Raw genomic sequence first — 107,721 nt, forward strand, 5'->3', positions numbered from 1 at the left:
CGCTCGCCGGTCTCCTCGATCCTGATCGACGCCCAGGGCGAGCGCATGGTCGTCTCCTATACCGACCCGAAGACGCCGCTGACGACCGATTGGCTGCCCGAGGCGTTGCCGGCCGGCTGCGATGGCGTGCTGGTCGACACGCGCTGGGGCGAGGGCTCGCTCGCGGCGCTGCAGCTTGCCCGCAAGGCCGGCACGCCCGGCGTGATCGACGGCGACCGCCAGCCGACGCATCCGGAGATGGTCACCACAGCCAGCCATGTCGCCTTCAGTGAGAAGGCGCTGAGCGAGATCTCCGGCGGGCAGGAGCCGAAAGCGGCGCTGGAAGCGCTGGCGCGCGATGCGCAGAACTGGCTGGCAGTGACGCTCGGACCGCGCGGCGTACTCTTCATGGAGAATGGCGGCATCGCCCATCTGCCGGCCTTCCCGATCGAGGCGGTCGACACGCTCGGCGCCGGCGATGTCTGGCACGGCGCCTTCGCGCTGGCGTTGGCCGAAGGGCAGGGCGAGCGCGCCGCGGTACGCTTCGCCTCGGCCGTGGCCGCGATCAAATGCACTCGCTTCGGCGGCCGCGCCGGCACGCCGACACGTGACGAGGTCGAGCGCTTCCTCGCCGCGCATCCCTGAGGGGCTACCCTCCTCAGGATGAGGGTCTCCTGTTGAATGGCGTTCGCGCAGAGCGCCGATGCCCGATATTTGGGCAGCACCGGCGTCGTCGCCACTTGCCCGGCAAAAGGCATCGCGGAACACTGCGCTCATCTTCCGCCGACCGACGCCTTTCATGTTCGCGCCCGCGCTGCCGCAATCACCCGAACCGCTGTTGCCGGACTATGTCCGCGCCGATGGTGGCGTGCGCCTGCGCTTCGGCAAGGTTGGTACGCGCACCATGCGGCTGGACGTTGCCGAGAGCGGCGGCTATCGCGCCCGTTTCCCGACAGCCTATGACGAGCGTTGCGAGGCGGTACTGATCAACACCGCCGGCGGCATGGCTGGCGGGGACCGCGCTGTCACGCGGATCGCCCTCGATGCTGGTGCACAGGCCACCGTCACGACGCAGGCAGCCGAGAAGATCTATCGCAGCCAGGGCAGCGACACCCGCGTCGAGACGCACATCGAGGTTGCCGCCGGCGCCGAACTTGCCTGGCTTCCACAGGAGACGATCCTGTTCTCCGGTTCGCGCCTGTCGCGCAGCCTCGATGTCGACCTTGCCGCCGATGCGAGCTTCATCGCCGCCGAGACGCTCTATTTCGGCCGCGCCGCCATGGGCGAGAGCCTGTCGCGCGGCCACTTGCGCGATCGCTGGCGCATCCGTCGTGACGGGAAACTGATCTTCGCCGAGGATTTGCTGCTCGACGGCGCCATCGACGCGACCTTGGGTCGCAAGGCGGTCGGGCAGGGCGCGCGCGCTGCCGCAACCGTCTTCGCCACAGGTCCGGGCCAACTGGAAAAGCTCGCCGAAATCCGCGCCTTGCTCGCTGACGACACCGTCTTCGCCGAGGTCGAGGCTGGCGCCGGCGTCCTCGACGGTTTCCTTCTGATCCGCCTCCTCTCCGCCGACGCGCAGGCGCTGCGTCGCGCCCTCGTCATGCTGCTCGGGCATCTGATCGGCCGTGCGCTGCCGCGCACCTGGTCAATCTGAGGAGAGCGTCATGCTGGCGATCCAGGGACTGAAATGCGTCTATGATACCGGCTCCCGCGGCTGGGCGATCGAGCTCGCGCTGAAGGGCGAGGGCGAGGAAGCCGTGCGCCGCTTCGATGTCGATGGCCCCGAGGATGCCGAGATGCTGATCGAGGCTTTCGACGAGTCGACCGCGAGCAGCTTCGACCCGGCGACGGGCGAGATCGTCTTCGCCTACGAATACGCCACCCTCGACGACGAAGACGAGGATGAGGACGAGACCGACGGCGAGGCGGACGAGGAAGAAGACGAGGACGCCGAAGTCGCGGAAGACGATGTCGCTGAGGACGAGAAGGTCAAGGCATGAATCTGACGCCGCGCGAGAAGGACAAGCTCATCATCGCCATGGCGGCCATGGTGGCGAGGCGAAGGCTCGAGCGCGGCGTCAAGCTCAACCATCCCGAAGCCGTCGCGTTGATCACCGACTTCGTGGTCGAGGGTGCGCGCGACGGCAGGTCGGTCGCCGAGTTGATGGAGGCCGGCGCCCACGTCCTCTCGGCCGACCAGGTCATGGACGGCATCGCCGAGATGCTGCACGACGTCCAGGTCGAGGCGACCTTCCCGGACGGCACCAAGCTCGTCACGGTCCACGAGCCGATCCGCGGCTCGGCCGGACGGCTGAGGCCGGGCCAGGTGACGACGCTGCCGGGCGATCTCATCCTCAACGAAGGGCGCGAGAGCCTGACGCTCACCGTCGCCAACACCGGCGACCGCCCGATCCAGGTCGGCTCGCATTACCATTTCTTCGAGGCCAACCCGGCGCTTGCCTTCGAGCGCGAGAGGGCACGTGGCTTCAGGCTCGACATTCCCGCCGGCACCGCCGTGCGCTTCGAGCCCGGCCAGACCCGCGAGGTCAGGCTGGTCGCGCTCGCCGGCAAGCGCGAGGTCTACGGCTTCCGCCAGGAGGTCATGGGCAAGCTGTGAGGCGACGCCCAAGACCGCATTTGCGACGAGATTTGGCTTCAGCGTTGTGAACGTGGTGTCGCCCTGCTTCCGTCAGCCGGACGCCGATGCCATGCTCGAACACTCCTCAGGCTAAGCCCTCATGCAAGAAGACGCTGAACTCCCCATGCTCGAAGGCGGCAAGGCCAAGCGAGGCGTCTGCGCCATCAGCGGCGCCGAGCTCAGTCGCAAGAGCCTGATTGCGCTCGGAACGCTACGGCCCTCGCTGGTCGAGCATATCCGGCGCGACTTCCCTGATCTCGACGATCACAGCCTGATCAGCCTCAAGGAGCTGGCGCGCTATCGCACCCGCTATGTCGAGGAGATCCTGCGCGAGGAGCACGGCGAGTACACTGACCTCGATCGCGAGGTCGCCGAGAGCATCGCTCGGCAGGACACCATCGCCGAGAATGTCGAGGACGATTTCGAGGAGCATCGCACCCTCGGCCAGCGCCTCTCGGACGGGCTCGCCAGCTTCGGCGGCTCATGGGCTTTCCTGATCAGCTTCGGCGTCGTGCTGGCAGTCTGGATGATCATCAACGTCGTCGCTGGGACGGGTGCTTTCGACCCTTATCCGTTCATCCTGCTCAATCTCGTCCTGTCCTGCATCGCCGCGATCCAGGCGCCGATCATCATGATGAGCCAGAAGCGGCAGGAGGCGAAGGACCGCCTGCGCTCGTTCAACGACTACCAGGTCAATCTGAAAGCCGAACTCGAGGTCCGGCACCTGCACGAGAAGATCGACCATCTGATCACCCGGCAATGGCAGCGCCTCGCCGAGATCCAGCAGGTTCAGCTCGAAATGCTGCAGGAGGCGCAATTGCCCCGCCGCAAGCCGAAGCGGCGCAAGAAGCCGGTGGCGAAGAGGAAGGTGGTTGTGGTTCCGGCGGAGGCGCCCGAGCCCGACTCCCTGGCCTGAAGCTTGCTTTGAAGACGACCTAAAACGGGAACGCCTCGATGCCCTTCGCCTTTCCGCGCAATGCCTATGCCGCGATGTTCGGCCCGACCACCGGCGACACGGTCCGCCTCGGCGACACTGAGCTCGTCATCAGGGTCGAGAAGGATTTCACCACCTATGGCGAGGAGGTGAAGTTCGGCGGCGGGAAGGTCATCCGCGACGGCATGGGCCAGAGCCAGGTCCGCAATGCCGACGGCGCCGTCGACACCGTCATCACCAATGCGCTGATCCTTGACCATTGGGGCATCGTCAAAGCAGATATCGGCATCAGGGCCGGGCGCATCTGCGCCATCGGCAAGGCCGGCAACCCCGACATCCAGGCCGGCTTCGGCAATTTCGCGCCCGATGAGACGATCATTGTCGGCCCAGGCACCGAGGTCATCGCCGGCGAGGGCAAGATCGTCACCGCCGGCGGCTTTGACAGCCATATCCATTTCATCTGTCCGCAGCAGATCGAGGATGCGCTGATGAGCGGGCTGACCACCATGCTCGGTGGCGGCACCGGCCCGGCCCATGGCACGCTGGCGACGACCTGCACGCCCGGCCCCTGGCATCTCGGCCAGATGATCAAGGCCGCCGAAGCCTTCCCGATGAACCTCGCCTTCGCCGGCAAGGGCAATGCCGCGCTGCCCGGCGCGCTGATCGAGATGATCGAGGCCGGCGCCTGTGCGCTCAAGCTGCACGAGGATTGGGGCACGACCCCGGCCGCGATCGACAACTGCCTCTCGGTCGCCGACGAATACGACATCCAGGTGATGATCCACACGGACACGCTGAACGAGTCCGGTTTCGTCGAGGACACGGTCGCGGCCTTCAAGGGCCGCACCATCCACGCCTTCCACACGGAAGGGGCGGGCGGCGGCCATGCGCCGGATATCATGAAGATCGCCGGGCTGCCGAACGTGCTGCCGTCCTCGACCAATCCGACACGGCCGTTCACGGTCAACACGCTCGACGAGCATCTGGACATGCTGATGGTCTGCCATCATTTGTCGCCGTCGATCCCGGAAGATCTCGCCTTCGCCGAAAGCCGCATCCGCAAGGAGACGATCGCCGCCGAGGACATCCTGCACGATCTCGGCGCGCTCTCGATGATGTCCTCCGACAGCCAGGCCATGGGCCGGATCGGCGAGGTCATCACCCGCACCTGGCAGACAGCCCACAAAATGAAGGTCCAGCGCGGGCCCCTGCCGCAGGATGCCGGCACTGGCGCCGACAATTTCCGCGCCAAGCGCTACGTCGCGAAATACACGATCAACCCGGCGATCGCGCACGGCATCTCCCGGCATATCGGCTCGGTCGAGGTCGGAAAGCTCGCCGACCTCGTCGTCTGGTCGCCGGCCTTTTTCGGCGCCAAGCCCGATCTCGTCGTCAAGGGGGGCTCGATCGCTGCCGCCCCGATGGGCGATCCAAACGCCTCGATCCCGACGCCACAGCCGGTGCATTACCGGCCGATGTTCGGCGCCTTCGGCAAGGCGGTGACGTCGACCTCGCTGGTCTTCGTCTCGCAGGCGGCAATGGCGAACGGGCTCAAGGGCCGGCTCGGCACCGACAAGGAGATGGTCGCCGTCGAGAACACCCGTGGCGGCATCTCGAAGAAGAGCATGATCCACAACGACGCGACGCCGGACATCCAGATCGATCCGGAGACCTATGCGGTGGTGGCCGATGGCGAATTGCTGGTCTGCGAGCCCGCGAAGGAATTGCCGCTGGCGCAGCGCTATTTCCTGTTCTGAGTGCTCCGAGCTATCGCTATTGCAGTTCTTTGCAGTCGGCGAATTCGAGATCATGCCGTTGCCGGCGCACTTCTCGGTGGATCACCATGATACCGATCAAGGGCCTGTATGAGAGCCATCTCACGGTGTCGGACCTTTCGCGGTCGATCGCGTTTTACCGGGATGTCGTCGGCCTCGAACTGGCCCATACGATTCCGGCGCGAAACGTTGCTTTCTTCTGGGTTGGCGGACGTGACAGATCGATGCTTGGACTCTGGTCGCTTCAGAGTTCTCCACTACGCCTGAGACTTCACATCGCCTTCCACACGGGTCTGGATGAGGTGAAGCAGTCGATCCTGGCGCTTCGCGCCAAAGGCATCGTACCTCGCAATAGTGGCGGCGGCCCCGAAATCGACGAGCCGGTGGTTTTCCCCTGGATGCCTGCGGCGAGCGTCTACTTCGACGATCCCGACGGCCATTCGTTGGAATACATCGCGATCCTGCCAGGGAAGGCTCGGCCCGATATGTCCGGGACGGTAAGGCTCTCCGAGTGGCAGGCGCCGAATGCGGGTGCCGAGTAGGGCCCGCAGCGCTACTTCCTGTTCTAAGCGGCGTGGAGACCGGGAACATCGCCGGCCACCTCGACGTTCCCTCCCATCGCAGATCAGGGAGGGAACCATGGCCAAGCCCAAGACCGCAGGCCCCAAGGGCCAGCAGCCCGAGGCGCTCGCGACCTTTGCCGCCAGCGCCCGCAATGACGGCAAGAAGCCGAAGGAGATCGGTCTCGAAGCCACCAGGGCGACGAAGCCGCTGAGAACATCTCCCGAAAAGAAGCAGGATGCGGCGACGAAGGTCCTGCGCGAAGGCGTGCTCGGCAAGGATCAGGGCGCCGACGAGGCGATCGACAAGCTGCCTGACCGGACCCGCCGGCACTGAGCGGCGGCGATAGCCTCCACGGTTGACACCTGCGGGACCTCTCTTTCTTGTAGGCGGCTAATCAAATCAGCCGCTAAGGGAGGTTGCCTTGTTCCGTCTTTCCCATGCTGCCGTGCTCGCAGGCACAGCTTTCGCCGCCTTCGCGTCGCCTGCGGCCGCGCAGGGGCAGGTCACCGTCTATTGCTCGATCCTCGAAGAGCAGTGCCGCGAAGGCGCCTCGATCTTCGAGAAGGCGACCGGCATCAAGGTCCAGATGGTCCGCAAAAGCACCGGCGAGGTCTATGCCCAGGTCAAGGCCGAGGCGACCAATCCGCGCGGCGACGTCTGGTGGGGCGGGCCGGGCGAGCCGCATCTGCAGGCGGCCGACGAGGGCTTGCTCGACGAGTACAAATCGCCGAAGCTGGCTGAGCTGCACGAGTGGGCGAGGCGCCATGCCGAGCAGTCGAAGTTCCGCACCTCCGGCATTTATCTCGGTGTGCTCGGCATCGGCTACAACCTCGAGACCCTGAAGGGCAAGAAGCTGGCCGAGCCGAAATGCTGGGCCGATCTGCTCGATCCGAAGTTCAAGGACGAGGTCCAGATCGCCGATCCCAGCTCGTCCGGGACGGCCTATGTCTTCCTGGCGACGACCGTCCAGCGTCTCGGCGAGGAGAAGGGCTTCGACTTCCTCAAGAGCCTGCACAAGAACATCAGCCAGTACACCAAGTCCGGCATCGCCCCGGTCAAGGCGACGGCGCTCGGCGAGACGGCGGTCGGCATCGCCTTCATGCACGACATGCTGACGCAGAAGCTGCAGGGCGCGCCGATCGGCATCGTCGCCCCCTGCGAGGGCACCGGCTACGAGATCGGCTCGGTCTCGGTGATCAAGGGTGGCAAGAATCCTGAAGCGGCGCGCAAATTCGTCGATTTCACGCTCTCTCCGGAGGCGCAGGACATCAACGCCAAGCTCAAGATCAACTCGATCCCCTCGAACAGGAACTCCAAGCTCTCACCCGACGCGCCGAAATTCGAGGAGATCAAGCTGATCGACTACGACACCCCGCGCTGGGGCAGCCCGGCCGAGCGCTCGCGCCTCCTGAAGAAGTTCGATGACGAGGTGAAGGCGCTGCCGCGCTGAGTGGGCTTAGGAGCAGCTTTTCTATCGTCATCCCGGGCGACCGTAGGGAGACCCGGGATCCATGCCTGAACAGTTCCGGCATGGATCCCGGATCTGCGCTTCGCTCCGTCCGGGATGACGGCGCTTTTGCACAGTCTGAGAGAGCGCTTACCGCACCGGCGGGGCGTATTGCAGGCCGCCCTGCGTCCACAGCCGGTTCATGCCGCGCGGCAGGTTGAGCGGCGACTTGGCGCCGAGATGCCGGTCGAAGCTCTCGCCGTAATTGCCGACCGCCTTGACGATGCGCACCACCCAGTCGTTGCTCAGGCCGAGGCTCTCGCCGAACTTGCCCTCGCTGCCGAGCAGGCGCTTGATCTCGGGATTGGGCGACTTCACCATCTCCTCGACATTGGCCTGGGTGATACCGAACTCCTCGGCGTTCAGCATGGCGTAGACCGTCCAGCGCACGATATCGAACCAGGCGTCGTCGCCCTGGCGGACCCAGGGGCCGAGCGGCTCCTTCGAGATCATCTCGGGCAGCAGGTCGTGCTCGGCGGGGGCCTTGAGCTTCATCCGGTTCGCCGCCAGTTGCGACAGGTCGGTGGTGTAGGCGTCGCAGCGGCCGGCCTCATAGGCCTGGATCGTCTCGTCGAGGCCGGCATAGGCGATGACCTCGTATTTCATGCCGTGATTGCGGAAATAGTCGGCGAGGTTGAGCTCGGTCGTCGTGCCCTGCGCCACGCAGATCGAGGCCCCGTTCAGCGCCTTGATGTCCTTCACGCCCGTGCTCTTGCGGACGAGGAAGCCCTGGCCGTCGAAGTAGTTGATCGCGGTGAAGTTGAGGCCGAAGCCGGCGTCGCGACCGAGCGTCCAGGTCGTGGTGCGCGAGAGCACGTCGATCTCGCTGCTCTGCAGCACCGTCAGCCGGTCCTTCGAGGCCAGCGAAATGTATTTTGCCTTCTCCTGGTCGTTGAAGATCGCCGCCGCCAGCGCCCGGCAAAGGTCGGTGTCGAAGCCGCGCCATTGCCCCTGCGCATCGGGCAGCGAGAAGCCGGCGACGCCCTGGCTGGTGCCGCAGATCAACTGGCCGCGCTGCTTGATCCGCTCCAGCGTCGTCTGGGCCTGGGCGGCCAGCGGAAGCGTCGCCGCGAGGCAGAGGCCCGCCAGGGCGCTGCCGAAATTACGAGCGCGGCGTGCTGAAATTCTGAGCATGAGATTCCCCTGATTATTGGCCGGCGATCTAACCGCGGCTGCGCCGGGCGAGCCAGAGTTATTTACGCGGCTAATCGATGGGGCGCTGCATCCAGGCGTATCTCTGCCGCGTAGTGGACTGGTCCGTAACAGTGGAGCTCTGTTCATAATGTCCGATCCCGTTCTCGTCATCGCCCGCGCCAGGGTCCTTCCCGCGGAGCGCGAGCGCTTCATCGCGGCGGCGCGCGACTGCATTGCGGCAACGCGTCGCGAGCACGGCTGCCTCGGCTACGACATCTGTGAAAACCTCACCGACCCCGGCCATTTCATCAGCGTCGAGAGCTGGGAGAAGCGCGCCGACGTCGACCGGCACATGCAGCAGGCTTACCTCAAGGCCTTCCTTGCCATTGCCAGGACTTGCGTCAGCGTCGCTCCGGTGATCGAAGTGGTGGAACCGCGATCGGTCGATCGCCTCTGATCCATCACGCCACGGGTTTTTCCATGCAGCGCGCCACCTCCGTCGTCCGCAAGGCCGCGGTCAAGCAGGACCGCATCGTCGAGACGCTGACCCTCGACCATGAGGACCGCAACCGCCGCCGCGTCGCGCTGAAGGGCGATGGCGGGCGCGACATCCTGCTCGATCTCGACAAGGCGACCGCGTTGAACGACGGCGACGCGGTCAAGCTCGAGGACGGCTCGCTCGTGCTGATCAAGGCGGCGGCACAGAAGCTGATCGAGATCACTGCCGAGAACCCGCTGAGGCTGTCGCGTGTCGCCTGGCATATCGGCAACCGCCACACCCCGGCCGAGATCACCGCGAACGCGATCTATATCGAGCACGACCATGTGCTGGCGGAGATGATCCGCGGCCAGGGTTGCGCGATGAGCGAGGTCGAGCGGCCATTCCAGCCTGAGCGCGGCGCCTACGACCATGACCACGCCGATTGCGGACACGACCATGGTCACGATCATCACGGTCATGAGCACGGCCACGACCATGGGCATTCCCATGCGCACTCTCATTCTCATGCCGACGCGCATGCCGGCCACAGCCATGATCATGGCCAAGAGCATCATCACACGCCGGAGCACGCCCATGGCGCGTCCTGCGGCTGCGGCCATGACCATCATCATGACGACCACGGCCACAAGCATGACCATGGCCATCATGGCCATGAGCATGGCCACAAGGGCCACAAGCACGACCACTGAGCCATGCAGGGAGCGCTTCTGCCCCTGATGATCTGGCTCTCGCCGGCCTTCCCGGTCGGCGGCTTCGCCTATTCGCATGGGCTGGAATGGGCCTTCGAGGTCGGCGACCTCACTGACGCCGAAGGGCTCGCGGACTGGCTCGACGCCCTCATCGAGCACGGCGCGCTGCGCAACGACCTCATCCTCTTCGCCGCTTGCTGGCGTGCCAGCGACGAGGGTGACGCCAAGGGGCTGCGAGAAGCTGCCGAACTGGCGCTCGCTCTGGCGAATTCGGCCGAGCGCCGGCTCGAGACGGTGACGCAGGGCAACGCCTTCGTCGCTGCGATCGGCACCTCCTGGCCGTGCGCCTCGATCGATGCACTGCGCGCCGCCTGGCCGGGCGATGTTTCCTATCCCGTCGCAGTCGGCGTCGCAGCCAGCGGCCATGGCCTGCCGCTGCTGTTGTCGCTTGAAGCCTTCGCGCTCGCCTTCGTCGCGAACCTCGTCTCAGCCGCCATCCGCCTCGGCATGATCGGCCAGACCGACGGCCAGAGGATCATCGCCCGGCTGGCGCCGGCCTTGCGCGAAGCAGCTGTGCGGGCCGAGGCGATGGCACTCGACGATCTCGGCGGCTGCGTCTTCCGCTCCGATCTCGCCTCGCTGCGGCACGAGACTCAATATTCGCGGCTGTTCCGGTCGTGACCGCCGCCGTCGCCGTCGCCGTCGCGTTGGCGCTGCTCCTCTCTGCCATTGCCGGCCTGCACGCCTATTGGGGTCGGGGCGGGCTATGGCCGGCAGCGAGCGAGCCGGAGCTGATTGCCACCGTGATCGGCAATGCGGGGGCGAAGCGCATGCCGTCGCCCGGCCTGTGCCTGCTGGTGGCGCTGGCGATTGCCGTCACGGCGATCTGGCCGCTGCTTCTGACGCAGGTGCCCGGCACGGCCTCTCTACGACCGTTACTCCGGCTCGGCGGCTTTGCGATCATGGCGGTGTTCTTGCTTCGCGGCATCGCCGGCTTCCTGCCGGCCTGGCGGCGGCTGCACCCGCGCGAGCCTTTCGCCAGCTATGATCGCCGCTATTACTCGCCGCTCTGCCTGCTGATCGCCGCGGGCTATGCGGCGCTGCTCCTGCAAGGACCCTGATCGATGACCCGCTCTCCCCACGGCCCCTTGCGCGTCGGCATTGGCGGCCCCGTCGGCTCCGGCAAGACCGCGCTGATGGAGGCGCTCTGCAAGCGCATGCGCGACCGTTACGAGATCGCGGCCATCACCAACGACATCTATACCAAGGAGGATGCCCGCATCCTCACCGTCTCCGGTGCGCTGCCGGAGGAGCGGATCATGGGCGTCGAGACCGGCGGCTGCCCGCATACCGCGATCCGCGAGGACTGCTCGATCAACCTCGCCGCCGTCGCGGAGATGCGCGGAAAATTCCCTACGCTCGACCTGATCCTGATCGAATCCGGCGGCGACAACCTCGCCGCGACCTTCTCGCCCGAGCTCGCCGACCTGACGATCTACGTGATCGACGTCGCCGCCGGCGAGAAGATCCCGCGCAAGGGCGGGCCGGGCATCACCCGCTCGGACCTCCTCGTGATCAACAAGACCGATCTCGCTCCGCATGTCGGCGCGGATCTTGCTGTGATGGACCGGGACTCGAAGACCATGCGCGGCAAGCGCCCCTATGCCTTCACCAATACGCGGGCGGGGGAGGGCGTCGACCTGGTCGTCGACTTCATCGAGACCGCCGGCGGCCTGAAGGCGCCGGTCCTGAGCTAAGGGTGGCTTCATGATGACGACGCGCGTAACCGGACCTCTTGCCATGCTGCTGACCCTCGTATCGGCCCCGGCCTTCGCCCATACCGGCGCCGGGCCGGTCGATGGCTTCCTCCACGGCCTGATGCATCCACTGAGCGGCCTCGATCATGTACTGGCCATGGTGGCGGTCGGCCTCTGGGCCGGGCTGGTCGGCGGCAAGGCGCGGATCGCCTATCCCGCTGCCTTCGTCGGCATGATGGCGCTGGCGGGTGCCTGGGGCATGTCCGGCGGCGAACTGCCTGGCGTCGAGATCGGGATCGCCTTCTCGGTGATCATCCTGGGCGCCGCGGTCGCGCTGAAGGCCTCGCCGCCGCTCGCCGCGGGCACGCTCGCCTGCGGCATCCTCGCTATCTTCCACGGCTTCGCCCATGGCGCCGAACTGCCCGAGAACGCCAGCGGGCTTGCCTATGCTGCGGGCTTCATCCTCGCGACGGCGACGCTCCACCTCGTCGGCATCGTGCTGGCAGGGACGATTGCCGCCCGCGCTCCGCTCATTGCCCGCATCGCTGGCGGCGGGCTCGTGCTTGCAGGCGTCGCGCTCCTCGCCGGCTGAGGCCGGCGTCTTTGCCATGTCATAGTGGGGTTTCAGCCTGCGGATAGACGGAGAGATCGATGGCGCGCTGGTCGGACGCGATGAAGCTCTCGGACTATAAGGAATACGAGACCTATCTGCTGGTCCCGGGCGTCTACGAGATCGGCTACATCCAGCGCGAGACCTTCTATCCGAAATATATCGGCAAGGCGCCGGTGACGCTCTACCAGCGCATCCGCACCTATGGCCGGGATCTCGGGCGCAGCTCCCACAACCGCTTCATCCGCGAGCTGGTCGAGGTCAACTATCACCGCCTCTGGTTTCACGTCATCCGCGTCAGCCGCCCCGGCCGGGCGGCGCTGCGCGAGGCTCTGCTGATGAACCGGTTGAGCATCGGCGAGGGCGGCCTCTACGAATGGAACTGCCGCTATGAATACGCGCCGCTGACCGAGGCGGGGTATGTGTTGGGGCGATAGCCCTGTCCTGCTCCCCTCAGCTCGCATACCCCTTGACGCTCGCGAGCGCCGTCATGACCCCGCGCAGCTCCGCCAGCCCGCGCAGGCGGCCGACCGCCGGATAGCCCGGGAAGGAGCCCTTCTTGGCGTCGTCGAGCAATTCATGGCCGTGGTCGGGCCGCATCGGGATGCGCCAGTGCTTCAAGCCGGCGGCCTTGCGGCGGGTCTGCTCGGCCATCAGCGCGTCGACGAGGGCGACCATGTCGGTATCGCCGCCTAGGTGCTCGGCTTCCATGAACGAGCCGTCGGGGTCCTTGGCGACATTGCGCAGATGCGCGAACCAGATCTTGTCGGCGAAGCGCCGCGCGATGGCCGGCACGTCGTTCTTCGGATTGGCGCCGAGCGAGCCGGAGCAGAGGGTGAGCCCGTTCGCGGGGCTGTCGACCGCGCCGAGGATGAAGGCGATGTCATCCTCGTTCGAGCAGATGCGCGGCAGGCCGAAGAGCGATCGCGGCGGATCGTCCGGATGGATGCACATGCGGATGCCGACCTCTTCGGCGGTCGGGATCACCGCCTCGAGGAAGCGCTTGAGATTGGCGCGCAGGCCGTCATGGCTCATGTCGGCATAGCGCGCGAGGATGCGCTTCAGTCCCGCCACGTCATAGCGATCATAGGCGCCGGGCAGGCCGGCCATGATGTTGGCCATCAGCCTGGCGCGATCCGCCTCCGACGAGCGCTCGAACCAGGCCTTGGCCTTCTCCATCACCTCGGCCGGGTGGCCCTCATCGGCGCCGGGCCGCTCCAGCATGAAATGGTCGACGACGACATACTCATGCAGGTTGAAGCGAAGCGCAGTGCCGCCGCCGGGGAGGGGCTGGGCGAGGTCGGTGCGGGTCCAATCCAGCACCGGCATGAAGTTGTAGCAGACCACCTCGATGCCGCAGGCCGCGAGGTTGCGCAGTGACTGGCGGTAGTTGGCGAAGATGGTGTCGAGGTCGCCTTCGCCTATCTTGACGTCCTCGTGGATCGGCAGGCTCTCGACCACCGACCAGCGCAGGCCGAGGCTCTTGTCGGCCTCGATGATCGCCTTGCGCGTCTCGATCTCCTCGACGCTCCAGACCACGCCATAGGGAATCTGATGGAGCGCGTTGACGATGCCGCGCGCGCCCGCCTGCCGGGCCTGGGCGAGCGTCACCACATCGTCCGGGCCGAACCAGCGCCAGGTCTGTTCCATCGTCGCGTTTCCTCGTAGGCGGGCCGTCAGTTGCGGCCTTGTCAGGCAGGTTTGTTGAGGCCGCCAGTCGCGGCAAAGGCGTCGACATGGTCGCGCGCGATCGTCTCGATGGCGTCAAAGACGGTGCGCAGATGCGCCCGCATGGTGCGCTCGGCCTTGGCCGCGTCGCCGGCGCTGACCGCTTCCGCGATCCCACGGTGCTCGCTCAGGATCATCTCCGACCAGCCGCCAGTATCGAGCGACAGGCAGCGTACCCGGTCGAGCTGGGCCTTGACGCTCTCGATCAGGTTCCAGACCGACGGATGGCCCGAAAGCCGCGCCAGCTCGGCATGGAATTCCTCGTCGCCGCGGAAGAAACCGGCGCGATCACCCGCGGCGAGCGCCTGTTCCTGCTGCTGGATGAGGGCGGCGAGGGCAGTTTTACCGGCGTCGTCGATGTTCTGCGCCGCCAGAACGACCGTGCGGCATTCCAGCGTCTCGCGCACGAACTGGCTGTCATAGACCGCGGCGAGGTCGATCGGCGCGATGAAGGTGCCGACCTGCGGCACCACGACGAGGAAGCCGTCCTCGACCAGCCGCTTGAACGATTCCCGGACCGGCGTGCGGCTGACCCCGAACTGCAGCGCCATGCGCGCTTCCGAGATCGCCTCGCCCGGACGCAGTACCGCGTTCAGCACGTCGCCGCGCAGCGCCCGGTAGATCTGGTCGGTGCTTTGTCTCGCCGCGGCGATGCCCATTGCCAAGCTCTTGTTCACTAGTATACTAGGATACCGGCCCTAGCGGAGGCGTCAACTCCGAAAGCCGTAGTTTCAATAAGCGCCGGTGCTAAAAGTGCCGCAAGAGCAGCTTTTTCACAGGCTGGGGAAACAGCAGGCGGCAAAGCCGCCGGGAGGGGAGATCATGGCTCAGGACACTATCCATCGTCGGACATTCCTCGGCGGCGTCGCTGGCATGGCCGGTATTGCGGCCGCGCCCGGCGCCTTCGCGCAAGGGCTCAAGCTGCCGACCTCGCCGGTCACGCTCAGCATCATCGACGTCGGCGGCGCGCTCGCTCTGGTGCAGGCGCCGCTGGAGAACTACGCCAAGGCGAACCCCAAGGTCGTCTCGCGGATGGCCTTCACCAAGGCTCCCGCCCCTGAGTTGCCGGCCAAGCTGAAGGCGCAGCAGGACGCCGGCCGCGTCGATATCGATTTTGTCATCGGCGGCCTCGATGTGCTCTCGGCCGGCATCGACCAGAAGCTCTGGGTCGAATTGCTGCCGCGCTTCGCAGCCGATCTGCCCAAGCCCGACGAGGTCTTCCTCAAGCCTGCGCTCGCCATGCACAATCTCGGGCGCGGCCAGGGAATGGCGATGGTCTATTACCCGTCCGGGCCGCTGCTCGAATACATGCCCGACAAGGTCAAGACCCCGCCGACCACGGCGCAGGAGCTGCTCGACTGGACGAAGCAGAACAAGAACCGCTTCCTCTATGCCCGCCCGGCCAATTCCGGCCCCGGCCGCACCTTCATCATGGGGCTGCCCTATATCCTCGGCGATAGCGATCCCAAGGATCCGGCCAAGGGCTGGGACAAGACCTGGGCCTATCTCAAGGCCCTGGGCGAGAATATCGAATACTACCCCGGCGGCACCGGCGCGACGATGAAGGAGCTCGGCGACGGCTCGCGCGACATCATCGTCAGCACCACGGGCTGGGACATCAACCCGCGTGTCCTCGGCGTCGTGCCGAAGGAGGCGAAGATCCAGGCGCTGAAGGGCTTCCACTGGGTCACGGACGCCCAGTACATGATGATCCCCAAGGGCGTCTCCGACGAGAAGCTCGCCGTGCTGCTCGACCTGATCCGCCACATGCTGACCCCCGAGCAGCAGGCCTACACCTATGACGAGGGCTACTTCTATCCGGGCCCGGCGGTGAAGGATGTGCCGCTCTCGATGGCGCCGGCCGCCAGCCGCAAGGCGATCGAGGAATACGGCCGGCCGGAATACGACAAGCTGATCGCCGACAACCCCATGGAAACCCCGCTCGACCCCGAGAAGATGGTCGTCGCCTTCCGCATGTGGGACGAGCAGGTCGGCGGCGCCAAGCGCAAGTAAGCCTGCCGTATAATCTCGAAGCAGGCCGGTCCTTGACCGGCCTGCCGCCTTGCTGTCGCCTGTCGGCGGCCGACCGCCCATCCGTTCGAACTCGATGGTCCTTCATGTCGATACATGCCGCGAATTTCCGTGAACTCAGGCTCGACCGGCTCTGCCGCGATTTCGGCACGCACAACGCCGTCAAGGACGTCTCGCTGACGATCAAGCAGGGCGAGTTCATCGCCTTGCTCGGCCCGTCCGGCTGCGGCAAGTCGACGACGCTGAACCTGATCGCCGGCCTCCTGCCGGCGACCGGCGGCGGCATCTGGCTCGACGAGAAGCGCATCGATCCGCTCCGCCCGGAGGAGCGCGGCTTCGGCATGGTCTTCCAGAGCTATGCGCTCTTCCCGCATATGACCGTGCGCAAGAATATCGGCTTCGGCCTCAAGATGCGCGGCATGGCCAAGGCGGAAAGCGAGCGACGCGTTGCGGAAGCCGTCGCGCTGGTCCGCCTGCAGGGCCAGGAGGCGAAGCTGCCCGGCCAGCTCTCGGGCGGCCAGCAGCAGCGCGTCGCCATCGCCCGCGCCATCGCGGTGCAGCCGCCTCTGGTGCTGATGGATGAGCCGCTCTCCAATCTCGACGCCAAATTGCGCCTCGAGATGCGCGCCGAGATCAGGCGCATCCACAACACGCTCGGCGCCACCACCATCTACGTCACCCACGACCAGGAGGAGGCGCTCTCGCTCGCCGACCGCATCGTCGTGATGCGCGACGGCGAGATCCGCCAGGTCGGCGGCCCCGAGGATCTGTTCTCGCGGCCCGACCATCTCGACGTCGCCGAATTCATGGGCTTCCGCAACAAAGTCGCCGGCCGCGTCGCCTCGGTTGCCGACGGGCAGGCGACGGTCACCTGCGGCGAGGTCGGCGTCACCGGGCGCACGAGGTCGCAGGTCGCGGCCGGGCAGGGCGCCCATATCTCGATCCGCCCCGAGGACCTGCATCCTGTGGCGGACGGCGCTCCGGGGCTTAAGGCCAAGGTCGTCTCGACCGAGTTCCACGGCCGCGAATTCGTCGGCTTTGCCCGCATGGCGGACGACACGCCGCTGACCTTCCTGGCCGATAGCCGCATCGCGCCCGGCACCGAGATCCGCCTCGCCGCCGCTCCTGATCGCGTCCTCGTCTTCGGAGAGGGCGCATGAGCACCCTGTCTGGCGCGGCGCCCGGCACCGTCGAGATTCCGCTCAAGCAGCGCCTCGCCGCGCGCGGGCTCGACGGGCTGACCCTGCTCGTCTTGCCCGCGGTGATCTTCCTGCTGGCGCTGTTCATCTACCCGTTCTTTTACGGGCTCTTCCTGTCCTTCAATCCGAAGGCCGGCGGGGCGCTGGCGAACTACCAGCGCTTCTTCTCGGATTCCTTCCTCTACGGCACGATCGCGACCACGCTCTGGCTCGCCATGCCGGTGACCATCCTGACTCTGCTGCTGGCGATCCCTATCGCCTTCCGCGTCCGGCTGATGAAGAACCAGCGCCTGCTCACCACCATCCTGGTGATTCCGATCACGCTCGGCACCGTGCTCGTCGCCGAAGGGCTCTTGAACTATCTCGGCCCGCAGGGCTGGTTCAACCGCACGCTGATGGCGATCGGCCTGATCTCGAGCCCGGTGAAGCTCCTGCATAATTACTGGGGCGTGATGCTCTCGCTGGTCATCACCGGCTTCCCCTTCACCTTCCTCTTGACGCTGTCCTATCTCACCGGCGTCGATCCGGCGCTGGAGCAGGCCGGCGCAACGCTCGGCGCCGGACCCTGGGAGCGCTTCAAGCACATCCTCCTGCCGCTGCTGCTGCCCGGCCTCGCCATCACCTTCTGCCTCAGCTTCGTCCAGGCCTTCTCGGTCTTTCCCTCGGCGGTGCTGTTAGGGGCGCCAGCGGGCCCGACGCGCGTGATCTCGATCGCCGCCTACCAGGCCGCCTTCGAGGAATACGACTACTCGATGGCCTCGGCCGTCGCGATGATCATGGGCATGGTCCAGCTCGCCATCGTCGTCGCGGTGCTCGGCCTGCGCGGCATGCTCTATCGCGGCCCGGCCGGCGGCGGGAAGGGCTGATCCGATGGTCAAGGACACCCGCCTTTCCACCAAGCTCTGGGCCGCGGCCAACTGGACGCTGATCGGCTTTTTCATCGTCAACCTGTTCGGCATGATCGCGGCGGTGGTGACGAGCTCGTTCTCGACGCGCTGGCTGCGCTCCTGGCTGCCGGATGGCTGGACGACGCGCTGGTACGGCGCCGCCTGGAGCGAGTTCCAGCTCGGCGACGTGCTGACGGTCACCTTCCAGATCGTCTTCCTCGTGGTCTTCCTGTCGGGGCTGATCGGCGTGCCCGCCGCCTATGCGCTGGCGCGGCGCGACTTCCCCGGCAAGAAGCTGGTGATGCTGCTCTTCCTGCTGCCGCTGCTGGTGCCGCCGATCACCTTCGGCATCCCGCTCGCGACGGTGCTCTATCGCACCGGGCTCGCCGGCTCGATGTCGGGCGTGGTGCTCGCCAATCTCGTGCCGACGGTGCCCTTCGTCATCCTGGTGATGATCCCGTTCATCGAGCAGATCGACACCAAGATCGAGGCGGCGGCGCGCGTCTTCGGCGCCAACACCTTCAAGCTCTTCGTCTACGTGCTGCTGCCGCTGCTGATGCCCGGCATCCTCGCTGCGCTGCTGCTGGTGCTGGTCCGCACGATCGCGATGTTCGAGCTGACCTTCCTCACCGCCGGTCCGACCAGCCAGACCCTGGTCGTCGCGCTCTACTATGCCGTCTTCGCCGCCGGCGTCCGCGCCGTGCAGTCGATCGACGCCATGGCGGTGATCTACATGGTGACGACGCTGATCTGGCTCATCATCGCGCTGCGCTTCGTCAACCCGACGCAGATCGTGGCGCGGGCGAAGCGGTAGGCCGGAACAACCCGCGGCCTCCCGCATTCCTCCGCAGCCGGTCGAGCTGCGGAGGCGCTGAATGGTCACCAAGAGCAAGGGAAGCGCCGCGGCGAGCACAGGCCGCCTGCGCCGCGTCAGCGTCGACGACCTCACCATCCGCCGCGTCCGTGTCGGCCGCAATTTCGGCTATCGCGACGCCGAAGGCGGCAAGATCACCGACGAGGAGACGCTGGCGCGCATCCGCTCGCTGGCGATCCCTCCGGCCTATGAGGATGTGCTGATCGCCAGCGATCCGCGCGCCCATCTCCAGGCGATCGGCCGCGACGACGCCGGCCGCATCCAGCATCGCTATCATCCCGATTGGGAGAAGGTGCGCGAGCGCCGCAAGCTGAAGCGTCTTGCCCAGCTGATCGACGCCCTGCCGAAGCTGCGCCAGCGTATCGCCACGGACCTGAAGGATCGCACGCTCTCGCGCGACAAGGCACTCGCCTGCGCCGCCGCGGTCATCGATCGCTGCCATATCCGCGTCGGCAACGAGGTCTATGCCCGCACCAATGGCAGCCATGGCGCCTCGACCCTGCTGAAGCGCCATGTCACCGTCACCGGCCGGCAGGTCGCGCTCGCCTTCCGCGGCAAGAGCGGCAAGGACATCGCCTGCGGGCGCGATGATGCTCCGCTCGCGCGAGCGCTGACGCGATTGAAGACATTGCCCGGCAAGCGCCTGTTCCAGTACCGGGCCGAGGACGGCCTGGTCGTGGCGATCGATGCGGCTGACATCAACGCTTACATGAAGGAGGCGACCGGCCTGCCGATATCGAGCAAGGACCTGCGTATGCTCGCCGCCAATGCCGCTGCCGCCGAGCTCCTGCTTTCGACCGAGATCGCCGCCAGCGAGCGCGGCCGCAAGCGCCAGCTCGCCGACATCATGCGCGCCATCGCCGAGCGGCTGGTCAACACGCCGGCCGTGGTGCGCAAGAGCTATGTCCACGCCATCGTCGTCGACGCCTATGCCAGCGGCCGCCTCAGCCGCGCCTATCGCAAGGCGCGCGGTCGCGGCGGCTGCTCACGCATCGAGCGGGCGCTGGGCTTGCTGGCGGCGTGAGCAGGATGCATGGCCGCCTGCCAGTGCCGGGCGGCGACGGGGGTTGAACCCGACGGGCGCGCTGGCCAAGCTCGGACCAAATCATCCGAGGAAGCGCCAGGCATGTTTCTCACCAATTCCGACATGGTCGAGCTGATCGAGCTGCGTCATGCCCTCCACCGCGCGCCGGAGATCTCAGGCGAGGAGCGCGAGACGGCCAAGGCAATCGTCGGCTTCCTCGCGCCGAGCGCGCCCGACCGCATCGTCACCGATCTCGGCGGTCATGGCGTCGCTGCGATCTATGAAGGCACCGAAGCCGGCCCGACCGTGCTGATCCGGTGCGAGCTCGATGCACTGCCGATCGAGGATCTCTCCGGTGTGCCGCATAGCTCGCAGGTGCCGGGCAAGGGCCACCTTTGCGGCCATGACGGCCATATGGCCACCGTCGCGGCGCTGTCGCGCGGGCTCGGCCGGCAGCGGCCGGAGCGCGGGCGCGCCATCCTGCTGTTCCAGCCGGCCGAAGAAACCGGTGCCGGTGCCGCAGCCGTGATCGCTGATCCCAGGTTCAAGGAGATCGCGCCCGACTTCTCCTTCTCGCTGCACAACAAGCCCGGCCTGCCGCTGGGCGGTGTCCGGATTTCGGAAGGTCCCGCCAACTGCGCCTCGCGTGGGTTGAAGGTGGTGCTGACCGGCCACACCTCGCATGCCGCCACGCCAGAGCACGCGATATCGCCGATGAAGGCGCTCGCCCGCCTGATGCCGGAGCTGACTGCGCTCGGCCAGGGTGGCGCGCTCGAGGGCAATTACCGTCTCGTCACGGTGACCCATGCCAGCATGGGCGAGCCGGCCTTCGGCATTACCCCTGGTCGCGCTGAACTCTGGGCGACGCTGCGCACGCTGAACGATGCGTTGATGGGCTCGCTCTGCGCCGAAGCCGAGGCGCTTGTGCGCGAAGCCGCCTCGGCCGGCGGGCTCTCCGTGACGATGGATTACCATGACGTCTTCCATCACTGCGAGAATGATCCCGAGGCGGTGGCGCATCTGCGCCGCGCCTGCGACGAGGAGGGCATTGCGCGTGGCGAGACGCCGCCGCAGCGCGGCTCCGAGGATTTCGGCCTGTTCGGCCGCTCCTCGAAATCGGCGATGTTCCTGCTCGGCTCCGGCGAAGATACGCCGCCACTGCACAATCCCGACTACGACTTCCCCGATGCATTGATCGCGCCCGGCGCCCGCGTCTTCATGCGCACGATCAGGAACCTGCTGGGTTAGCGGTCGCATACTCCTGCGTGCTATGCGGCGCCTCTAATGGAACAGGGGTGCCCATGCGCAGGATCAGGATCATCGGCATCGGCGCCGGCAACCCCGAGCACATGACGATCCAGGCGATCAAGGCGCTCAACACCGCCGATATCGTCTTCGTGCCAGACAAGGGCGCCGAGAAATCTGCCTTGCGCGAACTGCGCGAGGAAATCTGCCGGCGCTATATCGAGCGCGACGGCTGGCGCACCGTGCCGCTCACCGTGCCCAAGCGTGCCGCTGCGGGCGACGATTATCGCGGGAGTGTCGACGACTGGCATGCGGTGCTCGCCGAAAGCTATGAGCGGCTGTTCCGCGACGAGCTCAGCGAAGACCAGACCGGCGCGCTCCTCGTCTGGGGTGATCCGTCGCTCTACGACAGCACGCTGCGCATCATCGAGGCCGTGCGCGCCCGTGGGCTGGCCTTCGACTACGACGTCATCCCCGGCATCACCAGCGTCCAGGTACTGGCAGCGGCACATCGCCTCGTGCTCAACCGGATCGGCGAGCCCGTCACCATCACGACCGGCCGCAAGCTCGCCGAAGGCGGCTTTCGCGACGATGCCGGCAGTACCGTGGTGATGCTCGATGGCGAGCAGGCCTTCGCGAAGATCGATCCCGCCAACCTCGAGATCTGGTGGGGCGCCTATCTCGGCGCGCCGCAGGAGATCCTGGCTTCCGGCCCGCTAGCCGGGGTCTCGGATGAGATCGCCCGCAGGCGCGAAGCGGCCCGCGCCGAAAACGGCTGGATCATGGATACTTATCTGCTCAGGCGGGGCGAGGGCTGACCAGCGGAGTTTGCCGTTAGGCCACCATACCGGTATCATCTCTGCCGGCTGGCCGAGGAGTTTAACTCATGGACATCTCGCTCCGGCTGCGTGATCCGATTGCACCGCAGCTCGTCGCGGCCCTCCGCCAGGCGATCATCGCCAGCGAACTTCGCCCCGGAGAAGCGCTTTCGGAGAAGGAGATTGCCGGCCGCTTCGGCGTCAGCCGCCAGCCGGTGCGCGAGGCCTTCATCAAGCTCTCGGAAGCCGGGCTGGTACAGATCCTGCCGAGCCGCGGCACCTATGTGATGAAGATCTCGATGCGCGAGGTCGCCAATGCCCGCTTCGTGCGCGAGGCGGTCGAATGCGCCCTGGCACGGGCGGCGAGCCGATTGATCGATCCTGGCGGCGTTGCCCGCTTGCGCCGCCTGATCGCCGAGCAAGCCGCTGCTGCCGAGCGCAGCGACTATTCCGATTTCACCGTGCTGGACGAGGCCTTCCATCAGGCTATCGCCGAGATCGTCGATTGCGACTATGCCGGCAAGGTGGTCGAGAGCGCCCGCGCCCAGACCGACAGGGTGCGTTTTCTGTCGCTGCCAGGTACCTCGCCGATCCCGCTGCTGATCACCCAGCACAACGCCATCGTCGATGCGCTCGAGACCGGCGATTCCGACATGGCCGCGACCGCGATGCGCATCCATCTCCGCGAAATCCTGAATGCACTGCCGCGTATCGCCGCCGAGCATCCGGACCTGTTCGAGGACGAGGAGCTGCCGGCCCATACGAGGGTGCCGCGTCAGCGCTGATCGCCTCGCTGCGCCGCCTTGATCAGTGCGTCGGCGACGCGGTCATAGTCCTGCGCCAGGATCGCGGTCGCGACCCGGACATGCTCGGTCGGCCGCGCCGCGCATTTGCTGCCGGGCAGCACCGCGATGCCATGTGCGGCCAGCGTCACCAGCGCGAACTGCTCGGACTCCACAGGCACCCAGATGCACAGCCCGTCGCTCTCCGGCATTGCGAGCCCTCGTTCAGCCAGGCAGTTGACCAGCGCCCACCGGCGTTCGGCGTAGATCGCACGGGCCTGCGCCACCTGCCGGCCGGTCTCGGCATCGGTCAGAAGCCAGGCAGTCGCGGCCTGCAGCAGCCGGCTGGTCCAGCCCGAGGAGAAGCTGCGATAGGACTGGATCTGCCGGATCACCATGGCTGGTGCCGACAGCACGGCGATCCGAAGGTCCGGACCGAGCGATTTCGAGAACGAGCGGATATGCACAACCCGCTCCGGCATCGTCGCGCCCAGGCTGATCGGCGGGTGGATCGAGACGTCGCCGATGCCGTCATCCTCGATCACCAGTGTGTCGCTTCCAGCGAGCGCCTGGCCGAGTTCGGCAAGCCGCGAGGCGCTGACGTTTTGGCCGGTGACCGAATGGGTGCGAGGCTGGAAGATGAAGGCGGACGGCCGCCGCTGCAGCGCAGCCGCGAGTTCGCCGGGCAGGGGGCCTTCGGCGTCGCGGGCGACCGGCAGGATCTCGGCGCCGAGGTCCTCGATGATATCGAGCAGCCGCATCGCCGTCGGGTCCTCGATTGCGACGCAGGAGCCGGGAAGTACGGTCGCGTGCAGTACCGAATAGACCGCGTTGTAGCCGCCATTGATGGCGAGGAAGGCGTCCGGCCGGTAGGGCCAGTCCGGCGCTACTGCCTCGCGCAGCGCCGGCAGGATCGGCGTGCGCTCATAGCTGTTGAGGTTCTCGGCCGTTGCCGCCTGGGCCAGCGCCTCGCGCAATGGCGGCAGCAGCGCCGCATCCGGGACCGCGAGCGAGAGGTCGAGCGCGTCCGGCCCGAAATCGGCGACGCTCGCCATCCGTGTCGGCCTCGGCGTCGCATTGTCGCCGCTGACCCAGGCGCCGCCGCGTCCGCGGCCCGAGACGATCTTCTGCCGCTTCAGTTCACTCCAGGCTTCCGAGACCGTGCCGGGGCTGACGCCGAGCCGATAGGCGAGGTCGCGCACGGTCGGCAGCCGCGTGCCGACCGGCAGCAGCCCGGAGCGGATCATCTGGCTCAGGTCGAGCGCGATGCCGCGTGCGGTGTGCTGCGTCAGGCGGCTCGCCAGCCAGGAGGCGTCGGGGTGGTCGGTCATCGAATCAAAAATGAATGTTCAGGAACGTAATAGCGATTGATCAGGTTAAATGAACATTTAATCTCGGCGCTGTCCAAGGTTTATCTGCAGCGAGGCGATGGCTTGAAACCTGTGATCCGGCTGGCCCTGCGCGACTGGGACTTCATCACGCCGCTGCTGCTCGGCGATCTCGCTTCCGACCGCTTCGAGCTGAAGATCGAGCGCCTTGCGTCGCTGCCCGATGATTTCGCCAGCGATCCGCGCTTCGATGCCAGCGAGATCTCGTTCAGCCGCTACACCACCGGTCGCGCCCGCGGCGAGGCCGGCGTCGTCGGCATTCCGCACTTCATCATGCGCGGCTTCCGCCATCGCTGCGTCGTAACGGCCGCCGACAGCAAACTAACATCCTTCGAGGAGCTGCGCGGCACGCGCATCGGCATCGCCGGCTGGCAGGATTCGGGCAACACCTGGACTCGTGCCGCTATGGCGGATGCCGGTCTTGGCATCGACGACGCCTTCTGGGCCGTCAGCCGCCTCGCCGCCGATCACCCGATCGTCGATCGGGTCGGGCGCTATGCGCAGCTCGGCCGGATCGAGGCCTTGCCGGGCCAGCCGCCCTTGCTCGATTTGCTCGCCGCCGGCGAGATCGCCGCCGTGCTGATGCCGTTCATGCCGAAGGGGTTCTTTGCGAAGGGCTCGCGCTTCCGGGCGTTGCTGCCGGACGTCCGCAGTGCCGAGCGCGGCTATTTCACCAAGGTCGGCTTCGTGCCCGGCATGCACATCATTGGTATCAAGCCCGAGCTCGCCGCCCGCGAACCCTGGCTGCCGCAGGCGCTCAGCGACCTTCTGGACGAAAGTGGGCGCGTCTGGCTGGAGAGGCGCCGCCGCTATGCCGACACCACGCCCTGGCTGATCGACGAGCTGGTGCGCAGCGGGCATGATCTGCCCGAAAACTGGAATGAGAGCGGGCTCGCCGCGAACCGGACGATGATCGCCGCGTTCATCGAGCAGCTGCGCATTCAGAACCTCGCCGACACCGATCTGACGCCGGAGACCCTGTTCCCGGCCACCCCTGCGCTGGAAGGAGCCCATCGATGAAAGCCGCGCTCGGACAATTCGCCGTCAGCCGCGAATGGCAGGAGAACCTCGCCACCTCCACCCGCCTGATGGGGGAGGCCAAGGCCGCCGGCGCCGATTTGCTGTTGCTGCCGGAAGGCATCCTGGCGCGCGACATCACCGACCCCGACATCGTGCTGAAGACGGCGCAGCCGCTCGACGGCCCGTTCATGCAGGGCGTGCTCGATGCCAGCAAGGGTTCAGCGCTGACCACCCTGTTCTGCATCCATGTGCCGAACGGCAAGGGCCGCGTCTTCAACATCCACGTCGCGGTCCGCGACGGCGCGATCGTTGCGGCCTATCGCAAGCTCCATCTGTACGACGCCTTCTCGGCGCTGGAATCGACCAATGTCGAGCCGGGCACCGAAGTGCCGCCGCTGCTCGAGATCGCGGGCCTGAAATGCGGGCTGATGACCTGCTACGATGTCCGCTTCCCCGAGCTGGCCCGGCGCCTCGCGCTCGATGGCGCCGACGTGCTGCTGCTGCCGGCCGCCTGGGTGCGTGGCCTCGGCAAGGAGGCGCATTGGGATGTGCTCGTCACCGCCCGCGCGCTGGAGAACACCTGCTACGTCATCGCCACCGGCGAATGCGGCCCGCGCAATATCGGCGCGAGCATGGTGGTCGACCCGCTCGGGGTCGCCGTCGCCCGCGCAGGCGAGGCTCCGGCGCTGATCTATGCCGAGATCGACCCGGCCCGCATCGCCGCGGCACGTGCGGCGCTGCCGGTCCTGGTCAACCGCCGCTTCGCTGGTCCCGAGCTCGCCGCCTAAGAGCGGGCCGCCATTCACCGACAACGATAAAAGGGGACGTCGCCATGAACATGATCGTGAAATTCGCCGGAGCCGCCGCACTGGCCGCTGTAATTCTGCAGGGGCCAGCCTTCGCCCAGGACGCCAGCATCAAGATTCCCGAGCAGAAGGTCGACGAGGCCCTGCGCGCCAAGCTGCCGGAGACGATCCGCACGGCCGGCAAGATGATCTCGGTCAATAACGGCTCCTTCCCACCCTACGAGATCGTCACCGACGCCAACAAGCTGACCGGGGCCAGCGCCGACCTCTCAGAGGCCGTCGGCCAGCTGCTCGGCGTCAAGATCGATCATGCCACGGTGAGCGGGCTTGCGGCGGCGCTGAGCGGCATCGCTGCTGGCCGCTTCCAGTTCGCCATGGGTCCGATCGGCGACTTCAAGTCGCGCCAGGAAGCCAACGATTTTGTCGACTATGTCCGCGAATTCGTGATTTTCGCCGTGCAGAAGGGCAACCCGAAGGCGATCGGCAGCCTCGACGACACTTGCGGCAGGAAGATCGCGGTGATGTCGGCGGGCTCCGCCGAGAAGGTGATCAAGGCCCAGGCCGAGAAATGCGCGGCCGAGGGCAAGCCGGCGCTGGAGGTCATGTCCTTCACCGACCAGCCGACCTCGATCCTCTCCGTCCGCTCGAAGCGCTCCGACGCCTTTTTCTCCTCGCAGGCGCCGCTCACTTATTTCGTCCAGCAGGCCAAGGGCGATCTCGAACTCGCCGCGATCGGCAAGGCCAATGGCTTCCAGGACCTGTTCCAGGGCGCGGTGGTGCCGAAGGGCTCGCCGCTCGGCGAAGTCCTGCTCGCCAGCATCAAGGCGCTGAAGGCGAACGGCACCTATGAGGCGATCTTCAAGAAATGGGGGCTCGACAACAACATGATCGGCGAGCCCGGCATCAACCTCTCGAAGAACTGAGCGGGCACGACATGAGCAGCTCGGCTGAGCCGATGCATGACCGGCAGGCGACGTTGCGCGACGTCGCCAATGCCCACCGCCCGGTCGAATGGGGGCGCTGGCTGACCTGGGCCTTCGTGCTCGCGGTCGCCGCCAATTTTGCCTGGATCGTCGCCTGGAACCCGAATTTCGGCTGGCCGGTCGTGGCGCAATGGTTCACGGCGGAATCGATCCTGCGCGGACTCTATGTCACGCTTGGGCTCACCGTGGTGGCGATGGTGATCGGCGTCATCATCGGCCTGCTGCTGGCGATCGCCCGGCTCTCGGACGACCGGCTGTTCAGCGGCCTTGCCGGCCTCTTCATCTGGTTCTTCCGTGGCACGCCGCTGCTGGTCCAGCTGATCTTCTGGTACAATCTCTCGACGCTCTTCCCGGAGATCTCGATATCGATCCCGTTCGGGCCGACGCTGATCAGCTGGCACACCAACGACCTGATCACGCCGATGACGGCGGCGATCGCCGGCCTCTCGCTCAACGAAGCTGCCTACATGGCCGAGATCATCCGTGGCGGCCTGCTCTCGGTCGACAAGGGCCAGTCCGAGGCGAGCGATGCCTTCGGCATGACGCGGGCGAGGGCGCTGTGGCGGGTGATCATTCCCCAGGCGATGCGCTCGATCGTGCCACCGACCGGGAACCAGCTGATCTCCATGATCAAGGCGACGTCGCTGGTCAGCGTCATCGCCATGGCCGATCTGCTCTATTCGGTGCAGGCGGTTTACAACCGCACCTTCGAAGTCGTCCCGATGCTGATGGTCGCGGTGATCTGGTATCTCGTCATCACCACCGTCCTGAACATCGGCCAGGGCTTCATCGAGCGTTACTATGCCCGTGGCGAGCGCGGCGCGAGCGAACCCATGCCCATCATCGCGGAGGCGACGCCATGAGCCGGATCGCGACTGACGCCGCGCCGCTGGTCAGCGCCCGCAACGTCCACAAATCCTTCGGCAGCAACGAGGTGCTGAAGGGAATCGATCTCGATGTCATGCCGGGCGAGGTCGTCGTCGTGCTCGGGCCCTCCGGCTCCGGCAAATCGACCTTCCTGCGCTGCATCAATCATCTCGAAGCCATCCACCGCGGCTCGATCATGGTCGCCGGCGAGCAGATCGGCTACCGGCTGAACGGCGAGCGGCTGATCAAGCTCTCGCCGCGGGCGATCGCGGCGCAGCGCCGCCAGATCGGCATGGTCTTCCAGCAGTTCAACCTCTTCCCGCACATGACGGCGCTGGAGAACATCATCGAGGCGCCGGTCGGCGTCCATGGTCGTTCTCGCAAGGAAGCGACCGATTATGCCATGGAGCTGCTCGGCCGCATCGGCCTGACCGAGAAGGCCAACGCCTATCCGCGTCAGCTCTCCGGCGGCCAGCAGCAGCGCGTCGCCATCGCACGCGCGCTGGCGATCCGGCCGAAGCTGATGCTGTTCGACGAGCCGACCTCGGCGCTCGATCCCGAGCTCGTCGGCGAGGTGCTGGCAACGATGCGCGATCTCGCCGGCCAGGGCCTGACCATGATCGTCGTCACCCATGAGATCGGCTTTGCCCGCGAGGCGGCCGACCGCGTCGTCTTCATGGATGGCGGCCTCGTGGTCGAGCAGGGGAGGCCGGAAGAAGTGCTGGCCAATCCGAGCCACCCGCGCACGCGCCTCTTCCTCAGCCGCTTCATCCGCGAAGCGGCCTGACGCGATCGACGGTCACCGCTGTGACCGTCACGCCTTTCCGCGCTTCTTGCCGGCCTGTTCGAGATTGTAGCGTGCATGAAGGGCCGCCATTGTCTCGATCAGCCTGATCGGCAGCAGCTCCTTCTTCGGCAGCTTCAGGGCCGACTTCGTCTTGGCGTAGCGCGCGAGCTCGTCCTTGAACGCCTCGAACGACGGGATCGGCGGCGGGCAGGAGAGCGAGTAGTGGTCCTTGTGGGCCGAGACATAGAAGATCCAGCCGCCATTGTGGCGAAAGGCGGGGATCTGGTAGCTGATCACGCCCTCGGCCTCCGGAACGGCTCGCTTGATGGCGTCGCATATGGCTCGCACGCCGGCCTTGTTCTCCTCGCTCAGGCTGGCGAGGTAGTCGTCGATCGTCTTGAACTCGGTCAGGGCCATCGAATCGTCCTCGATTGCTGCGCTTCCGCCGCGATTCCTGGCTTGCCGCTCACTTCGTCCAGCAATCCATGGCGATAGTGGCGATCCGATCGAGCTTCGCACGACCGGCCCTGTCACGTGTCAGTAAGAAGTCCATGTTCGGCGAGGGCAGACTGCAGGATCGTTCCTGTCATGCAACGGCGAGCGGTGAGGTTTGCTGGCACCGGGAACGAGGGAGACGCACATGAATACCAACGCCGCGCTTTGGACGGGCCGCGTCCTGACGGGGCTCTTAGCCCTCTTCATGTTGGGCGCATCGATCTCGCCCAAACTGCTGCGCATGCCGGTTGCCGAGGAGACGATGGCGCAACTCGGCTGGCCGGCCGGCTATGCCTTCATGATCGGCCTGATCGAACTGGCCTGCCTCGCGCTCTACCTCATTCCCCGCACCGCCCTGCTGGGTGCGGTTCTGATGATGGGGCTGCTGGGCGGTGCAATGGCGACGCAGGTTCGGGCCGGGAGCCCGCTCTTCAGCCATGTGCTCTTCAGCCTCTATCTCGGCCTCTTCATGTGGGGCGGCCTGTGGCTCCGCGACCAGCGGTTGCGAGCCCTTTTCCCGATCATGCGGTAGCTGCTGGACGCAGCGTCCCTCAAGGACCGATGAAGCGAGAGGCGCAAGCGGCCTCTCCTTCGAAGCGGTCTCGGCAGATTGACAATGTTTTGCATATAAGACAGATATTCATATACAAATGAAAATGCGGCGCCCGGCCCTGATCCGAAGGCGCCCGTCGCATCGGGGAGGAGCGATGGACCCGCTCAACGACAGCAAGGGCAGGGCCGCCGTGGCGCCGTCCGAGCCGGCGCCGGCCTCGGGCGCCAACGACATCCTGCTCGGCCTGCTCTTCGCCGCGATCGGGGCGTTCGCCCTCTATGTCGGCCGCAACTATGTGTTCGGCACGACGCAGCGCATGGGGCCGGGCTTCCTGCCGCGCATTGTGGCAGGGGCCCTCTTCCTGCTCGGGATCACCTTGATGATCCGCGGCATGTTTGCCCGCGGCTGGGCGCCGCCGGCCATCGTCTGGCGCCCGATCGTCCTGATCTGCCTCGCGGTGATCGTGTTCTCCTCGACCATCGATCGGCTCGGCCTCTTCGTCGCCAGCCTCCTGACCGTGGGCATCGGAGCCTGCGCGGCGCAGGAGATCCGCTGGAAGGAGCTGCCGTTCGTCGCGCTCGGCCTCGCGGTCTTCTGCACGATCCTGTTCGGCTATGCGCTGAAGATCTCGATGCCGGTGTGGCCGCAATGAGCGACATCGTCCAATCGCTGGCGCTCGGCTTCAGCGTCGCCGCCTCGCTGAGCAATCTCTGGTACTGCTTTCTCGGCGCGCTGATCGGCACGCTGATCGGCGTCCTGCCCGGCATCGGCCCGATCGCAACCATGGCGATGCTGCTGCCGCTGACCTATTACCTGCAGCCGACCGAAGCTTTGATCATGCTCGCCGGCATCTATTATGGCGCGCAGTATGGCGGCTCGACCACCGCTGTGCTGATGCGCCTGCCGGGCGAATCCTCCTCCGTCGTCACCTGCCTCGACGGCTATGCCATGGCGCGCAAGGGCCGTGCCGGCACCGCGCTCGCGACCGCGGCGCTCGCCTCCTTCTTCGCCGGCACGGTGGTGACGCTGCTGATCGCGATCGCCAGCCCGGCGTTGACCGAGCTTGCGCAGAAATTCGGCCCGGCCGAGTATTTCTCGCTGATGGCGCTCGGCCTCGTCGCCGCCGTGGTCTTCGCGCAAGGCTCGCCGTTGCGCGCGGTCGGCGCGATCTTCCTTGGCCTGTTGCTCGGCCTGATCGGCGCCGACGTCAACACCGGCTTCGACCGCTTCACGTTCGACCGGCCGGAGCTGCGCGACGGCATCGGCGTCGTCGTCGTCTCGATGGGCCTCTTCGGCATCGCCGAGATCATGCTCAATCTGTCCAACGGGCCGGAAGGGCAGGGCGAGCGCACCAAGCTGTCGCGGCTATGGCTGACCAAGGAGGATTTCCGCGCCGCCTGGCCAGCGACCTTGCGCGGCACCGGGCTCGGTGCGCTGCTCGGCATCCTGCCCGGCGGCGGCGCCATGCTCGGCTCCTTCGCCTCCTATGCGGTCGAGAAGCGGATTTCGAGCACGCCGGAACGCTTCGGCGAAGGCGCGATCGAAGGCGTCGCCGGGCCGGAAGCGGCCAACAATGCCGGCGCGCAATCCTCCTTCATCCCGATGCTGGCGCTCGGCATCCCCGGCAATTCGGTGATGGCGATGATGGCCGGCGCCATGCTGATCCACGGCATCGCACCGAGCCCCAATCTCGCCTCGACGCAGCCACAGCTGTTCTGGGGACTGATCGTCAGCATGTGGTTCGGCAACCTGATGCTGCTCGTGATCAACCTGCCGCTGATCGGCGTGTGGGTGAAGCTGCTCGCCGCGCCCTACCGCATGCTGTTTCCGGCGATCTTGCTGTTCTGCTGCATCGGCATCTACACGGTGAACAACAGCGCCTTCGAGGTCGGTCTCGTCGCCTTGTTCGGCCTGCTCGGCGTGGTGCTGGCCAAGCTCGACTGCCCGCTGGCGCCGCTGGTGCTCGCCTTCATCCTCGGCCCGATGATGGAGGAGAACCTGCGCCGCGCCATGTTGCTCTCGCGCGGCGACCCCGCGATCTTCCTGTCGCGGCCGATCAGCCTCGGATTGCTGATTGCCTGCGCCCTGGTCGTCGCGCTGCTGCTCATGCCGAATTTCCGGCGGGCGCGAGAAGCGGCCACCGAAGCCTGACATCTGATCGAAAAGGGAGGACGACGATGATGACACCCAGCAGGCGCCGCGCCCTCGGCCTCATCGCCGCCGCCGCTCTCATGGCCCTGCCGCAGGTCGTGATGGCGCAGGCTTACCCGACCAAGCCGGTGAAGATCATCGTGCCCTTCGCCGCCGGCGGGCGCGCCGATGCGCTGGCGCGCATGCTCGCGCAAGGCCTGCAGGAACAGATGGGCCAGCCCTTCGTCGTTGAGAACCGCGGCGGCGCCAGCGGCAGCCTCGGCTCCGACCTCGTGGCGAAGGCGCCTCCCGACGGCTACACGCTGCTGCTCGCCTCGACCGGCACGCACGCCATCCTGCCGAAGATCACCACCAAGCTGCCCTATGATTCCGACCGGGACTTCACCCCGATCGCGCTGATGGTCGAGAGCTACAGCTTCATCGGCGTGCATCCCGGCGTGAAGGCGAGCAATCTGAAGGAGTTCGTCGACCTCGCCCGCGCCAAGCCGGGCGAGTTCAACTACGCCAGCTCGGGCGTCGGCACCTACAACCACTTCGCCGGCGAGTTCTTCAACATCGCTGCCGGCTCCAAGATCACCCACATCGCCTATCGCGGCAGCGGCCCCTCGGTGAACGATCTCGTCGCCGGCCATGTCCAGATGATGATCGGCGGCGAGTTCATCGAGGTCGCGCAGGCCGGCAAGGTCCGCATTCTGGCGACGACCAACCCGCAGCGCTGGCCGGGCCTGCCGGATGTCCCGACCATGAAGGAGGCCGGCCTTGCCGAATTCTCGGCGCCGCCGCTCTGGTTCGGCCTGCTCGGGCCGGGCGGCATGCCGCGCGAGCTGGTCGAGAAGCTCAACCAGGCCGCCAACAGGGCGATGAGCGATCCCAAGACCGTCGAGCGCGTCAAGGCGGCGGCGAGCATCGTGCGCACCGAAAGCGCCGACGCCTTCGGCAGTCTGATCAAGACCGAACAGAAGGCCTTCGGCGACGTCGCCCGGCAGACCAACATGAAGTTCGAAGAATGACCGAGCGGGCGAGCTGCACCGGGGACTCGGCGACAAAGGGGAGGAAGGCGATGTTCAAGGGACAACTCACGCGCCGCATGGCGATGCTGCTCGCCGCGGCGGCAGTGCTCGGTGCGGGTGCAATCGAGGCCGCGGCACAGGCCTATCCGACGAAGCCGGTCAAGATCATCGTGCCGTTTGCGCCGGGTGGCCGTGTCGAGGGCATCGCCCGCCTGCTCGCCAACAGCATGAGCATCGACCTCGGTCAGCCCTTCGTCGTCGAGAGCCGTGCCGGCGCCGGCGGCGCGATCGGCTCAGACTTCGTCGCGAAGGCGGCGCCAGATGGCTACACGCTGCTGCTCGTCTCGGCCGGCACCCATGCCATCCTGCCGAATGTCGACAAGAAGCTGCCCTACGACTCGGTGAAGGACTTCACCGCGATCGCCAATCTCGTCGAAGGCTTCACCTTCCTCGGCGCGCACCCATCCGTCGAGGCGAAGACGGTCGCCGAACTCGTGGCGCTGGCGAAAGCCAAGCCCGGGACGATCGGTTTCGCCAGCTCCGGCGTCGGCACCTACGGCCATTTCGCCGGCGAGTTGCTGAAGATCTCGTCCGGCGCCGATCTGCTGCACGTTCCCTATCGCGGCAGCGGCCCGGCGCTGAACGACATCGCCGCCGGCCATGTCCCGCTGATGATGGCGGGCGAGCTGGTCGAGCTTGCCAAGGCCGGCAAGGTCCGCATCCTGGCGACGACCAATGAGCGGCGCTGGTTCGAGCTGCCCGATGTCCCGACGATGAAGGAAAGCGGCTTCCCGCAATTCACCGCGCATTCCTGGATCGGGCTCGCCGGGCCGGCCGGCCTGAATCCCGAGATCGTCGCGAAGCTCAACGCTGCCGCGGGCAAGGCGCTGGCCGATCCGAAGGCCCAGGACCAGCTCAAGACGCTCGGCGTCCTGCCGAATTTCTCGAGCGCCGCCGACTTCGCCGCGCGCATCGCTGCCGACCGCGCCGTCTATGCCGAGATCGTCGCGAAGGCGAACCTCACATTCCAGTAGGAGGCCGGCGCACTATATCGAGGGCGGGAAATCTGCTAGGGCGCTCGGCTCGCCGGCGGGTTTCCGGCAACGCCAGACGATAGAGATGACCGCAGTAGAATACCGCTTTTCAGTGGCGCCTATGATGGATTGGACCGACCGGCATTGCCGGATCGTCCATCGCCTGATGTCGCGCCGCGCCCGGCTCTATACCGAGATGGTGACGGCGCAGGCGGTGGTGCGCGGCGATCGGCAGCGGCTGATCGGCTTCGACGATGTCGAGCATCCGATTGCGCTCCAGCTCGGTGGCAACGATCCGGCGCTGCTTGCCGAGGCCGCGAAGATCGGCGCCGATTTCGGCTATGACGAGATCAACCTGAACTGCGGCTGCCCCTCCGACCGCGTCCAGGGCGGGGCTTTCGGCGCCTGCCTGATGCGCGAGCCGGCGCTCGTCGGCGATTGCGTCGCGGCGATGAAGGCGGCGGTCGCCATCCCCGTCACGGTGAAGTGCCGCATCGGCGTCGACGAGCAGGATCCGGAAGCGGCGCTCGATGCGCTGACCGTCGCCGTGCGCGCGGCCGGTGTCGATGCACTCGTCGTCCATGCCCGCAAGGCCTGGCTCCAGGGGCTTTCGCCCAAGGAGAACCGCGAGATCCCGCCACTCGACTATGAGCGCGCCTATCGCCTGAAACGCGCCAATCCCGAGCTGATCGTTTCGCTCAACGGCGGCATCCGAGCTCCCGGCGAATGGCTGCCGCATCTCGCCCATGTCGACGGCGTCATGCTCGGCCGCGAGGCCTACCAGAACCCCGAAGTGCTGCTCGCGGTCGATCCGCTGCTCTTCGGCGAGGACGCGCCACTCCCGGACGCGTTCGACATGTTAAAAGCGCTTGAGCCTTACATCGCTGCCCATATCGAGCGGGGCGGGCGCCTGCACGCCTTTACCCGCCATCTCGTCGGCCTCTTCCCGGGCCGGCGCGGCTCCCGCCTGTTCCGCCGCCATCTCTCCGAGCATTGCGTCGCGGCGAGTGCGGGCCTCGCCGAGCTGCGCGCCGCGATCGCTCATGTCGAGCGTGAAGCGCCGCCCGCGATCGCCGCAGAGTAAATGCCGATGGCTGACCTGACGACCGATCCTGCTCTGATCGCCCGGATCGAGGCGAGCTTCGCCAGGCAGGCGATGATGACGACGCTCGGCGCGCGGCTCGTGAGGGTCGCGCCGGGCGAGGTCGAGATCGCCATGCCGGCTTCGGCACATCTCTCCCAGCAGCACGGCTTCGTCCATGCCGGCGCGGTCGCGACCATCGCCGACAGCGCCGCCGGCTATGCCGGCCTCACCACCATGCCGGCCGGTAGCGGCATCCTCACCGCCGAGTTCAAGATCAACCTGCTGGCGCCCGCGACCGGCGACGAGCTGATCGCCAAGGGCAGGGTGGTCAAGGCTGGCCGCACCCTGACGCTCGCCATGGCCGAGGTCTTCGCCCTGACCGACGGCAAGGCGAAGCTCTGCGCCATGCTGACGGCGACCCTGATGGCGATCACCGCGCGCGAGGGCGTCAGCGACTAGGGCGCAAAGGCTACGAGCGGGCGGCTTGGACGGAGTACCCCACTCGGGCAATCTTCTGCCCCTATGCTCGTCTTCTGGTCTTTCCAGATCTGAGGTCAGTTCGGTCGAGACGAGAGCCAGCTCTCGCAGGAATCTCGCGGCGGACAGCTCCGTTGGCGTCGGCCGTAGCGAACTCGCAAAGGGCCTGGGCCACCGGTCACGCCATGCCGCCGGCCAAGAGGCGTCAGCTACATGCGCGACGCGATCGAAAACACATCGGGAGATGGGAAAGTCGTCACCGTCAAGGATGATGCGAGCTTGACCATCGATACCGTTCACTGGACGGGGCCGTGGGTCGCAGGAAAGCCGCCCGCCCAGCCCGAACGTGCCCAAGCGCCCGACGCCCGAAAGCCATCTCCAACGAAATCTGACGGAGCAGGCGGATCCTCTCGGGTCGGACCAGTGCCGCGCCGGCGCCGTTTCATTCCGTTGGCGAGCGGCGTCGCGGCGGCGGTCCTGCTTCTGCTCGTGCCCCGGGGTGCGGACCGGCCGGGGCCGGGTCAGATCGGCGAGCCTGCAAAGGGAGCCTTGTCACCGAGCCAGGCCACAGCGGTCACCACCGCGACGTTGCTGCCAAGCAATCCGGAGCCGGAAGCCCGGGGATCGCCGAACCGAGAACAGGCCGAAGCGGTGGCGCGTGAGCTGGTCGAAGCCCGGAGAAACATCGCGAGCCTGGATCTGCAATTCCGGGCCGAAACCGCCAGGAACGAACAGGCATTGCGCCAGGAGCAGGCCAAGGCGGCCGCCGACGCGCAGGACGCCGCAACGGCGCGTCAGGAACTGGTCGTAGCCGTCGCGCAGCACCGTCAGGCGCTCGACGGCGAGCGGGCGCAGCGCGTCGCGCTGGCGGATCAGCTTTCGGCGTCGCAGCGCGATTTGCAGACGCAGGCGGCGCAACTGCGAAGTGCAAACGACGACTTAGAGCAGCTCAAGCAACTCGCGACAGCAACGAGTTCCCAGTCGCTCGAGCAGGAGCGGCAGAAAGCTACTGCTCTGGCACAGGAGTTGGCGGCCGCGCGGCAGGACCTCGGCTCGCTCGCCGCCCAGCATCGCCAGACGCTCGACCAGGAACGCGCGCAGCGCGCCACGCTGGCAGCCGAGCTGTCGGCCGCGCAGCGCGAGCTTGCTACACAGACCGCGCAGCTGCGAAAGGCGAGCGACGAGGCAGGCCAGCTCAGGCAGGCGGAGGCCGCCAGGACCGCGCAATCACTGGAGCAGGAACGTCAGAAGGCGGCCGCTCTCACGCAGGAAGCCGCAGTCGCGCGGCAGGAGCTGACCGCGAGCGTCGCGCAACATCGTCAAGCGCTCGACCGGGAAGGCGCGCAGCGTGCTGCACTGGCAGCCGAGCTGTCGGCAGCGCAACGCGAGCTTGCTTCGCAGGCCGCGCAGTTGCGGAAGGCGAGCGACGAGGCAGGCCAGCTCAGGCAGGCGGAGCCCGCCAGGACCGCGCAATCACTGGAGGAGGAACGGCAGAAGGCAGCCGCTCTCGCACAGGCCACAGCCGCGCGGCAAGCGCTGACTGCGAACGCGGCGCAACATCGTCAGGCCCTTGATGAGGAACGCGCCCAGCGTGCCGCGCTGACGTCGGAGCTGGCAGCTGCGCGGCGTGATGTCGAGGCGCAGGTGGCGCAGTTGCGCAAATTGAGCGACGAGGCCGGGCAGCTCAGGCAGGCGGAGGCCGCGAAAGCCACGCAATTGCTGGAGCAAGAGCAGCAGAAGGCGGCGGCGCTCGCGCAGGCCGCAGCCGCGAGACAAGGGCAGGCCGCCAGCGCCGCGCAATATCGTCAGGCGCTCGACCAGGAGCGCGCACAGCGTGTCGCCCTGGCGACCGAACACTCGGCCGTGCAACGCCAGAGCGAGGCTCAGGCGGTGCAACTGCATGAGGCGCGCAACGAAGCGGGCCAGCTCAGGCAGGCGAGCGAGACCATGATTGCGGACCTGCGTCAGTCCCTCCAGCAGGAGCGCGACCGCACTGCGGCCGCGGCACAGGAACTGGTGTCGCTACGCCCCGCGATCGTGAGGCCTGAGGCAGCCAGCGAGATTCACAAGGCTCCGCAGGCAGTCGCGGCCGTCGCGCCGGTGCAGCCGGCGGCGGCAGAGGCGCGGAGCAGCCAGGAGGCGATGCGGCTGATCGCGCGGGCCAGCGCGCTGCTCGGTCAGGGCGACATCGGTTCCGCCCGGATCGTGCTCGAACGCGCAGCCGAAACGGGCAGTGCGCGGGCGAGCTTCATGCTCGCGGAGACCTATGATCCCCGCATCCTGTCCACCTGGAAGACCTATGGCACGCGCGGCGAAGTGGCGAGAGCGCGCGAGCTTTATGCAAGGGCACAGGCGGGTGGCATTCCCGAAGCAAAGGATCGTGCCGAGGCGCTGCTGCGGGCGGCACCCGACGGGTAATGGGAGAGCAGGTGATGAACACGGTTTGGGGACGGTGCCTGCTCTTGCTGGTCGCTTTTGCCGGGTTTGTTCCCGCATTCGAGCCGGCGCAGGCGCAGACGCCACAGATGAGCGCCGCCAGCACCGTCTCGCCGCGACGCATGGTTCGGCCACTCCCGACGGAACAGGAGAAAATGAATGCCTGGACGGTCGGTCTGGCGGCGGGGCTGCTCGAAGGCGCGCCGCTGCGTCTTGGGGCGGAGATGGCCCGTGTCGTCGATGACGGGCCGAATCTGCACGTCCTGCCGATCGTCACCCGCGGCGCCACCGAGAACCTGAACTCGCTGCTCTATCTGCGCGGCATCGACACCGCGATCATCAATTCCGACGCGCTGGACGAGTACAAGGCCCAGATGCCGCAGATCCGGCGCAAGGTCACCTATGTGCTCAATCTCTTCCCCTCGGAGCTGCATGTCTTCGTGCGGCCGGAAATCCAGAGCCTGCAGGATCTCGCTGGCAAGAAGGTGAACTTCAACACGCTCGGAACTGCTGCCGCCTATTCGGGGCCGCTGATCTTCAGCCGCCTCGGCATCAACGCGGAGAATACCTTCATTCCGCACCAGGTCGCGATCGAGCAGATGCGCAAGGGCGAGATGGCTGCCGTCGTCTTCATCACCTCGAAGCCGGTGGACGCGTTCGTCCGCGGGCGTTTCGAGCCCGGCTTCAAGTTTCTCCCGGTCCAGTACGACAGCAAGTTCGAGGACTACTACCTGCCGGCGGTGCTGGAGGCCGGCGAGTATCCAGGCCTGATCAAGGCGGGCGAGCGGGTGTCGACGATCGCGGTGCCGACTGCGCTGGTCGCGTTCAACTGGGCCCCGCAGACCAACCGCCATGAGCGCGTCGCCCGTTTCGTCGACCTCCTGTTCAGCCGCATCGAGAAGCTGCAGGGCCCGGGCTTCGATGCGAAATGGAAGTCGATCAATCTCGCTGCGACCGTGCCGGGGCTCGATCGCTTCTCGGCGGCTCAGGAGTGGCTGGATCGCAAGGGGCAGACACAGCGTGCGGCAAGATGAAACTGATCATGCTGTCCGTCGCGTTCGAGATAGTGAGCAGGGTCGCCTTCGCGCAGGGCGCTGCCGATCCGATGGCGCAGCTTCGCGCCTGCTCGCTGCTCGATCCGGCGGACCGGCCTGCCTGCCTGAACAAGCTGCCGCAGCCGATAAGGATGCCCGAGAGCTCTGCGCCGGACGCTCCAGGCTGGATCGTCAGCGAGACCACCTCGCCGGTCGACTATACGCCGATCGTCACCGCCACTGCCTTTGCCAATGGCAACGCCAGCGGCGCCCTGAAACAGCTCTCGATTCATTGCCGCGGCGGCCGGACCGAGATGGTCGTCGGCGGCCCGGCCGTTGCCGATGGCGACGCCTATCACGCTCTGTCCTATCGCCTCGATGACGGCCAGCCGGTCCAGGTCGCAGCCGGCAGGCCATCCTATGGAACCGGCGTTGCCTTCAGAGGCGATGTCATGGGGCTGCTGCTGTCGCTCCCTTCAGAGGGCGGAATCGCCATCCGTCTCTTCGCGCGGAGCGGCACCGTCCATGACGGGCATTTTACTCTCGCCGGCTTGAAGGCGGCGCGCGACAGGGTCGCCGCAGCCTGCAAATGGCCGCGCACCGTTGCCAGGCCACGTAGCGAATGATCCTCGAACTCATGGGCAGGACGCGATGACGATCAGGTTCAAAGACTTCGCAGGCGCCGCGCTGGTGGCTGGGATGACGATTGCGATCGCCACTTCACCCTCGGCCGCACAGGGCACGAAGCAGAGCTCGGTGCAGGCATCGAAGCCACCGGTGGTCGAAAAGAAGCCGCATCGGCTCATTCTGCAGGTGAACTCGAATGAGCCTGCGTTGATGAACCTCGCGCTCAACAATGCGACGAACGTGGCGCAGTACTATCAGGATCTCGGCGAGAAGGTGGAGATCGAGGTCGTGACCTTCGGCCCCGGCCTGCACATGCTGCGCGACGACACCTCGCCGGTGAAGGCGCGGATCAAGGCGATCACCGCGAGCACGCCGGCCATCTCCTTCAAGGCCTGCGGCAACACCCAGGGCAATATGAGCAAGACCGAGAACAAGGACATTGTTCTCATTCCCGAGGCGTCGGTGGTGAAATCGGGCGTCGTTCGGGTCATGGAGCTACAGGAGAAGGGCTGGACCTATGTCAGGCCGTGATCGCCCTCGACCCGCGAACGGAGGTACATCGCCCTGAAGCGGGCATGGTGCGGCGGCGCAGTCCCGACGGCTTGATCGCCTCCGCGCATGCCAGCCCTGCCGGCTGATCCTTGCCCTTTCCGGCCAAAGCCCTAAGAGCGGCCCGACTTGTCCTGCTCTTGGTACATGATGATTGCCGGCATTCCCCTGAACGACCTGATCTTCCTCGCCGTGTCGCTGATCGCGGCCGGCGCCGTCACCGGCCTGCTCGCCGGCCTGTTCGGCGTCGGTGGCGGCGCCGTCATCGTGCCGGTGCTCTACGAGGTCTTCAAGGCGATCGGCGTGCCCGAGGAGGTCCGCATGCCGCTCGTGGTCGGCACCTCGCTCGCGGTGATCATCCCGACCTCGATCCGTTCCTACCGGGCCCACCTTGCCAAGGGGCTGGTCGATACCTCGATCATCAGGATCTGGGCGGTGCCGGTGGTGCTCGGCGTGCTCGGCGGTAGCCTGATCGCGCGCTATGCCTCGCCGGACGTGTTCAAGGCGGTCTTCGTCGCGGTCGCCTTCACCAGTGCCATGCGCCTACTCTTCGCCTCCGACCGCTGGAAGCTCGGCGACGACATGCCTGGGCCGTTCCTGATGCGCATTTATGGCCTGATCATCGGCGTGCTCTCGTCGCTGATGGGCATTGGCGGCGGCCAGCTCTCCAGCCTGTTCATGACCTTCTATGGCCGGCCAATCCACCAGGCGGTGGCGACCTCGTCAGGCCTGGGCATCCTGATCTCGATTCCCGGCGCGCTCGGCTACATCTATGCCGGCTGGCCGAAGATGGATCTGCTGCCGCCGCTCTCGCTCGGCTATGTCTCCTTCATCGGCTTCCTGCTGTTCATTCCGACCTCGATCTGGACGGCGCCAATCGGCGCGCGCCTGGCGCACCGCCTGTCGAAGCGCCGGCTGGAGGTCGCCTTCGGCATCTTCCTGCTGGTCGTCTGCGCCCGCTTCTTCTGGTCGCTGATCGGCTGAGGACGGGAACCATGGTGGCCGTGCGCGCTTGCGAAGTGGCCGATCATCCCGCGCTCGCCGGTTTGATGGCTGAGATGCAGGCGCATTACAGCGTGCCTTGCCCGCCCGACGCCGAAATCCGCGCCGGGTTGGCGAACCGGCCGGCGGGAACTGAGCTGTTGGTCGCCGAACATGGCGGCGCCCTCGTCGGCTTCGCAGCCTTTTCCGCGATCTATCCAGGGCCTGGCTTGAAGCCCGGCTTCTTCCTCAAGGAAATCTATGTCGCCGAACCCGCCCGCGGGCTTGGCGCTGGCCGGGCGTTGCTGGCCGAATTGGCGCGGCTTGCGCTCGCACGCGGTCTCGGCCGGATCGACTGGACGGCGGCGCGCGACGATGAACACCTGCTGCGCTTCTACGAGAGCCTCGGCGCGACGCCGCAGCCGGAAAAGGTCTTCTTCAGGCTGACCGGCGAGGGGCTTGCCCGTCTCGCGGAGGGCTGAGGCGCTCGCCCAGCGTCGCCATGATGGCGAGGCGCTCCACCTCGCTGAGCCGCGACCATTGTGCGATTTCCTGCAGGGTCCGACCGCAGCCCTGGCAGAGTTTTTTCGCCGGGTCGATCACGCAGACCTTGATGCAGGGGCTGGAGATCGCGCTCATCGCCCGCCCCAGCCGAGGACGATGGCGAGGCCGAGATAGATCGCGATCTCGCCGAGCTGCTGCGCCGCGCCGAGGATGTCGCCGGTCTGGCCGCCGATCAGGCGGATGGCGGTGCGCGACAGCCAGTAGGTCGCCAGCGCCGACAGGGCGAAGCCGAGCAGGACGCCGGCGAGGGGGAGGACGCCGAGGGTGACCAGGAGCAAGGCGAGGGCGCCCGACAAGCCGTAGGCGATCGGCAGCACCGATCGTTCGGGCTGTCCGACCGAAGCGGAGGCGCCATCGCGCCGGGTTGGCGGGGCCGTGGCGAGGATGCGAATGCCCTCGACACGCGACCACGGCGCCGCGATGAGCACGGCCGCCGTCAACGCCCAGGCTCCGGCGCCTTGCAGGATCGCCGCGAGTGCGCTCACCCGCAGCAGCAGCGAGAGGCCGAGCGCCAGCGCGCCGAAGGTGCCGACACGGCTATCCTTCATGATCTCCAGCCGCCGCTCCGGCGTGTGGCCTCCGAACAGCCCGTCGGCGCTGTCGGCAAGCCCGTCCTCATGGAAGGCGCCGGTCGTCACCACCAGCGCAGTCACGGCGACGGCCGCTGTCAGCAGGGCGTTGACGCCCGCAAGGCCCGCGAGCAATGCGATCAGCGCCGCAGGCAGTGCGATCACCAGCGCCGCGAACGGCAAGGCACGCGGCACCCGCCGGAAATCAGGCAGGGCATGCGGACTCTCGCCCGGCAGCGCCGGCACCGGCAGGCGCGAATAGAAGCGGATGCAGGTCGCGGTCGCGATCAGCCAGCCCGGCCAGGTGGGCGGCGTCGCCTGCGTCGCATCATCGCTGTCGGTTTGCGCCACGCTGCCCTCGGATTGTCTTCGTCCGCTCCAGCCTATAGCAGCAGCGGCTGCGCGGCGGCGATCTCGCGCTGCCCGATTCCTCAGGTATTCAAGATCGGCTTCCTCAGATGTCTGCGATGCCCGCCTCCGGCCTGCCCTTCGACGATATCCGCAATCTCATCGCCAGCATGCCCGGCCCCGACATGGCGGCGGCCAACACGGTGCGCGCCCGCGACAAGGAATTGACCAAGCCGGCCGGCAGCCTTGGGCGGCTGGAGGAGATCGCCGAATGGCTCGCCGCCTGGCAGGGCAAGGCGCCGCCGCGGGTCGACCGGCCGCTGGTCTGTGTCTTCGCCGGCAATCACGGCGTCGTCGCCCAGGGCGTCTCGGCGTTTCCGCAGTCGGTGACGCGCCAGATGCTGGAGAACTTCGCGGCCGGTGGCGCCGCGATCAACCAGATCTGCGCCGCCTATGATCTCGGCTTCAAGGTCTTCGATCTCGCGCTCGACCTGCCGACCGGCGATTTCACGCAAGAGGATGCGCTCGATGAGCGCGCCTGCGTCGCGACCATGGCCTTTGGCATGGAGGCGCTTGCCGGCGGCGCCGACCTGCTCGCGCTCGGCGAGATGGGCATCGGCAACACCACCTCGGCGGCGGCGATCTTCGCCGCGCTCTATGGCGGCGGCGCTGCCGCATGGTGCGGTCGCGGCACCGGCGTCGACGATGACGGCCTGAAGCGCAAGATCGCGGCGGTCGAGGCCGGGCTCAAGTTCCACGCCAATCACCTGAGCGACCCGCTCGAAGTGCTGCGCCGCTTCGGCGGCCGCGAGATGGCGGCGATCTGCGGCGCCATCCTCGCAGCGCGCCTGCAGCGCATCCCGGTGATCCTCGACGGCTATGTCGTTACCGCCGCTGCCGCGATCCTGCACGCGCTCGATTCCTCCGCGCTCGACCATTGCATCGCCGGCCATCTCTCGGCCGAGGGCGCCCATGCGGAAGCGCTTGTCCGGCTCGGCAAGCAGCCCTTGCTCGCGCTCGACATGCGGCTCGGGGAGGGCACAGGAGCAGCGCTCGCCGCCGGGCTCGTCAAGGCGGCGGCCGGCGTCCACTCCGGCATGGCGACCTTCGCGCAGGCGCAGGTGTCCGGGAAGGCCGAATAGCGACGGGGGCTACCTACTCGGCTTGGAACGGATTCCCGATCCTCAGTCGCTCGTCGACGATCAGGCCGTGCTGCATGTCTTCGCTATAGAGCACGGCACAATCCGCTCGTAGCGCACTCGCCACGATCAGGGCGTCGTAGAAGCCGAACCCGTACCGTTCAGCCAGTCGGGTGGCCTCCTGATGCGTGGCGAGGTCGAGCGGATGGACGATGCGACTCAGCGTCGTGATCGCCTCGACCGCATCGGTGATCTCCGCCCAGGAGAAGCCGAGCTTGCGGCGTGCGACATTGGCGAATTCGTTCAGGACCTGGACGCTGATCTCGCAGCCCCTGCCGAGCAACTCCTCGGCCACGGCGTTGCGCGGATCATCGCTGAAAGCGTAGACGACGACGTTGCTGTCGAGGAAGGCGCGCGTCACGGCGCGCGCTCATTGGCCTCGTCACGATCGAAACGCCAGCCGGACGGGAGCGGCCTGCGAAGGCTGCGGATGCGGGCGAGCGCGCGCGGCTTACGCTCGTCGCGCGCGATCAGGAAGGTCCGGTCGTTCGCGATACGGATTTCCACATCATCGCCTTCCTTTAGCGAGAGTGCCTCGCTGACAGCCGCAGGAATTCTGATAGCGAGACTGTTGCCCCAGCGTGCAACCTGCATTGACGCGCTCCTGTTTGATATACACGGAACATGTATATCCCAAGAGCGGTCATCAAGCCACGATCTCTTGGAAAGACGCGCCGGGCGTTCGACCCGGCGCGTCCTGGGTTTGTCAGGCGCCGACGCCGAAGCGCTCGATCACCTCGGCCAATGGCAGATGGCCCTTGAAGGCGCCGCTGCCGGTCGGCGTCTGCCCGTTCTCGAGCGCGGTCGCGAAAACCACCGCCGGATCGGCCTCGACCCGCTGGCGCAGCGCCTGCAGCTTGGGCCAGCGCGAGAGTTCGGCGACCTCATGGAATTCGAGCCAGCGCGCCACGCCGGCGAGCAGGCCGTCGGCCAGGGTATGCTTGCCGCCGACCAACCAGTTCCCGTCGCCGATCATGGCTTCGAGCTTGTCATGCCGCTCAGCCACCGCCTTGCGGCCGAAGCGGCGCAGCGCCGCCTCGAACTCCGGGTCGGGTTCGGGCAGCTCCAGCGCCGCCCAGAGCGGCCAGAAAGCGCCGGTGAAGCCGGTGTTGAGGAAGCCCATGAATTGGTGCATCCGATCGGCTTCCGGCGAGAGCGGCTCGAAGCTGATCCGCCGCTGCGCATCACGCGCTTCGAGATGGGCGGCGATCGCCATGGTTTCGGTCAGCGGACGGCCCTGATCGGTGATCAGCACCGGCGTTTCGACGCGCGGATTGATCCGGGTGTAGGATGGTTCGCGCATTTCGCCGAGCATGTCGACGCGGCAGAGCTTGTAGGGCTGGCCCAGCCATTCGAGAGCCGCGACCAGGCCCATCGAAGTGCCGGACGGGTAGCCATAAACGAGGATCGGTTCCATTTTGCGTTTTCCATTTGGGTCGGGAAACGCTGCGCAGCGGGCTGGAACCTAGTCGTCCCAGCCCCCAAGTAAATTACGCACTTTTCTGTAACCAGCCGGAACGGAACATGAAGGACGTGGTTTCGGACTGCCCGATCGAAAGCGTCATGCGGGTGCTGAGCGGCCGCTGGCCGACCTTGCTGCTCTATTATCTGAAGGACGGCACCAAGCGCTTCAGTGAGCTCAGGCGCGACAACCCGACTGTCTCGCACCGCATGCTGGCGCTGGAGCTGCGCAAGCTCGAGGCGTCCGGCGTCATCCGGCGGATCGATCATGATGGCTATCCGCGCCGGGTCGACTACGAGCTCACGGCAGCGGGCCTGCGCCTCGTGCCGCTGATCGACGCCCTCGGCGACTGGTGGGACGAGGTCGAGGCAGGGCGTGGCGAGACGGCGATCCTGCCGAAGGTCGCCTAGCGACGGGCTGGACCTCGCTTTCACATGCTGCGAGCTGGCGAGCGGAACGGATGACAGGCGATACGAGCGACCTTGCGATCAGGCCCCTCGAAACCGGCGATCGTCCCGGCTGGGAGCAGCTGTGGGTCGGCTACCACGCGCATGGCCCCTTCGGTGGTCCGCCGCCGCCGCCGGCCGTGACGGACGCGACCTTCGCGCGCTTTCTCGGCGACGAGGCAATGTGGGCTCTGGTTGCTGTCCAGAATGGTGCTCTCGTCGGAATCATTCACGCGGTCTTTCACCCCGTGACCTCGTCGGACAAGCCGGTCTGTTTCCTCAATGATCTGTTTGTGGCGGAGACGGCCCGCCGGTGCGGAGTCGGCCGGCGGTTGATCGAGGCTCTCTACGATCTCGCCCGTGCCGAGGGCGCCTTGCGCGTCTACTGGCACATGCAGATGGACAATCGCGCGGCTGGCGATCTCTACGACAGGGTCGCCAGCCGCTCGGGGCATACGGTCTTCAGGAGAGCGCTCTGATCCTGCACTGATGAGGCGCGAAACGACGCCACCCCGTCGTGAGGGCCTTTCGGCGGCGAGCTCTCACTTCGGTTCGAGCGAGATCTTGGCCGCGGTCGCGACCTCCTTCCAACGCGCGATGTCGGCGCCGAGGAAGGTCGCAAACTCGGCCGGCGTGTTGCAGACCGTCTCGCCGCCGAGCACGGAGAGCTTTTGCTGCACCTGCTGGTCGGCACAGGCCTTGACCACCTCGGCATGCAGCTTGGCGACGATCTCGGCGGGTACGCCCGCCGGCACCAGCAAACCGAACCAGGCGACCGTCTCGTAGCCGGGAAAACCGCTTTCCTCCACGGTCGGCACGTCCGGCAAGGCGGCGGCACGCTTGCGGGTGGTCACGGCGAGCGGCGTCACCTGGCCTGATTGCGCCAGCCCGATCGCCGGCGGCAGGTTCACCGCCATGAATTCGACCTGGCCGGAGACGATGTCGTTCAGCGCCGGAGCCGAGCCGCGATAGGGCACATGCGTCGCCTCGATGCCGGTCAGCACCTTGAGATATTCCGAGTTCATATGGGCCGAGGAGCCGTTGCCGCCCGAGGCGAAGCTGAGTTTGCCCGGATTGGCCTTGGCATAGGCGACGAGCTCCGCAAGCGATTTCACCGGCAGCTTCTTGCTGGCGAGGAAGATGTTTGGCGCGCGATAGACCAGCGAGACGGGTGCGAAATCGCGCATGGCGTCATAGGGCACGCCCTTGTAGGTCGCTGGAATAATGCCGTGCGAGCCGGCATTGGCCATGATCAGGGTGTAGCCGTCGGGCGCAGCCTTGGCCGCTGCCGCCGATCCGACGACGCCCCCGGCGCCCATCCGGTTCTCGACGATGAAGGGCTGCCCGAGTGCAGCCTGCAGCTTCTCGCCGATCAATCGTGCCGCGATGTCGGAGCCATCGCCGGGCGCGCTCGGCACGATCAACGTCACCTGCCGCTCCGGCCATGGGCCTGCCTGCGCCGCCAGCAGGCCGAAGCCGAGCAGCCCGCCCATGCACGACGCGACGAACTTCCTCATGCCTGCCTCCCACAAGATGTGATCACAATTGTTATCTTAACGCCTTGACAGGCAGGGGTATACGGCTTTTGTGATCAAATCAATGGATGAGCCCGTGTCACTCGCCGAGTCCGTCAAGGACATGATCCGTGCCGACATCCTCGACGGCCGGCTCGACTTCGGCGCGCGCCTGCGCATCCGTGAGCTGGCGACGCGCTATGGCGCGAGCCCCATGCCGGTGCGCGAGGCATTGCGCAGCCTGGTCGGGGAGGGGCTGGTCGCGGCCGTCGCCAACAAGGGCGCGCGCGTCGTCACGGTCGATGCCGAGCACATCCGTCACCTGTTCACCATCCGCATCGCCGTCGAGGTCGCGCTGGCGCGGCAGGCGGCGCTGGCGATCGACGCAGCCGGGCTGGCCGAGGTCGCGACGCTGGAGCGGGAGCGGCTCGCCGCTGTCCAAGGCGGCGACTTCGCTGCGGGCGTCGCCATCAACCAGCGCTTCCACCGGCGCATCTACGAGGCGGCCGGCAATGCCGAGGGGCTCGTCCTGCTCGACCGGCACTGGCTCCTGCTGGCGGCGATCTGGTCGCGCTATGGCTATCGGCCCGAGCGGCTCGGCGGCGTGGCGAGCGATCATGATCACATCCTGCGGGCGCTGGCGGAGCGCGACGCAGATGCCTGCGGCGTGATGACTGCGGCCCATGTCACAAAGACGCGCCAGGACATGCTGGCGCAGATCGAAGGCTATGAGGCAAGGGTGCGATGACGGCAGTGGATCGCATCGAGCACGCGCGGCTGCGCGTCCTACGCATCACCGACAAGACGCACTGGGTCTTTCTGGAGCTGGCCTTCGCGTCCGGGGCGACTGGCCTTGGCGAGGCCAGCCTGCACGGGCGCGAACGGCTGCTCGTCGACGCGGCGCTGGCGCATCTGCCGGCCTGGCTCGGCGGTGCACCGTTGCCGGACTTCGACCGCCCGGTGCCGCTTCCGCTGGCTACGATCGCGACCGCCTTCGATGTCGCCTGCCGTGACGCCGCAGCGCGACGTGAGGGCAAACCGCTGGCGGCCGCACTCGGGGCGCCGGCCGAGGTCCGGATTCCGCTCTATGCCAACATCAACCGACGCACGCGCGACCGGACGCCCGCAGGCCATGCCGCCAGCGCTGAAGACGCGCTCGCCGCCGGCTTCGCGGCGGTCAAGATCGCGCCGTTTGACGAGGTTACGCCCGCTCTGTCCGACGATGCCGAAGGGCGGGCCGCACTGGAGCGTGGGCTCGAACGCATCGCCGCGGTCCGAGGGGCCCTGGGCGGTGAGCACCGCCTGCTGGTCGACTGCCATTGGCGCTTCGCGCCCGATCTGGCCTGGCGCCTCGTCGAAGCGGTGCGGGAGCACGATCTCTACTGGCTGGAATGCCCGGTGGCCGAAACACAGGCCCATATACCCCTGCTGGCAGACATGCGGCGCGCGCTCAACGCCTCCGGCACGCTGCTGGCCGGGCTCGAGGAATTCTCCGGCGCGCCGGCATTCCTTGCCTTCGCGGAGGCCTATGACGTGATGATGCCAGACATGAAATATGTCGGCGGCGTCGACGAGATGCTGCGCACCGGCCGCGCGCTCGCCGACCGGGGCATCGCGGTGTCGCCGCATAATCCGACCGGGCCGGTCTGCCATGCCGCGAGCCTGCATCTGAGCGCCGCCCTGCCGGGTTTCAGCATGCTCGAGGTCCAGTTCGACGAGACGCCGCTCTTCTTCGACCTCGGGCGGCCCTCCCTGCCGGGCTTCGCCGGGGGCGCTTCGGATCTGCCGATCGCCGCAGGACTGGGGCTCGATCTCGACGAAGAGCAGGCCGAACGGCTCTGCGTCCTCGATCTCACGCTTCGGCCATCGCCCTGACGGGCTTCGGAAACGGGCATTCGTGAAGCAGGGAGCGTAGCGCGGCGAACCCTATGCCGCCGAGCGCGCGCCGGGTTGCGGCAGGGCCGGCAGCGTGTCCATCACCCGTTCCGCCGGAAGCGTGATCGTCACTTCGGTGCCGGCGCGCGGGCTCGACTTGAGGCGGAAGCCGCCGCCATGCAGGTCGACCAGTCCCTTGACGATCGGCAGACCCAGACCCGAGCCCTGCTCGGCGGTCTTGATCGCCAGCGAGCCGCGGCCGAAAGTCTGCATCACTACCGGGATCTCGTCCTCGGGGATGCCGGGGCCGGTGTCGGTGATCGAGACATATTGCCCGCCGGTCGCGGTCCAGCCGACCTTGATCGAGATCTCGCCGCCCTGCGGGGTGAACTTGATCGCGTTCGCCAGGATGTTCAGCACGGCCTGGCGGATGGCGCGCTCGTCGGCCCAGATCCGCGGCAGGTCTGGCTCGGTCGCCTGGCGGATCGTCTGGCTCTTGGCCTTGGCACGCAGGTTGAGCATGTGGGCGGCGTCGTCGGCGATGGCGGCGAGGCTGATCGCTTCCTCGCTGAGTTCGTATTTGCCGGACTCGATGCGCGACAGGTCGAGGATCTCGTTGATCAGCGTCAGCAGATGCTGGCCGGAGGAATGGATGTCGCCGGAATATTCCTTGTAGGAGGCGTTGGCGTGCCCGCCGAAGACCTCGTTCTTCATCACCTCGGAGAAGCCGAGGATGGCGTTGAGCGGCGTGCGCAATTCATGGCTCATGGTCGCCAGGAAGCGCGACTTTGCGAGATTGGCCTCCTCGGCCTTGCGCCGGGCCTCGTCCGAATTGGCCTTGGCGGTCTCGAGCTCGGCGATCAGCGCATCCTTCTCGGCCCGGAACTCGATCGTCTCCACCGAGGTGGAATAGAGCCGGTTGGTCAGGAAGATGAAGAAGAGCTGCGCGCAGGCCGCCATCAGCAGCATGGTGACGCTGTCGATGTCGCTGCGGCCGCTGAAGGACAGGACGATCGCGCCGACGATCGGCACCAGGCCGGAATAGACCGCGATCGGGATCGCCGCTGCGAGCGTGACGGTGAGCGCGCTGACGATCAACAGCGCCGTCATCAGGAAGAAGCGGGCGCCGGGCGCCTCGACGCCGACGAAGAGCGCTGCCAGCAAGGCCCAGGACAAGCCATGCAGCAGTTCGGCTGCAGGCAGGAGCTTGCGCCAGAAGGCGACGCGCGCGGCGGCGGAAGGCTCGGCCAGGAAACGCCGGCACAGCACCACGGTGAACGCGGTTGTCAGGACGACCAGGCCGAGCCAGCCCGAAGCCGTGTAGAACGGCACCCAGACGCAGGCCGCAGCCGCCACCAGGACGGCGAGCAGCAAGGTGCCGGCCGAACCGTTCAGCCGATATTGCGCGAAGACGCGGATAAGTTCGTAGTCGAAGGCGCGCTGGAGCCCGGTCGACGAGGTCAGCTTCTCGCGTGCCGACCGGACCTCGCGGTTGATCAGCTTGCGGCGCGCCAGCACGGACGGATCGGGTCCGCGACCGCGCTGCACCTGTTCGGCTGTCAGTTCCGCCATGGTCCGAAGGCAAAGGCTCCCGTCCGGCGACGCAACTGTCGCGTCCCGGCTCGCCATCATGGGTTGGAAATCGTTAAGCTTGTCCTGATGGCGCGCTTCGGATTCAGGACAAGCAACTACGGACCGTTCGGCTGGCGACGGGTCGGCCGCTCGGTCGACTTCGTCGTAGCCCTTGGATTTATTGTGCTTTTGGCGATCGCCGGCGCCGTCCTGCAATACCGGCTCGGCGACAGCCGCAGCCTCGTCGGCGCGGCCGAGGTGATCGACGGCGATTCGCTTAGGCTTCTTGGCGAGGAGCTTCGCCTGGAGGGCATCGATGCGCCGGAATACCGGCAGACCTGCCGCGACCGCAACGGCGGCGAGGTCGCCTGCGGCCGGCAGGCGCGCCGCGCGCTCGCGGCCATGCTGGCGCTGGGCAATGTCAGCTGCACGGTGTCTCGGGCCGATCGCTATGGCCGCGGACTGGCCCGCTGCCAGCAGGGCGATGCCGAGATCAATGCGGCCCTGGTGCGCCAGGGCAACGCGGTTTCCTACGGCGCCTACCAGGCCGAGGAGGCCGAGGCGAAGGCGGCCAGTCGCGGCATCTGGGCGCTCAGCTTCGAGCGGCCGGAGGAGTGGCGCAGGAGCCATCCGCGTTGAATTCCCCGCCCGCCATGCGGATTCCTCAATCCCGTTGGCGGCTCAGGTATTTTCGTCTCCGGCACGGGCGACCTAAAGAAGGATCGTCTTCTGCCCCTTCGCCGCTGGATTCATCGCCGCATGACATTGCCGCCCGCTTGTGAACTCCCGGCATGATCGGCGCGATCCTGCTCGCCCTGGTGCCGATCGCCCTCCTGATCGCGCTCGGCCACGCCATGCGCCGCCTGCGCTTCCTTCCGGACGCATTCTGGCCGCAGGCCGAGCGGCTGAGCTATTACGTCCTGCTGCCGGCCCTTTTCACGCACGCCTTGGCGATGGCCGACCTCAGGGGGTTGCCGGTCGCCGCTTTGGCCCTGACCCTGATCGCAGCGATCATCACCGTCGCGGCGCTGCTCGTGCTGGCGAAGCGCTGGCTCGGCTACAGCGATGCCGCCTTCACCTCGGTCTTCCAGGGCGGCATCCGCTTCAACAACTATGTCGGCCTGAGCGCGGCCGGCAGCATGCTCGGGCCGTCCGCCCTGCCGCTAGCGGCCGTCGCCAATGCCGCGATCGTGCCGACGGTCAACGTGCTCTGCGTCCTGGTCTTCGCCCGCTGGGGCTCGGCGCAGCCGACCCTGCGCGGCATTCTCCGGGGCCTTGCCCTCAATCCGCTGCTGATGTCCTGCGTGCTCGGCATCGCGATCCAGCTCAGCGGCCTCGGCCTGCCGCCCGGCGTCGAGGGCTGCCTGAAGGCGCTCGGCCAGGCCTCGCTGCCGATCGGCCTGCTCTGTGTCGGCGCGGCGCTCGACTGGGGAGCGCTCGGCCGCGGCCTGAAGCCGGCGCTGGTCGCCTCCTTCGTCAAGTTCGTGCTGATGCCGCTTGCGACCTACGCCGCGTTGAAGGGTTTCGGCCTGGGCGGGCAGGCGGCGACGCTGGCCATCCTGTTCCAGGCGCTGCCGACCGCGTCCTCATCCTATGTGATGGCGCGCCAGCTCGGCGGCGATGCGCCGCTGATGGCCGGCATCTGCGCACTGCAGACCGTTCTCGCGGCGATTGCGGTGCCGCTCGCGCTGATCCTGCTGGCGCCGGGTTGAGCGCTCAGAGCGGCTCTCGCGGATCATCCTCGCGAGGGCCATCCAGGCGCGCTGCGCCAGGCTCTCGTGAGCGTGACCACAAGGTCGCGAGCATCAACCCGACCGGAATGGCGAGGATGACGATCCAGACGACGAAGCTCCAATCCTGCGGCATGTCGATTACCCCCTGCGGGACAACAATCGTGGGCGAAGGCGCTTTGTTCCTGCCCAGCGCCCGTCAGTGTCGTCTTGCCGCCGTCTTTGCGGGCTGAACTCTTGACAGGGCCGGGGCGCCGCCGTGAAACCGGCATGTCCCGAGACGGCGAAAGGCTAAAGGGCCATGAAGCTCTATGATGGCGGGCGCGCGCCCAATCCGCGGCGGGTCCGCATCTTCTTTGCCGAGAAGGGCATCCCCTTGCCCGAGCTCGTGCCGATCGACATCGGCAAGAAGGAGCACCGGACGCCGGAATTCACGCGTATCAATCCGTCGCAGCGTCTCCCGGTCTTGTTGCTCGAGGATGGCACGGCGCTGGCCGAGACGATCGCGATCTGCCGTTACATCGAGGGCCTGCACCCGGCGCCGGCCCTGTTCGGAGGCGCCCCCAAGGAAGCGGCGCTGATCGAGATGTGGAATCGGAGGATCGAGCTCGGGCTGTTCTCGGCGGTCTCGGCCGTGTTCCGCCACGGCCATCCCGCCATGGCCGAGCTCGAGGAGCAGGTGCCGGAATGGGCCGAGGCCAGCCGCGAGCAGATCGACGATCACCTGATGCTGCTCGACCTGCAGCTCGGCGCCAACCGCTTCGTCTGCGGCGACGGGCTGACGGTGGCCGACATCACCGCCGGGATCGCCATCGACTTCATGAAGCCCTCGCGCATCCCGCTGCCGGAGGACTTCGCCAATATCCGGCGCTGGCATGGCGAGCTCTCGGCCCGGCCGAGCTGGAAGGTTTGAGCGATGCGCCTGCTGGCGACCCTGTTCGCGCTGATGCTCCCGCTTGCCGCCATGGCGGCGGATAAGCTGACGGGCGAGCAGATCAACCAGGCCTTCACCGGCAACACGGTCAGCGGCCGCTACACCGGTGGCGGCTTCTTCACCGAGTTCCACGACCCTGACGGGCGGGCGCTCGGCAATAATGGCTGGCAGGAGAATCGCGACGCCTGCTGGATCACCAAGGGCGATGCCGTCTGCTATTATTACGGGCCACCGGAAGAGCGGACGACGCACTGCTTCACGGTCGAATTGACCGAACGGCTCTACATCCTGCGCAATGTCGGCGACGGCCGGATCAATGCTGTCGCGACCATCGAGCTCGCCAATCCGCGCAATCATACCGATGGCGGCAAGCCCTGGTATTGCGACGGGCTGATCTCGCGCGGCCCGCAGGCGCCGATGTCGCGGCGGGTTGCGGCCCGATGATGCGGCTGGGAGCGATGGCGGCGCTGCTGATGTTCTGCGTCGGCGCGACCGGCGCCGGCGCGGTCGAGCGGCTGACCGGCCAGGAGATCCGCAAGCTGTTCGAGGGGAATACGGTCGCCGGCCGCTATAATAACGGGCTGCCGTTCAGTGAGTATCACCACCCGGATGGCCGCGCGGCCGGGCACAACCGGCACGTGACCAACACGGACGCATGCTGGACGACGACGGACGATGCCGTCTGCTACTACTATGGTCCCCACGAGACACGCCGGACCTACTGCTTCGCCGTCGAGCGCAGCGGCACGCTCTATGTGCTGAAGACCTACCGCACCGGGCGCATCAACGGCATCGCCACCATCCAGTCCGGCGATCCGGAGAAACACGTCGACAGGGCGCCGTCCTGGCATTGCGATGGACTGATCTCGCAGCGCCCCGGCCGGGAGCGGCTCGCCGGGCGATGAACAGTTCGGAAGCGCTCGCAGACGTCCTTGCCGAGCTGCGCGCCTGCCGGGTCTGCCGGGATGAGCCGGTCTATCTGCCACGCCTGCCGCATGAGCCCCGCCCGGTGATCCAGGCAGAGGCCAGCGCCCGCCTCCTGATTGCGAGCCAGGCGCCCGGCACCCGCGTCCATGCCAGCGGCAGGCCCTTCACCGATCGATCGGGCGATCGGCTGCGCGACTGGCTCGGCCTCGACCATGCCTGCTTCTACGACGCCTCGCGCGTCGCGATCGTACCGATGGGCTATTGCTTCCCCGGGCTCGACGCCAAGGGCGGCGACCTGCCGCCGCGCCGCGAATGTGCGCCGCTGTGGCGGACGCGGGTGCTCGCGGCACTGCCGCATATCGAGCTCGTGCTGGTGATCGGCCGTTATGCCCAGGCCTGGCATCTCGGGCCAAAGGCGGCGGCCGACCTGACGGCGACCGTTGCCGATTGGCGCGCCACCTTCACGCAGGAGCGCAAGCCGCGCATCCTGCCGCTGCCGCACCCCTCCTGGCGCAACAATGGCTGGCTCAGGAAGAACCCCTGGTTCGAGGCCGAGCTGGTGCCGGTGCTGCGGGCAGAGGTGGCGCGGCTGGTCGGCTGAGCCCTTACGGCTCCAGCCGCTTCAACAGGCTCGACGTGTCCCAGCGCCCGCCGCCGAGCTTCTGCACATCGGCATAGAACTGGTCGACCAGCGCGGTGACGGGCAGGCGGGCGCCGTTGTTCCGGGCTTCGTCGAGCACGATGCCGAGGTCCTTGCGCATCCAGTCGACGGCGAAGCCGAAATCGAACTTGTCGGCATTCATCGTCTTGCCGCGGTTCTCCATTTGCCAGGAGCCGGCGGCGCCCTTCGAGATCACCTCAAGCATCGCCTCGACGTCGAGGCCGGCGCGCTTGGCGAAATGGACGCCCTCGGACAGGCCCTGGACCAGACCGGCGATGCAAATCTGGTTGACCATCTTGGTGAGCTGGCCCGAGCCGGCCGGACCCATCAGCCTGCACATCCGGGCGAAGCTGGCGATCACCGGCTCGACCTTGGCGTAGGTTTCCGGATCACCGCCGCACATCACGGTCAGCACGCCATTCTCGGCGCCGGCCTGGCCGCCGGAGACCGGCGCATCGATGAAGCCGAAACCGGCTGCGGTCGCCGCCGCGTCGAGCTCGCGCGCGACATTGGCGGAGGCGGTTGTGTGGTCGACGAAGATCGTGCCCTTGCCCATCGCGGCGAAGGCGCCGTTCTCGCCGGTGGTCACCGAGCGCAGGTCGTCGTCATTGCCGACGCAGCAGAACACGATCTCCTGGCCCTCGGCGGCCTGGGCCGGCGTCGGAGCGTAGACGCCGGCATGCTGCGCCACCCATTTCTGCGCCTTCTCCGGCGAGCGGTTGTAGACGGTGACGTCATGGCCCTTGGCCTTGAGATGGCCGGCCATGGGGTAGCCCATCACGCCGAGACCGAGGAAAGCGACTTTGGCCATGGGACTGCTCCGCTGCATCATCTGAAAGGTCATTGCGGCTTTAGCGCGCCGGGGAAGGCGAGGGAAGCGATGCAGGCGCGATAGCAGCGATCGCGATTCCGCAGGGATCACGCATGGACAGTCTGCCGCGCCCTGGCTTGCCGCCCTCGCCGAAATCCGTCAGGAACCGGGCATGACCATCACCAATGATGAAGAACTTCAGGCCCTGCGCGAGATCGGCCGCATCGTCGCCGATACGCTGGCGGCGATGGGGCGGGCGCTCGAGCCGGGCATGACCACGGCCGAGCTCGATGCGATCGGCCGCGAGATGCTCGAACGGCATGGCGCGCAATCGGCTCCCGAGACCGTCTACGGCTTCCCGGGCGCCACCTGCATCAGCATCAACGAGGAGGTCGCCCACGGTATTCCGGGCGAGCGCCGGATCGCTGCCGGCGATCTGGTCAACATCGACGTCTCCGCCGAGAAGGCCGGCTATTTCTCCGACACCGGAGCGTCCTTCACGGTGCCGCCGGTCGACCGCCGCATCGAGCGGCTCTGCCGCGACGGCAAGCGCGCGCTCTGGGCCGGGCTCGGCCAGGTCGGTGCGGGCAAGCCGATCGCCGGCATCGGCGAGGCGGTCGGCCGCTTCGCCCAGAAGAACGGCTATACGCTGGTTCGCAACCTCGCCAGCCACGGCATCGGGCGCTCGCTCCACGAGGAGCCGAAGGAGATCGCGACCTGGCCCGAGCGCTCCGAGCGACGGGTCATGCAGAAGGGGCTCGTCTTCACCGTCGAGCCGTTCCTGTCGCTGGGCGCCGACTGGGCGGAGCATGCCGAGGGCGACAACTGGACCCTCTATTCCGAGCCGCGGGCCCCGACGGTCCAGTACGAGCACACCGTGGTCGCGACCGCCAACGGTCCGCTGATCCTGACCTTGCCGGGCTGAGCGCTGCTCACCGCAACGCCATATGCCGTGTCAGCCTGAGCTCGATCCGGTCCCAGACCCGGCGGATGATCTCGGTCAGCATGAGATAGATCAGCGCCGCATAGAGGTAGATCGACAGGTCGAAGGAGCGGGCGAAGGCGAGGCGGGTCGCGCCCATCAGGTCGAACAGCGTCACCAGCGAGGCGATCGCAGTCGCCTTGATCATCACGATCAACTCGTTGCCGAGCGGGCGCAGCGCCAGGATCATCGCCTGCGGCAGGATCACACGGCGCAACGTCGCCCAGCGATGCAGGCCGAGCGCCAGCGCGCCCTCGAACTGGCCGCGCGGGATCGACTGGATCGCGCCGCGCAGGATCTCGGCCTGGTAGGCGGCGGTGTTGATGGTGAAGGTGAAGAGCGCGCAGTAGAACGGCTCGCGGAAGAACCACCACAGGCCGACATCCTGCCAGAACAGCCGGAACTGGCCGAAGCCATAATAGACCAGGAAGAGCTGGCAGAGCAGCGGCGTGCCGCGGAAGAAGGTGGTGTAGCCGTTGATCGCGATCTGTGCCCAGCGCGGCCCGTAAAGCCTGGCGATGGCGAGGCCGACCGCGAGCACGAAGCCGAAGGTGACCGAGAGCACGACCAGCTCGACGGTGAGCCACAGGCCGCTCGCCATGCGGCAGCCATAGTTCTGCAGGACCTCGCTGCCGATCAGGTAGCCCGGATATTCGCACCAGTTCATCGCGTCGCTCCGCCGAAGGCGGCGTAGCCGCGATTGGTGCGTTGCTCGAGCATGCCGATGCCCCAGGCCGAGACCAGCGAGAAGAAGAAGTAGAGCAGCATCGCCGTGCCGAAGAACAGGAACGGCTCCTTGGTCACGACATTGGCGCGTGTCGCGATGAACATGATGTCCTGCAGCGTGATCACCGAGATCAGCGAGGTCTCCTTCAGCAGCACCATCCAGTTGTTGCCGAGGCCCGGCAGCGCGACGCGGATCAGTTGCGGGAAGACGACGAGGCGGAAGGCCTGCGCCTTAGACAGGCCGAGCGCCGAGGCGGCCTCGCGCTGGCCCTTCTGGATCGAATTCAGCGCGCCGACCCAGACCTCGCTGGAGAAGGCGGCGAGCACCATGCCGAGCGCGACCATGCCGGCGACGAAGGGCGGGATCGAGAACCCGCTCCACGCCTTCTGCACCAGCACCTGGATGCCGAAATAGATGATGTAGAGCGTCAGCAGCTCGGGCACGCCGCGAAAGACGGTGGTGTAGATCGTCGCCAACGAGCGCAGCAGCACGCTGTCGGAGCGCTTCCACAGCGCGATGATCAGGCCGAGCGCCAGGCCGAAAGGGAGGGTCGCGAGCGCGACCGAAATGGTGTTGGCCGCGCCTTGCAGCAGGGCCCATCCCCAGCCGCCGGGGCCGAAGCCGAGCAGAGCGAGTTTGTCGAACATGGGGGAGCCGGCGCGCGAGGGGATGAGGCCCGCCGGCCATTATGTGGCCGGCGGGCAGGCGTCAGCAGGCTTGGCTCACTCGTACTTGAACCACTTGTCCTCGAGCTTCTTCAGCGAGCCATCGGCGACGGTCTCGGCGATCGCCTTGTTGACCAGGTCCTTCAGGGCGGTGTCGGCCTTGCGCACGGCGCCGGCGACGCCCGCACCATGGATCGCGTCGTCGCGGGTCACCTCGGCGATCCGCTTGCAGCAATCCTTGCCTTGCCCCTTCAGGAAGTCGGCGAGGGCGAGCGCATCGGCGACGATATAGTCGAGACGGCCGTTGAGCAGGTCGAGATTGGCCTCTTCCTGGGTCGGATAGAGACGCGCGGTCGAGTCCTTGTAGAACTTCTCGACATAGTTGGCGTGGATGGTCGAGCCCTGCGCGCCGATCGACTTGCCCTTCAGGGTGGCCGGCGAGATGTCGGCCGAGGCGGTGCTCTTGGGGCCGATCATCCAGATCGGCGTCTTGCTATAGGGCGTGGTGAAGTCGACCTGCTTCTTGCGCTCCTCGGTGGCGTTCATGCCGGCGAGGATGATGTCGTACTTGTTGGCCTGCAGTGCCGGGATGATGCCGTCCCAGTCCTGTACCACCCAGCTGCACTTCACCTTCAGCTTCTCGCAGAGAAGGTTGCCGTAATCGATCTCGAAGCCTTCCAGCTCCTTCTTGGCGTTGAGGTTGTTGTAGGGCGGATAGGCCCCCTCGGTGCCGATTCGGATTTCCTTCCATTCCTTGGCCTGGGCGAGCGCGCCCGTAGCGCCGGCAACCGTGAGCGCCGCGGCTGCGACGAATTTCGCGAAACCTTTCATGGGACCTCCCCTTGGATCTGGCCGACCGGGCGTTTCGAGTTCCCGCAACGGCTTGTGCGCGACAGCTTGTGCGATCATCGGGGCGGGCCGCAAGTAGGCTCTTGCAGCTTTTCCGAGCATGCCCGCACAAGGATCGCGCAAGGCAAGCTGCTGTTCTTGTTGTTGAAATCGAACCGCAGCGACGCTTTTCCCGCGCGCTGGCTCAAGCGACCGCACACGGATTTTGTTGCAACGCTCAGCGCGCGCGCTCGGCGAAGACGCTTTCGCAGCGTTCCAGCCCCCAATCCAGCTCTTCGCGGCTGATCGTCAGGGGCGGCGCGAAGCGGATGGTATGCTCATGCGTTTCCTTGGTCAGCACGCCGGCGTCGGCGAGGCGGGCGACGATCTTCTTGGCGTCGCCGGCGCCGGGCGCGACCTCGACACCGACCCAGAGGCCGCGGCCGCGCACCTCGCTGGCGAGGCCCTGCGTCATCGCCGCCAGCCGCCCCTTCATATAGGCGCCGAGCTCGGCCGAGCGCTCGACCAGCTTCTCCTCCTCGATCACCGCGAGCGCCTCCAAGCCGATCGCGGCGGCGAGCGCGTTGCCGCCGAAGGTCGAGCCGTGCGAGCCCGGCCCGAACAATTGCATCACCGCGCGCGAGGCCAGGAAGGCCGAGACCGGATAGACCCCGCCGCCGAGCGCCTTGCCGACGATCAGCCCATCCGGCTTCACGCCCTCGTGCTGATGCGCGAACCAATGGCCGGTCCGGCCGAGCCCGGACTGGATCTCGTCGAGGATCAAGAGGACGTTGCGTCGGTCGCAGAGCATCCGCAGCGCCGTGAGATAGCCGTCCGGCGGCAGCACGATGCCGGCTTCGCCCTGGATCGGCTCGATCAGGATCGCGGCGGTGTTCGGCGTGATCGCGGCTTCCATGGCTGCCGCGTCGCCGAAGGGCACGCTGACGAAGCCCGGCGCGAACGGGCCGAAGCCATCGCGATAGCTCTCGTCGGAGGAGAAGCCGACGATGGTGGTGGTGCGGCCGTGGAAGTTATTGTCGGCGACGATGATCTCGGCCTTGCCGTCGGCGATGCCCTTGACCTTGTGGCCCCAGCGCCTCGCCGCCTTGATCGCGGTCTCGACCGCCTCGGCGCCGGTGTTCATCGGCAACGCCATCTCCTGGCCGGCGATGGCGCAGAGCTTCGCGAGGAAGGGGCCGAGCGGCTCGGTGTGGAAGGCGCGACTGGTCACGGCGAGGCGCTTGGCCTGCTCGTTCAGCACTTTCAGGATGCGCGGATGGCCGTGGCCGAGGCTGACGGCGGAATAGCCGCTCATCATGTCGAGCCGCCGAACGCCGGCGACATCGGTGAGCCAGACGCCTTCGCCATGGGAGAGCATGATCGGCAAAGGCGCGTAGTTTTGCGCGCAGACTTCGCGTTCGAGCACGATCGCATTCATGGCGGTTCTCCCTCGTTTCCCCGAGGGTAGGTCCGCGGACGCAGCCGAGGCGGGGCGCCACGCCGCCGCACCACAGCCGATTCTGTCGCGATGACGACAGAATCGGACAAATGCGGGCCGCGGTCTCAGCGGCGGGCGATTGGAATAACGAGATAAACCATGCCGAGCACCATCGGCGGCACGGCGAGCGCCGTCACCGACCAGGTCGACCAGCCGGTCGTCACCGGCGCCAATGCGGCCAGGATCAGGTTGATCAGCAGGTAGGCGCCGAGCATCAGCGTTCCCAGGAAACGCAGGCGGGCGAGAACAGGATTGCGGGCTGCAGTGGTCATTGTCACCTCAATAACGGAACGGTCCGTTTCGTTATGATTGATAGATACGGTCCGTTTCGATATCAAACCGTTTTGCTGCAAGCGCGTGCTTGCAAGGACGTCAGGTGCATCGAGCCGGGTTGTGGGAGAGGGAGCGGATGATGAAGACTGAGAAGCCCACTCCACCGGCTCGCCGCGCCTCCATCGGCGCAAAGCGCAATCCGGCCTCGCAGGCGGCGATCCTCGCCGCAGCCCGCGCCGTGCTGGCGGAGGAGGGCTATGCCGGCTTCTCGATCGACGCAGTCTCGCGCCGCGCCGGGGCGGGCAAGCCGACGATCTATCGCTGGTGGAAGAACCGGGCGGACCTGCTGATGGAGGTCTATTCCGCCGAGAAGGCGATCATCACGGCGGTGCCGACAGACGACCTCGGCCGTGACCTGACCAACCACACCAGGGCGCTCTGGGGTTTCTGGTCCGGCACACCGTCGGGGCGCACCTTCCGTGCGCTTCTGGCCGAGGCGCAGAGCGATCCCGAGGCGCTCGCCGTGCTGCGCGAGAAGTTCCTGCCCGAACGGCTGCGGGATGTCCGCGGTCTCTTCAACGCTGCCGCGGCGCGCGGCGACATTCCGACCGAGGAGGTCGAGGCCAGGCTCGCGCTCTATCTCGGCTTCAACTGGTTCTACGTACTGACCGACCAGCTCGAGGCTGGTCAGGCTTCGATTCCGGCAGCGATGCGGCTGATCGCGGCGTCGACACGCTGAGGTCAGGCGCTGGCGAGGGCTGCCCGTTGCCGGCTCTTCTCATCCCACAGCGTCACCAGCCAGATCGCAAGACCTGCGAGCGCGAGGCCGGCGCCGACCCAGCCGGTCGAGGTCCAGCCATAGCCGGCGGCGATCGCCATGCCGCCGAGCCAGGGACCGAGCGCATTGGCGGTGTTGAAGGCGCTGTGGTTCAGCGCCGCGGCGAGTGTCTGCGCATCCTGCGCGACATCCATCAGCCGGGTTTGCAAGGGCGTGCCGAGCCCGCCGCCGCAGCCGATCATGAAGGCGACAGCCGAGGTCGCCCAGATATTGCCGGCAGCGAACGGAAAGAGCGCCAGCGAGCCCGCGGTCCAGATCAGGATGATCGCGATCGAGGCCATCGGCATCCGATCCGCCAGCCAGGCGGCGGCGAGGGTGCCGAAAGTCAGGCCGAGCCCGAAGACCGCCAGCACGACCGGCACCATCGACGGCGAAACCTGCGTCACCTCGATCAGGGTCGAGGCGAGGTAGGTATAGACCGCGAACAATCCGCCGAAGCCGACCGCGCCGATCGCCAGCGTCAGCCAGACCTGGCGGTGGCGCAAGGCGCCGAGCTCGCGCAAGGCGCTGGCGCCGGGCTGCGGCCGGTCCTTCGGCGCGAACAGCGCGATCAGGATCACTGTGGTCAGGGCCAGCGCGGTGACGACGCCGAAACCCCAGCGCCAGCCGAGTACCTGGCCGAGCCAGTTCGCCAGCGGCACGCCGAGAATCGTTGCGATCGTCAGGCCGAGCATCACGCGCGCCACGGCGAGCGCGCGCCGGTTCGCCGGCACCAGCGAGGCGGCGACCAGCGCCGCGACGCCGAAATAGGCGCCGTGCGGCAGCCCGCTGAGGAAACGGAACAGCAGCATCCAGCCATAGGTCGGCGCGAGCGCCGAAAGCCCGTTGCCGAGCGCGAAGGCCGCCATCAGCCCGATCAGCAAGGTGCGACGCGAGAGCTTCGTCGCCAGCACCGCGATGATCGGGGCGCCGACCACCACGCCGGCTGCGTAGACGCTGATCACATGCCCGCCCGTGGGCTCGTCGATGCCTAAGCCCGCCGAGAAATAGGGCAGCAGGCTCATCACCGCGAACTCGGCCGTGCCGATGGCGAAGCCGCCCATCGCCAGGGCGAACAGGACAAGGCCGACACGCGGCGCGGCGGCGGAGCGGGCAGGGCGCGCGAACGCGTCTCCCGTGCTCGAGAGGCTCATGACGATGGTCCGGATTGATTATTGTTGGTCGCAGCGCGAGGGCGCGCGTTGCGCTGCAACATAATGCTCAAGCCATGCGTGAATCGCAAGAGATTGCTGGTTTGACTTGAGAGAAGCAGAAGCGTCATGCGAATGACGCATGGCGCTTCTGCTGTTCGCCTGAGCTAGAGCGAGATGCTTTGCCCCGCGCCGCGCCGCCGGGCCTCGCGGTAGGCAAGATCGGCCGCCACCATGTCTTCCATGGCGACGCCCATCGCCTTGTAGATCGTGATCTGCCGGTCCGATGTCCGTCCCGGTCGCCGCCCCAGCAGCATCGCGCCAAGGTCGGTGCCGGACTCGGGGTCGATGTTAGCCAGCTCGCAGCAGCCTACGGGTGTCGGCGCGAAGGCTTCCCGCGCCTCGACGAAGAGGCTGCCGCGGGCGATCAGATCGATCGGCAGTTCGCCGCCGGGCGGCGCGACACCGACCGAGGACACATGCGTTCCCGGTTGAACCCAGTCGGCGGATATCGCGGGGACGTAGGAGTGTGTCGCGAGGCAGACCACATCCGAAGAGCGCACCGCGGCCTCGATATCCGCAACGGCCGTGACGCCCGGGTGGCGTGAGGCCAGCGCCTGCGCATCGGCGAAATTCTTCGAGAACACCCGGATCTCCGCGAAATCGCGCACCAGCGGCAGCAGGTTGAGGTGCTGGCTGGCCTGGACGCCAGCGCCCACCACGGTCGCGACCCTGGCATCGCGTCTGGCGAGCTCCCGCACCGAGAGGACGGCGGAGCCGGAGGTGCGAACGGCGGTGATGTAGGTGCCATCCATGATGCAGACGGGCATTCCCGTCTCCGGATCGAAAAGATGGATCGTCGCGAGGTGGCTCGGGATGCCCCGGGCGACGTTGCCTTCGAAGACGTTGACCAGTTTGACGGTCAGATGCATGCCCGCCATCCAGGCCGGCATCGCCAGCGAATAGCCCGCATCCGGAATATCGAGTTGTGGCCGCGCCGGAATGACGATGCGGCCATCGGCAAGGGCCTTGAACCCCTCCGCCAGCGCGTCGAGCAGCTTGTGCAGGTCGATACAGTTTCGGATCTCCGCTTCGCTCAGCGAGAGAATCGTGACTTCACCTTTCGTGTGATTGCTTGATGCAGGTCGTGTGCTGTCCATGATGCGGCTTGCCTTGGTTCCGTTTCGGCGTTCAGTGCCGTTCAACGGTATTGCGGCGAACTGGCGTGATGAAATATGCTGATTTCGCTGATTTTGCGTGATTATCACGTGCCACAGCTCATAAAAGTGTGAATTCGAAATGAGCGACTTGGACCGCGTCGACCGGCTGCTGCTCGGGCTGTTGCAGGAGGATGGTCGCCGCACCGTGCTCGATCTCGCCCAGCGCGTCGGGCTCTCGCCGACGGGGGCGTCGCAGCGCATCAAGCGCCTGTTCAGCGAGGGCTTCATCCGCGCCGTCCGCGCCATCCTCGAGCCCTCGAAGATCGGGCGTGGCACGCTGGTCTTCATCGAGGTCAGGCTCGACCACACCGCCCCGCATGTCTTCGACCGCTTTGCCGAGGCCGTCGCGAAGGCGCCCGAAATCATCGAATGCCACATGGTGATCGGTGGTTTCGACTATCTGGTCAAAGCCCGGATCGCCGACATGGCGACGTTCCAGGACTTCCTGCAGCGGGTCATCCTGCCGCTTCCGGGTGTCAGGGAAACGCACAGCTACGCTTCGATCGGCGATGTGAAGCCGGACGCGCTTTTACCGCTTTGACGCCGGCCTAATCCTCCAGCAGCGGATAGCCTTCAAAATCCTTCAGCGCCTTGAGCGCGAAGGTGGTGGCGATCCGGGCGACGCCGAGCTGGTTGTCGGCGAGCCAGGCGCCGGTCAGTTCCTCATAGGCCGCCAGCGAGCTTGCGACGATGCGCGCGAGATAGTCGGCATCGCCGCTGATCACCAGAAGCTCGACCACGTCCGGGCAGGCGCGCAGCACCTTCTCGACCCGCTCGCGCCGGCCGACCGAATGGTCGCGCAGCGAGATCTGCGCAAAGGCGATGATGGCGTGGCCGGCGAGCTCGGGCGAGAGCCGCGCGCCATAGCTGGCGATCAGCCCGGAAGCTTCGAGCCGGCGCATCCGCTCCAGGCAGGGCCGGGCCGAGAGCCCGACCCGTTCCGACAGGGCCTGGTTGGTGATCCGGCCCTCCGCCCGCAGGATCGCGATGATCTGGCGGTCGATCGCGTCGAGCTGAAGCGCCTTGCGCTTCACGGCCTGCCCTTGCCGGCGGCTCTCGCTTCGGCGATCAGGCAGAGCTCGAGGAACAGCACCTGCGCCGCGCATTGCGCCGTATTGCTGGTCGCGTCGTATTGCGGGGCGACCTCGACCACGTCGGCGGCGACGATGTTGCGCCCCTTCAGGCCGCGCAGGATCGCGAGCGCCTCGCGCGGGGTGAGGCCGCCGACCTCGGGCGTGCCGGTGCCGGGCGCGAAGGCCGGATCGAGCGAATCGACGTCGAAGGAGACATAGGTCGGCCCGTCGCCGATCACCGCGAGCGCCTTGGCGATCACGGCGTCGAGCCCCATGCGGTCGACCTCGTCGGCATGGATCACGGTCATGCCGGACTCATAGGAGAACTCCCAGAGATATTCGGCGCCGCCGCGGATGCCGATCTGGATGACACGCTCGGGATCGAGCACGCCGTCGAGCACCGCCTGTCGGAACGGCCCGCCATGGTGGAACTTCGAGCCTTCATAGGGCCCCGACGTGTCGCAATGCGCGTCGATATGGACCATGCCGACCGGACGCTTCTCGCCGACGGCCTTCAGGATCGGATAGGTGATCGAATGGTCGCCGCCGACGCCGAGCGTCGAGACGCCGGCCTTCACGATCTGCTTGAAGGTCGCCTCGATGTCCTCATGGCAGCTCTCGAGCGAATAGCGCGAGCGGAAGGGTACGTCGCCGATATCGGCCGCCTTGACCAGGCTGAACGGCGCGGTGCCGTTGACATGGTCCATCGGACCCATGCGCTCGACGGCGCGCACGGCGCGCGGGCCGAGCCTGGTACCGGCCCGGTTGGTGACGCCGAGATCCATCGGCAGGCCGATGATCGCGACGTCGAGCCCGCCGAGATCGGATTGGCCAAGCGCTTCCGGCCGATAGGGCGCGCTGATGAAGGTCGCGACGTCGGAGAACGGCCATTTGCGGCGGTCGCCCTGGAACTGCCCGGCGGCGACCTTGGCGAAGCGCGGATCATGGATGTCGGCGCCGCTCGCCCCGGCATAGCGCGCCCTGAGTTTTGCCAGCTTATCCTGATCCATCGCTTGATCCCCGAGGTTTGAGCCAGCCGCGATAATGCGCCAGGAGGCCGAAGAAGGGCAAAGAGAGCCGCACGTCGAAACGGAAGCGGCCGTCCGCGTCAACCGTCTCGCGCGCCTCGGCTGACGGCATGAGAAAGTGAGGCAAGGGCAGGTTGAAGACACGCCAGGCTGCGATCGGCAACGAAAGGCCGTCTGCATTCGCCGCAGCGGCAAGCGTGAAGGAGAACGGGCCGAAGGCTTCGCGGAGTTCGCCATTCCGGTCGACGCTCAGCCGCGAGTTGAAGCGCTGGCCGGCGAAGTTGCGGGTCCAGACCTCGCAGTTCTCATCGAACGAATCGCCGCGTGCGACGCTGACCGTGACCGGCAGTTCGCTCCCTGCCGCGGGGAGACCGAAGAATCGGCAGAAGAGCTCGATTGCTCGCCCTTCACCGCGCATGACCTCGGCCTGGCCCCGCCAGACCGGCTCGGCATCGTTGGCATGAAACGCCCGGATCGCCGCCGGCATCGCCGCGAAGCCCTGCGCCCTGAACACGATCTCGAACAGGGCAGGACCGATGGCGCGCTCGTCCTGGCTGGTGCTGATCGCATAGGGCGTCATCTCGGCCTCGATCATGGCGAGGTCGAGCGCTTCGGCGGCCGAGCGCGCGCCGGGGACGATCGCGTCCGCGAGCAGGGCGCGCACCGCCGCCGCCGCCGCCAGCGTCGGCACCTGTGGGCCATCGTCGTTCTCCGCCAGCAGCGACCAATAGGCCCGGCGCGGCCGGCCCTTCGCGTCGATGCCGGCGATCGCGACCCGCATGCCGCCGCGATCCGAGGTCCAGAGGCGCGTGATCCTGCGGGCCTTCACGAGGTAGGGCACCAGCGGCGCGAGATCGGCGACCCAGCCGCGGCGGCGCAGCCAGGCGAGCAGCACCAGCCCCCATTGCTCGATGCCGGCCTCCAGGCCAGCCGCGAAACGCACTTGGGACTGCACGGCGAGGCCGGGGCCGAGCGTCTCGGCGTCGACGGTCTCGACCGGGGCGACCCGCCGCGGGCCGAGGCCCGGCATATCGATGACCTCGCCGACACTCCAGGCCGGCGTCGCCTGAATCTCGCCTTCGCGCCAGATCGGCACCGGCTTGCCGGCATAGCTCAGGATGGCGGCGATGACCGAAGGGCCGACTTCGCCATGTCCGCCCGGTGTGATCGCGATGTCGATGCTGTCGAGCCGCTCCCAGCCTTCGCTCAATTCGCGCGCTGCGGCGGCCGAGAGCGCCGGCGTCGAGCTCGCGCCGGCGAGCGCGACGAGGCCGCGCTGCCTGGCGAGAGCATCGAGCTGCGGTCCATAGCCGGTGAGATAGCCGCGCGCATCGGCGAGGTCGACGACATGCGCGTCGAGCAGCAGCGCCGCCGTCGGTACCTCAAAGCCCTGCTGCTGGAACGGGCCGGAGGCGTCGATCACCAGCCAGGGCTCCAGCGCGGCGAGCGAGGCGACGAGATTCTTGTCGCGGTCGAGCCCGGCGCCGCTGACCGGCACGCTTGCCTCGGCCGCCAGCTCCTGTGCCAACGCCTCGGCCTTGCCGGCGCTGCGCGAGGTCAGCACGAGGTCGAGACCATCCATGCGCGACAGGTGGCGCGCCAGCCGCCGGCCGAAGACGCCGGTCGCGCCGATCAGCACGACGCGTTTCATAGATTGTCCGGCAGGGTGAAGCGATGGCGCGTCGCCGGGTCTGGTATCTCGCAGGTGTCCTTCTTGCCGAAGAGCCGGTAGCGGTTGCGCGCGATCCGGTCGTAAAGCCAGTCGCGCCAGCGCTTCGGCAGCGCCCGGCCGAGTAATAGCAGGCGCGCCGGTCCGTTCAGATGGCGGGTCAGCGCCAGGACGCCGTCGGACTTCGCCAGCGCCCGGCCGTTCTCGACGAAGAGGAAGCTGTCCGGCTCGTCCGGGTCGATGCCATGTGTCCTTGCCAGCTCATGCCCTTCGCCAGACTGGATCGCGACGAAGCGGATGGCGTGATCGCGCTCATGCCGCAGGGTGTAGCGCACGCCGCCCGAGCAGAGCACGCAGACGCCGTCATAGAGCCAGATCGGGGCGGCAGGGCTGGTCATCGGATCTCGTTCGCCGAAGCCCCGTATTGTCGACATGTTCCGCAAAAGCGGAACCCGCCTTGGTGATGGCAACCCGGAGCGGCTTGCGCGCGGAGGTTGACCGAGGGCGGAAAAAGGTTCATGCGCGTTTCATGCAGCCGTGCCATGCTTTACGTGCAATTGTCGAGCGCCCCGTGTCGGTTGACGATCCGGTCACGATTGGGGGGAGCGCTGCGCAAATCCTGTGCAAGTATAGATTCGAAGCGAGCCGACTAACCGTGGGTCAACCCGGAATGCCGTTTTCGATCATCGCTGCATTACACCAAGGTCGTCCTACAAACATCGCCTGCGCCGGTGCTATTGCTGCACGGGCGCGGCAATAAACGTCGAAACGAGGAGATGCCCCATATGAAGCGTCGTCAGTTCATGCAGGTCGCCGGTGCCGGTGCGGCTGCGTCCGCCATCGCCATGCCGGCGATCGCGCAGTCCAATCCCGAGGTGAAGTGGCGCCTGACCTCGAGCTTCCCGAAATCGCTCGACACGATCTATGGCGGCGGCGAGACGCTGGCCAAGACGGTCTCCGATCTCACCGACGGCAAGTTCCAGATCCAGGTCTTCGCCGCCGGCGAAATCGTCCCCGGCCTGCAGGCACTCGATGCGGTCTCGAACAACACCGTCGAGATGGCCCACACCGTCGCCTACTATTATGTCGGCAAGGATCCGACCTTCGCCATTCCCTCCTCGGTACCGTTCGGCCTGAACACCCGCATGCAGCAGGCCTGGCTTGCGCAGGGCGGTGGCGAACAGCTGTTCAACGACTTCTTCAAGAAGTTCAATGTCGTCGGCATCCATTGCGGCAACACCGGCGCCCAGATGGGCGGCTGGTTCCGCAAGGAGATCAAGACCGTCGCCGACCTGCAGGGCCTGAAGATGCGCATCGCCGGCATCGCCGGCTCGGTGCTGCAGAAGCTCGGCGTCGTGCCGCAGCAGCTGGCCGGTGGCGACATCTACCCGGCGCTGGAGAAGGGCACGATCGACGGCGCCGAATGGGTCGGCCCCTATGACGACGAAAAGCTCGGCTTCGCCAAGGTCGCGCCGTACTACTACTATCCCGGCTTCTGGGAGGGTGGCCCGGCGGTTCACGCCTTCATCAACATCGAGAAGTGGGACGGCCTGCCGAAGCACTATCAGGCGGCGCTGCGCGCGGCCTCGGCCGTCGCCACCAACACGATGACCGCGAAGTACGACGTGCAGAATCCTGCTGCGCTGAAGCGGCTGGTGGCGGCGGGCGCGCAGCTGCGCCCGTTCCCGCAGGACATGATGGAAGCCTCGCTCAAGGCAGCCAACGAGGTCTATGCCGAGATCTCGGCCAAGAACGCCGACTTCAAGAAGGCGATCGATGCGATGACCGCCTTCCGCGGCGACCAGTATCTCTGGTGGCAGGTGGCGGAGCTCACCTTCGACATCTTCCAGGTGCGCAACCGCGCGAAGTAAGTCTTCACCGGCCCGACCGGTTCTGCCCTGGAGCCCGGCCCTTGCGGCCGGGCTTTTTTGTTGCCGCGGAGCGGTGAGGTCGGGGCGAAAATACCAAGGCTGGTTAGGCAAAATCCCCATGCATAAAGCGCATGGGGGCTATGCTTCACGCTTGCGCTGTCCGGGCGGATGGCCTCTTCTGACGCTCTTGCGCGCGAACCGGGAAACACCGGCGCGCCTCGCATGCTCTGGGAGGAGCTCCTCACGATGAAGCGTCGTCAATTCCTGAAGGTCGCCGGTGCCGGCGGCGCCGCGAGCGTCATTGCGGCTCCGGCCATTGCGCAGTCCATGCCCGAGGTGAAGTGGCGCGTCACCTCGTCCTTCCCGAAATCGCTGGACACGATCTACGGCGCCTCGGAAACGCTGTCGAAGGCGGTCTCGGAAGCGACCGACGGCAAGTTCCAGATCCAGGTCTTCGCTGCGGGCGAGATCGTGCCGGCGCTGCAGGCCGCCGACGCGGTGACCAACGGCACGGTCGAGATGTGCCATACCGCCTCCTATTACTATGTCGGCAAGGACCCGACCTTCGCCTTCGGCACCGCGGTGCCCTTCGGCCTCAATGCCCGCCAGCAGAACGCCTGGTTCTACCATGGCGGCGGCATGGACCTGCTCAACGAGTTCTACAAGAAACACAACATCTACGCGCTGCCCGGCGGCAATACCGGCTGCCAGATGGGCGGCTGGTTCCGCAAGGAGATCAAGACGGTCGCCGACCTGCAGGGCCTCAAGATGCGCATCGGCGGCTTCGCCGGCCAGGTCCTCAGCAAGCTCGGCGTCGTGCCGCAGCAGATCGGCGGCGGCGACATCTATCCGGCGCTGGAGAAGGGCACGATCGACGCGGCCGAATGGGTAGGCCCCGCCGATGACGAGAAGCTCGGCTTCAACAAGGTCGCGCCTTATTACTACTATCCCGGCTGGTGGGAGGGCGGCGCCTCGCTGCACTTCTTCATGAACACCGCGAAGTGGGAGGCCCTGCCGAAGGTCTACAAGTCGATCCTGACCACGGCGGCCGGCCTCGCCAATATCGACATGCAGGCCAAGTACGATGCGCGCAACCCGGCGGCGCTGAAGCGCCTGGTCGGCGGAGGCGCGCAGCTGCGGCCGTTCTCGCAAGAGATCATGGAAGCCTGCCTCAAGGCGTCCAAGGAGGTCTATGCCGAGACCAACGCCAAGAACCCCGACTTCAAGAAGATCTACGAGGCGATGTCGGCCTTCCGCGGCGATGAATATCTCTGGTTCCAGATCGCCGAATACACCTACGACAACTTCCTGATCCGCGCCCGTGCGGGCAACCTGCTCTGAGAAGAGGGCGAACGCCGGTTCGCCGGCCAACTTCTTGAAATCCCCGACCGCAAGGCCGGGGATTTTTCCTTTCAAACGCGGCCAGCGTGCTCGATCACCAGGACGCGCGCGGGCCGACGGGAGAGGCGACATGGGTGTCGCCATCCTGCGCATGGAAGATGTCGCCGCGCACCGATCGCTGAGCCGCGGCTGCCCTAGCCCGGCCTTGTTCGAAGCGTTATTCTCTCGGTCATCGCCAATCGGGGCACTCATGAAGCTGCCATTCGTCATCATCCTCGCCACCCTGGCCCTGCCGGCGCTCGCAGCCGCCCAGTCGATCGGCGAGCCGATCCCCGGCCGCGGTCCCCTCAAGGCCAAGCCGGCTGCCGCGCGCCCGGCGCCGAGCCAGGCGGCGCGCCCCTGTCCGGAATACGGGCCGGGCTTCGTCCGCGTCGAGGGCTCTTCGGCCTGTGTCCGCGTCGGCGGCGGCGTCCGCGTCGAGTTCGGCAAGACCTCCAGCTCGCGCGGCTATGGTTCCAGCGCCGATGCGATGGTCTACGGCGAAGCGCGCAGCCAGACCTCGGTCGGCGAGATGCGCGCCGTCGTCAGCGGCCGGGTGCGGCGCGACAACAACCTGAACGACGGCTCGCAGCGCTGGTGAACCCGGCGTCATTCTCGGACGAAGCAGAGCGCAGACCCGAGAATCTCCTGACGAGAAGGCGCGGGTCGGAACCTCTTGCGGCCTGAGATGCTCGGGTCAGGCCCGAGCATGACGGTTGAAAAGAAAAAGCCCCGGATTGCTGATCCGGGGCTTCGTCGTTCTGGCCTGCCGGCTACTGGAGGTTCAGCGTCGGTGGGGCGTTGAGGTCGAGCCCCGGCAGCCCACCGGAGCCGCCGAGCCCCGGAATGCTGATGCTGTCGAGCTGCTTGTTGATCTGCTGCTGGTCGAGCTGCACGCCCGAACTCTTGTAGTGCATCACCATCTGCGGGAAGAGCACGACGAGCGCCACCATGATGCACTGGATCACCACGAACGGCACGGCGCCCCAGTAGATCTGTCCGGTCGTCACCGGCTCCATCATCTTGCCCGTAACCTTGTCGCGATAGGGGTTCTTCGGCGCGACCGAGCGCAGGAAGAACAGGGCGAAGCCGAAGGGCGGGTGCATGAACGAGGTCTGCATGTTCACGCCGAGGATGATGCCGAACCAGATCAGGTCGATGCCGAGCTTCTCCGCTGCGGGCCCGAGCAGCGGCACGATGATGAAGGCGAGTTCGAAGAAGTCGAGGAAGAAGGCGAGCAGGAAGACCATCACGTTGACGACGATCAGGAAGCCCGTCGCACCGCCTGGGAGGCCGACGAGCAGATGCTCGACCCAGACATGGCCGTTGACGCCGTAGAAGGTCAGCGAAAACACGCGCGCGCCGACCAGGATGAAGAGCACGAAGGCCGAGAGCTTGGCCGTCGATTCCGTCGCCTGCCTGAGCAGGTCGAAGGTCATGCGCTTCTTGCCATAAGCCAGCAGGATCGCGCCGGCGGCACCCATCGCGCCGCCTTCGGTCGGTGTCGCGACACCGATGAAGATCGTGCCGAGCACGAGGAAGATCAGTGCCAGCGGCGGCACCATCACGAAGATCACCTGCTCGGTCATGCGCGACAGCAGGTTGAGCTTTAGGAACTTGTTGATCAGCGCGATCACGAAGGAAACCGCGACCGCGATCGACATCGTCAGGATGACGAAGTCCGCGCCGCCGCCGACCTTGGTGAAGTACTTCATGTAGGCGATGGCAATGGCGAAGGCGAGGATCGTCACCACCAGCAGCGAGCGGCGGCGGGTGACGCCGTCGGCGTCGCGCAGCGTCTGCGCTTCGGGCGGCAGGCCGGGGGCGCGCGCCGGATTGATGATCGTCGTCAGGAAGACATAGCCGGCATAGAGCGCCGAGAGCACAAGGCCGGGGATGAAGGCGCCCTCGTACATGTCGCCGACCGAGCGGCCGAGCTGGTCGGCGAGGACGATCAGCACCAGCGAGGGCGGAATGATCTGCGCGAGCGTGCCGGACGCGGCGATGACGCCTGTCGCCAGCCGCCGATCGTAGCCGTAGCGCAGCATGATAGGCAGCGAAATCAGGCCCATCGAGATGACGGACGCCGCGACGACGCCGGTGGTGGCGGCGAGCAGCGCGCCGACGAAGACGACGGCATAAGCGAGGCCGCCGCGGATCGGCCCGAAGAGCTGGCCGATCGTGTCGAGCAGGTCCTCGGCCATGCCCGAGCGCTCCAGCACCAGCCCCATGAAGGTGAAGAACGGGATCGCCAGCAGCACGTCGTTGTTCATCGTGCCGTAGATGCGTTCCGGCAGCGCCTGCAGGAAGTTCTCCTGGAACATGCCGAGCTCGATGCCGACCAGGGCGAAGAACAGGCCGTTGGCAGCGAGTGCGAAGGCGACCGGATAGCCGAGCAGCAGGAACAGCACGAGCGCGGCAAACATCACCGGCGCCATGTTGACGCGCAAGAAGTCGCCGATGCCGGCGGCATGAGCGTCGCCGGTATGCAGGCTGAAGAAGGCGGCGAAGGTGAGCGCGAGCAGCAGCGCGATGGCGCGGGCAGAGCGGGCGAGGATCATCGAACGGGTCCCGGAAACGGCAGCTTGGCTCACGGGGCGAGGCCTTCGGCCTTGGCCTGCTCTATCAGGCGCAGGGCCTCGGCTTCGGCGGCAGCGGCATGGCCGCGCAGCGTCTCGTCGTCGTCGAGCTTCCCGCGCATGATCGCGATCTGTTTGATCACCTCGGAGATGCCCTGCAGCAGGAGCAGGGAGAAGCCGATGATCACCAGCCCCTTGGCTGGCCATTGCGGCAGGCCACCGGCCGAGAGCGACTGCTCGTTGACCTGGTAGGAGCGCATGAAGAATGGGCCCGAGTGATAGATGATCAGCGCGCAGAACGGCAGCAGGAACAGGAGATGGCCGATGAGGTCGATCCATTGCTGCACGCGCTTGGGCAGCAGGTTGTTCACGATGTCGATGCGGATGTGCTCCTTCACCTGCAGCGTCCAGGAGGCGCAGATCAGGAAGACGGCGCCGAACAGCACCCATTGCAGCTCGAGCCAGGCGTTCGACGAGACGTTGAACAGCTTGCGGACAATGGCATTGACGGCCGAAACGATGACGGCGAGGAGGATCAGCCAAGCGACGGATCGACCGATGGTGCGATTGAAGCTGTCGATTGCACGGCTGAAAGCGAGGGGTCCTTCCACCTCAGTCCTCCCTGACCTCGTGGATTTACGGCCGCATCATGCGGTTTTCGAAGGGCGGTTATACCAATGCTACATGCCGCACAACATTGCGCGGTGCAAGGCGCTGTGGATCAGTCCTTTCGCCTAAAGGGCTCGCGGCGCAACGCGAGCAGGGCGACGATCAGCATCAGCCACATCATCGCCATCAGCGCCGGCGGCCAATGCGCCACCAGCGAGCTGATCACAGCGGTCGCGAGCGCGCCTGAGCCGAGCTGGATCGCGCCGGCCAACCCGGCGGCCGAGCCGGCGAGTTCGGGCCGCGCCGAAAGCGCCGCGGCGGTCGCGCCCGGCAGTGTCAGTCCGTTGCCGATGGCGTTGATGGCGAGAGGCAGGAACAGGGTCAGCGGCGTCCACCAGGGCGTCAGCGAGATCGCGAAGGCGACGCTCGTCGCCGCGAACGAGATGACGAGGCCGATCCAGGCCATCTTCGCCGTGCCGTGCCGGAGCACCAATCGGGACATCGCGAAATTGCCCACCATGTAGCCGAAGGCGTTGAGGATGAAGTAGGCGCCGTAGGTGTCGGAGCCGCGCCCCATCGTCTCGACCACGATGAACGGCGCTGCCGCGATGAAGGCGAAGAACGAGGCCGAGGTCATTGCCAGCGCGATGACATTGCTGATGAAGCCGCGGTCGCGCGCGAGGTCGGGGAAGGCGCGGAAGATGCCGGTCAGCGAGGTCCGCACGCCGACATTCGGCGCGGTCTCGGGCAGGCGCAGGACGACGAGCGCGAGCACGATCGCCGCGGTGGCCGTCATCACCCAGAAGATCATGCGCCAGCCGAAACCCGTCTCGATATGGCCGCCGAGATAGGGCGCGATCATCGGCGCCACCACCATCACCATGGTCACCGTCGCGATCTGGCTTGCCGCCTCGTCGCGGCCCGCCGTGTCGCGGATGATGGCGCGCGCCAGGGCGAAGGTCGTGCCGGCGCCGGCGCCTTCGAGCACCCGTGCGAACAGCAGGCTCCCGGCACTGTCCGCCAGGGCACCGAGGCCTGAGCCGAGCATGAATACGGCGGCGCCGGCGATCACGCAGGGGCGGCGCCCGAAGCGGTCGGAGAGCGGGCCGACGATGAGCTGCGTCAGCGCCACCGCGACCAGGAACAGGGTCAGCGTCAGCTGGATCGTGGCGTAGCTGGTGGCAAAGCTGCGGGCGAGCGCCGGGGTCGCCGGCGCCAGCATGTTGAGCGCGATCGGCTGCAGCGTCGAGATCGCGACGAGAACGGCGAGGGCGGGCTTCGCTTTCATAGCGGCTTGTCTCCCTCTGGCTTCAACTGCGAATCGGGGCGGACACGCTGGCGGTGCAAGGTGTAGAGGCCGCTGCCGACGATCAGCGCGATGCCGGCGAGGGCGATGCGGTCCGGCGTCTCGCCCCAGACCAGCCAGCCGATCAGGACGGCGACGAGCACGACGGAGTAGCGATAACCCGCGACGACGCCGACATCGGTGTTGCGGAAGGCGCTGATGATGCCGAAACTGCCCGCCGTCACCAGGATCGCGGCGCCTGCGAGATAGGCGAGCTCGATCCGCCAGGGCGATTGCCAGGTTTCGAGTGCGCTCATGGCGAGGCCCAATAGCCCGACGATGACCGTCGTGGTCAGGGAGATGACCGTCGAGGGGATGTCGCTGCTGATGAAGCGGGTCGTTAGATCGCGGATGGCGACGAGGCCGGCGCCGCCGAGCGCGATCAGCGCGGCGGCGCTGAAGCCGTCCGCACTCGGGCGCATCACGACCAGCACGCCGATGAAGCCGACCGTCAGTGCCAATGCCCGGCGCCAGCCCACGGGTTCGATCCGCAGCAGCACTGCCAGCAGGACGATGAGCAAGGGCGAGGCCATCACGATCGCCGTGATGTTGGCGAGCGGCAGCAATCCCAATGCCCAGATGAAGGTCAGGGCGCCCAGCGCCTCGACGCAAGCGCGCGCCAGCACCAGCGGCCTCAACCCGAGCGGCAGCTTGCGCCAGTCGCTCATGAACACGACCAGCGCCAGACTAGCCACGACGGCGAAGATGGTGCGCAGCGCCAGCGCCTGGCCGGCCGGGAAGACCTCGCGGGCGAGTTTCATCAAGGCGTCGTTGAAGCAGAAGAACGACATCGCCGACAGCATGGCGATGATTCCGCGGCGGTTCTGGGCGGCGCTGGCCAAGGCGGTTCCTATGGGGCTCTTGCGTGCTCCCGCGCGGCCGGATGCGGCCGAACGACAGGACGCGCGCCGGGCGACGGTTCAGGCGTCGAAGCGGGAGAGAGAGAAGGGCGAGAGGTCGAAGGCGGAGCGGCCGGTCGTGGCGAGGTCGGCGAGGATCTCGCCGATCGCGCTGGCGAACTTGAAGCCGTGGCCGGAGCAGGCCGAGGCGAACACCGCCTGCGGTGTGCCGGGCACGGCGTCGATGACGAAGTCCTCGTCGGGCGAGACCGTATAGACGCAGCCCTTCACCGTCAGCGGGTCGCCGTTGGCATCGGGGAGGTAGCGCGCCAGGCATTCGCGGATCAGCCTGACCTGGTTCGGGCTCGGCGTGCGGTCAGGCTGGCGCGGATCCATCGGCTCGCGCGCGAAATGCGGCCCGCCGAGCTTGAAGCCGGGATGCTCGTAGAGCGGGAAGCCGTAGAAGGTGCCTTGCTCGACGCTGAGCATGAAGACGGGGAAGGCGTCCTCGCGGAACAGCTCGGGGCGGCGCGTGGTGAACCAGCCGATCGCCTGGCGCACCGTCGTCATGGAGCGCGCGAGCTGCGGCACCGCATCGGTGATCCAGCCGCCGGAGGTGATCACCAGGCGCCCCGCCGAATAGCGCGTTCGTTCGGTCCGGACAGTGACGCCGCCATCGGCGGTCGGCTGCCAGTCGAGCATTGGCTCGCCGGTCCGAATATCGGCGCCTTTCGACTGTGCCAGCCCGACATGGGCGTAAATCGCCTTCTCTGAGGCGACGAAGCCGCCGCCGGGCTGCCAGAGGCCGAGATGGCCTTCTGGCAGATGGAAGGCGGGGAAGCGGCGCATGATCTCGTCACGGCCGACGATCTCGTGCTCGAGATCATGGTCGAGGCAGGATTGCAGGGAGGATTCGACCGGGCCGAGCCCTTCGGGCGCAAGGTCGAGCGAGCCGGTGACATGCAGCAGCTTCAGCCCGGCCGCCTCGCCGGTCTCGCTCCAGAGCTGATGGGCTCGCTTGACGATCGGCACATAATGCGAGCCCTCGAAATAGGCCAGGCGGATGATCCGCGTCAGCCCATGCGAGGAGCCCATCGCATGGCCGAGGTCGAAGCGCTCGAGCCCAAGCACCTTGAGCCCACGCTTGGCCAGATGCCAGCAGGCGGCCGAACCCATCGCTCCGACGCCGGCGACGATCACGTCGTAATGCGATGAACTCATCGAAGGTCCCTGGCGAAGCCGGCTGCCCCTGCCGGTCGGTTGCCTGCAATCTAGGCGGGCGGGCGACGCCGGTCCATCCCGCCCGGTAGGCGAACGCATCTGCGCCGCGGGCAGAGGTGGCGGCCGGAGCGGCCGGGAAATCGTGCTTTGGCTTGGCCGTCTCAGGCTTTTGTTAACCCTGCCGGCGCATGGTTGAGCATCCTGTCTCGCCCCGGGAATGCCTATGCTTGCTCGCTCCGTCTGGCGCCTGTTGGGCCGCGCCGGCCCCGCTGCCGCGCCGGCTGCGCTGCAAGCCGTCGTCGAGCCGCCGCAGCAGCAGCCCGCTCCCGCCGAGATGTCGATCAGCGAAGCGATCAACGAGCTTGAGAGTGACGTCGTCGCCGCGATGCGCCGCCTTAATGACGGGCTCGATCAGGCCGAGCATTGCTCCGAGCGGTCCGAAATCCGCTCCCGCGAAATCCGCGGCGGCATGGCCGAATTGCGCGAGTCGGCGCTGCAAGCGAGTGAGAACTCGTCGGCGCTGGCGACGGCGACCTTGCAGGTCTCGGAAGCGGCTGAGCGGGTCGGCGCCGCCATGTCCGGCGCCCGCGACATGCTCGACAACGCCGCCGAGCGCGCCCAAGAGGCGACGGCGATGATCAACGGGCTCGCGGCCGCGACCAGCGAGATCCGCTCGATCGTCGACGCCATCGCCGAGATCGCCCGCCAGACCAATCTGCTCGCCCTCAACGCCACGATCGAGGCCGCGCGTGCCGGCGAGGCCGGCAAGGGCTTCGGCGTCGTCGCGCAGGAGGTGAAGTCGCTTTCGCTCGGCGTGCGCGAGGCGGTCGACCACATCCGCAATCAGGTGGATCGCCTGAACCAGACGGCGCAGGGCTCGGCCGCCGTGGTCACCGACGCTTTCCGCCTCGTCGGAGAGGTCAATCCGGTGATGGCGACCGTCGGCGAGGCCTCGCAGGAACAGGCGGCCGCCGCGGCCGAGCTGTCGCGCAGCGCCGAGGCGACTGCCCGCTTCATCGAGACGGTGCGGGACCGCGTCGCCGAGGTCGACGGCGTCGCGCTCGCTGCCGCGCAGGAGAACGTCGATGCCAGGCGGGCGCTGGCCGAAGGCGCGCGTCAGGCGGAGGGGCTGCTGGAGCGCTTCGTGCCGACGCTGCGCCATACCGTCTTCGCCGACCGGCGCCAGCATGACCGCTTCCCGGCCGAATGCCCGGTCAGGCTCGAATTCGGCGGGCGCATCGTCGCCGGGCGGACCATCGACCTTGGCTTCGGCGGCGCCTTGCTGTCGGTCGCCGACACCGAGCTGAGGGCGCGGGCGCGCGGCACGATCGTGATCGAGAGCCTGCCGCCGCTGCCTTGCAGGGTGATGGCGCGCAGCGATTTCGGCCTGCACATTGCCTTCGAGCGTGGCGACGAGGAAACGCATGCGGCGTTGCATCGGCGGCTCGGGGAGATCGAGGAGGGCTATCGCCCGCTGATCGAGCAGGCGCAGGAGTTCGCCCATCGGGTTGCGGCCTTGCTCGAAGCGGCGCTGCGCACCGGCCGCCTCAGCGAGGACGACCTGTTCGACACCGATTACGTGCCGGTTCCGGGTTCCAATCCACGCCAGTTCGTCAATCGGGCGCTGTCTGTGCTGCAGGCGATCCTGCCGGAGGTGATGGAGCAGGAGAAGGCGAGCGATCCGCGCCTCGTCTTCACCTTGCCGATCGACCGCAACGGCTATGTCCCGGTACACCACCCTGAGTACTCGCAGCCGCAGCGGCCCGGCGATCCGGACTGGAATCCCGCCTATAGCCGCGACCGCCGCATCTTCGACGACCGGGCCGGCATCACGGCCGCGCGCTCGGCACGGCCCTTCATCATCCAGTCCTATCAGCGCGACATGGGCAGCGCCGGTGTCCAGCTGATGCGCGAGGTCGATGCGCCGCTGCGCGTCGCCGGCCGCCATTGGGGCGGCGTGCGCATGGCCTATCGCATGGCGTAATCAGCCGCGCCCCGCCGCCAGGATCGCGTCGATCCAGCGCTGCGATGTCAGGGCTTCCTCGCCGGTGATCACCGGATCGCGCCCCGCTTCGATCGCATCGAGAAAGTCGGCGATCACGGCGCGATGGGCGTCATGCGGGAAGTCCATGATGTTGGCGCCGCTGCCGGTATTGCCCTCGGCCTCGACCACCTCCGAGCGGCCGTCGAGGAAGGAGAGCTGCAGCCGTCCGCCGACCAGTGCGGCATGGCCCTTGCTGCCGATGATCTCGATGCGCTCGGGATGGCCGGGATGAGCGGCGGTGGTGGTCACCAGTGTCGCCGGCGCGCCGTTGCCGGTCTCGAGCAGGGCGCCGACATAGTCCTCGGTCTCCATCCGATGCAGCGCGGTGGTGCGCACCTGCGCCGCGACGACCCTGGAGACGCCGACCAGCGAGCGGAACAGGTCGAAGGAGTGGATCGCCTGCGTCAGCAGCACGCCGCCGCCGTCGCGCGCCATCGTGCCGCGACCGGGCTCGTCATAGTAGCTCTGCGGCCGCCACCACGGCACCTGCAGCAGACCCGCCTCGACCGAGCCGAGTTCGCCGCCGTCCAAGGCCGTCTTGAGCCGCAGGCTCGCCGGCCGGAAACGGTGCTGCAGCACGACGCCGAAGGCCTTGCCAGCGCGCCGCGCCGCCGCGACCAATTCCTCGCCGCGCGCGACAGTCAGCTCCAGCGGCTTCTCGACCAGCACATGCTTGCCGGCGGCAAGGCAACGCGCGCCGACATCGCGATGGCTCGCCGGCGGCGTCAGCACGATCACCGCCTCGACGGCCTCGTCCGCCAGAACCGCGTCGATGTCGGTGGTGCCGGGGAAGGGGAACTGGGTGCGATAGGCATCGAGCCGCTCCTGCGAGCGGCTGGCGACATGGCGGACTTCGACCCGGTTCGCCAAATCCATGAGGCTGCGCGAATGGGGCAGGGCGGCTGGCCCCAGCCCGATGACGGCGATGCCGAGCTTGCGTGTCACTTTGCGTCGGTTCCTCTGACGGGCAGGCGCACGGCCCGGTCCTGCGCATGCAGAGCGAGCCGGCAGACCGTGAACATGTGCTGCTGCGTTGCCGCGGTCTCGCTGCGATCGGCGATGTCGGCGACGAGGGCACGGAAATAGGTCAATGGCTCGCTGCTGGCGTCGATGTGGCGAGTGCCGGCCTTGTCGACCAGGAAGAGGTGGTCGGTGCCCGGCCGGCTGGCGATATCGACATATTTGCGCAGCTCGATCGTCCCTTCCGTGCCGAGGATGGTGAGCCGCCCGTCGCCCCAGGTCGGCAGGCCGTCGGCGGTGAACCAGTCGACGCGGATAAAGCCGCTCGCCCGGTCGCTACGAAGCAGGATTTCGCCGAAATCCTCGAACCTCGGCAGATCTGGCGTCCCAAAATGGCCGATGCCCGAGGTCGCGATCTCGGCATCGGGCGAGCCGGTGAAATGCAGGAACTGGTCGATCTGGTGCGAGGCGATGTCGGTGAGGATGCCGCCGAAATAGCGCTTGTCGAAGAACCAGTTTGGCCGGATCGCCCGGTTGAGCCGGTGCGGGCCGAGGCCTACCGTCTGGATGACGCGCCCGATCGCGCCGTCGGCGATCAGCTTGCCGGCGACGATCGTGGCCGGAACGACGAAGCGCTCGGAGAAGCAGACCGAGAAGATCCGCCCGGTTTCCGCGACGACCCGCTCGACCTCGGCAAGCTGCTCGAAGCTGGTGACGCCCGGTTTGTCGACCATCACGTCCTTGCCGGCCCGCATCGCCCTCACGGCGAGGCCAGCCCGCTCCGAGGGGATGCCGGCGCAGACGACGAGGTCGATCGAGGGATCGTCGAGCAGCCGCTCGCCTTCCGCCTCCCGCAATTGCGGGAAGCGCTCGCGGAACCCGTCGAGCACGCGTGGATCGCTGGTCGCAGGGTCGAAGCCGGCGCACTCTGCGCCGGCTTCCAGCAGGCCACCGACCATATGGTAGATATGGCGGTGGTCGAGGCCGATAGCTGCGAAACGCATGTTATTTCGGTGCGTGGCCGACGCCGATCTCCTGATCCCAGCGCCGGAAGGCTGCGACCAGGCGAGCGGGCGTCAGTGGCGGGCGGGTCGGCAGGCTGCCGATCAGCCCGTCATATTCAGGCCGGCCGAACTCCTTGAGCACATTCTGGCTCTCCTGCGGCGCCATCGCGAGCGTCACGCCCTTGATCGCAGGACCGGGATAGAAATAGCCCTTGTCATAGGTCGCCGCCTGCGATTCCGGCTTCAGCAGATGCGACATCAGCGCCAGGATCACCGCGATCTTGTCCGCAGCCACTCCCTTCGGGATGCACATGAACTGGGTGTCGGGGATCCAGTGCGTGTTGGCGAGGGTGAAGACCTTGGCCTCCTTCGGCACGATGCCGAGGGCGCGCGGGTTGATGTCCCACCCAAGCGTCGAGACGATGCAGTCGCGCGTGCCGTCGCCGAGCTCCTTCATCGTCGCGGCGGTGCCGGTCGGATAGTAGTCGATCGCCGTGCCGAGTTCCTTGAGATAGGCCCAGGTCTTGGCCCAGCCGTTCATCGGATCGCTCGGGTCGCTGTCGCCGAGGATGTAGGGCATGCCCTGCAGGAAGGTCCAGCCGGGGCCGGAGTTGAGCGGGCGGGCATAGGTGAAGCGGTTGGGATTGGCCTTCACATAGGCGAGGAACTCCTCGGCCGTCTTGGGTACTGTCTTAAGCTTGTCGGCCATGTATTCGAACAGCGGTCCCGACGGCGAATAGACGACGGCGACGCCTTCGTTCTGGCCGAAATTGCGCTGCATCATCAGCGCCTGCTCGTGATAGATGTCCTCGGCCTTGGGCAGGCTCGCGGTGTGCGACTTCCAGACGTCGACCCACAGGCCCTGCTGGATGCCATCCGACATCGCGCCCGGGCCGGTCAGCACCATGTCGATGTCGACGCGGTTGGCGTCCTGCTGAGCCTTGAGCTTGGCCGGCAGTTCCGGCGACGGCGCCCGCGAAAAATTCAGTCGCGAGATCAGCTTCGGATTGTCCTTGGCGAACTTCTCGATCGCGGCCTGCGTCAATTGCAGATTGCCGGCGACGTCGATGATGTTGAGCGCGACCGGGCTCGCAGGTGCGCCCTGGGCGAAGGCTCCGCCGGCGGAGAGCGCGGCGAGGCTGGAAGCGCCGGCGATTACGCCGCGCCGTGTCAGATGGCTCATGGTACCTCCCAATGCTGGCCTGCTTTGCTGCGGCCTTGGCATGTATACTAGTACACAAGAGCGCGTAGGCAACATGCGACGAAAGCAGGGGCGGGCTGCGCGAGGGCTGGCGGGTTCTGCCGGTCGGGCAGCCACATGGCAGCGCTCGAATTTGCCACTGACCCCTGCAATGTCGACAGCGTTCGAGATGAACGCTACGTCATCGCAAAGGGCGGCAATCGGGTATGGGGATGCGCGAAGCAGGGATCAGCTTGGCTGGTACGCTCATTGTGGTCTTTGCCCGCTTCATCACGGCGGTCCGCGGGCGGTGGGATGGGGTCGCGCCGACCGGCGAGCAGCGGATTTATTTCGCCAATCATGCCAGCCATGGCGATTTTGTCCTGATCTGGACGGTGCTGCCGCGCCGCCTGCGCTTCGCGACTCGGCCGGTCGCCGGCAGCGATTACTGGCTGAAAAGCGGCCTTCGGCGCTTCATCGGCCGCGATGCCTTCAATGCCGTCCTGATCAACCGGGATACTGCGACCCGAACAGCTGATCCGGTCGACCAGATGGCGGAGGCGCTCGATGCCGGCTCCTCTCTCATCGTGTTCCCGGAGGGCACGCGCAACACCACGGATGCGCGGCTGCTGCCGTTCAAGAGCGGGCTGTTCCACCTTGCGCAGGCGCGGCCGAACGTGGCCCTCGTGCCGGTATGGATCGACAATCTCAACCGCGTCATGCCGAAGGGCGAATTCGTGCCGGTGCCGCTGATCTGCACCGTCACCTTCGGCGCCGCACTCGTCCTCGGGGAGGCTGAGACCAAGCAGGATTTCCTGGCGAGGGCTGAAGGAGCGCTGCTCGCCTTGTCACCGAAGGCAAGCGCGCCATGACGATGCCGCATCCCGATCTCGTGGCCGTGCTCGCAGGCCTGCTCGCCATCCTGATCGTCGCGTCCACGATCGGCTACTTGCTGCAGCGCCGGCTTTCGCCTGATGGCTCGAACGCCGTGGTCGAGAACCTGAACGACCGTATCCGCGCCTGGTGGATCATGGTCGTGCTGATGGGGCTGGCGCTGATCGGTGGCAAGACCGGCGTGACCCTGCTCTTTGCCTTCTGCTCGTTCGCGGCCTTGCGTGAATTCATCACGCTGACGAACACGCGCCGTGCCGACCATTGGGCGCTGGCGGCCGGCTTCTTCATCGTGCTGCCGATGCAGTATTATCTGATCTGGATCGAATGGTACGGCCTCTATTCGATCTTCATCCCCGTCTACGCGTTCCTGCTGATGCCGATCATCGCGGCGGCGCGCGGCGACACCGATCATTTCCTGGTGCGTATCGCCGAAGTGCAGTGGGCGCTGATGATCTGTGTCTTCTGCACCTCGCATGTGCCGGCACTGCTCAGCCTCGACATCCCCGGCTTTCAGGGGCGCAACGTCCTCCTGATCGCCTTTCTCGTCATCGTCGTGCAGATCAGCGATGTCCTGCAGTACGTCTGGGGCAAGCTTCTCGGTCGCACCAAGATCGCGCCCAGGCTGTCGCCGTCGAAGACGGTCGAGGGCTTCGTCGGCGGTGCGCTCAGTGCGACGGCCGTTGGCGCCGCATTGTCCTGGATGACGCCGTTCACGCCGCTGCAGGCCGCTTTCCTGGCGCTGGCCATCGTGCTGATGGGCTTCTTTGGTGGGCTCGTCATGTCGGCGATCAAGCGCGATCGCGGCATCAAGGATTGGGGCCACCTGATCGCCGGCCATGGCGGCTTCCTCGACCGGCTCGATTCGGTAGTGTTCTCCGCCCCGATCTTCTTCCACCTCGTTCGTTACGGCTGGTCGACCACGTGAGCCTGCCGCTCGCGCGCCTGATGCAAAGCAGCATCGTGCATGTCGGCTTTGCCTTCATCGCCATGGGCAGTTGGGCGGCTTTTGCCAACCGCACCCATCCGATGCCGGCACCACTCCTCGCCGGGTTGATCCAGGGCACGCTCTCGGCTGTCATCACCCTGGTCCTGAAACGGGGCATCGAATATCTCGCCCGCCGTTTTACCGGCTTGGCCGCGCTTGTGGCGCCGCCGGCGATCGCCGGGCTCGTCTCCGCGAGCCTGCTGACCATGATCCATACGATCGGCGGCACGCCCGAGATCGCCAGGACCATCGCGGTCCCGCTGACCGTCGCGACCAGCTATGCGGCGCTCTACAATTTTTCGCTGTGGCGGAGCAGGAAGGCGATGAACCATGGCGCAGGATGACGATCGGCGGCCGCTCTCGAGCCGCGATTCCGGCTGGGCCCGGGCGATCGCGCGCCGGCTGAGTGCCACCGGTATCACGCCGAACCAGATCTCGATGGCGAGCATGGCGATGGCGGCTGTCGCCGGCGCCGCCTTCTGGCTCGCGGGCACGGCGGCTTCCGGGCCGCGTGCCGCCCTGCTGCTTGCTGCCGCCCTGTTCTGCCAGCTCAGGCTGCTCTGCAATCTCTTCGACGGAATGGTCGCGATCGAAGGCGGCAAGCAGGCTCCCGACGGACCGTTCTGGAACGAGTTTCCCGATCGGATCGCCGATATCCTCATCCTGACCGGCGTCGGTTACGGTATCGGTGTGCCGGCCTTGGGCTGGGCGGCGGCGGCTCTTGCCGTTCTGACCGCTTATACCCGCGAGCTCGGGCGCAATTGCGGGCTGCCGGCCGACTTCTCCGGCCCGATGGCCAAGCAGCACCGCATGGCGACGATTACGGCGGCGGCGCTCCTCTCGCTGCTGGAGCCGCTGTGGCGAGGCCAGAATGAAGTGCTGACCATCGCGCTCTGGCTGCTCGCCGTAGGCGCGGCTGTGACTGCTCTCAGGCGGGCGACGAACATCGTGCGCGGATTGCGGGCTCGCTGAGCAGGGTCAGCCGGCTCTCAGCCCCCGGTCACGCTCATATGCCGGCCGACGGCGGCGCGGGGCTGGCGCCGGTCGATGACGAAGTCGTGGCCCTTGGGCTTGCGCGAGATCGCCTCTTCCATCGCCCGGTAGAGCAGGGCGTCGTCGCTCGAGGCGCGGATCGGCGCGCGCAGGTCGGCGGCGTCCTCCTGGCCGAGGCACATATAGAGCGTGCCGGTGCAGGTCAGGCGCACGCGGTTGCAGCTCTCGCAGAAATTATGGGTCATCGGCGTGATGAAGCCGACGAGTCCGCCGGTCTCGCGCACCCGGACATAGCGCGCCGGTCCGCCGGTCCGGTACGGATCGTCGTCGAGCGTGTAGCGGTCCATCAGCCTGGCCCGCACCATCGAGAGCGGCAGAAACTGGTCGAGCCGGGCAGGCTCGATCTCGCCGAGCGGCATCACCTCGATCAGCGTCAGGTCCATGCCGAGCCCGTGGGCCCAGTGCATCAGGCCCTCGATCTCGTCCTCGTTGACGCCCTTCAGCGCCACCGCGTTGATCTTGACGCGCAGGCCCGCCGCGCGCGCGGCCTCGATGCCGGCCAGCACCTTCGACAGGTCCCCCCAGCGCGTGATCTTGCGGAACTTGTCGGGGTCGAGCGTATCCATCGACACGTTGACGCGGCGCACGCCGCAATCGGCCAGCTCCTGCGCATAGCGGGCGAGCTGCGAGCCGTTGGTGGTTACGGTTAGCTCGTCGAGCGCGCCGGAGGCGAGATGGCGCGAGAGCGAGCGGAACAGGTTCATGATGTCGCGCCGCACCAGCGGCTCGCCACCGGTGATGCGGAGCTTGCGCGTACCGCGCGAGACGAAGGCGGTGGCGACGCGGTCGACCTCTTCGAGCGTCAGCAGGTCGCGCTTCGGCAGGAAGGCCATGTCCTCGGACATGCAGTAGACGCAGCGGAAATCGCAGCGATCCGTCACGGAGATGCGCAGATAGGAGATGTCGCGGCCGAACGGGTCGGTCAGCGGCGCACGCATCAAAGGCTTGATGGGGTCGTGCAGCACGATGGCTGAAATCCTTGGGCGGTCGCGGTCTTGCGGCGCAGTGCGCCTGCCGTTGCTCTGATATAGGAAGCAAGCATCGGCGGCGGCAAGCCCGCGGTCAAGCAGGCTGATGGTCGCAAGCTGTTCTGGAGAAACACGAAGATGTCAGATTGGCCGAGCGAGATCCGTCTCTCGAAGGATCGCCGCACTCTGCATGTGACCTTTGAGAGCGGCGAGAGTCATGCGCTCCCTGCCGAATTGCTGCGCGTCGAGAGCCCCTCGGCCGAGGTCCAGGGCCATGGCCCGACGCAGAAGCAGACCGTGCCGGGCAAGCGCGAGGTCGAAATCCTCAAGGTCGAGCCTGTCGGCCATTACGCCGTCCGCCTGACCTTCGACGACATGCACGACACCGGCATCTATGGCTGGGACTATCTGCGCGAGCTCGGCCGCGATGGCGAGGCGAAGCTGCAGGCCTATCTCGACGAGCTCGCGGCGAAGGGGCTGTCGCGGGAGCGGGCGCGGCGCGGGTAGGGCAGGCGTCGCTCTTTGCGGAATTTGCGAGGGGAGAGGCGAGCGTCTGCGAAAGTCAGCGATGGGTGGCAGGCCGACGCCGATGTTCCGCCGAAAAGCCGACATCGCTAAGGGCCGTGAGGACGAGCTGCGAAATCGGCAGCCTTCTTCTCCGAGGGACGAACCAGGTCAACCGCGTCATCGCAACTGAGATAATCGTAACCAGATGGAAAGGATTGCGATCGGAACGTGAGCTTCTCCGAGCCCCGGCTTGCGAATCGACGCCGAGTTGCGGCACCGTAGCCGCCACTGCCTGAACTATCTCGTTTCTGAGCTGACCGAAGGTCGGGGTTTAAATCCTCTCTCGGCACCCAGAAGGGAACCGGCCAAGAGTGCCGCAAACGGCATTCGTGAGAGCGATTTCTGGAAGATCTCGAGCTGCGGTCCGGAACGGAGCTTCCGATGGATCGGCTGCGCTCGCCTTTTTTGATTGCCGCTGCGTTTCTGGGCAGCTGCATCTCGGCACTCGCTCAAATTTGTCCGAGTCCTGCCGTCGTTAACGGAACCGCATGTACCGTATCGCCGGGCAGCAACGTCATCGCCACGCCGGCCGGGGCCATTGGACTGAACGCCTCGAACATAGGAGGCTCAATTACCGCGAATGGCATCAACGTCGCCCTGCCTTTAGCCTCTACGGTGGGCGGACAGGCGCAATCCGGGGCCTCCATCACCTTCAACAACAGCACGCTCGCGACCACGGCAACGACTACTGCCAACTCGGCAAGTCAGACCGGCTTTCGGTCCAGCGGGGCGACCAGCTTGATAAGCATGACTGGTTCGTCGCTCACGCTAGGGCCGCCTAACGGCACCACAGTGGCTAATAACATGACCGGCGCGACGGCCGTCGGTGGTGGCCATCTGACCCTCACGAACACCAACGTCACGATGCTGGGCGGCGCGGGTGGGCTGAACAATCACGCGCTTGTTTCTGACGGGAGCGGCAGCTCGATCACTGTCAGCGGGGGTACGCTCCTCACCCGTTCGCGCAGTTCGTTCGGAGCGTTGGCCCAGGGCGGTGGTGCAATCGATCTGAATGGAACCTCGATCTCGACGACGGGCGTCGGCACCGTGGCCATCGCAGGCGGACATGCACTCTTCGCGACAGGCGCCGGCAGCACGATCACGGGCACCGGCCTGACGATCGGCGTCTCCGGGAATTTCTCCAGCCCGCTGCGCGCCGAGGCTGGAGGATCGATATCTCTCAGCAGCTCGACCCTGTCGTCGTCAGCCACGTCGGCGGCGGACACCGATCCGGCAGCCGGCGCGCGAGCCACCTCCGGCGGTTCACTTTCCCTGACCAACGTGACCATCGCGATGACCGGCCAACGCGGGACGGGCGTCTTTGTCTCCGACACCGGATCCTCCGCCGCGCTCGTCGATACCAACATCTCCACCGGCGTCCTTTCCACGCGCGCCAATGGGCTTCATCTTTTGTCAGGCGCATCGGCTTCGGTGACCCGCGGTACGATCGACTCCAAAGGTGCCAACGCGGTTTTGGTGGACGGGGGGTCTTCTTTGACCCTGACCGACGCGACCCTGCAGGCGACGGGGCCGGTGACTTCCATAGGTTACGGATTGCGGGTCATCGGTGGCTCGACCGCCGTCATGAACGGCGGATCTTCGACGACGGTTGGCCGCGACAGCCCCGGGATTGCGGCTTCCGGCGGAGGCCGCGTCACCGCCAACGGCGTGACCGTTCGGACGAGCGGCATCGACAATGCCATGGGCGTGGTCGCCGATATTGATGGCCAGATCACGTTCAACGGTGGCAGCGTGACGACTACAGGCGAAGAGGTAAGATCGGGGGCCCGGCCGCATGCGTTTGTCGCGCGCAATCCCGGTGGCGTTCTGACTTCAGACGGCACTGTCCTGTCAACCTCCGGTACTCGCGCGATGGGGGCCGTCGCGGACGACGGTGGCGTCCTCAACCTCACTCGAACCCGCATCACCACATCCGGCCTCAGCGGCATCGGTATCTTCACGGTAACGGAGCAGACCGGCGATCAGTTTGCCGCCACGACAACCGCGACAGACCTCACGATCAGCACCTCCGGCGAATTGGCCCACGGAGTGACCTCCCAGTCCCGCAACGACATTGCGACGCCACTGGCTCAGACCACGGTGACGAACGCGACAATCGACACGACCGGGCTCAATGCGGTCGGTCTCCGCGCGATTCTCGGCGATTACGGCACGCGCCCCATCTCCGGGCGCGGAGAAGCCAGGGTCACAGCCAACGACACGATTGTCACCACGACTGGTGCTGGCGCCCATGGCGCGTTGTCGCGGGACAACCCGACCTCGGTGACGATGAACCGGACCTCTGTGACAACGTCCGGTGTCGCGGCGCACGGCTCGGTGGCCGAAGCTGGAGGTTTGATCGTTGGCAACCAGGCGACGGTCACGGCGACGGGCGCGAACTCGGCAGCCCTCTTTGTCATCGGTGCACCGGGAGCCGTCTCGAATGGAAATTACACGGATAGCGCACTCACCAATGCAAGTGGGCCGACGATCGGCGTTGCCGGAAATGGCAACGTCACGCTCACGCGCTCGACCGCCGGTGGCAGCGGCGAATGGTTGCGCGTCGGCCAAAGCACCGACTTCCCACTGCTGCTCGGCCATGCGCCGCTGACCGGAGTTCCGGAGCTTCCCGATCCGGATCCCGGCAGTCCACCGCCGTCTGCGGTATCATCCCCTAGCGCCCCGCCAGCGCTGCCTGTCGTGCCCGGTCTCGCCAACATCACGCTGACGAACTCAACTGTGATCGGCTCCGCCTTCACCGCCGCAGGTAGCGTGTCGAACCTGACACTGATCGACAGCACCTGGATCATGACGGGCAATTCGAACATCACCAATCTCGTCAACGATCCGAGCCTGATCCAGTACACGCCGCCGACTGGCGATCCGACGCTACTCGCCAGCTACAAGACGCTCACGGTCGTCAATTACAAGGTATCAACGGCCAGATCGGTCTGAACACCTTCCTTGGCAACGATTCGTCGCCGTCGGATCGGCTGGTCATCGACGGCGGCAACGCCTCGGGCAGCTCGCCGCTGCTGATCACCAACACGATCGGTCCGGGAGACCTGACCGTTGCTAACGGCATTCTCGTCGTGGATGCTCAGAACGGTGGCACGACCAATCCCGGGACCTTCTCGCTCGGGCGCCCGGTCGTCGCCGGGCCCTATGAATACTCGTTGTATCGCGGCAGCGTCGACGCGTCCGGGCCCGACAATTGGTATCTTCGCTCGCAGATCCCTCCGACGCCAGGGCCCAGCCCCGAGCCTTCCACGCCCATCCCGGACTACCGTCGCGAGGTGTCGCTCTACGCGGCGCTGCCGGCAATGGGCCTGATTTACGGGCGCACGATCATCGATAGCCTGCACGAGCGCGTGGGCGAACTGCGTCCTCTCGAGGCGGCGCCGGTCACCGAGGAGCGCACCGTCTGGTGCAAGAATCCGGAAAAGAACTTCCGCTGCACCACGACAGTCCAGTTGCCGGCAGGCGCCGCCTTGCCGGGGCGCTCCTACGCTTCGGCGGGATGGGCGCGGATCATTGGCCAGCATGGCAATCAGGATGGCGGTCCCTGGGGCGTTTATCGCAACGGCCCGAACTTCAACTACAGCATCTACGCTCTTCAGGCTGGCCTGGATCTCTACAGAGCCATCAACGCCGACGGCTCCCGTGACCATGCCGGCGTCTATGGTGCCATCGGTCGGCTTGAAGGCGATGTCACTCACTTCAACGGCATCAAGGCCGGCAAGAACACGATCGATGGCTATTCGCTGGGCGCCTACTGGACGCATTTCGGAGCTTCGGGCTGGTACCTCGACGGGGTGGTGCAAGGCACCTGGTTCGAGGCGGAGGCAGACTCGAAGCGTCTTCTGCCAAAGCTGAAGCGCGAGGGTTTCGGCTTCGCAGCCTCCCTGGAGGGAGGCTATCCGATCTCCCTCGGAAACGGGTGGATCATCGAACCACAGGCGCAGCTCATCTACCAGACGCTGGTCAACGGCTCAGGCCATGACGGGGCCGCCTTTGTACGCTCCTCGGACGTGGATTCGCTGGCTGGCAGGGTCGGGGCTCGACTCGCCAAGGGCTGGGCCCTGGATGATGCTGCGAGGCCCCGCATGATGACGGCTTGGCTGAAGGCGAGCGTGTGGAATGAGTTCCTGGGCAATCCGAAGACCTCGTTCTCCTCGGCGACCGGCTACATTCCTTTTAACTCGGATCTCGGCGGGGCTTGGGGCGAGGTCAGGGCGGGCGTCGATGCGCAAATCACCAGGAACGCCGCGCTCTATGCATCCGCTGGTTACTCTGTTGGCTTCAACGGGCGCTCGCATGGCTATGACGGCCGTATCGGCGTCAAGGTCATATGGTGACCGGGCAGGCCTGGGCGGCTTTGGCGGCACTACTCTGCGGTCTGAAATCAGCGAGCCTACGGGGGATTTCTGACATCCCGGCGCTTTTGGCGTCAAAGATTAGCCACGCTGCCCGGCGCGACCGATCTGCCCGAAAACAGATCTTCTATTCGTCCGGAATGGGTCGAAAGCGGATGCTGCCTCCTGCCCTGTCGTCCAGCATCGTCGAAGCAAACAAAAGGCCGGCGCGAAGCCGGCCTTTCCAAAGTCCGATAGGGCCGCCGCTCAGCGGGCGACGACGACGCGGGTGCCGACCTTGGCGCGCTCGTAGAGGTCGATCACGTCCTCGTTCAGCATGCGGATGCAGCCCGAGGAGACCGCTTGGCCGATCGTCTCGGGCTCGTTCGAGCCGTGGATGCGGTAGAGCGTCGAGCCGAGATACATGGCGCGGGCGCCGAGGGGGTTCTCCGGGCCGCCGGGCATGAAGCGCGGCAGATCGGGACGGCGCTTCAGCATCTGGGCCGGCGGGGTCCAGCCCGGCCACTCGGCCTTGCGGGTGACGGTCTGCGAGCCGGCCCAGTCGAAGCCCGGGCGGCCGACGCCGACGCCGTAGCGGACGGCCTTGCCGTCGGGCAGGACGAAATAGAGGCGGCGCTCGCTCGTGTTGATCACGATCGTGCCGGGGCGATAGGTGCCGCTGAACGAGACGACCTCGCGCGGGATCGCGGTCGCCTGCGCCTTGGCAGGGTCGACATAGGTGACGAGCGGCTGGCGGGTGAGCGGGTCGATCTCGGCGACTGCGGCGGTCGCCGTGGCCGCGATGGCCGTACCGGCGATCAGGGCCAAACGGAAGAAGCGGAGCATGGCGGCCTCGGAAGGGATTGCGGGGTGGCGGGCGGGAGAAAGGTGACAGAAAAACGTCAACAATTCCCCAAATCTCTGGCAGAGCGAAGGCTGTCGTTCAATCGATGTGCGTTCACATCGGCGCGACCTTTCGAGCTTTCGAGGCGCCCGTTGCGGGGCTGCAACAGACGTAGGCGTCTGGATACCGCTTGGCGCGATCTGGGCGGTTTTCGGGCGGGAGTGTGGCGACGCGCGCCCGCGGCTCCCCCGAATGAAGGACGCGGTGCGTTTCGCGTAGCGCTAGAGAAGCGACAGGCCCGGTCTGTCGTTAAGACGGCGCCGAGGCGCAAACCGGATATTGCCTTGAGGTGGGACACAAATGGCCCAGGAAGTTGCGGTGCACGCCGTCTATCTGGAGGATCCCACAATGATCCATGAGTTCAATTTGAAGCAGGGTGGGCCCGACTTTTTGCCGACGGGGCACACCGGGATACGAGAGAGCTTTTCGCCTCGGAAGGCAGTCGACGCGATCATATCTGCAGCGAATATAGCGGGCGGAAATCGGATCAAAGTCCTGCGCCTCCTCGCTCATGGCAATGCTGGCAGGTTCAATTTTCCTGGCCTGAAGGGGCGCTCGTCGGTCGCGCGGGAATATGGTGGGCTGCGGGGGGCATTCGCGCCTCTGGCCAGGATCGAAATCCATGGCTGCGGATGCGCCAGCGAAGAGGAGCTGGATGGTCACAGAGGTGAGTACACCGGTGATCCGAAAGGACGCGGCCTGCTCTTCCTCTGGGCCGTGGCGAGGACCTTCAACGTCCCCGTCACAGGCGCTGTCGATACGCAGGGCGGCTGGGACGGCTGGAGCTATAGCGGGGTCACCGTCACCATTTCTCCCGCCGGGAAATTCTACGCCCAGAAGCCTGGGCAGCGCTGGTGGGATCCCGGAGCCGCAAACGATCAGGCCAGGCGCGAGTTCGACCGGATCGAGACACAATACATCAAGAAAAAGCTCTATGCGCAGGCGCGTGCTGCGCTGCGCAATCTGATCCAACTCTATCCAACGTCGAAGGAGGCGGCCGAGGCTGAGCTATTGCTGCCGGCGGACGCGATGGAGAAGCCGAACAAGGGGCTGGCGACGAAGTTCGAGTAGGCCGGACGCCCTCGCGGGATCGTGCGTCCTTCGCGAAGACCTCTCCGATTGCCGTTAACCAGTCGTTCGCCTAATCTCCAGATCGAGGGGCAACTTCCGATTGCAAAGCCGGGCCGGCTCTGGTCCGCTTCTGCGAAACGCCGGGAGGTTCGCCATGCCTACCTGCCAATTCGATGCGGGGCCTGAAGAGCTCGCTGCTCTGGGAACAGCCTTTCACGAGGCCTGGCGGCAGGTCGGCCCGATCTATGGGCCGTTCGAGAATCCGCATCGCGAATGGCTTGCCCGCCTGATCCTCGGCCTGCGCCGCTCCGGCCATTCCGGCGACATCACCCTGCTCGCGATCGAGCAGTTCATGGCGACCGCCCCGCTGGCCGAATGGGCGAATGGCGCGCGAGACGCACAGCAGCAAGCGGGACCGATCGCGCGAAACTGAGCGCTTTGCGCGGGCCCGTCTCCAGCACCTCGCCGTAAGACTCCAGGAATCCCTTCCGGAGCGTTCCCGTATAGCGGGCAACGTTGCCGTAATCTTCGCCCGCAATCTGCGCCGTGCTGACCCGGTCCGATGAACGGACCTGCGGTCGCAAGAGCCGGATCCGATCAGGTTGGACCAACCTGATCGGTGAATCCGTCTCTCACTTGTCTGGCCTGATGCGTCGGCGGCGACCAAGCCGCCGCAAGGAGTCTTTGATGAAGCGTCTCATCCCGATGGTCGGCCTCGGCCTGCTGGCCGTCCTCGCGGTCCCGGCCATGGCGGCCGATCGTCCCGCGCGTGTGCAGCAATACCAGCCGGTCTATTCCCAGCCGCGGGCCTATAACTGGAACGGCATCTATGCCGGTATTCATGCCGGCGGCGCCTTCGACCGTTTCGAGGGAACCGCCAAAAAAAGCCGCAGTGAAATCCTGCTCGGCGGCCAGCTCGGCTACAACCTCCAGATGGGCGGGCTCGTCACCGGTGTCGAGGCTGACATCTCGATGAACGGGATGGGCAAGGGCGCCAAGCGCACCGGCGGCGCCAGCGCCGACATGCGCTATGTCAGCACGCTGAAGGCTAGAGCCGGCTTCGCCTTCGACCGCTTCCTGGTCTACGGCCTGGGCGGCGTCGCCTATGGCAGCCTGAAGGCAAGCGACGGCCTGGTGTCGAAGGAGAAGAGCAAGGTCGGCTATGTCGTCGGCGCCGGTGCCGAATACGGCATCACCGACAACCTCTCCGCCAAGCTCGAATACAACTACGTCTCGCTCGGCAAGCAGAACTTCCAGTTTGCCAATGGGCGTACCCGCGTCGGCGTCAACGAGCATCTCGTCAAGGCCGGCCTGAACTACCGGTTCTGATCTTCGGAATCCCGGGTTGGGAGACCGACCCGGGTCACCTTGCGGCTCGCCAGCCGCGCCAAGGCATGGATGGAGCGTGATGTGTCTGGATATTTCGCCCCTATTCCGGCATCACGTTCCATCCGTGCACCCAGATTTGACCTTTAGCACCCCGATTTGACCCATAAATGCGCGCACTGATCGTCGAGGACGAGCCTCAGCTGATGGCTTTCCTGTCCTCGCTCCTCACCAATGCCGGGCTGATCGCCGATCGCACGACCACGATCGATTCGGCGCTGGCGGCCCTGCGCTCGACGCCCTTCGACATCGTCATCGTCGACCGGCGCCTGCCCGATGGCGATGGATTGTCGATCGTCAAGGCGCTGAGCAACTCCGATACGCGGCCCGCCTTCCTGATCCTGACCGCCCGCGACGCCAAGGCCGATGTGATCGAGGGCTTGAACGGCGGGGCGGACGACTACCTGATCAAACCCTTCGAGCCTGAGGAGCTGCTGGCGCGCCTGCGGGTTATCATGCGCCGGCGCAATCCCAAGCGATCGCTGGTGATCACGGTCGGCAACCTCTCGCTCGATCTCGAGGGCCGCTGCGCCTCGGTCGGCTCTGAACTCCTCGATCTGCGCCGGCGCGAGGCGTTGATCCTCGAAGCGCTGGTCCAGCGCGTCGGTCGCGTCGTCACCCGCGACGTCCTGATCGAGGCGGTCTACGGCTTCGACGACCAGATCGAGTCGAACACATTGGAGGCGCAGATCTCGCGTTTGCGGCGCAAGCTCAAGGAAGCCGGCGCCCGTGTCGAGATCACCTCGCTACGTGGCATCGGCTACATGCTGAGGGTGTCGGAGCCGGTGAGCTGAAACTGCTCAGCGGGAAACCAGGCCGTCTTTCCGGGGCAGGCCGACAGGCCTGAGCCCGGAACCGCTACCTTCTCCAAAAAAATTGCGTCGACGGCAGCGCCATCTTTACTGCTGGCATCGGTTCTGGGTTCCGGGCTCTTCGCTGCGCGAAGCCCCGGAATGACGAGCGATTTAAATGGAAGCGCCGCGCCTCAGGCGCCTCCGGCCTCGCGTGGCGGGAAGACCAGCCGCACCATGGTGCCGCCGCCCGGCCGGCCGAGGATGGTGAGCGTCCCGCCATGGGCCGCCATGATGTCGCGCACGATCGTCAGGCCGAGCCCGGCGCCGGTCGAGTTCGGCGACATTCGGTTGAACGGCTCGGTCACCTGCGAACGGTCGGAAGCCTCGATGCCGACCCCGGCATCGGCGACCTCCACCACGGCGCCGTCGATCACCGTCACCAGGATCGTCGATTTCGCCTGCGCATGGCGCAGTGCGTTGTCGACGAGATTGGCGATGGCCGCGCGCACCGTCGGCTCGTTGGCCTCGATCAACGATCGGCGATCGCCTTCCTCCTCCAGCGCGACATCGGCGCCGTTGCTCAGGATCAACGGGGCGAGATCGGCGAGCACCGCGCGGGCGAGGCCGTTGAGCTGCAGCGGCTCGAAGGGGAGCTCGGTGCTGTGCAGGCGCGCCAGCTGCAGCATCGACGAGACGATGGTGGTCAACCGGCTGACATCGTTGGTGAGCGCCAGCCGCATCTGATCGTGCGGGAGCGCGTCGATCCGGCCGCGCATCACGGTCAACGGCGTGCGCAGCTCGTGTGCGACATTGTTCATGAAGCGCTGCTGCACCTCCATGTTTCCGGCGATCTGGTCGAGGGCGGCATTGAGCGCCGTGGTCAGCGGCATCAGCTCGACCGGGGTTTCCTCGGTCGGCAACAGGCCGCGCGGTGCCCTCGGATCGATCCGGGCCGCAGCCTCCGCGGCGCTGCGCAGCCGGGCGCTGATATAGGACACCGACATGGCGATCGCGCCTGTGATCAAAAGACCGAAGATCACCGAGATCGCCAGTGCGGACCAGGCGATCGCACGCAGATAATAGCCGAGGATCAGGTCCCAGCCCGGCCGGCCGCCGCCGGTCGCCACGATAAAGCGGTTGCCGTCCTTCTCGATCACGTCGAAGGCGAGCGCGTTATCGCCGCCGACCCGCATCTGCGCGGCAATTGTGGGACCATCGAGCCGGATGTCGATCGGCAGGCCGGGCCGCAACTCTGGCGCATACTCGACGACGGAACGTCCATCCGAGACCAGATACCAAAGCCCGGGGCTGGTGCGCTCGATCCGGGTCAGGCCCGCGGTCTTCTCGACCTGCAAGGCGGTGCCGGAGGGCTGGCGCACGCCTTGCCGGATGATCTGGGAGGTGACGTCATTGCGCAGGGCGCCAGGATCCTCGGTGATCAGGGCGAAGGCGATGACAGCGCCGATGAAGGCGGTGAACAGGACGATGCCGAGCAGCGATAGACGCAGGGTGAGGGCACGCGACAGCGAGGTCATGGCCGGGGGGCGCCGCTATGCCGTGGTGTCTCGGCCAGCTGGCCTGTTGGCCAAGTCCGGCGCAGGATCGATGCAGCGTTGCGAGTCGTCACGGAACCTCGATGCGGGTATGGCTTGCGGAACCGGGCGCTCGCCTCTTCCTGTCTCTGCATGGACCGTATCGCCATTGCCGTTCAACTCTCTTCCGGAGCTGCCGGCCTGATGCCGGCGACGCGCGTCATGTCGAGATGGTCCGGGTTGCAGCTCCTGTTGGCCGCGCTGCTCGTTCTCGTGCCCGGTTTGGCGCTCGCGCAGGGGGCCGTGACGAAGGGCGAGGTCCGGGCCGGCCAGCTGCCGACGACCTCGCGGCAGGACATCTCCAGGCTGGTCGAAGGCGTGTTCGACACCGCGTCCAAGACGGTCAGCATCCCGATCGAGCGCTCGCTCGCACTCTTCGGCGAGCCGAACGCGTACATCATCGGCGGCGAGCTCAGCGGCTCCTTCGTGCTCGGCGGGCGCCATGGCAGCGGCGAATTGCGCTTCTCCGACGGAATCCCGATGCCGGTGACCTGGTCGGCGCTGTCGGTCGGGATCGGGCTCGGCGCCGATTACGGCCGGGTGATCATGCTGGTCTACGGGCTCGACCGGCGCGAGGACGTCTTTGGCACCTATGCCAGCCTCGGCGGCAGCGCCCATTTCCTCGCCGGCGCCAACGCCACCATCCTGGCCTCGTCGCGGGCCCGAATCGTTCTGATTTCCTCCGGCCTCGGCCTGCGCCTTTCCGGCGATCTCAGCCGCATCGTCATCGAGCCGGCGGGTGTGCAGGAGCAGCTGCGTCCGCCCGGCAGGATCTGCCCCACGCCGGCCGATTGCCCCCCACCGGGCCGCTGACACGTCTCGGACAATCAGGGCTCCGATCCTAGAGCAGGATGCGAAAAAGTGGGAACCGGTTTTTCGCATGAATCCTGCTCTAACTCTTTGATGAGAGACGGAGTCAGATTTCAGATGGAAGCGCAAAGCGATTCCATCTGAAATCATTCGGCTCTAGCGGCGCCGCTCGAGAAGGCGGCGTGCCTTGGCGTGCAGGTCGTCGAGCTGGCTCGAAATATCGAGCGCGATCAGGCCCATCTCGCGCTCGTCCGCCATCCGGCGGACGTAGAGCGGCTCTGACCAGAGGACACAGCCACGGCCGAAGGGCAGGGCGATGCTGGCCTTGTCCCAGTTGTCGAGTTCGACGCGCGCGCTGGTCACCGCGGCGAAGAGATAGATCGGCCGGCCGGTGGCGCGCGCCAGCTGGACCGCCCCGCGACCGGCGACGCGCGCGATCTTCGGAACATCGGCGGTCAGGACGAGGCTGGTGCCTTCGCGCAGCGCCTCGCGCATCTCGAAGAACGCGGGGATAGCGCGCTTGGCCTTGATCTTCGGGCGGCTCTGCGTGCCCGAGCCGCGGATGACGCGGAAGCCCGCGCGCTCCACCACCGAAGCCACGACAGCCCCGTCGAAATGCAGTGAGGTCAGGATCGCAACCTGGGCTGCGCCGTCGAGTGCGGCGAGGCTCAGCATCTGCTGGCCGTGCCAGGTCAGGGCGATGAAGGGCTCACGGCTGCGCTCCCAGGGCCGCGCGCCCGGGATCGCCGGCTTGAAGCGCGTCGTCCGCTGAACGAAATCGAGATAGGTATGCAGGGCGCGGCCGGCGAACGCCGCAGATTGCCCAGTGCCGAATCGCATGCGCCGATCTCCACGGTGGCCCCGGCGGAGTGGTCGTCGCGTCGGCTTGCTCCAACATTGCGCGGCCCTTCGGCCGTAGCGCGCGTTCCATTCTATCGAGCGAAAAGAGCTCGCGCTGACCCGAGAAACGTCAGCGCATCATGAACTTGACGATGCGGGCGACGAATTCCTCGTCCTGCCCGGCGAAGCCGTGATGCGCGCTGAAGCGACAGGGATTGGCCTCGTCGGCCTGCCCGCCGCTCATCCATTCGACCTGGACGCGCCCGCCGGCCCAGGCCTTGAACGGGGCGACGCCGGCCGGCTGCGTCCAGCGGCAGCGATCCTCGCGATGGTGCAGCGCCAGCGTGCGCGGCAGCCGGTTCGGCGTCACCAGAATCGTCTGGACGCTGTCGTCGGGCCCCGATGCCTTGCTCAGGAAGCCCGAGGTCAGGACGAGCCGGTCCGGCATCGCGCCCTCCACGATCCCCTGGGCGGCGCGCTGCGTACCCTTGCTGGTCGCGATCACGATGACGGGGCGCTTGAGTGCCGCCATATGGTCGACCGCCGCGGAGAGGTTCGTGCCGAGTTCCGCGAGGAGTACGTTGTAGCCCTGCATGACGAAGGCATCGCGGTTGCGGATCAGGACATTGTCGCCGGCTTTCCCGAAGCGGGCACCGCTCCCGACCTCGAGACGGCCGTCGCCGCCGGTCAAGAGGATCACGCTGCCCTTGGGGTGCGGGGCGCGGATGAGGATGCTGCGGACGCCGTCGATCGTGACGGTCTCGCCGCCCCTGACCGCGACCGGCGCCTCCGCCCGCCCCAGCGACGGGATGGCGAAGCTCCATGCGATGGCCAGCGCGCCGAGGGCGCGCGAGGCACGGTGCTGATATCCGAACATGTCGTGAGTCACCCATTCAACCGAGACGGCGCAGGACCTCGCGACTCGAACCGGTCGCGCCCGCGCTCTCTGCCCAGGATTCGGTGGCTACATTGCACGAGATGTGCAGCGCCCGCTTTGCCGCTGAACGGGCATGCGGTTCCAGCGCTGCCGGGCGCGGTCAATGGTATCGATTTTGGAGAAAATGGTGGGCGGCACAGGGATCGAACCTGTGACCCCTCCCGTGTGAAGGGAGTGCTCTACCGCTGAGCTAGCCGCCCGGACCGCGCTGTTCCTAGTGGGGTCGGCTTGCGCCGTCAAGAATGCTCAGCGAGTGCCGGCTCACGATCGGTCAGCCGGCGCACCGCGCGCGGCAGCTCGCTGAAGTGCTGGATCACCAGATCGGGCGCGAGCGCCTCGACCGGCACGTCGGTATAGCCGAACGGCACGCACACCACCGGGATCCCGGCAGCGCGCGCCGTGTCCACGTCGGTGCGCGAATCGCCGACCATGACCGCGCGGGCCGGGTCGGCGCCGGCCTCGGCGATGGTTTGGGTCAGATGGCGCGGGTCGGGCTTGAAGAAGGGGAAGCTGTCGCGGCCCGCGATCGCCGCGAAACGTCCGGTGATGCCGAAATGGTCGAGGATCAGCCGCGTGTGCAGGATCGGCTTGTTGGTGCACACGGCGAAGACGAAGCCGTCGGCCGCAAGCGCGTCGAGCGCGGCAATCACGCCGTCATGGACGTAAGAGTCCTTCGCAACGGAGCCCGCATAGATCACCAGGAAGTCCTCGAACAACTGCTCGAGCTTCTCGGTGTCGAGCGGCCGGCCGCTGACCTTGAAGCCGCGTTCGATCAGCGCCCGCGCCCCGGCGCCGACCAGTTCACGCGCCCGCTCGACAGGTAGCGCCGGCAGCCCCTCCCGTTCGAGGATGACGTTGAGCGTATGCATGATGTCGGGAGCGGTCTCGGCAAGGGTGCCGTCGAGATCGAAGACGACGATCGGGGGCAGGGACATGGGCAATCCTGTAGCGTGATCAGCTCGCATAAAAGCTGGGCGGTGCGGCTTGGCAAGGGCACTTCGGCAACAGCAGCTCCGTCTCGTCGCGAGCCGGCCGCAATCGCGGTGATACGGCTCGGTCGGCATGATAGGGTGCGGGCGAATCGTCAAAAGGGATCGTAGCGGTGGCGAAATCGTCGAGCTGTTCCAGAAGCTCCTTTGGCAGCTCCCTTGCCCGGGCGCTGGGCGCCGGCCTGTTCGTCTTGCCGGTTTTCGGGGCGGCGTCGGCTGCCCCCTTCGAGTTCGCTCCGGCGCCGCAGACCGATCTCAATCGCGTCTATCGCATCGACAAGGCGACGGGCGAGGTCGGCGCCTGCCAGTTCCAGCTCAAGGAGGGCGGCGTCGGCGTCACCGTCTGCTTCCCGGCGGGTGAGGGGGCCGGCCCGCAAGCGCCGAGCGACTATGTCCTCGTCCCGTCGCGACATGAGCGCGAGGGCGGCATCTTCCGCGCCAATGTCCGCACCGGCGAGCTCAGCGTCTGCTACGTTTTCGACGACAAGGTCGTCTGCACGCCGATGGCGAAGTAGCGCCGCAGCCGAAGGCTGAGGAAATTTTCGAACAGCCTCCGATCGTGCGGTGCGGCGTTTTGCTATCGGCAAGCGCTCCTCGCGCGTGCTAGAGCCCCGGCAACCCGTTCATGACGCCGGAGGCTCGCATGCTCACGCTCAAGGATCCCTCGCTGCTGCGCGCGCAGTGCCATGTCGATGGCGCCTGGATCGGCGAGGGCGTCGATGTGGTCGACAATCCGGCGACGGGCGAGGTGCTGGCCAAGGTGCCGCGCTTCGGTGCTGACGAGACCACCGCTGCGGTCGAGGCCGCCTCGCGCGCCTTCAAGCCCTGGGCGAAGAAATCGGCCAAGGAGCGCTCGCTCATCCTGCGCAAATGGTTCGATCTGATCATGGCGAACCAGGAGGACCTGGCGCAGATCATGACGGCCGAGCAGGGCAAGCCGCTCTCCGAGGCCCGCGGCGAGGTCGCCTATGCCGCCTCCTTCGTCGAGTTCTACGCCGAAGAGGCCAAGCGCATCTATGGCGAGACCATTCCCTCGCCCTTCCCGAACTCGCGCATCATCGTCGCCAAGCAGCCGGTCGGCGTCTGCGCCGCGATCACCCCCTGGAATTTCCCGGCGGCGATGATCACCCGCAAATGCGCGCCGGGCTTGGCGGCGGGCTGCACCTTTGTGGTCAAGCCGGCGCCGGACACGCCGCTGACCGCGCTCGCCCTGGTCGCGCTCGCCGAGCGCGCCGGCTTCCCCAAGGGCGTCATCAACATCGTCACCGGCGATGCGGTCGCGATCGGCGGCGTGATGACCAGCCATCCGGCGGTGCGCTTCATCGGCTTCACCGGGTCGACCCCGGTCGGCAAGCTCCTGATGCAGCAGGCGGCGACGACGGTGAAGAAGGTCGGGCTCGAGCTCGGCGGCAACGCGCCCTTCATCGTCTTCGACGACGCCGATCTCGACAAGGCGGTCGAGGGCGCGATCATCGCCAAGTTCCGCAACATGGGTCAGACCTGCGTCTGCACCAACCGGCTCTTCGTCCAGGACGGCATCCATGACGACTTCGTCGCCAAGTTCGCCGGCGAGGTCGCCAAGATGAAGGTCGGCAACGGCGTCGAGGTTGGCGTCGTGCAGGGCCCGCTGATCAACGAACGTGCGGTCGAGAAGGTCGAGCGCCACGTCGCCGATGCGGTCGCGGGCGGCGCCAAGGTGATGGTCGGCGGCAAGCGCCATGCGCTCGGCCGCACCTTCTACGAGCCGACGGTGATCTCCGGCGTCACCACCAAGATGCTGGTGACGCGCGAGGAGACCTTCGGGCCGATCGCGCCGGTCTATCGCTTCAAGAGCGAGGACGAGGTCGTCGCGATGGCGAACGATACGCCCTTCGGCCTCGCCGCCTACTTCTACACCAAGGATCTCGGCCGCGCCTTCCGCGTCGCCGAGGAGCTCGAATACGGCATGGTCGGCGTCAACTCGGCCATTCTCGGCACCGAGGTCGCGCCCTTTGGCGGTGTCAAGGAATCCGGCCTCGGCCGCGAGGGCTCGCTGCACGGCATCGAGGAGTTCGTCGAGATCAAGTACATGCTGATGGGCGGGCTCGGCGCGTGAGCGAGGATCTGAAGAAGGCCGCCGCGCTGGCGGCGCTGGAGCTGGTGCGGCCGGGCATGCGCCTAGGTCTCGGCACCGGCTCGACCGCGAAACTCTTCGTCGACGGACTCGGCGCGAAGGTCGCCGCCGGCCTCGAGGTGCTCTGTGTCGCGACCTCGGAGGCAACACAGGCGCAGGCGCTCGGTCTCGGTATCCCGATGTCGACCCTCGACGAGACGCCCGAGCTCGATCTTACCATCGACGGCGCCGACGAGATCGACAGCGCCTTGCGCCTGATCAAGGGCGGCGGTGCCGCGCATCTGCGCGAGAAGATCGTCGCCGCTGCTTCGAAGCGCATGATCGTGATCGCCGATACCGGCAAGCAGGTGGAGACGCTTGGCCGCTTCCCGCTTCCGATCGAGGTCGTGCCCTTCGGGCTCGAGGTGACGCGCCGCGCGGTTGCCGCTGCGATCGCCTCGTCGGGCGCGCATGGCGAGCTCAAGCTGCGCAAGCGTCCGGACGGTTCGATCCTGCTGACCGATGGCGGCCACTACATCCTCGACGCGCATCTTGGTCGGATCGAACTGCCGGAGGTGCTGGGCCTCGCGCTCAACCAGGTTCCCGGCGTCGTCGAGCACGGCCTGTTCCTCGGCCTGGCGACGGCGGCGTTTCTCGCAGGAGCCGACGGGGTGCGTGTCCTCGGCGATCCTGACGCCGAACGCCGTTAAGGCTCGCGTGACGACCTGATACGGCCGCAAAAGTGGTTTCCACTTTGGCTGGACATGTTCTAAGAGCGGCCGGCGGCTGCACCTAGTCAGCGACGTTGCCGCACGAGAACAATGGAATCGCCGCATTCCGGACGATCGACGAAGGGGTAACCGCATGATCCGTCACAGCCTGGCAGGCGCGCTTCTTTCGCTCGCATTGTTCGCCATGCCCGCTTCGGCGCAACCGGCGCCGACGCCGGATCATCTCAGAGCGGCGCGCGAGGTCGTAGTCCTCTCCGGCCTGTCGCAGTCCATCGAGTCGTTGTACGCCGAGTTCGTTGGGAATGTTCGGGCGAGCCTGGCGACCCGGCCCGAGTTGAAGAAGGACATGGAAGAGGTCCTGACGACGCTCAAGGCCGAGGCCGATTTGCGCCGCGACGAGATGCTCGATTCCTCTACCCGGATCTTCGCCAGCAAGATGACGGAAGCCGATCTCAAGGAGGTCATGGCCTTCTTCAACTCGCCCGTCGGCCAGCGCTACACTTCCAACCGCACGCGGGCTCTCGAAGAGATCTACGTGGTGCTGGAACCTTGGAGCACGGCGACCAGCAACCGGCTCTTCGATATGTTCCAGGCCGAGATGCGCAAGCGCGGCCACCAGCTCTGAGCTTCCTCTTCGGGACCATTGAAAAAGGCCGTCGGCCCCCGCCGGCGGCCTTTTCGTTTGGATCCAGCGTCAGTTCACCGGCCCGCCGCCGCCGAGATCTTCCATCGTCGGGTCGCTCGGCCGCACGCCGCTGGCGCGGTTGACCATCACGGTGACGAACCAGAGCACCACGCCGATACCGATCAGGATGCCGGCGATCTTGTACTGGACCAGGTCGCGTCCGGTCCACGGACCGGCGAAAAACGCGCAGAACAGCGCCCCGGCGATCGGCAGGATTGTCGGCGTGCGGAAATGCTCGTGCTCGACCGTGTCCTTGCGCAGCATCAGCACGGCGATGTTGACGACCGTAAAGACGCAGAGCAGCAGCAGTGCGGTCGTGCCGCCCAGCGCCGGCACCTCGCCGACGAAGGTGATCAGCGCGAAAGCGAGCAGCGTGGTGAAGCCGATTGCGATATAGGGCGAGCGCCGCGTCGGATGGACCTTGCCGAGCACCGGCGGCAGCACGTGCTCGCGACTCATGCCGTAGACCAGCCGGCTCGCCATCAGCATGTTGATAAGGGCGCTGTTGGCGACCGCGAACATGGTGATGAAGCCGAAGATCCAGATCGGGAAGTTCGGCGCGCCGGCCGCGACCACCTTGAGCAGCGGCGTCTCACCCTCGCCGAGCTGCTCGGGCGCGACCAGCGTGACCGCCGAGATCGAGACCAGCACATAGATCACGCCGGTGATGACGAGGCCGGCGAGCAGGATCTTCGGGAAGATCCGCGTCGGGTCCTTGGTCTCCTCGGCCATGTTGACCGAGTCCTCGAAGCCGACCATTGCGAAGAAGGCGAGGGTGGTCGCCGCGATCACCGGCCAGAACAGGCCGCCATCGCCGGCCGGCTTGAACTGGGTGATCCGCGAGACGTCGCCCTGGCCGGCTGCGATCGCCCACAGGCCAACGAAGATCACGATCAGGAGGCCGGTCAGCTCGACGCAGGTCAGCACGACGTTCGCCTTCACGCTCTCGCCGACGCCGCGGAGGTTCACCGCCGCGACGATCGCCATGAAGCCTAGGCCGACCAGGGTGATGCCGATGCCACCGGTGAGGTTCAACCCGAAGGCGTGCGACATGTTGGCGGCGAAGGCGCGCGAGGCGGTCGAGGCCGAGGTTATCCCCGAGCACATCACCGCGAAGGCGACGATGAAGGTGATGAAATGGACGCCGAAGGCCTTGTGCGCATAAAGCGCCGCGCCGGCGGCGCGCGGATACTTGGTGACCAGTTCGAGATAGCTGAAGGCCGTGATCATCGCGACGACGAAGGCGACGAGGAAGGGCAGCCAGACGACGCCGCCGACCTGCTTCGCCACCTGCCCGGTGAGCGCGTAGATGCCGGTGCCGAGGATGTCACCGACGATGAAGAGGAGCAAAAGCCAAGGCCCCATTACGCGATGGAGACTGGGTTCTGCTTGCGCTTGCGGGGCGGTGGAGGGGGACAGCGTCGTGTCGCTCATGGTTCATCCTCGCTCGACGGGCCGCGGGGCCGGTGAAGAGGAGAACACAGTCACGCCATATTTGTTCAAGCGCAACCGGGGCGTGCTGCCCCGGTCGCACGTCGCGCGGTCAGTCTAGTCTTCGGCCGCCTTGAACTTGTTCAGCCCGCTCATCACGAAGGGTGCGACCAGCGCGATGAAGGCGATGCCGAGCAGCGTCGCCGAGATCGGGTTCTCGAGCAGGATCATCGGATCGCCGAGGCTGATCTGCAAGGCGCGGCGCAGCTGCGCTTCCGCCATCGGCCCGAGGATCAGCCCGACCACCATCGGCGCGACCGGGTAGTCGAAGCGCCGCATCAGGTAGCCGAGATAGCCGAAGCCGAAGAGCATGCCGAGCTCGACCGGCGAGGGATTGACCGCGAGCGTACCCATGGTCGCGAAGACCAGGATGCCGGCATAGAGCCAGGGCTGCGGGATCGCCAGCAAACGGACCCAGAGGCCGATCAGCGGCAGGTTCAGGACCACCAGCATGACGTTGGCGATGAACAGCGAGGCGATCAGGCCCCACACCAGGTCCGGCTTCTCGGCGAAGAGCAGCGGGCCGGGATTGAGCCCGTATTGCTGGAAGCCGGCGAGCATGATCGCGGCGGTCGCCGAGGTCGGCAGGCCGAGCGTCAAGAGCGGCACCAGCGTGCCGGCGGCCGAGGCGTTGTTGGCGGCCTCCGGCCCGGCGACGCCCTCGATCGCGCCCTTGCCGAACTCCTCCGGATATTTGCAGAGCTTCTTCTCGGTCGAATAGGACAGGAAGGTCGGCACCTCGGCACCGCCCGCCGGCAGCGCGCCGATCGGGAAGCCGAAGGCCGTGCCGCGCAGCCAGGGCGCCCAGGAGCGCTTCCAGTCCTCTTTGGTCATCCACAGCGAGCCCTTGATCGGGATGATCTCCTCCGGCTCGCGCCAGCGTTTCGAGGCGACGTAGAGCGCCTCGCCGACCGCGAAGAGACCGACCGCCAGCGTCGTCACCTCGACGCCGTTCAGCAGTTCGGGCACGCCGAAGGTCAGCCGCGCCTGGCCGGTCAGCTTGTCGATGCCGACGAGCCCCAGCATCATGCCGAGGAACAGGCTGGTCAGGCCGCGCAGCGGGGAATCGCCGAAGGTCGCCGAGACCGTGACGAAGGCGACGATCATCAGGGCGAAATAGTCCCATGGCCCGAATTTGACCGCGATCTCGACCAGCCAGGGCGCCAGGAAGGCAAGGCCGATCGTCGCGATCAGGCCGGCGACGAAGGAGCCGATCGCGGCCGTCGCCAGCGCCGGGCCGCCGCGGCCGGCCTTGGCCATCTTCGAACCTTCGAGCGCGGTTGCGAGCGAGGCACTCTCTCCCGGCGCATTGAGCAGGATCGCGGTGGTCGAGCCGCCATACATGCCGCCATAATAGATGCCGGCGAACATGATCAGCGAGCCGGCCGGATCGAGCTTGAAGGTCACCGGCAGCAAGAGCGCCACGGTGAGTGCCGGGCCGATGCCGGGTAGCACGCCGACGGCGGTGCCGAGGAAGACGCCGATCAGGCAGAACAGCAGCTTCGAGGGCTCGAGGGCGACAGAGAAGCCGTTGGCGAGCGAGAGCAGGGTGTCCATGTGCTTAGCTCCTTCAGCTCAGCAGCGCTTCGAGCGGCCCGGTCGGTAGCGACAGGGTCAGGAGCTTGAGGAAGAGCAGGTAGATCGCGGTGCCGAGCACGAGCCCGATGGCGATGTCGACGAGGAGCGCGTCACGCCCGAAGCCGCGCGCCGTGCAGGAGAACAGGATCGCGGTAGCGATGATGAAGCCGCCGCCCAGCGCGATGCAGGCGATCAGTCCGACAAGCCCGCCGACGATCCAAAGCAGCGCCCGCCCATCGGCTGCTTCCGGCTTCGGCAGCCCGTCTCTGAAGGCGACAAAGAGATGCGCAAGGCCGAGCAGCACCATTCCGGCGCAGACGACATAGGGCATCGCGGTCGGCCCGACGCCGTAATTGGACGTGATGGTCTGGCGCGAGGCGTCGAAAGCGACGATCGCCGCTACCGCTAGAAGCAGGAACCCGACGATGAGGGCGGGGCGGTCGATGGTGCGGGACATGGGCG

At 66.8% G+C, this 107,721-nt stretch carries 117 protein-coding genes and 1 tRNA gene (1 of these 118 running past the window's edge); 76 read left to right on the forward strand and 42 right to left on the reverse strand.

The window, feature by feature from the left end; translation table 11 throughout:
• The 9 genes from ASE66_RS13600 to ASE66_RS13640 form a co-directional block, all read left to right on the forward strand.
• A protein-coding gene (locus ASE66_RS13600) for a PfkB family carbohydrate kinase (RefSeq protein ID WP_057190162.1) crosses the window boundary here: on the forward strand, positions 1–624 show its 3' portion. It extends 270 nt beyond the left edge of the window; only the last 624 of its 894 coding nucleotides appear in the window; its start codon lies beyond the left edge, outside the window; it ends in the stop codon at positions 622–624.
• A 154-nt stretch (positions 625–778) separates the two neighbouring features.
• Positions 779–1,636: an urease accessory protein UreD gene (locus tag ASE66_RS13605; protein WP_057190163.1), complete on the forward strand. Its 858-nt coding sequence runs from the start codon at positions 779–781 to the stop codon at positions 1,634–1,636.
• Positions 1,637–1,646: 10 nt separating this feature from the next.
• Entirely contained in the window at positions 1,647–1,982 is a 336-nt protein-coding gene (locus ASE66_RS13610) for a hypothetical protein (RefSeq protein ID WP_057190164.1), read from the forward strand.
• Positions 1,979–2,599 (forward strand): urease subunit gamma, encoded by a 621-nt coding sequence (locus tag ASE66_RS13615; RefSeq protein ID WP_082613420.1) that lies wholly within the window; start codon positions 1,979–1,981, stop codon positions 2,597–2,599. Before ASE66_RS13610 ends, ASE66_RS13615 begins: the two co-directional genes overlap by 4 nt.
• A 121-nt stretch (positions 2,600–2,720) precedes the next feature.
• Positions 2,721–3,536 carry a DUF1003 domain-containing protein gene (locus tag ASE66_RS13620; RefSeq protein WP_082613421.1) on the forward strand — a complete coding sequence of 272 codons (816 nt, stop codon included), beginning with the start codon at positions 2,721–2,723 and terminating at the stop codon, positions 3,534–3,536.
• A 38-nt stretch (positions 3,537–3,574) separates the two neighbouring features.
• On the forward strand, positions 3,575–5,311 hold the full coding sequence (gene ureC / locus ASE66_RS13625) for an urease subunit alpha (RefSeq protein WP_057190165.1): 1,737 nt from the start codon (positions 3,575–3,577) through the stop codon (positions 5,309–5,311).
• An 86-nt stretch (positions 5,312–5,397) separates the two neighbouring features.
• Positions 5,398–5,871: a VOC family protein gene (locus tag ASE66_RS13630; protein WP_057190166.1), complete on the forward strand. Its 474-nt coding sequence runs from the start codon at positions 5,398–5,400 to the stop codon at positions 5,869–5,871.
• Positions 5,872–5,968: 97 nt separating this feature from the next.
• Positions 5,969–6,226, forward strand: a complete 258-nt coding sequence (locus tag ASE66_RS13635) for a hypothetical protein (RefSeq protein ID WP_057190167.1) — start codon at positions 5,969–5,971, stop codon at positions 6,224–6,226.
• An 88-nt stretch (positions 6,227–6,314) separates the two neighbouring features.
• The gene (locus ASE66_RS13640; protein ID WP_057190168.1) at positions 6,315–7,343 is read left to right on the forward strand and encodes an ABC transporter substrate-binding protein; all 1,029 of its coding nucleotides are present in this window, start codon (positions 6,315–6,317) and stop codon (positions 7,341–7,343) included.
• Between the two features lie 147 nt (positions 7,344–7,490).
• Here the strand turns inward: ASE66_RS13640 and ASE66_RS13645 are convergent, their stop codons facing one another.
• A complete protein-coding gene (locus tag ASE66_RS13645; RefSeq protein ID WP_057190169.1) occupies positions 7,491–8,534 on the reverse strand; it encodes an amino acid ABC transporter substrate-binding protein in 1,044 nt (347 codons plus the stop codon).
• A gap of 148 nt (positions 8,535–8,682) precedes the next feature.
• On the opposite strand from ASE66_RS13645, the gene ASE66_RS13650 reads away from it, so the two are divergent.
• The 7 genes from ASE66_RS13650 to ASE66_RS13680 are packed head-to-tail and all read left to right on the forward strand — an operon-like array spanning position 8,683 to position 12,529.
• Positions 8,683–8,991: a putative quinol monooxygenase gene (locus ASE66_RS13650; protein ID WP_057190170.1), complete on the forward strand. Its 309-nt coding sequence runs from the start codon at positions 8,683–8,685 to the stop codon at positions 8,989–8,991.
• A 23-nt stretch (positions 8,992–9,014) separates the two neighbouring features.
• Entirely contained in the window at positions 9,015–9,725 is a 711-nt protein-coding gene (locus ASE66_RS13655; RefSeq protein ID WP_057190171.1) for an urease accessory protein UreE, read from the forward strand.
• A gap of 3 nt (positions 9,726–9,728) precedes the next feature.
• Complete coding sequence (locus ASE66_RS13660) at positions 9,729–10,406, forward strand: urease accessory protein UreF (protein WP_057190172.1); 678 nt, start codon at positions 9,729–9,731, stop codon at positions 10,404–10,406.
• A complete protein-coding gene (locus ASE66_RS13665; protein ID WP_057190173.1) occupies positions 10,403–10,846 on the forward strand; it encodes a DUF3995 domain-containing protein in 444 nt (147 codons plus the stop codon). Before ASE66_RS13660 ends, ASE66_RS13665 begins: the two co-directional genes overlap by 4 nt.
• A gap of 3 nt (positions 10,847–10,849) precedes the next feature.
• Positions 10,850–11,482 (forward strand): urease accessory protein UreG, encoded by a 633-nt coding sequence (ureG, locus tag ASE66_RS13670; protein ID WP_057190174.1) that lies wholly within the window; start codon positions 10,850–10,852, stop codon positions 11,480–11,482.
• Positions 11,483–11,525: 43 nt separating this feature from the next.
• Positions 11,526–12,074, forward strand: a complete 549-nt coding sequence (locus ASE66_RS13675; RefSeq protein WP_244494911.1) for a HupE/UreJ family protein — start codon at positions 11,526–11,528, stop codon at positions 12,072–12,074.
• A gap of 59 nt (positions 12,075–12,133) precedes the next feature.
• The gene (locus tag ASE66_RS13680; protein ID WP_057190176.1) at positions 12,134–12,529 is read left to right on the forward strand and encodes a hypothetical protein; all 396 of its coding nucleotides are present in this window, start codon (positions 12,134–12,136) and stop codon (positions 12,527–12,529) included.
• A 16-nt stretch (positions 12,530–12,545) separates the two neighbouring features.
• Here the strand turns inward: ASE66_RS13680 and uxuA are convergent, their stop codons facing one another.
• Positions 12,546–13,742, reverse strand: a complete 1,197-nt coding sequence (gene uxuA, locus ASE66_RS13685) for a mannonate dehydratase (RefSeq protein WP_057190177.1) — start codon at positions 13,740–13,742, stop codon at positions 12,546–12,548.
• 41 nt (positions 13,743–13,783) lie between these two features.
• Positions 13,784–14,479 (reverse strand): GntR family transcriptional regulator, encoded by a 696-nt coding sequence (locus ASE66_RS13690; RefSeq protein ID WP_057190178.1) that lies wholly within the window; start codon positions 14,477–14,479, stop codon positions 13,784–13,786.
• Between the two features lie 163 nt (positions 14,480–14,642).
• Here ASE66_RS13690 and ASE66_RS13695 point away from each other — a divergent pair, with 163 nt between their 5' ends.
• The 8 genes from ASE66_RS13695 (at position 14,643) to ASE66_RS13730 (ending at position 22,683) form a co-directional block, all read left to right on the forward strand.
• On the forward strand, positions 14,643–15,833 hold the full coding sequence (locus ASE66_RS13695; protein ID WP_057190179.1) for an extracellular solute-binding protein: 1,191 nt from the start codon (positions 14,643–14,645) through the stop codon (positions 15,831–15,833).
• A 104-nt stretch (positions 15,834–15,937) separates the two neighbouring features.
• Complete coding sequence (locus ASE66_RS13700; RefSeq protein ID WP_057190180.1) at positions 15,938–17,011, forward strand: ABC transporter ATP-binding protein; 1,074 nt, start codon at positions 15,938–15,940, stop codon at positions 17,009–17,011.
• Entirely contained in the window at positions 17,008–17,916 is a 909-nt protein-coding gene (locus tag ASE66_RS13705; protein ID WP_057190181.1) for an ABC transporter permease, read from the forward strand. Before ASE66_RS13700 ends, ASE66_RS13705 begins: the two co-directional genes overlap by 4 nt.
• Before the next feature lie 4 nt (positions 17,917–17,920).
• Complete coding sequence (locus ASE66_RS13710; protein ID WP_057190182.1) at positions 17,921–18,751, forward strand: ABC transporter permease; 831 nt, start codon at positions 17,921–17,923, stop codon at positions 18,749–18,751.
• 61 nt (positions 18,752–18,812) lie between these two features.
• On the forward strand, positions 18,813–19,835 hold the full coding sequence (locus tag ASE66_RS13715) for a DNA topoisomerase IB (protein ID WP_057190183.1): 1,023 nt from the start codon (positions 18,813–18,815) through the stop codon (positions 19,833–19,835).
• A 102-nt stretch (positions 19,836–19,937) separates the two neighbouring features.
• The gene (locus ASE66_RS13720; RefSeq protein ID WP_057190184.1) at positions 19,938–21,083 is read left to right on the forward strand and encodes an amidohydrolase; all 1,146 of its coding nucleotides are present in this window, start codon (positions 19,938–19,940) and stop codon (positions 21,081–21,083) included.
• Between the two features lie 53 nt (positions 21,084–21,136).
• Positions 21,137–21,898, forward strand: coding sequence for a precorrin-6A synthase (deacetylating) (cobF, locus tag ASE66_RS13725; RefSeq protein ID WP_057190185.1), 762 nt, complete (start codon positions 21,137–21,139; stop codon positions 21,896–21,898).
• Positions 21,899–21,966: 68 nt separating this feature from the next.
• The gene (locus ASE66_RS13730; RefSeq protein ID WP_057190186.1) at positions 21,967–22,683 is read left to right on the forward strand and encodes a GntR family transcriptional regulator; all 717 of its coding nucleotides are present in this window, start codon (positions 21,967–21,969) and stop codon (positions 22,681–22,683) included.
• On the opposite strand, the gene ASE66_RS13735 is transcribed toward ASE66_RS13730, so the two are convergent.
• Positions 22,674–24,011, reverse strand: a complete 1,338-nt coding sequence (locus ASE66_RS13735) for a PLP-dependent aminotransferase family protein (protein WP_057190187.1) — start codon at positions 24,009–24,011, stop codon at positions 22,674–22,676. The two genes, ASE66_RS13730 and ASE66_RS13735, sit on opposite strands and share 10 nt — an antisense overlap.
• Positions 24,012–24,122: 111 nt before the next feature.
• On the opposite strand from ASE66_RS13735, the gene ASE66_RS13740 reads away from it, so the two are divergent.
• From ASE66_RS13740 to ASE66_RS13760, 5 genes are read left to right on the forward strand one after another with little or no spacing between them, the layout of a single operon-like run.
• Positions 24,123–25,088, forward strand: coding sequence for a nitrate ABC transporter substrate-binding protein (locus ASE66_RS13740; protein ID WP_320409768.1), 966 nt, complete (start codon positions 24,123–24,125; stop codon positions 25,086–25,088).
• Positions 25,085–25,876: a deaminated glutathione amidase gene (locus tag ASE66_RS13745; RefSeq protein WP_057190189.1), complete on the forward strand. Its 792-nt coding sequence runs from the start codon at positions 25,085–25,087 to the stop codon at positions 25,874–25,876. The genes ASE66_RS13740 and ASE66_RS13745 overlap by 4 nt, the downstream gene beginning before the upstream one ends.
• Positions 25,877–25,926: 50 nt before the next feature.
• Positions 25,927–26,817 carry an ABC transporter substrate-binding protein gene (locus ASE66_RS13750; protein WP_057190386.1) on the forward strand — a complete coding sequence of 297 codons (891 nt, stop codon included), beginning with the start codon at positions 25,927–25,929 and terminating at the stop codon, positions 26,815–26,817.
• Positions 26,818–26,828: 11 nt separating this feature from the next.
• Complete coding sequence (locus ASE66_RS13755) at positions 26,829–27,740, forward strand: amino acid ABC transporter permease (protein ID WP_057190190.1); 912 nt, start codon at positions 26,829–26,831, stop codon at positions 27,738–27,740.
• Positions 27,737–28,531, forward strand: a complete 795-nt coding sequence (locus tag ASE66_RS13760) for an amino acid ABC transporter ATP-binding protein (RefSeq protein ID WP_057190191.1) — start codon at positions 27,737–27,739, stop codon at positions 28,529–28,531. The genes ASE66_RS13755 and ASE66_RS13760 overlap by 4 nt, the downstream gene beginning before the upstream one ends.
• 27 nt (positions 28,532–28,558) lie before the next feature.
• Here ASE66_RS13760 and ASE66_RS13765 read toward each other — a convergent pair whose 3' ends face one another.
• Entirely contained in the window at positions 28,559–28,948 is a 390-nt protein-coding gene (locus tag ASE66_RS13765; RefSeq protein WP_057190192.1) for an iron chaperone, read from the reverse strand.
• 223 nt (positions 28,949–29,171) lie between these two features.
• On the opposite strand from ASE66_RS13765, the gene ASE66_RS13770 reads away from it, so the two are divergent.
• The 13 genes from ASE66_RS13770 (at position 29,172) to ASE66_RS13830 (ending at position 41,444) form a co-directional block, all read left to right on the forward strand.
• Positions 29,172–29,558 carry a DoxX family protein gene (locus tag ASE66_RS13770; RefSeq protein WP_057190193.1) on the forward strand — a complete coding sequence of 129 codons (387 nt, stop codon included), beginning with the start codon at positions 29,172–29,174 and terminating at the stop codon, positions 29,556–29,558.
• Positions 29,559–29,733: 175 nt separating this feature from the next.
• A complete protein-coding gene (locus ASE66_RS13775; RefSeq protein WP_057190194.1) occupies positions 29,734–30,231 on the forward strand; it encodes a tripartite tricarboxylate transporter TctB family protein in 498 nt (165 codons plus the stop codon).
• Positions 30,228–31,730: a tripartite tricarboxylate transporter permease gene (locus ASE66_RS13780; protein ID WP_057190195.1), complete on the forward strand. Its 1,503-nt coding sequence runs from the start codon at positions 30,228–30,230 to the stop codon at positions 31,728–31,730. The genes ASE66_RS13775 and ASE66_RS13780 overlap by 4 nt, the downstream gene beginning before the upstream one ends.
• 26 nt (positions 31,731–31,756) lie before the next feature.
• Entirely contained in the window at positions 31,757–32,740 is a 984-nt protein-coding gene (locus tag ASE66_RS13785; RefSeq protein WP_057190196.1) for a Bug family tripartite tricarboxylate transporter substrate binding protein, read from the forward strand.
• Positions 32,741–32,790: 50 nt separating this feature from the next.
• On the forward strand, positions 32,791–33,774 hold the full coding sequence (locus tag ASE66_RS13790) for a Bug family tripartite tricarboxylate transporter substrate binding protein (protein ID WP_057190197.1): 984 nt from the start codon (positions 32,791–32,793) through the stop codon (positions 33,772–33,774).
• A gap of 85 nt (positions 33,775–33,859) precedes the next feature.
• Entirely contained in the window at positions 33,860–34,858 is a 999-nt protein-coding gene (gene dusA / locus ASE66_RS13795; protein ID WP_082613425.1) for a tRNA dihydrouridine(20/20a) synthase DusA, read from the forward strand.
• Between the two features lie 6 nt (positions 34,859–34,864).
• The gene (locus ASE66_RS13800; protein WP_200964593.1) at positions 34,865–35,317 is read left to right on the forward strand and encodes a PaaI family thioesterase; all 453 of its coding nucleotides are present in this window, start codon (positions 34,865–34,867) and stop codon (positions 35,315–35,317) included.
• Positions 35,318–35,548: 231 nt separating this feature from the next.
• Entirely contained in the window at positions 35,549–37,753 is a 2,205-nt protein-coding gene (locus tag ASE66_RS13805; protein WP_156412151.1) for a hypothetical protein, read from the forward strand.
• A gap of 107 nt (positions 37,754–37,860) precedes the next feature.
• Positions 37,861–38,805 (forward strand): TAXI family TRAP transporter solute-binding subunit, encoded by a 945-nt coding sequence (locus tag ASE66_RS13810; RefSeq protein ID WP_162262487.1) that lies wholly within the window; start codon positions 37,861–37,863, stop codon positions 38,803–38,805.
• An 8-nt stretch (positions 38,806–38,813) separates the two neighbouring features.
• The gene (locus ASE66_RS13815) at positions 38,814–39,431 is read left to right on the forward strand and encodes a hypothetical protein (protein ID WP_244494912.1); all 618 of its coding nucleotides are present in this window, start codon (positions 38,814–38,816) and stop codon (positions 39,429–39,431) included.
• A gap of 25 nt (positions 39,432–39,456) precedes the next feature.
• The gene (locus ASE66_RS13820; protein WP_057190202.1) at positions 39,457–39,963 is read left to right on the forward strand and encodes a DsrE family protein; all 507 of its coding nucleotides are present in this window, start codon (positions 39,457–39,459) and stop codon (positions 39,961–39,963) included.
• A 168-nt stretch (positions 39,964–40,131) separates the two neighbouring features.
• A complete protein-coding gene (locus ASE66_RS13825; protein WP_057190388.1) occupies positions 40,132–40,965 on the forward strand; it encodes a sulfite exporter TauE/SafE family protein in 834 nt (277 codons plus the stop codon).
• An 11-nt stretch (positions 40,966–40,976) separates the two neighbouring features.
• A complete protein-coding gene (locus tag ASE66_RS13830; protein ID WP_057190203.1) occupies positions 40,977–41,444 on the forward strand; it encodes a GNAT family N-acetyltransferase in 468 nt (155 codons plus the stop codon).
• Here the strand turns inward: ASE66_RS13830 and ASE66_RS31390 are convergent.
• Together ASE66_RS31390 and cobS are read right to left on the reverse strand one after the other, a co-directional pair.
• The gene (locus ASE66_RS31390) at positions 41,401–41,601 is read right to left on the reverse strand and encodes a DUF1289 domain-containing protein (protein ID WP_082613427.1); all 201 of its coding nucleotides are present in this window, start codon (positions 41,599–41,601) and stop codon (positions 41,401–41,403) included. The genes ASE66_RS13830 and ASE66_RS31390 overlap by 44 nt on opposite strands.
• A complete protein-coding gene (gene cobS / locus ASE66_RS13835) occupies positions 41,598–42,446 on the reverse strand; it encodes an adenosylcobinamide-GDP ribazoletransferase (RefSeq protein WP_057190204.1) in 849 nt (282 codons plus the stop codon). The genes ASE66_RS31390 and cobS overlap by 4 nt, the downstream gene beginning before the upstream one ends.
• A gap of 107 nt (positions 42,447–42,553) precedes the next feature.
• Here cobS and cobT point away from each other — a divergent pair, with 107 nt between their 5' ends.
• Positions 42,554–43,585: a nicotinate-nucleotide--dimethylbenzimidazole phosphoribosyltransferase gene (cobT, locus tag ASE66_RS13840; RefSeq protein WP_057190205.1), complete on the forward strand. Its 1,032-nt coding sequence runs from the start codon at positions 42,554–42,556 to the stop codon at positions 43,583–43,585.
• Between the two features lie 13 nt (positions 43,586–43,598).
• On the opposite strand, the gene ASE66_RS13845 is transcribed toward cobT, so the two are convergent.
• From ASE66_RS13845 to ASE66_RS13855, 3 genes are all read right to left on the reverse strand, one after another.
• A complete protein-coding gene (locus tag ASE66_RS13845; protein ID WP_057190206.1) occupies positions 43,599–44,003 on the reverse strand; it encodes a PIN domain-containing protein in 405 nt (134 codons plus the stop codon).
• Positions 44,000–44,236 carry an AbrB/MazE/SpoVT family DNA-binding domain-containing protein gene (locus ASE66_RS13850; protein ID WP_057190207.1) on the reverse strand — a complete coding sequence of 79 codons (237 nt, stop codon included), beginning with the start codon at positions 44,234–44,236 and terminating at the stop codon, positions 44,000–44,002. Before ASE66_RS13850 ends, ASE66_RS13845 begins: the two co-directional genes overlap by 4 nt.
• Before the next feature lie 112 nt (positions 44,237–44,348).
• Positions 44,349–45,059: a glutathione S-transferase family protein gene (locus ASE66_RS13855; protein ID WP_057190208.1), complete on the reverse strand. Its 711-nt coding sequence runs from the start codon at positions 45,057–45,059 to the stop codon at positions 44,349–44,351.
• A 107-nt stretch (positions 45,060–45,166) separates the two neighbouring features.
• On the opposite strand from ASE66_RS13855, the gene ASE66_RS13860 reads away from it, so the two are divergent.
• On the forward strand, positions 45,167–45,514 hold the full coding sequence (locus ASE66_RS13860) for a winged helix-turn-helix transcriptional regulator (protein WP_057190209.1): 348 nt from the start codon (positions 45,167–45,169) through the stop codon (positions 45,512–45,514).
• 50 nt (positions 45,515–45,564) lie between these two features.
• On the forward strand, positions 45,565–46,029 hold the full coding sequence (locus tag ASE66_RS13865) for a GNAT family N-acetyltransferase (protein ID WP_057190210.1): 465 nt from the start codon (positions 45,565–45,567) through the stop codon (positions 46,027–46,029).
• A 63-nt stretch (positions 46,030–46,092) separates the two neighbouring features.
• Here the strand turns inward: ASE66_RS13865 and ASE66_RS13870 are convergent, their stop codons facing one another.
• Positions 46,093–47,067 carry a Bug family tripartite tricarboxylate transporter substrate binding protein gene (locus ASE66_RS13870; protein ID WP_057190211.1) on the reverse strand — a complete coding sequence of 325 codons (975 nt, stop codon included), beginning with the start codon at positions 47,065–47,067 and terminating at the stop codon, positions 46,093–46,095.
• A gap of 94 nt (positions 47,068–47,161) precedes the next feature.
• On the opposite strand from ASE66_RS13870, the gene ASE66_RS13875 reads away from it, so the two are divergent.
• Together ASE66_RS13875 and ASE66_RS13880 are read left to right on the forward strand one after the other, a co-directional pair.
• On the forward strand, positions 47,162–47,812 hold the full coding sequence (locus ASE66_RS13875; RefSeq protein ID WP_162262483.1) for a GntR family transcriptional regulator: 651 nt from the start codon (positions 47,162–47,164) through the stop codon (positions 47,810–47,812).
• Positions 47,809–48,939 (forward strand): enolase C-terminal domain-like protein, encoded by a 1,131-nt coding sequence (locus ASE66_RS13880; protein ID WP_057190213.1) that lies wholly within the window; start codon positions 47,809–47,811, stop codon positions 48,937–48,939. Before ASE66_RS13875 ends, ASE66_RS13880 begins: the two co-directional genes overlap by 4 nt.
• Before the next feature lie 51 nt (positions 48,940–48,990).
• Here the strand turns inward: ASE66_RS13880 and ASE66_RS13885 are convergent, their stop codons facing one another.
• Positions 48,991–50,511 (reverse strand): sensor histidine kinase, encoded by a 1,521-nt coding sequence (locus tag ASE66_RS13885; protein ID WP_057190214.1) that lies wholly within the window; start codon positions 50,509–50,511, stop codon positions 48,991–48,993.
• Positions 50,512–50,694: 183 nt separating this feature from the next.
• On the opposite strand from ASE66_RS13885, the gene ASE66_RS13890 reads away from it, so the two are divergent.
• The 6 genes from ASE66_RS13890 to ASE66_RS13915 all read left to right on the forward strand — a co-directional run bounded on the left by ASE66_RS13890 (position 50,695) and on the right by ASE66_RS13915 (position 54,703).
• Positions 50,695–51,150: a thermonuclease family protein gene (locus ASE66_RS13890; RefSeq protein WP_413814268.1), complete on the forward strand. Its 456-nt coding sequence runs from the start codon at positions 50,695–50,697 to the stop codon at positions 51,148–51,150.
• Between the two features lie 152 nt (positions 51,151–51,302).
• Positions 51,303–52,223, forward strand: coding sequence for an AEC family transporter (locus ASE66_RS13895; protein ID WP_057190216.1), 921 nt, complete (start codon positions 51,303–51,305; stop codon positions 52,221–52,223).
• 319 nt (positions 52,224–52,542) lie between these two features.
• Entirely contained in the window at positions 52,543–53,154 is a 612-nt protein-coding gene (locus tag ASE66_RS13900) for a glutathione S-transferase family protein (protein WP_057190217.1), read from the forward strand.
• A gap of 3 nt (positions 53,155–53,157) precedes the next feature.
• Positions 53,158–53,619, forward strand: a complete 462-nt coding sequence (locus tag ASE66_RS13905; RefSeq protein WP_057190218.1) for a hypothetical protein — start codon at positions 53,158–53,160, stop codon at positions 53,617–53,619.
• Entirely contained in the window at positions 53,616–54,080 is a 465-nt protein-coding gene (locus ASE66_RS13910) for a hypothetical protein (RefSeq protein WP_156412153.1), read from the forward strand. The genes ASE66_RS13905 and ASE66_RS13910 overlap by 4 nt, the downstream gene beginning before the upstream one ends.
• Positions 54,077–54,703: a uracil-DNA glycosylase family protein gene (locus tag ASE66_RS13915; RefSeq protein WP_057190220.1), complete on the forward strand. Its 627-nt coding sequence runs from the start codon at positions 54,077–54,079 to the stop codon at positions 54,701–54,703. Before ASE66_RS13910 ends, ASE66_RS13915 begins: the two co-directional genes overlap by 4 nt.
• A gap of 4 nt (positions 54,704–54,707) precedes the next feature.
• On the opposite strand, the gene ASE66_RS13920 is transcribed toward ASE66_RS13915, so the two are convergent.
• On the reverse strand, positions 54,708–55,574 hold the full coding sequence (locus ASE66_RS13920) for an NAD(P)-dependent oxidoreductase (protein ID WP_057190221.1): 867 nt from the start codon (positions 55,572–55,574) through the stop codon (positions 54,708–54,710).
• A gap of 172 nt (positions 55,575–55,746) precedes the next feature.
• Between ASE66_RS13920 and map the strand changes: the two genes are divergently transcribed.
• The gene (gene map / locus ASE66_RS13925; RefSeq protein ID WP_057190222.1) at positions 55,747–56,499 is read left to right on the forward strand and encodes a type I methionyl aminopeptidase; all 753 of its coding nucleotides are present in this window, start codon (positions 55,747–55,749) and stop codon (positions 56,497–56,499) included.
• Between the two features lie 7 nt (positions 56,500–56,506).
• On the opposite strand, the gene ASE66_RS13930 is transcribed toward map, so the two are convergent.
• The 5 genes from ASE66_RS13930 to ASE66_RS13950 form a co-directional block, all read right to left on the reverse strand.
• Complete coding sequence (locus ASE66_RS13930) at positions 56,507–57,223, reverse strand: ABC transporter permease (protein ID WP_057190223.1); 717 nt, start codon at positions 57,221–57,223, stop codon at positions 56,507–56,509.
• Positions 57,220–57,930 (reverse strand): ABC transporter permease, encoded by a 711-nt coding sequence (locus ASE66_RS13935; protein WP_057190224.1) that lies wholly within the window; start codon positions 57,928–57,930, stop codon positions 57,220–57,222. The genes ASE66_RS13930 and ASE66_RS13935 overlap by 4 nt, the downstream gene beginning before the upstream one ends.
• Positions 57,931–58,005: 75 nt before the next feature.
• Positions 58,006–58,779: a transporter substrate-binding domain-containing protein gene (locus ASE66_RS13940; RefSeq protein WP_057190225.1), complete on the reverse strand. Its 774-nt coding sequence runs from the start codon at positions 58,777–58,779 to the stop codon at positions 58,006–58,008.
• A 235-nt stretch (positions 58,780–59,014) separates the two neighbouring features.
• Entirely contained in the window at positions 59,015–60,214 is a 1,200-nt protein-coding gene (gene rocD, locus ASE66_RS13945; RefSeq protein WP_057190226.1) for an ornithine--oxo-acid transaminase, read from the reverse strand.
• 125 nt (positions 60,215–60,339) lie between these two features.
• Positions 60,340–60,546, reverse strand: coding sequence for a hypothetical protein (locus tag ASE66_RS13950; RefSeq protein WP_057190227.1), 207 nt, complete (start codon positions 60,544–60,546; stop codon positions 60,340–60,342).
• A gap of 140 nt (positions 60,547–60,686) precedes the next feature.
• On the opposite strand from ASE66_RS13950, the gene ASE66_RS13955 reads away from it, so the two are divergent.
• Entirely contained in the window at positions 60,687–61,286 is a 600-nt protein-coding gene (locus ASE66_RS13955; protein WP_057190390.1) for a TetR/AcrR family transcriptional regulator, read from the forward strand.
• Positions 61,287–61,288: 2 nt separating this feature from the next.
• Here ASE66_RS13955 and ASE66_RS13960 read toward each other — a convergent pair whose 3' ends face one another.
• Both ASE66_RS13960 and ASE66_RS13965 read right to left on the reverse strand, forming a co-directional pair.
• The gene (locus ASE66_RS13960; RefSeq protein WP_057190228.1) at positions 61,289–62,518 is read right to left on the reverse strand and encodes an MFS transporter; all 1,230 of its coding nucleotides are present in this window, start codon (positions 62,516–62,518) and stop codon (positions 61,289–61,291) included.
• Positions 62,519–62,682: 164 nt separating this feature from the next.
• A complete protein-coding gene (locus tag ASE66_RS13965) occupies positions 62,683–63,675 on the reverse strand; it encodes an ornithine cyclodeaminase family protein (protein ID WP_057190229.1) in 993 nt (330 codons plus the stop codon).
• Positions 63,676–63,814: 139 nt separating this feature from the next.
• On the opposite strand from ASE66_RS13965, the gene ASE66_RS13970 reads away from it, so the two are divergent.
• Positions 63,815–64,276, forward strand: coding sequence for an Lrp/AsnC family transcriptional regulator (locus tag ASE66_RS13970; protein WP_057190230.1), 462 nt, complete (start codon positions 63,815–63,817; stop codon positions 64,274–64,276).
• A 7-nt stretch (positions 64,277–64,283) separates the two neighbouring features.
• On the opposite strand, the gene ASE66_RS13975 is transcribed toward ASE66_RS13970, so the two are convergent.
• From ASE66_RS13975 to ASE66_RS13990, 4 genes are read right to left on the reverse strand one after another with little or no spacing between them, the layout of a single operon-like run.
• On the reverse strand, positions 64,284–64,769 hold the full coding sequence (locus ASE66_RS13975) for an Lrp/AsnC family transcriptional regulator (protein WP_057190231.1): 486 nt from the start codon (positions 64,767–64,769) through the stop codon (positions 64,284–64,286).
• Positions 64,766–65,818 carry an agmatinase gene (gene speB / locus ASE66_RS13980; RefSeq protein ID WP_057190232.1) on the reverse strand — a complete coding sequence of 351 codons (1,053 nt, stop codon included), beginning with the start codon at positions 65,816–65,818 and terminating at the stop codon, positions 64,766–64,768. The genes ASE66_RS13975 and speB overlap by 4 nt, the downstream gene beginning before the upstream one ends.
• Positions 65,805–67,487 carry an SDR family oxidoreductase gene (locus tag ASE66_RS13985; protein WP_057190233.1) on the reverse strand — a complete coding sequence of 561 codons (1,683 nt, stop codon included), beginning with the start codon at positions 67,485–67,487 and terminating at the stop codon, positions 65,805–65,807. The genes speB and ASE66_RS13985 overlap by 14 nt, the downstream gene beginning before the upstream one ends.
• Positions 67,484–67,903, reverse strand: coding sequence for a thiol-disulfide oxidoreductase DCC family protein (locus ASE66_RS13990; RefSeq protein ID WP_057190234.1), 420 nt, complete (start codon positions 67,901–67,903; stop codon positions 67,484–67,486). The genes ASE66_RS13985 and ASE66_RS13990 overlap by 4 nt, the downstream gene beginning before the upstream one ends.
• A 387-nt stretch (positions 67,904–68,290) precedes the next feature.
• Here ASE66_RS13990 and ASE66_RS13995 point away from each other — a divergent pair, with 387 nt between their 5' ends.
• The 3 genes from ASE66_RS13995 (at position 68,291) to ASE66_RS14005 (ending at position 71,357) form a co-directional block, all read left to right on the forward strand.
• Positions 68,291–69,376, forward strand: coding sequence for a TRAP transporter substrate-binding protein (locus ASE66_RS13995; RefSeq protein WP_057190235.1), 1,086 nt, complete (start codon positions 68,291–68,293; stop codon positions 69,374–69,376).
• Between the two features lie 246 nt (positions 69,377–69,622).
• Positions 69,623–70,717, forward strand: a complete 1,095-nt coding sequence (locus ASE66_RS14000; protein ID WP_057190392.1) for a TRAP transporter substrate-binding protein — start codon at positions 69,623–69,625, stop codon at positions 70,715–70,717.
• A 250-nt stretch (positions 70,718–70,967) separates the two neighbouring features.
• Entirely contained in the window at positions 70,968–71,357 is a 390-nt protein-coding gene (locus tag ASE66_RS14005) for a porin (RefSeq protein ID WP_057190236.1), read from the forward strand.
• A gap of 172 nt (positions 71,358–71,529) precedes the next feature.
• Here ASE66_RS14005 and ASE66_RS14010 read toward each other — a convergent pair whose 3' ends face one another.
• From ASE66_RS14010 to solA, 5 genes are all read right to left on the reverse strand, one after another.
• Complete coding sequence (locus tag ASE66_RS14010) at positions 71,530–73,194, reverse strand: TRAP transporter large permease (RefSeq protein ID WP_082613455.1); 1,665 nt, start codon at positions 73,192–73,194, stop codon at positions 71,530–71,532.
• A gap of 152 nt (positions 73,195–73,346) precedes the next feature.
• Positions 73,347–73,946 carry a TRAP transporter small permease subunit gene (locus tag ASE66_RS14015; RefSeq protein WP_057190237.1) on the reverse strand — a complete coding sequence of 200 codons (600 nt, stop codon included), beginning with the start codon at positions 73,944–73,946 and terminating at the stop codon, positions 73,347–73,349.
• 110 nt (positions 73,947–74,056) lie between these two features.
• Positions 74,057–75,232 (reverse strand): multidrug effflux MFS transporter, encoded by a 1,176-nt coding sequence (locus tag ASE66_RS14020; RefSeq protein ID WP_057190238.1) that lies wholly within the window; start codon positions 75,230–75,232, stop codon positions 74,057–74,059.
• Positions 75,229–76,131 carry a DMT family transporter gene (locus ASE66_RS14025; protein WP_082613430.1) on the reverse strand — a complete coding sequence of 301 codons (903 nt, stop codon included), beginning with the start codon at positions 76,129–76,131 and terminating at the stop codon, positions 75,229–75,231. Before ASE66_RS14025 ends, ASE66_RS14020 begins: the two co-directional genes overlap by 4 nt.
• Positions 76,132–76,209: 78 nt before the next feature.
• Complete coding sequence (gene solA / locus ASE66_RS14030) at positions 76,210–77,349, reverse strand: N-methyl-L-tryptophan oxidase (RefSeq protein ID WP_057190239.1); 1,140 nt, start codon at positions 77,347–77,349, stop codon at positions 76,210–76,212.
• Between the two features lie 223 nt (positions 77,350–77,572).
• On the opposite strand from solA, the gene ASE66_RS14035 reads away from it, so the two are divergent.
• Positions 77,573–79,333, forward strand: coding sequence for a methyl-accepting chemotaxis protein (locus ASE66_RS14035; protein WP_057190240.1), 1,761 nt, complete (start codon positions 77,573–77,575; stop codon positions 79,331–79,333).
• Here ASE66_RS14035 and ASE66_RS14040 read toward each other — a convergent pair whose 3' ends face one another.
• The 3 genes from ASE66_RS14040 to ASE66_RS14050 are packed head-to-tail and all read right to left on the reverse strand — an operon-like array spanning position 79,334 to position 82,540.
• Complete coding sequence (locus tag ASE66_RS14040; protein WP_057190241.1) at positions 79,334–80,338, reverse strand: Gfo/Idh/MocA family protein; 1,005 nt, start codon at positions 80,336–80,338, stop codon at positions 79,334–79,336.
• Positions 80,335–81,357: a Gfo/Idh/MocA family protein gene (locus ASE66_RS14045; protein WP_057190242.1), complete on the reverse strand. Its 1,023-nt coding sequence runs from the start codon at positions 81,355–81,357 to the stop codon at positions 80,335–80,337. The genes ASE66_RS14040 and ASE66_RS14045 overlap by 4 nt, the downstream gene beginning before the upstream one ends.
• A 1-nt stretch (position 81,358) precedes the next feature.
• Positions 81,359–82,540, reverse strand: a complete 1,182-nt coding sequence (locus tag ASE66_RS14050; RefSeq protein ID WP_057190243.1) for an ABC transporter substrate-binding protein — start codon at positions 82,538–82,540, stop codon at positions 81,359–81,361.
• Positions 82,541–82,770: 230 nt separating this feature from the next.
• Here ASE66_RS14050 and ASE66_RS14055 point away from each other — a divergent pair, with 230 nt between their 5' ends.
• Genes ASE66_RS14055 through ASE66_RS14070 form a run of 4 tightly spaced genes read left to right on the forward strand, consistent with a single transcriptional unit; the run spans position 82,771 to position 85,388 of the window.
• Positions 82,771–83,409, forward strand: coding sequence for a lysophospholipid acyltransferase family protein (locus ASE66_RS14055; protein ID WP_057190397.1), 639 nt, complete (start codon positions 82,771–82,773; stop codon positions 83,407–83,409).
• The gene (locus tag ASE66_RS14060; RefSeq protein ID WP_057190244.1) at positions 83,406–84,356 is read left to right on the forward strand and encodes a phosphatidate cytidylyltransferase; all 951 of its coding nucleotides are present in this window, start codon (positions 83,406–83,408) and stop codon (positions 84,354–84,356) included. The genes ASE66_RS14055 and ASE66_RS14060 overlap by 4 nt, the downstream gene beginning before the upstream one ends.
• Before the next feature lie 20 nt (positions 84,357–84,376).
• Complete coding sequence (locus ASE66_RS14065; RefSeq protein ID WP_200964598.1) at positions 84,377–84,760, forward strand: hypothetical protein; 384 nt, start codon at positions 84,377–84,379, stop codon at positions 84,758–84,760.
• Positions 84,747–85,388, forward strand: coding sequence for a CDP-alcohol phosphatidyltransferase family protein (locus ASE66_RS14070; RefSeq protein ID WP_057190246.1), 642 nt, complete (start codon positions 84,747–84,749; stop codon positions 85,386–85,388). Before ASE66_RS14065 ends, ASE66_RS14070 begins: the two co-directional genes overlap by 14 nt.
• A gap of 17 nt (positions 85,389–85,405) precedes the next feature.
• Here the strand turns inward: ASE66_RS14070 and moaA are convergent, their stop codons facing one another.
• Positions 85,406–86,407 carry a GTP 3',8-cyclase MoaA gene (moaA, locus tag ASE66_RS14075; RefSeq protein ID WP_057190398.1) on the reverse strand — a complete coding sequence of 334 codons (1,002 nt, stop codon included), beginning with the start codon at positions 86,405–86,407 and terminating at the stop codon, positions 85,406–85,408.
• A gap of 168 nt (positions 86,408–86,575) precedes the next feature.
• On the opposite strand from moaA, the gene ASE66_RS14080 reads away from it, so the two are divergent.
• From ASE66_RS14080 to ASE66_RS14095, 3 genes are all read left to right on the forward strand, one after another.
• Positions 86,576–86,944 (forward strand): gamma-butyrobetaine hydroxylase-like domain-containing protein, encoded by a 369-nt coding sequence (locus ASE66_RS14080; RefSeq protein ID WP_057190247.1) that lies wholly within the window; start codon positions 86,576–86,578, stop codon positions 86,942–86,944.
• 441 nt (positions 86,945–87,385) lie between these two features.
• Positions 87,386–89,959 (forward strand): beta strand repeat-containing protein, encoded by a 2,574-nt coding sequence (locus ASE66_RS33220; RefSeq protein ID WP_244494916.1) that lies wholly within the window; start codon positions 87,386–87,388, stop codon positions 89,957–89,959.
• Positions 89,956–91,362, forward strand: a complete 1,407-nt coding sequence (locus ASE66_RS14095) for an autotransporter outer membrane beta-barrel domain-containing protein (RefSeq protein ID WP_244494923.1) — start codon at positions 89,956–89,958, stop codon at positions 91,360–91,362. The genes ASE66_RS33220 and ASE66_RS14095 overlap by 4 nt, the downstream gene beginning before the upstream one ends.
• 264 nt (positions 91,363–91,626) lie before the next feature.
• Here the strand turns inward: ASE66_RS14095 and ASE66_RS14100 are convergent, their stop codons facing one another.
• Positions 91,627–92,205, reverse strand: a complete 579-nt coding sequence (locus ASE66_RS14100; RefSeq protein WP_057190251.1) for a L,D-transpeptidase — start codon at positions 92,203–92,205, stop codon at positions 91,627–91,629.
• A gap of 358 nt (positions 92,206–92,563) precedes the next feature.
• Between ASE66_RS14100 and ASE66_RS14105 the strand changes: the two genes are divergently transcribed.
• From ASE66_RS14105 to ASE66_RS14120, 4 genes are all read left to right on the forward strand, one after another.
• Positions 92,564–93,334 (forward strand): hypothetical protein, encoded by a 771-nt coding sequence (locus ASE66_RS14105; RefSeq protein WP_057190252.1) that lies wholly within the window; start codon positions 92,564–92,566, stop codon positions 93,332–93,334.
• Between the two features lie 154 nt (positions 93,335–93,488).
• The gene (locus ASE66_RS14110; protein WP_057190253.1) at positions 93,489–93,767 is read left to right on the forward strand and encodes a hypothetical protein; all 279 of its coding nucleotides are present in this window, start codon (positions 93,489–93,491) and stop codon (positions 93,765–93,767) included.
• A gap of 254 nt (positions 93,768–94,021) precedes the next feature.
• Entirely contained in the window at positions 94,022–94,663 is a 642-nt protein-coding gene (locus ASE66_RS14115; protein WP_057190254.1) for an outer membrane protein, read from the forward strand.
• 167 nt (positions 94,664–94,830) lie between these two features.
• Positions 94,831–95,514 carry a response regulator transcription factor gene (locus tag ASE66_RS14120; protein WP_057190255.1) on the forward strand — a complete coding sequence of 228 codons (684 nt, stop codon included), beginning with the start codon at positions 94,831–94,833 and terminating at the stop codon, positions 95,512–95,514.
• Positions 95,515–95,705: 191 nt separating this feature from the next.
• Here the strand turns inward: ASE66_RS14120 and ASE66_RS14125 are convergent, their stop codons facing one another.
• A complete protein-coding gene (locus tag ASE66_RS14125) occupies positions 95,706–97,049 on the reverse strand; it encodes a sensor histidine kinase (RefSeq protein WP_057190256.1) in 1,344 nt (447 codons plus the stop codon).
• Positions 97,050–97,268: 219 nt separating this feature from the next.
• Between ASE66_RS14125 and ASE66_RS14130 the strand changes: the two genes are divergently transcribed.
• On the forward strand, positions 97,269–97,919 hold the full coding sequence (locus ASE66_RS14130) for an EipA family protein (protein WP_162262485.1): 651 nt from the start codon (positions 97,269–97,271) through the stop codon (positions 97,917–97,919).
• Between the two features lie 153 nt (positions 97,920–98,072).
• On the opposite strand, the gene ASE66_RS14135 is transcribed toward ASE66_RS14130, so the two are convergent.
• The 4 genes from ASE66_RS14135 to gph all read right to left on the reverse strand — a co-directional run bounded on the left by ASE66_RS14135 (position 98,073) and on the right by gph (position 100,628).
• Entirely contained in the window at positions 98,073–98,756 is a 684-nt protein-coding gene (locus tag ASE66_RS14135; RefSeq protein ID WP_057190258.1) for a lysophospholipid acyltransferase family protein, read from the reverse strand.
• A 130-nt stretch (positions 98,757–98,886) separates the two neighbouring features.
• Positions 98,887–99,633 carry an alpha/beta hydrolase gene (locus ASE66_RS14140; protein ID WP_244494918.1) on the reverse strand — a complete coding sequence of 249 codons (747 nt, stop codon included), beginning with the start codon at positions 99,631–99,633 and terminating at the stop codon, positions 98,887–98,889.
• A gap of 185 nt (positions 99,634–99,818) precedes the next feature.
• Positions 99,819–99,893 (reverse strand) — tRNA-Val (locus ASE66_RS14145).
• Between the two features lie 36 nt (positions 99,894–99,929).
• Positions 99,930–100,628, reverse strand: a complete 699-nt coding sequence (gene gph, locus ASE66_RS14150) for a phosphoglycolate phosphatase (protein WP_082613435.1) — start codon at positions 100,626–100,628, stop codon at positions 99,930–99,932.
• Positions 100,629–100,852: 224 nt separating this feature from the next.
• On the opposite strand from gph, the gene ASE66_RS14155 reads away from it, so the two are divergent.
• From ASE66_RS14155 to ASE66_RS14170, 4 genes are all read left to right on the forward strand, one after another.
• A complete protein-coding gene (locus ASE66_RS14155) occupies positions 100,853–101,197 on the forward strand; it encodes a hypothetical protein (protein WP_244494924.1) in 345 nt (114 codons plus the stop codon).
• Between the two features lie 128 nt (positions 101,198–101,325).
• Positions 101,326–102,777 (forward strand): NAD-dependent succinate-semialdehyde dehydrogenase, encoded by a 1,452-nt coding sequence (locus tag ASE66_RS14160; RefSeq protein ID WP_057190260.1) that lies wholly within the window; start codon positions 101,326–101,328, stop codon positions 102,775–102,777.
• Entirely contained in the window at positions 102,774–103,484 is a 711-nt protein-coding gene (rpiA, locus tag ASE66_RS14165; RefSeq protein ID WP_057190261.1) for a ribose-5-phosphate isomerase RpiA, read from the forward strand. The genes ASE66_RS14160 and rpiA overlap by 4 nt, the downstream gene beginning before the upstream one ends.
• 154 nt (positions 103,485–103,638) lie before the next feature.
• Complete coding sequence (locus ASE66_RS14170) at positions 103,639–104,130, forward strand: DUF2059 domain-containing protein (protein WP_057190262.1); 492 nt, start codon at positions 103,639–103,641, stop codon at positions 104,128–104,130.
• Positions 104,131–104,199: 69 nt separating this feature from the next.
• On the opposite strand, the gene ASE66_RS14175 is transcribed toward ASE66_RS14170, so the two are convergent.
• From ASE66_RS14175 to ASE66_RS14185, 3 genes are all read right to left on the reverse strand, one after another.
• Positions 104,200–105,624, reverse strand: a complete 1,425-nt coding sequence (locus tag ASE66_RS14175; protein WP_057190263.1) for an APC family permease — start codon at positions 105,622–105,624, stop codon at positions 104,200–104,202.
• A gap of 114 nt (positions 105,625–105,738) precedes the next feature.
• On the reverse strand, positions 105,739–107,238 hold the full coding sequence (locus tag ASE66_RS14180) for a tripartite tricarboxylate transporter permease (protein WP_057190264.1): 1,500 nt from the start codon (positions 107,236–107,238) through the stop codon (positions 105,739–105,741).
• A 13-nt stretch (positions 107,239–107,251) separates the two neighbouring features.
• The gene (locus tag ASE66_RS14185) at positions 107,252–107,716 is read right to left on the reverse strand and encodes a tripartite tricarboxylate transporter TctB family protein (protein ID WP_057190265.1); all 465 of its coding nucleotides are present in this window, start codon (positions 107,714–107,716) and stop codon (positions 107,252–107,254) included.
• Positions 107,717–107,721: the final 5 nt, after the last annotated feature.

It is taken from the genome of Allobosea sp. Root483D1 (assembly GCF_001429505.1).
Taxonomy (GTDB): Bacteria; Pseudomonadota; Alphaproteobacteria; order Rhizobiales; family Beijerinckiaceae; genus Allobosea.

What these genes read in the sequence shown, in the direction of transcription:
- ASE66_RS13605 (WP_057190163.1), top strand. Translation starts at nt 779, where the DNA reads ATGTTCGCGCCCGCGCTGCCGCAATCACCCGAACCGCTGTTGCCGGAC.
- ASE66_RS13610 (WP_057190164.1), top strand. Translation starts at nt 1,647, where the DNA reads ATGCTGGCGATCCAGGGACTGAAATGCGTCTATGATACCGGCTCCCGC.
- ASE66_RS13615 (WP_082613420.1), top strand. Translation starts at nt 1,979, where the DNA reads ATGAATCTGACGCCGCGCGAGAAGGACAAGCTCATCATCGCCATGGCG.
- ASE66_RS13620 (WP_082613421.1), top strand. Translation starts at nt 2,721, where the DNA reads ATGCAAGAAGACGCTGAACTCCCCATGCTCGAAGGCGGCAAGGCCAAG.
- ureC (WP_057190165.1), top strand. Translation starts at nt 3,575, where the DNA reads ATGCCCTTCGCCTTTCCGCGCAATGCCTATGCCGCGATGTTCGGCCCG.
- ASE66_RS13630 (WP_057190166.1), top strand. Translation starts at nt 5,398, where the DNA reads ATGATACCGATCAAGGGCCTGTATGAGAGCCATCTCACGGTGTCGGAC.
- ASE66_RS13635 (WP_057190167.1), top strand. Translation starts at nt 5,969, where the DNA reads ATGGCCAAGCCCAAGACCGCAGGCCCCAAGGGCCAGCAGCCCGAGGCG.
- ASE66_RS13645 (WP_057190169.1), bottom strand. Translation starts at nt 8,534, where the DNA reads ATGCTCAGAATTTCAGCACGCCGCGCTCGTAATTTCGGCAGCGCCCTG.
- ASE66_RS13650 (WP_057190170.1), top strand. Translation starts at nt 8,683, where the DNA reads ATGTCCGATCCCGTTCTCGTCATCGCCCGCGCCAGGGTCCTTCCCGCG.
- ASE66_RS13655 (WP_057190171.1), top strand. Translation starts at nt 9,015, where the DNA reads ATGCAGCGCGCCACCTCCGTCGTCCGCAAGGCCGCGGTCAAGCAGGAC.
- ASE66_RS13660 (WP_057190172.1), top strand. Translation starts at nt 9,729, where the DNA reads ATGCAGGGAGCGCTTCTGCCCCTGATGATCTGGCTCTCGCCGGCCTTC.
- ureG (WP_057190174.1), top strand. Translation starts at nt 10,850, where the DNA reads ATGACCCGCTCTCCCCACGGCCCCTTGCGCGTCGGCATTGGCGGCCCC.
- ASE66_RS13675 (WP_244494911.1), top strand. Translation starts at nt 11,526, where the DNA reads ATGCTGCTGACCCTCGTATCGGCCCCGGCCTTCGCCCATACCGGCGCC.
- ASE66_RS13680 (WP_057190176.1), top strand. Translation starts at nt 12,134, where the DNA reads ATGGCGCGCTGGTCGGACGCGATGAAGCTCTCGGACTATAAGGAATAC.
- uxuA (WP_057190177.1), bottom strand. Translation starts at nt 13,742, where the DNA reads ATGGAACAGACCTGGCGCTGGTTCGGCCCGGACGATGTGGTGACGCTC.
- ASE66_RS13690 (WP_057190178.1), bottom strand. Translation starts at nt 14,479, where the DNA reads ATGGGCATCGCCGCGGCGAGACAAAGCACCGACCAGATCTACCGGGCG.
- ASE66_RS13695 (WP_057190179.1), top strand. Translation starts at nt 14,643, where the DNA reads ATGGCTCAGGACACTATCCATCGTCGGACATTCCTCGGCGGCGTCGCT.
- ASE66_RS13700 (WP_057190180.1), top strand. Translation starts at nt 15,938, where the DNA reads ATGTCGATACATGCCGCGAATTTCCGTGAACTCAGGCTCGACCGGCTC.
- ASE66_RS13705 (WP_057190181.1), top strand. Translation starts at nt 17,008, where the DNA reads ATGAGCACCCTGTCTGGCGCGGCGCCCGGCACCGTCGAGATTCCGCTC.
- ASE66_RS13710 (WP_057190182.1), top strand. Translation starts at nt 17,921, where the DNA reads ATGGTCAAGGACACCCGCCTTTCCACCAAGCTCTGGGCCGCGGCCAAC.
- ASE66_RS13715 (WP_057190183.1), top strand. Translation starts at nt 18,813, where the DNA reads ATGGTCACCAAGAGCAAGGGAAGCGCCGCGGCGAGCACAGGCCGCCTG.
- ASE66_RS13720 (WP_057190184.1), top strand. Translation starts at nt 19,938, where the DNA reads ATGTTTCTCACCAATTCCGACATGGTCGAGCTGATCGAGCTGCGTCAT.
- cobF (WP_057190185.1), top strand. Translation starts at nt 21,137, where the DNA reads ATGCGCAGGATCAGGATCATCGGCATCGGCGCCGGCAACCCCGAGCAC.
- ASE66_RS13730 (WP_057190186.1), top strand. Translation starts at nt 21,967, where the DNA reads ATGGACATCTCGCTCCGGCTGCGTGATCCGATTGCACCGCAGCTCGTC.
- ASE66_RS13735 (WP_057190187.1), bottom strand. Translation starts at nt 24,011, where the DNA reads ATGACCGACCACCCCGACGCCTCCTGGCTGGCGAGCCGCCTGACGCAG.
- ASE66_RS13745 (WP_057190189.1), top strand. Translation starts at nt 25,085, where the DNA reads ATGAAAGCCGCGCTCGGACAATTCGCCGTCAGCCGCGAATGGCAGGAG.
- ASE66_RS13750 (WP_057190386.1), top strand. Translation starts at nt 25,927, where the DNA reads ATGATCGTGAAATTCGCCGGAGCCGCCGCACTGGCCGCTGTAATTCTG.
- ASE66_RS13755 (WP_057190190.1), top strand. Translation starts at nt 26,829, where the DNA reads ATGAGCAGCTCGGCTGAGCCGATGCATGACCGGCAGGCGACGTTGCGC.
- ASE66_RS13760 (WP_057190191.1), top strand. Translation starts at nt 27,737, where the DNA reads ATGAGCCGGATCGCGACTGACGCCGCGCCGCTGGTCAGCGCCCGCAAC.
- ASE66_RS13765 (WP_057190192.1), bottom strand. Translation starts at nt 28,948, where the DNA reads ATGGCCCTGACCGAGTTCAAGACGATCGACGACTACCTCGCCAGCCTG.
- ASE66_RS13770 (WP_057190193.1), top strand. Translation starts at nt 29,172, where the DNA reads ATGAATACCAACGCCGCGCTTTGGACGGGCCGCGTCCTGACGGGGCTC.
- ASE66_RS13775 (WP_057190194.1), top strand. Translation starts at nt 29,734, where the DNA reads ATGGACCCGCTCAACGACAGCAAGGGCAGGGCCGCCGTGGCGCCGTCC.
- ASE66_RS13780 (WP_057190195.1), top strand. Translation starts at nt 30,228, where the DNA reads ATGAGCGACATCGTCCAATCGCTGGCGCTCGGCTTCAGCGTCGCCGCC.
- ASE66_RS13785 (WP_057190196.1), top strand. Translation starts at nt 31,757, where the DNA reads ATGATGACACCCAGCAGGCGCCGCGCCCTCGGCCTCATCGCCGCCGCC.
- ASE66_RS13790 (WP_057190197.1), top strand. Translation starts at nt 32,791, where the DNA reads ATGTTCAAGGGACAACTCACGCGCCGCATGGCGATGCTGCTCGCCGCG.
- dusA (WP_082613425.1), top strand. Translation starts at nt 33,860, where the DNA reads ATGACCGCAGTAGAATACCGCTTTTCAGTGGCGCCTATGATGGATTGG.
- ASE66_RS13800 (WP_200964593.1), top strand. Translation starts at nt 34,865, where the DNA reads ATGGCTGACCTGACGACCGATCCTGCTCTGATCGCCCGGATCGAGGCG.
- ASE66_RS13805 (WP_156412151.1), top strand. Translation starts at nt 35,549, where the DNA reads ATGCGCGACGCGATCGAAAACACATCGGGAGATGGGAAAGTCGTCACC.
- ASE66_RS13810 (WP_162262487.1), top strand. Translation starts at nt 37,861, where the DNA reads ATGAGCGCCGCCAGCACCGTCTCGCCGCGACGCATGGTTCGGCCACTC.
- ASE66_RS13815 (WP_244494912.1), top strand. Translation starts at nt 38,814, where the DNA reads ATGCTGTCCGTCGCGTTCGAGATAGTGAGCAGGGTCGCCTTCGCGCAG.
- ASE66_RS13820 (WP_057190202.1), top strand. Translation starts at nt 39,457, where the DNA reads ATGACGATCAGGTTCAAAGACTTCGCAGGCGCCGCGCTGGTGGCTGGG.
- ASE66_RS13825 (WP_057190388.1), top strand. Translation starts at nt 40,132, where the DNA reads ATGATTGCCGGCATTCCCCTGAACGACCTGATCTTCCTCGCCGTGTCG.
- ASE66_RS13830 (WP_057190203.1), top strand. Translation starts at nt 40,977, where the DNA reads ATGGTGGCCGTGCGCGCTTGCGAAGTGGCCGATCATCCCGCGCTCGCC.
- ASE66_RS31390 (WP_082613427.1), bottom strand. Translation starts at nt 41,601, where the DNA reads ATGAGCGCGATCTCCAGCCCCTGCATCAAGGTCTGCGTGATCGACCCG.
- cobT (WP_057190205.1), top strand. Translation starts at nt 42,554, where the DNA reads ATGTCTGCGATGCCCGCCTCCGGCCTGCCCTTCGACGATATCCGCAAT.
- ASE66_RS13850 (WP_057190207.1), bottom strand. Translation starts at nt 44,236, where the DNA reads ATGCAGGTTGCACGCTGGGGCAACAGTCTCGCTATCAGAATTCCTGCG.
- ASE66_RS13855 (WP_057190208.1), bottom strand. Translation starts at nt 45,059, where the DNA reads ATGGAACCGATCCTCGTTTATGGCTACCCGTCCGGCACTTCGATGGGC.
- ASE66_RS13860 (WP_057190209.1), top strand. Translation starts at nt 45,167, where the DNA reads ATGAAGGACGTGGTTTCGGACTGCCCGATCGAAAGCGTCATGCGGGTG.
- ASE66_RS13865 (WP_057190210.1), top strand. Translation starts at nt 45,565, where the DNA reads ATGACAGGCGATACGAGCGACCTTGCGATCAGGCCCCTCGAAACCGGC.
- ASE66_RS13870 (WP_057190211.1), bottom strand. Translation starts at nt 47,067, where the DNA reads ATGAGGAAGTTCGTCGCGTCGTGCATGGGCGGGCTGCTCGGCTTCGGC.
- ASE66_RS13880 (WP_057190213.1), top strand. Translation starts at nt 47,809, where the DNA reads ATGACGGCAGTGGATCGCATCGAGCACGCGCGGCTGCGCGTCCTACGC.
- ASE66_RS13885 (WP_057190214.1), bottom strand. Translation starts at nt 50,511, where the DNA reads ATGGCGGAACTGACAGCCGAACAGGTGCAGCGCGGTCGCGGACCCGAT.
- ASE66_RS13895 (WP_057190216.1), top strand. Translation starts at nt 51,303, where the DNA reads ATGATCGGCGCGATCCTGCTCGCCCTGGTGCCGATCGCCCTCCTGATC.
- ASE66_RS13900 (WP_057190217.1), top strand. Translation starts at nt 52,543, where the DNA reads ATGAAGCTCTATGATGGCGGGCGCGCGCCCAATCCGCGGCGGGTCCGC.
- ASE66_RS13905 (WP_057190218.1), top strand. Translation starts at nt 53,158, where the DNA reads ATGCGCCTGCTGGCGACCCTGTTCGCGCTGATGCTCCCGCTTGCCGCC.
- ASE66_RS13910 (WP_156412153.1), top strand. Translation starts at nt 53,616, where the DNA reads ATGATGCGGCTGGGAGCGATGGCGGCGCTGCTGATGTTCTGCGTCGGC.
- ASE66_RS13915 (WP_057190220.1), top strand. Translation starts at nt 54,077, where the DNA reads ATGAACAGTTCGGAAGCGCTCGCAGACGTCCTTGCCGAGCTGCGCGCC.
- ASE66_RS13920 (WP_057190221.1), bottom strand. Translation starts at nt 55,574, where the DNA reads ATGGCCAAAGTCGCTTTCCTCGGTCTCGGCGTGATGGGCTACCCCATG.
- map (WP_057190222.1), top strand. Translation starts at nt 55,747, where the DNA reads ATGACCATCACCAATGATGAAGAACTTCAGGCCCTGCGCGAGATCGGC.
- ASE66_RS13930 (WP_057190223.1), bottom strand. Translation starts at nt 57,223, where the DNA reads ATGAACTGGTGCGAATATCCGGGCTACCTGATCGGCAGCGAGGTCCTG.
- ASE66_RS13935 (WP_057190224.1), bottom strand. Translation starts at nt 57,930, where the DNA reads ATGTTCGACAAACTCGCTCTGCTCGGCTTCGGCCCCGGCGGCTGGGGA.
- ASE66_RS13940 (WP_057190225.1), bottom strand. Translation starts at nt 58,779, where the DNA reads ATGAAAGGTTTCGCGAAATTCGTCGCAGCCGCGGCGCTCACGGTTGCC.
- rocD (WP_057190226.1), bottom strand. Translation starts at nt 60,214, where the DNA reads ATGAATGCGATCGTGCTCGAACGCGAAGTCTGCGCGCAAAACTACGCG.
- ASE66_RS13950 (WP_057190227.1), bottom strand. Translation starts at nt 60,546, where the DNA reads ATGACCACTGCAGCCCGCAATCCTGTTCTCGCCCGCCTGCGTTTCCTG.
- ASE66_RS13955 (WP_057190390.1), top strand. Translation starts at nt 60,687, where the DNA reads ATGAAGACTGAGAAGCCCACTCCACCGGCTCGCCGCGCCTCCATCGGC.
- ASE66_RS13960 (WP_057190228.1), bottom strand. Translation starts at nt 62,518, where the DNA reads ATGAGCCTCTCGAGCACGGGAGACGCGTTCGCGCGCCCTGCCCGCTCC.
- ASE66_RS13965 (WP_057190229.1), bottom strand. Translation starts at nt 63,675, where the DNA reads ATGGACAGCACACGACCTGCATCAAGCAATCACACGAAAGGTGAAGTC.
- ASE66_RS13970 (WP_057190230.1), top strand. Translation starts at nt 63,815, where the DNA reads ATGAGCGACTTGGACCGCGTCGACCGGCTGCTGCTCGGGCTGTTGCAG.
- speB (WP_057190232.1), bottom strand. Translation starts at nt 65,818, where the DNA reads ATGGATCAGGATAAGCTGGCAAAACTCAGGGCGCGCTATGCCGGGGCG.
- ASE66_RS13985 (WP_057190233.1), bottom strand. Translation starts at nt 67,487, where the DNA reads ATGAAACGCGTCGTGCTGATCGGCGCGACCGGCGTCTTCGGCCGGCGG.
- ASE66_RS13990 (WP_057190234.1), bottom strand. Translation starts at nt 67,903, where the DNA reads ATGACCAGCCCTGCCGCCCCGATCTGGCTCTATGACGGCGTCTGCGTG.
- ASE66_RS13995 (WP_057190235.1), top strand. Translation starts at nt 68,291, where the DNA reads ATGAAGCGTCGTCAGTTCATGCAGGTCGCCGGTGCCGGTGCGGCTGCG.
- ASE66_RS14000 (WP_057190392.1), top strand. Translation starts at nt 69,623, where the DNA reads ATGAAGCGTCGTCAATTCCTGAAGGTCGCCGGTGCCGGCGGCGCCGCG.
- ASE66_RS14005 (WP_057190236.1), top strand. Translation starts at nt 70,968, where the DNA reads ATGAAGCTGCCATTCGTCATCATCCTCGCCACCCTGGCCCTGCCGGCG.
- ASE66_RS14010 (WP_082613455.1), bottom strand. Translation starts at nt 73,194, where the DNA reads ATGGCGCCGGTGATGTTTGCCGCGCTCGTGCTGTTCCTGCTGCTCGGC.
- ASE66_RS14020 (WP_057190238.1), bottom strand. Translation starts at nt 75,232, where the DNA reads ATGAAAGCGAAGCCCGCCCTCGCCGTTCTCGTCGCGATCTCGACGCTG.
- solA (WP_057190239.1), bottom strand. Translation starts at nt 77,349, where the DNA reads ATGAGTTCATCGCATTACGACGTGATCGTCGCCGGCGTCGGAGCGATG.
- ASE66_RS14035 (WP_057190240.1), top strand. Translation starts at nt 77,573, where the DNA reads ATGCTTGCTCGCTCCGTCTGGCGCCTGTTGGGCCGCGCCGGCCCCGCT.
- ASE66_RS14045 (WP_057190242.1), bottom strand. Translation starts at nt 81,357, where the DNA reads ATGCGTTTCGCAGCTATCGGCCTCGACCACCGCCATATCTACCATATG.
- ASE66_RS14050 (WP_057190243.1), bottom strand. Translation starts at nt 82,540, where the DNA reads ATGAGCCATCTGACACGGCGCGGCGTAATCGCCGGCGCTTCCAGCCTC.
- ASE66_RS14055 (WP_057190397.1), top strand. Translation starts at nt 82,771, where the DNA reads ATGCGCGAAGCAGGGATCAGCTTGGCTGGTACGCTCATTGTGGTCTTT.
- ASE66_RS14060 (WP_057190244.1), top strand. Translation starts at nt 83,406, where the DNA reads ATGACGATGCCGCATCCCGATCTCGTGGCCGTGCTCGCAGGCCTGCTC.
- ASE66_RS14065 (WP_200964598.1), top strand. Translation starts at nt 84,377, where the DNA reads ATGCAAAGCAGCATCGTGCATGTCGGCTTTGCCTTCATCGCCATGGGC.
- ASE66_RS14070 (WP_057190246.1), top strand. Translation starts at nt 84,747, where the DNA reads ATGGCGCAGGATGACGATCGGCGGCCGCTCTCGAGCCGCGATTCCGGC.
- moaA (WP_057190398.1), bottom strand. Translation starts at nt 86,407, where the DNA reads ATGCGTGCGCCGCTGACCGACCCGTTCGGCCGCGACATCTCCTATCTG.
- ASE66_RS14080 (WP_057190247.1), top strand. Translation starts at nt 86,576, where the DNA reads ATGTCAGATTGGCCGAGCGAGATCCGTCTCTCGAAGGATCGCCGCACT.
- ASE66_RS33220 (WP_244494916.1), top strand. Translation starts at nt 87,386, where the DNA reads ATGGATCGGCTGCGCTCGCCTTTTTTGATTGCCGCTGCGTTTCTGGGC.
- ASE66_RS14100 (WP_057190251.1), bottom strand. Translation starts at nt 92,205, where the DNA reads ATGCTCCGCTTCTTCCGTTTGGCCCTGATCGCCGGTACGGCCATCGCG.
- ASE66_RS14105 (WP_057190252.1), top strand. Translation starts at nt 92,564, where the DNA reads ATGGCCCAGGAAGTTGCGGTGCACGCCGTCTATCTGGAGGATCCCACA.
- ASE66_RS14110 (WP_057190253.1), top strand. Translation starts at nt 93,489, where the DNA reads ATGCCTACCTGCCAATTCGATGCGGGGCCTGAAGAGCTCGCTGCTCTG.
- ASE66_RS14115 (WP_057190254.1), top strand. Translation starts at nt 94,022, where the DNA reads ATGAAGCGTCTCATCCCGATGGTCGGCCTCGGCCTGCTGGCCGTCCTC.
- ASE66_RS14120 (WP_057190255.1), top strand. Translation starts at nt 94,831, where the DNA reads ATGCGCGCACTGATCGTCGAGGACGAGCCTCAGCTGATGGCTTTCCTG.
- ASE66_RS14125 (WP_057190256.1), bottom strand. Translation starts at nt 97,049, where the DNA reads ATGACCTCGCTGTCGCGTGCCCTCACCCTGCGTCTATCGCTGCTCGGC.
- ASE66_RS14130 (WP_162262485.1), top strand. Translation starts at nt 97,269, where the DNA reads ATGTCGAGATGGTCCGGGTTGCAGCTCCTGTTGGCCGCGCTGCTCGTT.
- ASE66_RS14135 (WP_057190258.1), bottom strand. Translation starts at nt 98,756, where the DNA reads ATGCGATTCGGCACTGGGCAATCTGCGGCGTTCGCCGGCCGCGCCCTG.
- ASE66_RS14140 (WP_244494918.1), bottom strand. Translation starts at nt 99,633, where the DNA reads ATGTTCGGATATCAGCACCGTGCCTCGCGCGCCCTCGGCGCGCTGGCC.
- gph (WP_082613435.1), bottom strand. Translation starts at nt 100,628, where the DNA reads ATGTCCCTGCCCCCGATCGTCGTCTTCGATCTCGACGGCACCCTTGCC.
- ASE66_RS14160 (WP_057190260.1), top strand. Translation starts at nt 101,326, where the DNA reads ATGCTCACGCTCAAGGATCCCTCGCTGCTGCGCGCGCAGTGCCATGTC.
- ASE66_RS14170 (WP_057190262.1), top strand. Translation starts at nt 103,639, where the DNA reads ATGATCCGTCACAGCCTGGCAGGCGCGCTTCTTTCGCTCGCATTGTTC.
- ASE66_RS14175 (WP_057190263.1), bottom strand. Translation starts at nt 105,624, where the DNA reads ATGAGCGACACGACGCTGTCCCCCTCCACCGCCCCGCAAGCGCAAGCA.
- ASE66_RS14180 (WP_057190264.1), bottom strand. Translation starts at nt 107,238, where the DNA reads ATGGACACCCTGCTCTCGCTCGCCAACGGCTTCTCTGTCGCCCTCGAG.
- ASE66_RS14185 (WP_057190265.1), bottom strand. Translation starts at nt 107,716, where the DNA reads ATGTCCCGCACCATCGACCGCCCCGCCCTCATCGTCGGGTTCCTGCTT.